Annotated in this window: 103 protein-coding genes, 2 tRNA genes and 2 pseudogenes (1 of these 107 running past the window's edge); 70 read left to right on the plus strand and 37 right to left on the minus strand. The window is 73.9% G+C overall.

The annotated features are described in order from the left end of the window. The first annotated feature begins 108 nt into the window (after positions 1-108). The gene (locus F593_RS0114545) at positions 109-831 is read left to right on the plus strand and encodes an SMI1/KNR4 family protein (protein WP_022929480.1); all 723 of its coding nucleotides are present in this window, start codon (positions 109-111) and stop codon (positions 829-831) included. 3 nt (positions 832-834) lie between these two features. Here the strand turns inward: F593_RS0114545 and F593_RS0114550 are convergent, their stop codons facing one another. The 3 genes from F593_RS0114550 to F593_RS25500 form a co-directional block, all read right to left on the minus strand. Continuing rightward, entirely contained in the window at positions 835-1,269 is a 435-nt protein-coding gene (locus F593_RS0114550) for an SPW repeat domain-containing protein (RefSeq protein ID WP_022929481.1), read from the minus strand. A 64-nt stretch (positions 1,270-1,333) separates the two neighbouring features. Then, positions 1,334-1,741 (minus strand): SPW repeat domain-containing protein, encoded by a 408-nt coding sequence (locus F593_RS0114555; protein ID WP_022929482.1) that lies wholly within the window; start codon positions 1,739-1,741, stop codon positions 1,334-1,336. Positions 1,742-1,793: 52 nt separating this feature from the next. After that, the gene (locus tag F593_RS25500; RefSeq protein ID WP_022929483.1) at positions 1,794-2,186 is read right to left on the minus strand and encodes an SPW repeat domain-containing protein; all 393 of its coding nucleotides are present in this window, start codon (positions 2,184-2,186) and stop codon (positions 1,794-1,796) included. A 140-nt stretch (positions 2,187-2,326) separates the two neighbouring features. Between F593_RS25500 and F593_RS0114565 the strand changes: the two genes are divergently transcribed. Further along, positions 2,327-3,433: an aspartate-semialdehyde dehydrogenase gene (locus F593_RS0114565; protein WP_022929484.1), complete on the plus strand. Its 1,107-nt coding sequence runs from the start codon at positions 2,327-2,329 to the stop codon at positions 3,431-3,433. 4 nt (positions 3,434-3,437) lie between these two features. Here the strand turns inward: F593_RS0114565 and F593_RS0114570 are convergent, their stop codons facing one another. Next, positions 3,438-4,382 (minus strand): hypothetical protein, encoded by a 945-nt coding sequence (locus F593_RS0114570; protein ID WP_211216179.1) that lies wholly within the window; start codon positions 4,380-4,382, stop codon positions 3,438-3,440. Then, on the minus strand, positions 4,379-5,509 hold the full coding sequence (locus tag F593_RS0114575; protein ID WP_022929486.1) for a hypothetical protein: 1,131 nt from the start codon (positions 5,507-5,509) through the stop codon (positions 4,379-4,381). Before F593_RS0114575 ends, F593_RS0114570 begins: the two co-directional genes overlap by 4 nt. A 104-nt stretch (positions 5,510-5,613) precedes the next feature. On the opposite strand from F593_RS0114575, the gene def reads away from it, so the two are divergent. Next, on the plus strand, positions 5,614-6,201 hold the full coding sequence (gene def, locus F593_RS25505; protein WP_022929487.1) for a peptide deformylase: 588 nt from the start codon (positions 5,614-5,616) through the stop codon (positions 6,199-6,201). Between the two features lie 86 nt (positions 6,202-6,287). Here def and F593_RS0114585 read toward each other — a convergent pair whose 3' ends face one another. After that, the gene (locus tag F593_RS0114585) at positions 6,288-7,277 is read right to left on the minus strand and encodes an NADPH:quinone oxidoreductase family protein (RefSeq protein WP_022929488.1); all 990 of its coding nucleotides are present in this window, start codon (positions 7,275-7,277) and stop codon (positions 6,288-6,290) included. A 122-nt stretch (positions 7,278-7,399) separates the two neighbouring features. Between F593_RS0114585 and F593_RS28500 the strand changes: the two genes are divergently transcribed. Further along, positions 7,400-8,359 carry a serine hydrolase gene (locus tag F593_RS28500; RefSeq protein ID WP_022929489.1) on the plus strand — a complete coding sequence of 320 codons (960 nt, stop codon included), beginning with the start codon at positions 7,400-7,402 and terminating at the stop codon, positions 8,357-8,359. 11 nt (positions 8,360-8,370) lie between these two features. Here F593_RS28500 and F593_RS28505 read toward each other — a convergent pair whose 3' ends face one another. After that, positions 8,371-10,062 (minus strand): PQQ-dependent sugar dehydrogenase, encoded by a 1,692-nt coding sequence (locus F593_RS28505; protein ID WP_022929490.1) that lies wholly within the window; start codon positions 10,060-10,062, stop codon positions 8,371-8,373. 145 nt (positions 10,063-10,207) lie between these two features. Between F593_RS28505 and F593_RS25520 the strand changes: the two genes are divergently transcribed. From F593_RS25520 to F593_RS0114610, 3 genes are read left to right on the plus strand one after another with little or no spacing between them, the layout of a single operon-like run. Further along, positions 10,208-11,653 (plus strand): sensor histidine kinase, encoded by a 1,446-nt coding sequence (locus tag F593_RS25520; protein ID WP_022929491.1) that lies wholly within the window; start codon positions 10,208-10,210, stop codon positions 11,651-11,653. After that, positions 11,641-12,300 (plus strand): response regulator, encoded by a 660-nt coding sequence (locus tag F593_RS0114605; RefSeq protein WP_022929492.1) that lies wholly within the window; start codon positions 11,641-11,643, stop codon positions 12,298-12,300. The genes F593_RS25520 and F593_RS0114605 overlap by 13 nt, the downstream gene beginning before the upstream one ends. A gap of 33 nt (positions 12,301-12,333) precedes the next feature. Continuing rightward, a complete protein-coding gene (locus F593_RS0114610) occupies positions 12,334-13,302 on the plus strand; it encodes a phosphate/phosphite/phosphonate ABC transporter substrate-binding protein (RefSeq protein WP_022929493.1) in 969 nt (322 codons plus the stop codon). Positions 13,303-13,313: 11 nt separating this feature from the next. Here F593_RS0114610 and F593_RS0114615 read toward each other — a convergent pair whose 3' ends face one another. From F593_RS0114615 to F593_RS0114625, 3 genes are read right to left on the minus strand one after another with little or no spacing between them, the layout of a single operon-like run. Then, positions 13,314-14,225, minus strand: a complete 912-nt coding sequence (locus tag F593_RS0114615) for a CoB--CoM heterodisulfide reductase iron-sulfur subunit B family protein (protein ID WP_022929494.1) — start codon at positions 14,223-14,225, stop codon at positions 13,314-13,316. Between the two features lie 2 nt (positions 14,226-14,227). Then, positions 14,228-15,415: a succinate dehydrogenase/fumarate reductase iron-sulfur subunit gene (locus tag F593_RS25525; protein ID WP_022929495.1), complete on the minus strand. Its 1,188-nt coding sequence runs from the start codon at positions 15,413-15,415 to the stop codon at positions 14,228-14,230. Beyond that, positions 15,415-17,118 carry an FAD-binding protein gene (locus F593_RS0114625; protein WP_022929496.1) on the minus strand — a complete coding sequence of 568 codons (1,704 nt, stop codon included), beginning with the start codon at positions 17,116-17,118 and terminating at the stop codon, positions 15,415-15,417. Before F593_RS0114625 ends, F593_RS25525 begins: the two co-directional genes overlap by 1 nt. A gap of 726 nt (positions 17,119-17,844) precedes the next feature. Here F593_RS0114625 and F593_RS25530 point away from each other — a divergent pair. From F593_RS25530 to F593_RS0114640, 3 genes are read left to right on the plus strand one after another with little or no spacing between them, the layout of a single operon-like run. Beyond that, on the plus strand, positions 17,845-18,612 hold the full coding sequence (locus tag F593_RS25530) for a succinate dehydrogenase cytochrome b subunit (protein ID WP_169449201.1): 768 nt from the start codon (positions 17,845-17,847) through the stop codon (positions 18,610-18,612). Beyond that, a complete protein-coding gene (locus F593_RS25535; protein WP_022929498.1) occupies positions 18,609-20,531 on the plus strand; it encodes a fumarate reductase/succinate dehydrogenase flavoprotein subunit in 1,923 nt (640 codons plus the stop codon). Before F593_RS25530 ends, F593_RS25535 begins: the two co-directional genes overlap by 4 nt. After that, on the plus strand, positions 20,528-21,301 hold the full coding sequence (locus F593_RS0114640; protein ID WP_022929499.1) for a succinate dehydrogenase/fumarate reductase iron-sulfur subunit: 774 nt from the start codon (positions 20,528-20,530) through the stop codon (positions 21,299-21,301). Before F593_RS25535 ends, F593_RS0114640 begins: the two co-directional genes overlap by 4 nt. 129 nt (positions 21,302-21,430) lie before the next feature. Here F593_RS0114640 and F593_RS28510 read toward each other — a convergent pair whose 3' ends face one another. Next, positions 21,431-22,612 carry a site-2 protease family protein gene (locus F593_RS28510; RefSeq protein WP_022929500.1) on the minus strand — a complete coding sequence of 394 codons (1,182 nt, stop codon included), beginning with the start codon at positions 22,610-22,612 and terminating at the stop codon, positions 21,431-21,433. A gap of 146 nt (positions 22,613-22,758) precedes the next feature. Here F593_RS28510 and F593_RS0114650 point away from each other — a divergent pair, with 146 nt between their 5' ends. Beyond that, complete coding sequence (locus F593_RS0114650) at positions 22,759-23,748, plus strand: malate dehydrogenase (RefSeq protein WP_022929501.1); 990 nt, start codon at positions 22,759-22,761, stop codon at positions 23,746-23,748. A gap of 115 nt (positions 23,749-23,863) precedes the next feature. Here F593_RS0114650 and F593_RS0114655 read toward each other — a convergent pair whose 3' ends face one another. From F593_RS0114655 to F593_RS0114665, 3 genes are all read right to left on the minus strand, one after another. Next, positions 23,864-24,235, minus strand: coding sequence for a helix-turn-helix domain-containing protein (locus F593_RS0114655; RefSeq protein WP_022929502.1), 372 nt, complete (start codon positions 24,233-24,235; stop codon positions 23,864-23,866). A 183-nt stretch (positions 24,236-24,418) separates the two neighbouring features. After that, positions 24,419-24,865 carry an SRPBCC family protein gene (locus F593_RS0114660; protein WP_022929503.1) on the minus strand — a complete coding sequence of 149 codons (447 nt, stop codon included), beginning with the start codon at positions 24,863-24,865 and terminating at the stop codon, positions 24,419-24,421. Between the two features lie 124 nt (positions 24,866-24,989). Continuing rightward, positions 24,990-25,910 carry an NAD(P)H-binding protein gene (locus F593_RS0114665; RefSeq protein ID WP_022929504.1) on the minus strand — a complete coding sequence of 307 codons (921 nt, stop codon included), beginning with the start codon at positions 25,908-25,910 and terminating at the stop codon, positions 24,990-24,992. 405 nt (positions 25,911-26,315) lie between these two features. Here F593_RS0114665 and F593_RS29965 point away from each other — a divergent pair, with 405 nt between their 5' ends. From F593_RS29965 to F593_RS0114705, 8 genes are all read left to right on the plus strand, one after another. Then, entirely contained in the window at positions 26,316-26,570 is a 255-nt protein-coding gene (locus tag F593_RS29965) for a hypothetical protein (RefSeq protein ID WP_157251839.1), read from the plus strand. Positions 26,571-26,790: 220 nt separating this feature from the next. Beyond that, positions 26,791-28,011: an acetyl-CoA C-acetyltransferase gene (locus tag F593_RS0114675; RefSeq protein WP_022929506.1), complete on the plus strand. Its 1,221-nt coding sequence runs from the start codon at positions 26,791-26,793 to the stop codon at positions 28,009-28,011. Positions 28,012-28,052: 41 nt separating this feature from the next. Further along, a complete protein-coding gene (locus F593_RS0114680; RefSeq protein ID WP_022929507.1) occupies positions 28,053-30,278 on the plus strand; it encodes a 3-hydroxyacyl-CoA dehydrogenase NAD-binding domain-containing protein in 2,226 nt (741 codons plus the stop codon). A gap of 110 nt (positions 30,279-30,388) precedes the next feature. Further along, positions 30,389-31,186 (plus strand): MBL fold metallo-hydrolase, encoded by a 798-nt coding sequence (locus F593_RS0114685; RefSeq protein ID WP_022929508.1) that lies wholly within the window; start codon positions 30,389-30,391, stop codon positions 31,184-31,186. A 97-nt stretch (positions 31,187-31,283) separates the two neighbouring features. After that, complete coding sequence (locus tag F593_RS25545; RefSeq protein WP_022929509.1) at positions 31,284-31,739, plus strand: Hsp20/alpha crystallin family protein; 456 nt, start codon at positions 31,284-31,286, stop codon at positions 31,737-31,739. Further along, positions 31,736-34,267, plus strand: a complete 2,532-nt coding sequence (gene lon / locus F593_RS0114695) for an endopeptidase La (protein WP_022929510.1) — start codon at positions 31,736-31,738, stop codon at positions 34,265-34,267. Before F593_RS25545 ends, lon begins: the two co-directional genes overlap by 4 nt. A gap of 58 nt (positions 34,268-34,325) precedes the next feature. Beyond that, on the plus strand, positions 34,326-34,847 hold the full coding sequence (locus tag F593_RS0114700) for a hypothetical protein (protein ID WP_028721699.1): 522 nt from the start codon (positions 34,326-34,328) through the stop codon (positions 34,845-34,847). A gap of 178 nt (positions 34,848-35,025) precedes the next feature. Further along, a complete protein-coding gene (locus F593_RS0114705) occupies positions 35,026-35,634 on the plus strand; it encodes a TetR/AcrR family transcriptional regulator (protein WP_022929512.1) in 609 nt (202 codons plus the stop codon). A 71-nt stretch (positions 35,635-35,705) separates the two neighbouring features. On the opposite strand, the gene F593_RS25550 is transcribed toward F593_RS0114705, so the two are convergent. After that, the gene (locus F593_RS25550; RefSeq protein WP_022929513.1) at positions 35,706-36,398 is read right to left on the minus strand and encodes a class I SAM-dependent methyltransferase; all 693 of its coding nucleotides are present in this window, start codon (positions 36,396-36,398) and stop codon (positions 35,706-35,708) included. A 104-nt stretch (positions 36,399-36,502) separates the two neighbouring features. After that, entirely contained in the window at positions 36,503-37,873 is a 1,371-nt protein-coding gene (locus tag F593_RS0114715) for a glycine--tRNA ligase (protein WP_022929514.1), read from the minus strand. A 138-nt stretch (positions 37,874-38,011) separates the two neighbouring features. On the opposite strand from F593_RS0114715, the gene F593_RS25555 reads away from it, so the two are divergent. Both F593_RS25555 and F593_RS31215 read left to right on the plus strand, forming a co-directional pair. Next, the gene (locus tag F593_RS25555; RefSeq protein WP_022929515.1) at positions 38,012-39,190 is read left to right on the plus strand and encodes an alpha/beta hydrolase; all 1,179 of its coding nucleotides are present in this window, start codon (positions 38,012-38,014) and stop codon (positions 39,188-39,190) included. A gap of 78 nt (positions 39,191-39,268) precedes the next feature. After that, positions 39,269-39,406, plus strand: a pseudogene (locus F593_RS31215) (FmdB family zinc ribbon protein); the annotation flags it as partial. Between the two features lie 26 nt (positions 39,407-39,432). Here the strand turns inward: F593_RS31215 and F593_RS30895 are convergent. Continuing rightward, positions 39,433-39,660 (minus strand): hypothetical protein, encoded by a 228-nt coding sequence (locus F593_RS30895; RefSeq protein WP_033207639.1) that lies wholly within the window; start codon positions 39,658-39,660, stop codon positions 39,433-39,435. Between the two features lie 23 nt (positions 39,661-39,683). On the opposite strand from F593_RS30895, the gene F593_RS28515 reads away from it, so the two are divergent. Next, on the plus strand, positions 39,684-40,001 hold the full coding sequence (locus tag F593_RS28515; protein WP_022929517.1) for an FmdB family zinc ribbon protein: 318 nt from the start codon (positions 39,684-39,686) through the stop codon (positions 39,999-40,001). Positions 40,002-40,163: 162 nt separating this feature from the next. Here F593_RS28515 and F593_RS28520 read toward each other — a convergent pair whose 3' ends face one another. Further along, positions 40,164-41,492, minus strand: coding sequence for an LCP family protein (locus F593_RS28520; RefSeq protein ID WP_022929518.1), 1,329 nt, complete (start codon positions 41,490-41,492; stop codon positions 40,164-40,166). A gap of 20 nt (positions 41,493-41,512) precedes the next feature. On the opposite strand from F593_RS28520, the gene F593_RS25575 reads away from it, so the two are divergent. Together F593_RS25575 and rsmI are read left to right on the plus strand one after the other, a co-directional pair. Next, positions 41,513-42,496 carry an ROK family protein gene (locus F593_RS25575; RefSeq protein WP_022929519.1) on the plus strand — a complete coding sequence of 328 codons (984 nt, stop codon included), beginning with the start codon at positions 41,513-41,515 and terminating at the stop codon, positions 42,494-42,496. 1 nt (position 42,497) lies between these two features. Further along, a complete protein-coding gene (rsmI, locus tag F593_RS0114745; RefSeq protein ID WP_022929520.1) occupies positions 42,498-43,439 on the plus strand; it encodes a 16S rRNA (cytidine(1402)-2'-O)-methyltransferase in 942 nt (313 codons plus the stop codon). A gap of 47 nt (positions 43,440-43,486) precedes the next feature. Here the strand turns inward: rsmI and F593_RS0114750 are convergent, their stop codons facing one another. Then, the gene (locus tag F593_RS0114750) at positions 43,487-45,154 is read right to left on the minus strand and encodes an acetolactate synthase large subunit (protein ID WP_022929521.1); all 1,668 of its coding nucleotides are present in this window, start codon (positions 45,152-45,154) and stop codon (positions 43,487-43,489) included. A gap of 161 nt (positions 45,155-45,315) precedes the next feature. On the opposite strand from F593_RS0114750, the gene F593_RS0114755 reads away from it, so the two are divergent. The 17 genes from F593_RS0114755 (at position 45,316) to F593_RS0114835 (ending at position 62,817) form a co-directional block, all read left to right on the plus strand. After that, on the plus strand, positions 45,316-46,026 hold the full coding sequence (locus F593_RS0114755) for a peptidoglycan DD-metalloendopeptidase family protein (protein WP_022929522.1): 711 nt from the start codon (positions 45,316-45,318) through the stop codon (positions 46,024-46,026). Between the two features lie 83 nt (positions 46,027-46,109). Further along, positions 46,110-47,639 carry a methionine--tRNA ligase gene (gene metG / locus F593_RS0114760; protein ID WP_022929523.1) on the plus strand — a complete coding sequence of 510 codons (1,530 nt, stop codon included), beginning with the start codon at positions 46,110-46,112 and terminating at the stop codon, positions 47,637-47,639. Beyond that, positions 47,636-48,391, plus strand: a complete 756-nt coding sequence (locus tag F593_RS0114765; RefSeq protein ID WP_022929524.1) for a TatD family hydrolase — start codon at positions 47,636-47,638, stop codon at positions 48,389-48,391. Before metG ends, F593_RS0114765 begins: the two co-directional genes overlap by 4 nt. Next, positions 48,388-49,356 (plus strand): 16S rRNA (adenine(1518)-N(6)/adenine(1519)-N(6))-dimethyltransferase RsmA, encoded by a 969-nt coding sequence (rsmA, locus tag F593_RS25580; RefSeq protein WP_022929525.1) that lies wholly within the window; start codon positions 48,388-48,390, stop codon positions 49,354-49,356. The genes F593_RS0114765 and rsmA overlap by 4 nt, the downstream gene beginning before the upstream one ends. Next, entirely contained in the window at positions 49,353-50,285 is a 933-nt protein-coding gene (locus F593_RS25585; protein ID WP_157251841.1) for a 4-(cytidine 5'-diphospho)-2-C-methyl-D-erythritol kinase, read from the plus strand. Before rsmA ends, F593_RS25585 begins: the two co-directional genes overlap by 4 nt. After that, complete coding sequence (locus F593_RS28525; protein ID WP_022929527.1) at positions 50,282-51,886, plus strand: VTT domain-containing protein; 1,605 nt, start codon at positions 50,282-50,284, stop codon at positions 51,884-51,886. The genes F593_RS25585 and F593_RS28525 overlap by 4 nt, the downstream gene beginning before the upstream one ends. Next, positions 51,883-52,098: a hypothetical protein gene (locus F593_RS0114785; RefSeq protein WP_022929528.1), complete on the plus strand. Its 216-nt coding sequence runs from the start codon at positions 51,883-51,885 to the stop codon at positions 52,096-52,098. Before F593_RS28525 ends, F593_RS0114785 begins: the two co-directional genes overlap by 4 nt. Before the next feature lie 66 nt (positions 52,099-52,164). Then, positions 52,165-53,406, plus strand: a complete 1,242-nt coding sequence (locus F593_RS0114790; RefSeq protein ID WP_022929529.1) for a PucR family transcriptional regulator — start codon at positions 52,165-52,167, stop codon at positions 53,404-53,406. A gap of 71 nt (positions 53,407-53,477) precedes the next feature. Next, a complete protein-coding gene (locus F593_RS25595) occupies positions 53,478-54,269 on the plus strand; it encodes an MTAP family purine nucleoside phosphorylase (protein WP_022929530.1) in 792 nt (263 codons plus the stop codon). A gap of 177 nt (positions 54,270-54,446) precedes the next feature. Beyond that, complete coding sequence (locus F593_RS0114800) at positions 54,447-56,417, plus strand: PKD domain-containing protein (RefSeq protein WP_157251843.1); 1,971 nt, start codon at positions 54,447-54,449, stop codon at positions 56,415-56,417. A 97-nt stretch (positions 56,418-56,514) separates the two neighbouring features. Beyond that, positions 56,515-56,586, plus strand: a tRNA-Gln gene (locus F593_RS0114805). Between the two features lie 186 nt (positions 56,587-56,772). Then, positions 56,773-57,492 carry an alpha/beta fold hydrolase gene (locus F593_RS25600; RefSeq protein WP_033207700.1) on the plus strand — a complete coding sequence of 240 codons (720 nt, stop codon included), beginning with the start codon at positions 56,773-56,775 and terminating at the stop codon, positions 57,490-57,492. A 49-nt stretch (positions 57,493-57,541) separates the two neighbouring features. Continuing rightward, positions 57,542-58,948: a bifunctional UDP-N-acetylglucosamine diphosphorylase/glucosamine-1-phosphate N-acetyltransferase GlmU gene (gene glmU, locus F593_RS0114815; RefSeq protein WP_022929533.1), complete on the plus strand. Its 1,407-nt coding sequence runs from the start codon at positions 57,542-57,544 to the stop codon at positions 58,946-58,948. A gap of 193 nt (positions 58,949-59,141) precedes the next feature. Next, on the plus strand, positions 59,142-60,122 hold the full coding sequence (locus tag F593_RS0114820) for a ribose-phosphate diphosphokinase (protein ID WP_028721701.1): 981 nt from the start codon (positions 59,142-59,144) through the stop codon (positions 60,120-60,122). Between the two features lie 169 nt (positions 60,123-60,291). Continuing rightward, entirely contained in the window at positions 60,292-61,119 is an 828-nt protein-coding gene (locus tag F593_RS25605; RefSeq protein WP_022929535.1) for a sulfurtransferase, read from the plus strand. A gap of 163 nt (positions 61,120-61,282) precedes the next feature. After that, the gene (locus F593_RS0114830) at positions 61,283-61,597 is read left to right on the plus strand and encodes a hypothetical protein (protein ID WP_022929536.1); all 315 of its coding nucleotides are present in this window, start codon (positions 61,283-61,285) and stop codon (positions 61,595-61,597) included. A 146-nt stretch (positions 61,598-61,743) separates the two neighbouring features. Continuing rightward, positions 61,744-62,817 (plus strand): cellulase family glycosylhydrolase, encoded by a 1,074-nt coding sequence (locus tag F593_RS0114835; RefSeq protein WP_028721702.1) that lies wholly within the window; start codon positions 61,744-61,746, stop codon positions 62,815-62,817. A gap of 21 nt (positions 62,818-62,838) precedes the next feature. Here the strand turns inward: F593_RS0114835 and F593_RS0114840 are convergent, their stop codons facing one another. Further along, complete coding sequence (locus tag F593_RS0114840; protein ID WP_022929538.1) at positions 62,839-63,126, minus strand: DUF4235 domain-containing protein; 288 nt, start codon at positions 63,124-63,126, stop codon at positions 62,839-62,841. A gap of 49 nt (positions 63,127-63,175) precedes the next feature. On the opposite strand from F593_RS0114840, the gene F593_RS0114845 reads away from it, so the two are divergent. From F593_RS0114845 to pth, 3 genes are all read left to right on the plus strand, one after another. Further along, complete coding sequence (locus F593_RS0114845; RefSeq protein WP_022929539.1) at positions 63,176-65,302, plus strand: glycoside hydrolase family 2 protein; 2,127 nt, start codon at positions 63,176-63,178, stop codon at positions 65,300-65,302. A 91-nt stretch (positions 65,303-65,393) separates the two neighbouring features. After that, positions 65,394-66,053 carry a 50S ribosomal protein L25 gene (locus tag F593_RS25610; protein ID WP_022929540.1) on the plus strand — a complete coding sequence of 220 codons (660 nt, stop codon included), beginning with the start codon at positions 65,394-65,396 and terminating at the stop codon, positions 66,051-66,053. A gap of 75 nt (positions 66,054-66,128) precedes the next feature. Continuing rightward, a complete protein-coding gene (pth, locus tag F593_RS0114855) occupies positions 66,129-66,740 on the plus strand; it encodes an aminoacyl-tRNA hydrolase (RefSeq protein ID WP_022929541.1) in 612 nt (203 codons plus the stop codon). 115 nt (positions 66,741-66,855) lie between these two features. Here the strand turns inward: pth and guaB are convergent, their stop codons facing one another. Then, a complete protein-coding gene (guaB, locus tag F593_RS0114860) occupies positions 66,856-68,394 on the minus strand; it encodes an IMP dehydrogenase (RefSeq protein WP_022929542.1) in 1,539 nt (512 codons plus the stop codon). A gap of 355 nt (positions 68,395-68,749) precedes the next feature. Here guaB and mfd point away from each other — a divergent pair, with 355 nt between their 5' ends. The 3 genes from mfd to F593_RS0114875 all read left to right on the plus strand — a co-directional run bounded on the left by mfd (position 68,750) and on the right by F593_RS0114875 (position 74,440). After that, positions 68,750-72,151 carry a transcription-repair coupling factor gene (mfd, locus tag F593_RS0114865; RefSeq protein WP_022929543.1) on the plus strand — a complete coding sequence of 1,134 codons (3,402 nt, stop codon included), beginning with the start codon at positions 68,750-68,752 and terminating at the stop codon, positions 72,149-72,151. A 138-nt stretch (positions 72,152-72,289) separates the two neighbouring features. Beyond that, positions 72,290-73,456, plus strand: coding sequence for a peptidyl-prolyl cis-trans isomerase (locus F593_RS0114870; protein WP_084630093.1), 1,167 nt, complete (start codon positions 72,290-72,292; stop codon positions 73,454-73,456). A 93-nt stretch (positions 73,457-73,549) separates the two neighbouring features. After that, the gene (locus F593_RS0114875) at positions 73,550-74,440 is read left to right on the plus strand and encodes a MazG nucleotide pyrophosphohydrolase domain-containing protein (protein ID WP_022929545.1); all 891 of its coding nucleotides are present in this window, start codon (positions 73,550-73,552) and stop codon (positions 74,438-74,440) included. 70 nt (positions 74,441-74,510) lie between these two features. Here F593_RS0114875 and F593_RS0114880 read toward each other — a convergent pair whose 3' ends face one another. After that, positions 74,511-74,837, minus strand: a complete 327-nt coding sequence (locus tag F593_RS0114880; RefSeq protein ID WP_022929546.1) for a peptidoglycan-binding domain-containing protein — start codon at positions 74,835-74,837, stop codon at positions 74,511-74,513. Between the two features lie 450 nt (positions 74,838-75,287). On the opposite strand from F593_RS0114880, the gene eno reads away from it, so the two are divergent. The 3 genes from eno to F593_RS0114895 all read left to right on the plus strand — a co-directional run bounded on the left by eno (position 75,288) and on the right by F593_RS0114895 (position 77,622). After that, the gene (gene eno / locus F593_RS0114885; protein ID WP_022929547.1) at positions 75,288-76,580 is read left to right on the plus strand and encodes a phosphopyruvate hydratase; all 1,293 of its coding nucleotides are present in this window, start codon (positions 75,288-75,290) and stop codon (positions 76,578-76,580) included. Between the two features lie 180 nt (positions 76,581-76,760). Continuing rightward, on the plus strand, positions 76,761-77,099 hold the full coding sequence (locus tag F593_RS0114890) for a septum formation initiator family protein (RefSeq protein ID WP_157251845.1): 339 nt from the start codon (positions 76,761-76,763) through the stop codon (positions 77,097-77,099). Between the two features lie 196 nt (positions 77,100-77,295). Next, entirely contained in the window at positions 77,296-77,622 is a 327-nt protein-coding gene (locus F593_RS0114895; protein ID WP_022929549.1) for a hypothetical protein, read from the plus strand. A gap of 168 nt (positions 77,623-77,790) precedes the next feature. Here F593_RS0114895 and F593_RS0114900 read toward each other — a convergent pair whose 3' ends face one another. The 3 genes from F593_RS0114900 to F593_RS29970 all read right to left on the minus strand — a co-directional run bounded on the left by F593_RS0114900 (position 77,791) and on the right by F593_RS29970 (position 79,380). Beyond that, entirely contained in the window at positions 77,791-78,399 is a 609-nt protein-coding gene (locus tag F593_RS0114900; RefSeq protein ID WP_022929550.1) for a hypothetical protein, read from the minus strand. 109 nt (positions 78,400-78,508) lie between these two features. Beyond that, positions 78,509-78,763 carry a hypothetical protein gene (locus tag F593_RS0114905; protein WP_022929551.1) on the minus strand — a complete coding sequence of 85 codons (255 nt, stop codon included), beginning with the start codon at positions 78,761-78,763 and terminating at the stop codon, positions 78,509-78,511. Further along, positions 78,760-79,380, minus strand: a complete 621-nt coding sequence (locus F593_RS29970; protein ID WP_169449202.1) for a thermonuclease family protein — start codon at positions 79,378-79,380, stop codon at positions 78,760-78,762. Before F593_RS29970 ends, F593_RS0114905 begins: the two co-directional genes overlap by 4 nt. A 272-nt stretch (positions 79,381-79,652) precedes the next feature. Between F593_RS29970 and F593_RS0114915 the strand changes: the two genes are divergently transcribed. From F593_RS0114915 to F593_RS0114940, 6 genes are all read left to right on the plus strand, one after another. Then, a complete protein-coding gene (locus tag F593_RS0114915; RefSeq protein WP_022929553.1) occupies positions 79,653-80,729 on the plus strand; it encodes a class I fructose-bisphosphate aldolase in 1,077 nt (358 codons plus the stop codon). 45 nt (positions 80,730-80,774) lie between these two features. Then, positions 80,775-81,653: a rhomboid family intramembrane serine protease gene (locus F593_RS0114920; RefSeq protein ID WP_022929554.1), complete on the plus strand. Its 879-nt coding sequence runs from the start codon at positions 80,775-80,777 to the stop codon at positions 81,651-81,653. A gap of 80 nt (positions 81,654-81,733) precedes the next feature. Further along, positions 81,734-82,108, plus strand: coding sequence for a hypothetical protein (locus tag F593_RS0114925; RefSeq protein ID WP_022929555.1), 375 nt, complete (start codon positions 81,734-81,736; stop codon positions 82,106-82,108). Continuing rightward, positions 82,105-82,782 carry a metal-dependent hydrolase gene (locus F593_RS0114930; RefSeq protein WP_022929556.1) on the plus strand — a complete coding sequence of 226 codons (678 nt, stop codon included), beginning with the start codon at positions 82,105-82,107 and terminating at the stop codon, positions 82,780-82,782. The genes F593_RS0114925 and F593_RS0114930 overlap by 4 nt, the downstream gene beginning before the upstream one ends. Positions 82,783-82,786: 4 nt before the next feature. After that, positions 82,787-83,068 (plus strand): Lrp/AsnC family transcriptional regulator, encoded by a 282-nt coding sequence (locus F593_RS0114935; protein WP_022929557.1) that lies wholly within the window; start codon positions 82,787-82,789, stop codon positions 83,066-83,068. 117 nt (positions 83,069-83,185) lie between these two features. Further along, a complete protein-coding gene (locus F593_RS0114940; RefSeq protein WP_022929558.1) occupies positions 83,186-83,869 on the plus strand; it encodes a hypothetical protein in 684 nt (227 codons plus the stop codon). Positions 83,870-83,871: 2 nt separating this feature from the next. Here F593_RS0114940 and F593_RS28535 read toward each other — a convergent pair whose 3' ends face one another. Then, entirely contained in the window at positions 83,872-85,458 is a 1,587-nt protein-coding gene (locus F593_RS28535) for an RNA polymerase sigma factor (protein ID WP_051160551.1), read from the minus strand. Positions 85,459-85,716: 258 nt separating this feature from the next. Between F593_RS28535 and F593_RS25625 the strand changes: the two genes are divergently transcribed. Next, positions 85,717-87,318, plus strand: a complete 1,602-nt coding sequence (locus F593_RS25625) for an adenylate/guanylate cyclase domain-containing protein (protein ID WP_022929560.1) — start codon at positions 85,717-85,719, stop codon at positions 87,316-87,318. Positions 87,319-87,404: 86 nt separating this feature from the next. Here F593_RS25625 and F593_RS0114955 read toward each other — a convergent pair whose 3' ends face one another. Further along, complete coding sequence (locus tag F593_RS0114955) at positions 87,405-88,331, minus strand: Ppx/GppA phosphatase family protein (protein WP_022929561.1); 927 nt, start codon at positions 88,329-88,331, stop codon at positions 87,405-87,407. Positions 88,332-88,647: 316 nt separating this feature from the next. On the opposite strand from F593_RS0114955, the gene F593_RS31105 reads away from it, so the two are divergent. Continuing rightward, a complete protein-coding gene (locus F593_RS31105) occupies positions 88,648-89,412 on the plus strand; it encodes a TetR/AcrR family transcriptional regulator (RefSeq protein WP_022929562.1) in 765 nt (254 codons plus the stop codon). A 50-nt stretch (positions 89,413-89,462) separates the two neighbouring features. Here the strand turns inward: F593_RS31105 and F593_RS31110 are convergent. Next, positions 89,463-89,753 (minus strand): annotated as a pseudogene (locus F593_RS31110) (TfoX/Sxy family protein); the annotation flags it as partial. Between the two features lie 131 nt (positions 89,754-89,884). Here F593_RS31110 and F593_RS0114965 point away from each other — a divergent pair. Continuing rightward, positions 89,885-89,958 (plus strand) — tRNA-Met (locus tag F593_RS0114965). 511 nt (positions 89,959-90,469) lie between these two features. Here the strand turns inward: F593_RS0114965 and F593_RS25635 are convergent. Next, complete coding sequence (locus tag F593_RS25635; protein ID WP_022929564.1) at positions 90,470-91,255, minus strand: PRC-barrel domain-containing protein; 786 nt, start codon at positions 91,253-91,255, stop codon at positions 90,470-90,472. A gap of 42 nt (positions 91,256-91,297) precedes the next feature. Between F593_RS25635 and F593_RS25640 the strand changes: the two genes are divergently transcribed. Beyond that, the gene (locus F593_RS25640; RefSeq protein ID WP_022929565.1) at positions 91,298-91,654 is read left to right on the plus strand and encodes a hypothetical protein; all 357 of its coding nucleotides are present in this window, start codon (positions 91,298-91,300) and stop codon (positions 91,652-91,654) included. Positions 91,655-91,753: 99 nt separating this feature from the next. On the opposite strand, the gene F593_RS25645 is transcribed toward F593_RS25640, so the two are convergent. The 6 genes from F593_RS25645 to F593_RS28545 all read right to left on the minus strand — a co-directional run bounded on the left by F593_RS25645 (position 91,754) and on the right by F593_RS28545 (position 98,913). Continuing rightward, positions 91,754-92,005, minus strand: a complete 252-nt coding sequence (locus F593_RS25645; protein WP_022929566.1) for a hypothetical protein — start codon at positions 92,003-92,005, stop codon at positions 91,754-91,756. A 6-nt stretch (positions 92,006-92,011) separates the two neighbouring features. Next, positions 92,012-92,287, minus strand: coding sequence for a GlsB/YeaQ/YmgE family stress response membrane protein (locus F593_RS0114990; protein WP_022929567.1), 276 nt, complete (start codon positions 92,285-92,287; stop codon positions 92,012-92,014). A 153-nt stretch (positions 92,288-92,440) separates the two neighbouring features. Next, positions 92,441-93,100, minus strand: a complete 660-nt coding sequence (locus F593_RS0114995) for a response regulator (RefSeq protein ID WP_022929568.1) — start codon at positions 93,098-93,100, stop codon at positions 92,441-92,443. Further along, positions 93,097-94,140: a sensor histidine kinase gene (locus tag F593_RS0115000; protein ID WP_022929569.1), complete on the minus strand. Its 1,044-nt coding sequence runs from the start codon at positions 94,138-94,140 to the stop codon at positions 93,097-93,099. The genes F593_RS0114995 and F593_RS0115000 overlap by 4 nt, the downstream gene beginning before the upstream one ends. Before the next feature lie 101 nt (positions 94,141-94,241). Continuing rightward, positions 94,242-95,309 (minus strand): hypothetical protein, encoded by a 1,068-nt coding sequence (locus F593_RS0115005; RefSeq protein WP_022929570.1) that lies wholly within the window; start codon positions 95,307-95,309, stop codon positions 94,242-94,244. An 88-nt stretch (positions 95,310-95,397) separates the two neighbouring features. Continuing rightward, a complete protein-coding gene (locus F593_RS28545) occupies positions 95,398-98,913 on the minus strand; it encodes a M36 family metallopeptidase (protein WP_022929571.1) in 3,516 nt (1,171 codons plus the stop codon). 122 nt (positions 98,914-99,035) lie between these two features. Here F593_RS28545 and F593_RS0115015 point away from each other — a divergent pair, with 122 nt between their 5' ends. From F593_RS0115015 to F593_RS0115030, 4 genes are all read left to right on the plus strand, one after another. Further along, positions 99,036-102,764, plus strand: a complete 3,729-nt coding sequence (locus F593_RS0115015; protein WP_022929572.1) for an OmpA family protein — start codon at positions 99,036-99,038, stop codon at positions 102,762-102,764. Positions 102,765-102,836: 72 nt separating this feature from the next. Continuing rightward, complete coding sequence (locus F593_RS25655; protein ID WP_022929573.1) at positions 102,837-103,841, plus strand: ATP-binding cassette domain-containing protein; 1,005 nt, start codon at positions 102,837-102,839, stop codon at positions 103,839-103,841. Positions 103,842-103,851: 10 nt separating this feature from the next. Further along, the gene (locus F593_RS0115025) at positions 103,852-104,667 is read left to right on the plus strand and encodes an ABC transporter permease (protein ID WP_022929574.1); all 816 of its coding nucleotides are present in this window, start codon (positions 103,852-103,854) and stop codon (positions 104,665-104,667) included. After that, the gene (locus F593_RS0115030; protein WP_022929575.1) at positions 104,664-105,494 is read left to right on the plus strand and encodes an ABC transporter permease; all 831 of its coding nucleotides are present in this window, start codon (positions 104,664-104,666) and stop codon (positions 105,492-105,494) included. The genes F593_RS0115025 and F593_RS0115030 overlap by 4 nt, the downstream gene beginning before the upstream one ends. A gap of 62 nt (positions 105,495-105,556) precedes the next feature. Here the strand turns inward: F593_RS0115030 and F593_RS29975 are convergent, their stop codons facing one another. Both F593_RS29975 and F593_RS0115040 read right to left on the minus strand, forming a co-directional pair. After that, a complete protein-coding gene (locus F593_RS29975; RefSeq protein ID WP_022929576.1) occupies positions 105,557-105,730 on the minus strand; it encodes a hypothetical protein in 174 nt (57 codons plus the stop codon). A gap of 124 nt (positions 105,731-105,854) precedes the next feature. Continuing rightward, positions 105,855-106,283: a hypothetical protein gene (locus F593_RS0115040; RefSeq protein WP_022929577.1), complete on the minus strand. Its 429-nt coding sequence runs from the start codon at positions 106,281-106,283 to the stop codon at positions 105,855-105,857. A gap of 84 nt (positions 106,284-106,367) precedes the next feature. Between F593_RS0115040 and F593_RS0115045 the strand changes: the two genes are divergently transcribed. From F593_RS0115045 to F593_RS25670, 6 genes are all read left to right on the plus strand, one after another. Further along, positions 106,368-107,297 (plus strand): neutral zinc metallopeptidase, encoded by a 930-nt coding sequence (locus F593_RS0115045; protein WP_022929578.1) that lies wholly within the window; start codon positions 106,368-106,370, stop codon positions 107,295-107,297. A 125-nt stretch (positions 107,298-107,422) separates the two neighbouring features. Continuing rightward, on the plus strand, positions 107,423-108,709 hold the full coding sequence (locus F593_RS25660) for a phosphatase PAP2 family protein (RefSeq protein ID WP_022929579.1): 1,287 nt from the start codon (positions 107,423-107,425) through the stop codon (positions 108,707-108,709). Then, the gene (locus F593_RS25665; RefSeq protein WP_022929580.1) at positions 108,706-109,833 is read left to right on the plus strand and encodes a phosphatase PAP2 family protein; all 1,128 of its coding nucleotides are present in this window, start codon (positions 108,706-108,708) and stop codon (positions 109,831-109,833) included. Before F593_RS25660 ends, F593_RS25665 begins: the two co-directional genes overlap by 4 nt. An 87-nt stretch (positions 109,834-109,920) precedes the next feature. Beyond that, positions 109,921-110,736 carry an SRPBCC family protein gene (locus tag F593_RS0115060; RefSeq protein WP_022929581.1) on the plus strand — a complete coding sequence of 272 codons (816 nt, stop codon included), beginning with the start codon at positions 109,921-109,923 and terminating at the stop codon, positions 110,734-110,736. 10 nt (positions 110,737-110,746) lie between these two features. Beyond that, a complete protein-coding gene (locus F593_RS0115065; protein ID WP_022929582.1) occupies positions 110,747-111,919 on the plus strand; it encodes a zinc-dependent alcohol dehydrogenase in 1,173 nt (390 codons plus the stop codon). A gap of 205 nt (positions 111,920-112,124) precedes the next feature. Further along, on the plus strand, positions 112,125-114,092 hold the 5' portion of the coding sequence (locus F593_RS25670) for a hypothetical protein (protein ID WP_157251849.1). It continues 87 nt past the right edge of the window; the window shows 1,968 of its 2,055 coding nt (coding positions 1-1,968); the start codon lies at positions 112,125-112,127; the stop codon falls past the right edge of the window.

A 114,092-nucleotide genomic window follows, 5' to 3' on the forward strand; every position in this document is an offset into this window, starting at 1 on the left:
TCGGGGTGGGGCCCGCACGCCTCTGCGGGTGCCCCGAGCCTCGCCGGGGTCCGACGCGCTCCGCCCCCGAGAAGCTCGGGGTGGGGCCCGCACGCATACCCTGATGGGGTGCAACCGGATCTGAGCCCCGAGGACGCCGAGCGCCTGGACGTGCTGCTGCGCGCCGTCGAGGTGCTCGACCCCGACGCCCAGCTGCCCGGCGGGGAGAGCGAGGAGGACCTCGACGCCGCGGAGCGCCAGCTCGGCCGGCCGATGCCGACCCAGCTGCGCGAGTGGTACCGCACGGTCGGCGGCGGGGCGGTCCTCGTCGGCGGACACCTGCGGACCTACCCGCCGGTGAAGAAGCGCTTCGTGCCCGGCCCGTACGTCGGCACCGCGCGCAACGCCCTGCGCTCGCGGGAGTGGTTCGTGCCCGAGGAGGTCATCCCGTTCGGGTCCGACGCCGGTGGCGACGTCTTCGGCATCTGGTCCCCGGCCGAGGGCGGCGCCCGCCAGTTCGTGGTCCTCATCGGTGCGGGCGACGGCGACGAGGACGTGCCCTCGTGCGCGATCGTCGGGGAGGATCTCTACGCGTTCCTCCAGGGCTGGTTCGCCCACTACGTCTGGGCGCAGGACGAGGACCTCGTCGACGAGGTGCAGGACGAGCTCGGTCTGCCGCTGGACCTGCAGGGCGTGCCGGAGGAGATGGCCCGCAGCGTCGGTCAGCACCTCCAGGCCGTGCTGCGCTGGGCCAGCCCGTCGCTCGATCAGCTCGTCTACGACCCGGACAAGGGCTGGCCGCTGAGCGTCACCGACGTCCGGGAGCAGGCCGAGGCCGCGCCGGACTGGTAGCCCTCAGCGCGCCAGTCCCGCGCGGCTCGGGGGCAGCGCGCGGTCGCGCGTGCGCCAGTCCGTCGCCCAGGCCGAGGCGATGAGGCCGGAGCCCACCACGACGTGGACGATCCACGCCGCCGTGGAGTCGTCGTGGTACTCCAGCAGGAACGGGGCGGCGAAGAGCAGGGAGCCCAGCAGCGTGTCGGTCATCGCGTGCACGCCGAGGGGGACGAGCTTCACGAGGGACCAGCGCCAGCGCGTGGCCGCCGCCTGCAGGGCCACGAGGACGCCGAAGGCGACCGAGACGTTGCGGGCGGCGTCGATGTCGGCGAATCCGAGCAGGAACGGCGCAGCGATCAGCACGAGGGCCACGACCGGCTCGCTCAGCGCGTGCAGGCGGAGCGGCAGCGGCTTGACCATCGGGTGCGGGGCGGAGTGCGGCGCGGTGCGGTCCATGCGGCGTCGGTACCCCGTCCGGGCCGGAGGATTCCCCGCGGGCGCGACGCCCGCGGGGCCCTGCTCAGCGCTTGGCGTTCTCGTGACGCCGGCGGCGGAGGTCGGCGCGGTCGTGCGCGCCGGACCAGTTCGTCATGAAGCCGGCGACGAGCAGGCCCAGGCCCAGGATCAGGTGGACCACGACGGCGGCCGTCGAGTCGTCGGAGTAGCCGAGGGCGAAGGGCGCGACGATCAGCACGAGGCCGAGCACGATGTCGATGACCCCGTGGACCGGGAGCGGGATCACGCGCACGACGGAGAGCGGCCAGTTCGTCAGGAGCGTGCCGACGAGGACGACGATGGCGGCGGCGATCGAGATGTTCCGCGCGGCGTGGAAGTCCGCGAAGTCCAGGACGAATGGCGCGAGCAGGAGCACGAAGAACAGCGCGGGCTCCGAGAACATGTGGGCGCGTACGGGGATGGGGCGGTTCATGCCGCACACGTACCCGGGCGGGGCGCGGGGTAAAGCCCGCGCCCCGGGGGTCCTACAGGCGGCCGCGGGCGGCGGGGCTGCCGTGGGTCGCGTCGGCGTCGTCCCAGTCCGTCATCGCGCCGGAGCCGATGAACAGCAGGCCCATCACGATGTGGAAGACCATCGCGCCGGTCTCCTCGGTGTACCCGAGGATGAACGGCAGGACGATCAGGAGGACGCCCAGGCCGATGTCGAGGGCGGCGTGGGTGCGCAGCGGGATGAGCTTGACGAGGGACAGGCGCCAGCGCGTGGTCATGCCCACGAGGAGCACGACGACGCCTGCGGCGATCGAGACGATGGTCGCGTTGTCGTTGTCGTCGTAGCCCAGGATCCAGGGCATGACGATGAGGACGAGCGCCAGGAAGGGCTCGGAGGCGGCGTGAAGACGGAGGGGGATGGGTCGCATGGTCGCCTGGCTACCCGGGGTCGCATCGGGGAAACGTGCGACCCCACGCCCCGGGCCATGCCGTCCCGGCATGGCCGGGCGTGCCGATCCGCATGGCTCCGCCCGCCGGGGGACGGCCGCGACCTCGTACCCTTTGCGGCATGAGCAGCGAGGGGTATCGCATCGCCGTGGTGGGCGCCACGGGACAGGTCGGCGGCGTCCTGCTGGACGAGCTGGGCGTCCCGAACGACGGGGATCGCGTCGGCGCCGCCACGGCGGCGAAGGCGACGACGGAGCCGGTCGGCGCCGCGCTGCCGGTGCGCGAGATCGTCCCCTTCGCCTCGGCGCGCTCCGCCGGCACGCAGCTGCGCGGCATGACGGTGCAGGAGCTGACGGACGAGAGCATCCAGGGCTTCGACCTGGCGGTCTTCTCCGCGGGCGGCTCCACCTCGAAGGTGTGGGCGCCGAAGTTCGCGCAGGCCGGCGCGGTCGTCGTCGACAACTCCTCCGCGTGGCGGATGCACGACGGCGTCCCGCTCGTCGTCTCCGAGGTCAACCCCGAGGCCCTCGACGGCCACAAGGGCATCGTCGCCAACCCCAACTGCTCGACGATGCAGCTCATGGTCGCCCTGCGGCCGTTGCAGCAGGCCGCGGGCATCGAGCGCCTCGTCGTCTCGACCTACCAGGCCGTCTCGGGTACCGGCAAGGCCGCGGTCGACGAGCTCTTCGAGGAGTCACGCGCGGTCCTCGACGGGGGCGAGGTCCCGGCGCCCCGCTCCTACGCCCACCGCATCGCGTTCAACGCCCTGCCGCACGCGGGCAGCTTCGTCGACGACCACACGGACGAGGAGCTCAAGCTGATCAACGAGACGCGCAAGATCCTGGGCGACGACACCATCCGGATCTCCGCCACCTGCGTGCGCGTCCCCGTCATCAACGGCCACTCCGAGACCTGCAACGTCGAGACCCGCGAGGAGCTCTCGCCCGAGCGCGCCCGCGAGCTGCTGCAGGCCGCGCCGGGCGTCGAGGTCCGCGACGACCCGCAGGCCGGCGTGTACCCCATGGCGATCGACGCCGACGGCCGTCCCGACGTGCTCGTCGGCCGCATCCGCCGCGACCGGGGCAACGACCGCGCGCTCGACCTCTTCGTCGTCGGCGACAACCTGCGCAAGGGCGCGGCGACGAACACGATCCAGCTCGCCGTGGTGCTCCACGAGCGCGGCCTGGTGCGTCCGACCGCCGCGGACGAGGTCCCCGCGCTGGCGTAGGGCGTTAGGGCTGGCGGAGCCACCGCTCGACGCGGCGTGCAGCGCGACGGCGTAGGCGCCGGCGGATTGGATCGCTTAGGAATAGGCGATAGACGACGGCCACGCCGATGGCTGCGGCTATGCCCAGAATGGCGTAGTCGACAGCTGTTGCCGTGAGCCCGGTGATAGTGGCGAGCGATTTGTCGGCCTGCAAGAGCCCAACTACGGCGACGACGGCCAGCAGCATGTTCATGACGACGTCTCGTCGTCTCTCTGCGTGCTCCCAAACGAAGGCGTGGCTCGACGTGGCTTGCTCGAAACGCTGTTGCAACTGGTCGATAGACGTTCGGAGGTGCCAACCCTCGTAGAACCGCTCCATCAGGCTGATCTCCTCGCCGCTAACGAGATACGAATGTGGTTCTCTCGCGGCGAACAGGCTCTCGGTGTAGGAACTCAAGGCCGGGTTGATTCGCCCGCGGCGTCGCAGGTCCGGGAGCTCAGCTATGGCCGCCGCGGTGAGCTCGGTCAGCTGATAGATCATCATCGCCTCGACGAGGACGGCGACCGATTCCGGGTTGTACGGCAGCTGGATGAGATTCCAGTGCACCGGCGAAGTGGCCTCTCCTTCGAACCAGAGCGTCGATGAGTCGAAGTCGTCGAAGGCCTGGGTCGTCAAGGACCGAACCGCTGCAACGGCTTGGCGATAGGCCGGGTCGAAGGCCGCGTCCGAGTCGAAGAGGGCGCGGGCTGAGGACTCGTCGGGCGCCGATCCAATGGTCTGAACGACGACGATCGACCCGAAAGCACCAATGTAGATTGCGAGCCCGTCGCGCTGTCTCCGCGCGTACCTCAGAGCCGGAAGTGGGCGAGGAACGCTATCCCGCCTCTCCCACGTGGACATCTCGATCGGGCCACTCCCGATGTTGCACGCGTGAACGACACGCACGGGACGAGTCGGGATGGTGGTCACATCGAGAAGACGAAATCGCCGAGGGGACGACCGCGTAGAAACTCGAGTGACTCGGCTTTCGGTGCGCCAAGTTCCCTCGTGAGCCAGAGTCCACCTAGAACGTAGGACAACTGCAGCCCAGGATGTTCCGAGAAGAGCATCAGGCTGTAGAGAGCTGCACGGTCGCTGTAGCCCCGGGCTCGCGCGAGTTGGGGAACGCGCCGAGAAACTTCGTCGCATTCGGCGTCGAGCAGGCCGATCAATCCAAACGTTTCGGGTCCCGGCGCTGCGATAGGAGCGAGATGCCATTCCGCCCAGGTCGCCCAACCTTCGACCAGCGCGAAAGCTCCATGGTCGAACCATGGCGCACCGAGGTTCCGCACAGCGGTATAGAAGGCAGCGTGTCCGGCCACCTCGTGCGCGAGCGTCGCGCGGAGGGTGTCGGCACGGGCCGAATCGGGGTTGTAGTGCATCACGAGTCGGTCGGTCGCGTCGGCGGACAGCTCGGTCGGCCAGTACTCACCGAAACCATCGGGCGCATCGTCTGTGGACACCGCGAACTCCGGCAGCACGGACCACGACTCGCGAAGCGCGGCGATCTCGCGTTGCACGACCCCCTCGAAGTCCCGCCGGCTTAGTCGGGCCGGCGGGTCGGGACTCGACTGCACCCGGGGCATCATTTTAGTTGCAGCTACCGTGCCGGATAGCTGATCGCCGAAGACCAGCCGCATCAGGTCGCCGTGGGCATTGCGCCATGGGGTTCGGATCGCACGGTCCACGACAAGCGATAGGTCGATCTGCACCGCGGGCGGTAGCCACTTTGCATCGGCGACTCGGTCTCGTAGGAGCGGCTCGATGGCCGGGATCGAACCGGTCGTGCCGCCGTCCAAGGCGTCGGCCACGGCGACGCGGGCTGCGTCGACATCTCGGTCAGCTTCCAGAGCATCGAGAAGATTGCCTACGGAGCGGTGTGATCCGGCGATCGCCAACAAATCGCGCATAAAGGACCCATGTCGAGCGAAACCATCTCGCTCCAACTCCCGAATGCTCTCGGCTACTACCTGCTGAAGCTGCCGATCGAAAGGCACGCGGGTCCGCCAGTCCCAGACGCTCAAACCGCCCTGTACGGGCTTGACGCTCACGCTCACAGCCGAAACGATACGCCGCTCGACTCGGAGGTTGCACGATTCACGAAAGACGGGGGCGGGCCGGCGACCGGCCGCCCCCGTCTTGTGGCCAGTAGCGTTGCCCTATGGCCCGCTCCAGCGAGATCACCCCGGAAGTCCTGCAGCGCCGGCGCGAGGCGCTGCAGCAGGTCCGCCAGTGGGGGGATCCGGCGCTGAAGGCCGTCGCGAAGCCGATCGACGAGATCGACTCCGACCTGGTCGGCGAGGCCCGCCGGCTCATCACGATCATGGACGCCGCTCTCGGCGCCGGCCTGGCCGCCACGCAGGTCGGCATCCTGCGCCGCTACTTCGTCTACCGCGAGGGCGACGAGGAGCTCGGCGCCGCCGCCGCGCTCGTCAACCCCGAGGTCGAGTGGACGTCGGACGAGACGGACGTGCAGTACGAGGGTTGCCTCTCCCTCGAGGGCGTGTGGGTGCCCGTCGAGCGGCCGACGTCGGCGCGCATCACCGGGCTCGACCTGTCCGGCCGGGAGCAGCGCATCGAGGCCACGGGCCCGCTCGCCCGCCGTCTGCTCCACGAGATCGACCACCTCGACGGCGTGCTCATGCTCGACCGCACCACGAAGGAGCAGCGCAAGGAGGCCCTCCGGGCCCTGCGCGAGGGCCGCACGATGGACCCGCCCGGCGAGGACGAGCGGCTCGAGATCGACTGAGCGGCTGACCGACCGACCGCCCCGTCCCGACCGGGGGCGGGGGGGAGCAGGAACGGCGGGGGAGGCCGCGGCCTCGGCGCTCCGCCTCAGCCGCGGACGTCCAGGACGACCTTGCCGACCGCGGTCCGTCCCTCGAGGGCCAGGAGCGCCTCGGCCGCCCGCTCGAGCGGGAACCGCGGACCGACCACCGGCCGCACGAACCCGTCCGCGATCAGGGCGTCCAGCGCCTCGCCGATCTCGCGGTTCAGCGCGGGCTTCGGCATCGCGTACGCGCCCCACCCGGCGCCGATGACCTCCGTGTTGTTCAGGAGCAGCCGGTTGACCTTCACCTCGGGGATCGAGCCGCCGGTGAAGCCGACGACGACGAGCCGTCCGCCCTCTGCGAGGGACCGCAGGCTGTCGGTGAAGCGGTCGCCGCCGACGGGGTCGAGCACCAGGTCGACGCCCCCGTCCGAGAGGGCCTTGGCCTCGTCCTTCCAGGCACTGTCGGAACGCACGACCTCGTCGGCGCCCGCGTCGCGCGCCACCCGCTCCTTCTCGTCCGTGGAGACGACGGCGATCGTCCGTGCGCCCAGCCCCTTGGCGACCTGCAGGGCGGCCGTGCCGACGCCCCCGGCGGCGCCGTGCACGAGCACCGTCTCGCCGGCCTTCAGGCGGCCGCGGGTCACGAGCGAGAAGTAGGCCGTGTGGTAGTTCAGGACGAGCCCGGCGCCCTGGGCGAAGTCGAGCTCGTCGGGCAGGCGGAACGTCAGGTGCGGCGGCGCGACGGCGATCTCGGCGAAGCCGCCGAGCACGCAGAACCCGGCGACCCGGTCGCCGACGGCCACGGGCGCGTCGTCCGGGGCGCTGCGCACGATCCCGGCGACCTCGCTGCCGGGCACGAACGGCAGCGGCGGCTTGAGCTGGTACTGCCCGCGGGTCTGCAGGAGCTCGGGGAACGAGACGCCCGCGGCGTGGACGTCGATCACGATGCCGTCGCCGGCGCCGAGCAGGTGCCCGGGCCCGGGCTCCGGCAGGTCGACGAGGTGCAGGGCGGTCTCCGGCCCGGTGAGTTCCGTGATCTGCAGCGCCTTCATGCGCCGGACGCTACCTCACGCCCCTCGCCGCGTCCGGTGGGTGTGCCGGGTGGCGCAGGCCGATCCGGTCACGCTGGACCGGCGACGGTCGCGCGCCCGCGATCCGGGCATAGGGTCGGCCGATGCGCTCCCGCTCACGCCCGTCCCGCCCCGAGGTCGCCCGCGCCGCAGCCCTGGTCGTGGCGGCGCTGGTCCTCCTGGCGACGGCCGCACTCGGCGGCCCAGGCCCCCGGAGCGCTTCTGCGGCGACGGGACCGGCCGCCGCCGTCGCCGCGGCGCCCGTCACGGCGACGCCCCGCGCGGCGCCCGCCGCCGTCCGGCAGGACGACCTCACCCGCCGGGGCCTCCCGTCGCGGACGGCCTGGCGGGCAGCGACGCAGCGCGCGAGGCGGTGGGCCGCCGCCCAGCCCGAGCGGATCCGCTTCGCCCTGCGCGTCGAGGACCGGAGCTGGGCGTTCCGCGGCGCGGAGCGGACGAACAGCAACAGCGTGCTGAAGGCGACGGTCCTCGTGGCCTATCTGCGCCGCGGGAGCGTCCGGGACCGGCCGCTCACCCGCCGCGAGCGGGCGCTGCTGGAACCGATGATCCGTCGGTCCGCCAACGGTCCCGTGCCGCCGCTGATCGACGCGATCGGGGGCCTCGAGCCGTTGCGGGCCGTCGCCCGGCGCGGCGGCATGCGCCGGTTCGCGCCGGTGCGGACCCCGTGGGGCACCTCGCAGATCACGGCGGCCGACGAGGTCGCGTTCTTCGCGGCCCTCCCGTCCCTGCTTCCGCCGCGCCACCGCGCCTACGCGCTCGAGCTCCTGCGGACGATCGTCCCCTCCCAGCGCTGGGGCCTGGCCCGCGCGGCGCCCGCCGGCTGGCTCGCCCGGTTCAAGGGCGGCTGGGACGACCACGGCGACGTCAAGCAGGTGATGCGGCTGGAGTGCGCCGACCGGGTCGTCGTCGCCTCGGTGCTCGTGGACGGCACGGACCACGAGCGCTCGATCGCCGCGATCGAGCGCGTGGGCCGGCGGCTGCTGATGCCGCTGCGCGCCCGTGGCGCGGAGGCGTGCTCATCCGTGCTCGCCCCGGCGCCGTAGCGCTCCCCCGTCTAGCGGCGGACCGGGGCGATCCGCACGCCGGTGGCGTAGGTCGCGCTCGCCCCCGCCGTCCGCCGGTGCACGACGCGCACGACGAGCCGGCGCGTCGTGGCCGTGCGCAGGCGCTTGCGGCCGACCGGCCCGAGCTTCACGCGGTAGCGCTGCGTCGCGACCGACGTCGTGCGGGGGCGGACGCGCGCGAGGAGCGGCCCGCGGCTCGAGCGCAGCCGCAGCTCGATCGTCGTGCGGCCGGCGGACGGGCCGACGGCTCGCACGGACACCGTGCGGCCCGCGGCCAGGCGACGCGCCCCGAGCCGGCGGACGGCGTCGCGCAGCTTCGCCCCGAGCGCCTTCGTCCGCGCCCGGACCTGCGCCGTCGGGTCGACCGGGGCGGAGGGGCCCGGGACGGCGGGCGACGGGCCCGGCGCGGGGACGGACGGGACGGGCGGCGGGTCGGCCGCGTCGCTGCCCCCGGGGGTGCGGGCGGAGAGGGGCACGCGGTAGATCCCGGCGGTGCCGTCGCGCGCGATCAGCAGCTCGGATCCCCGCGCCACCGCGACGCGCAGCCGGCCGAGGTTCGTCACGTGGCTGGCCTGCGCGAAGACCGCGCCCTGCCGCACGTCGAAGCGCTGCAGCCGCGTGCCGGCGAGGAACGGGGCGTAGAGCGAGCCGTCCGCGCCGACCGCGAGATCGCCCGGTGCCCACGCGGGGCTGTCGGGGCCGACCGCCGCCGGGGCGATGAAGCCGGGGGCGTTGTCCGGACCGGAGTGGATCGGCCACCCGTAGTTGCCGCCCTTGACGACGAGGTTCAGCTCGTCGCGCCCCGTCCTGCCGTTGCCGCCCGGGTAGTTCGTGTAGGTCTCGCCGGACGGGCCGTGCTCCGACTCCCACAGCCGTCCCGCGGCGTCGAACGCGAGCCCCTGCGGGTGGCGGTGGCCGAGCGACCACACGAACCGCGCGTTGCCGCCCTGGGCGACGAACGGATTGTCGGCGGGAGCCGTCGCGGGTCCGGAGGCGGACACGGCCAAACGGAGGATCTTCCCGTTGAGGTTCTGGGGGTCCTGGGGCCGGGTGGGCTGGTGGATGTCGCCCGTGGTCACGTAGAGCGCGCCGTCCGGGCCGAAGACCATGCGGCCGCCGTCGTGGTTGCCGTCCGAGTCGATCCCGTCGAAGACCCGGTCGACGACCTCGAAGCCCCCGGTCGGCTGGGCACGGAGTCGCCAGATGCCGCTCGGGCCGAAGGGCGCCTCGCCTCCCGGGTTGACCGTCGTCGTGACGTACACGTACGCGAGGCCGCTGGCGGCGAAGTCGGGGGACAGGGCGAACCCGAGCAGCTTGCGGACGTTCACGCCGGAGAACGCATTGCGGGCCAGGGCCGGCGTGGCCTGCAGCGCGTCGTCCGTGCCGAGCACCCGGATCCCGCCGTCGCGCTCGACGACGAACGTGCGGCCGTCCGGCGCGGGGGCGATCTCCCACGGCGTCCGGAGGCCGTCGGCGGCGAGGCGGACGGGCTCGCCCGTCGGCGTCGCCTGCGCGGCGGGCGCGAAGGCCAGGGCGGCGAGGGCCGCGGCGCCGGCGCCGGCCGTGCGGACCGCGGTGCGGCGCGGGCGTGGGAAGCCGGGCGGGCGGTGCGCGGGCGCGGGCCGGTCGGGCGGGAACCCCGTCCTGGCGCGGGTGGACGGGCGATCGGGGGCGCGCTCCATGCCTCATGGTCCCACGGCCGCCGCCCCCGTGGGCCGGTCGGGCGGGGGACGCAGATCGAGGTCGGCGGCGTGGTGGGGACAGCCCCCCGGCGACCCGGGGCACCGCTCCAAGGTCGGGGCATGGGAGGATCGCCACGATGGCCGCATGAGCACCCCGAGGCCGCCGGCCGCCGACGCCGACCCCACCCGCGACCTCCCGGCTCGCGGCGACGAGCCGACCCGCGAGCAGCCCGCTCCCGCCGACGAGCCGACCCGCGAGCAGCAGCCCGCCTCGGACGACGCCACGCGGGAGGGGCCGCTGGGCGGCGCGCCGCCCGCCGCCGGCCCCGCGCCGGCTCGTCGCCGGTTCGATCCCCGCCGCCTGGCCGTGCAGGCCGGCACGGACTTCGGGCTGCTCGTCGCGGGCTTCGCCCTCGGCACGGCGTTCTTCACGATCGCGGTCACCCTCGTCTCGGTCTCGCTGGGCCTCCTGGTCCTCGTGGTCGGCGTCCCGATCGCCGCGGGCTCCGCCCTGGTCCTGCAGGGCTGCGCCGAGCTGGACCGCCGGCGCCTCGGCCTCGCGACGGACCGTCCGCTCGTCGCCGTGTACCGCCCGCTGCAGGGCACCCTCGTGGCCCGCACGCTCGGCACCCTCCGCGACCCGCGCCGCTGGTTCGACGCCCTCTACCTCGTCGTGCAGTTCCCGCTCACGTTGGCGGGGTTCATCGCCACGGTCACGGGCTGGGCCGTCGCCCTCTACTGCCTGGTCTATCCCGCCGTCTACGCGGTCCTCCCGGCCGACTGGGACGGCGGGCTGAACATCGGCGACTGGACCCCCGACACGTTCCTGGAGTCGCTGCTCGTGGTGCCCCTGGGCGTCGTCGCCGTCCCGCTGGCCTGGGGCATCTCGCGCCTGGCGATGGTCGCCCAGGTCGAGCTCGGCCGCCTGCTGCTCACGGACGAGCGCGCGAAGCTCAACGCGCGGGTCTCGCGGCTCGAGGAGACCCGCGCCGGCGTCGTCGACGCGTCCTCCGCCGAGCTGCGCCGCATCGAGCGCGACCTCCACGACGGCGCGCAGGCCCGCATGGTCGCCGTCGCGATGGACCTCGGCATGGCCGAGGAGCGGATGGAGGAGGACCCCGAGGCCGCCCGTCGGCTCGTCTCCGGTGCCCGCGTCGAGGCCCGCCGGGCGCTGGCCGAGATGCGCGACCTCGTGCGCGGCGTCGCCCCGTCCGTCCTCGCCGACCGCGGCCTCGACGCCGCGCTCGCGTCGCTCGCCGGCCGCAGCCGGGTGCCCGTGACGCTCGACGTCGACCTGGGGGAGCGCCCGCCCGCGTCCGTGGAGACCGCCGCCTACTTCGTCGTGGCGGAGGCGCTGACGAACGCCGCCAAGCACGCCGACGCCACCACCGTCACCGTCGTCGTCCTGCGCCACGGCGACGAGCTGCTCGTGCGGGTGACGGACGACGGCGGGGGCGGGGCGACGGCCCGGCCCGGCGGCGGGCTCGCCGGCCTGCGCGACCGCGTCGCCGCGCTCGACGGCACCCTGACCATCACCAGCCCCGACGGGGGACCCACGACCGTGGCGGCTCGCTTCCCGTGCGCATCCTGATCGCCGAGGACCACGCGCTGCTGCGCGACGGCCTCACCCGCCTCATGCGCGACCACGGCCACGAGGTCGTGGCCGCGGTCGACACGGCCGACGACGTGCTGCGTCGCGGCCGGGCGCTGCGCCCAGACCTGGCGCTGCTCGACGTGCGCCTGCCGCCGACGTTCACGGACGAGGGCGTCCGCGCCGCACTCGAGCTCCGCGCGGCCCTGCCGGGACAGGCCGTGCTCCTGCTCTCGCAGTACGTCGAGCGCACCTACGCGCGCGAGCTGTTGGCCGACGGCGCCGGCGGCATCGGCTACCTGCTCAAGGACCGCGTGGCCGAGCCGGGCGAGTTCGTCCGCGCCTGTGAGCGCGTGGCCGGCGGCGGCACGGCGCTGGACCAGGAGGTCGTCGCGCAGCTGCTCGTCCGCCGCCGCGCGGGGGACAGCGTGCTGGCGCGCCTGACCCCGCGGGAGCGCGAGACGCTGGCGCTCATGGCCGAGGGCCGCTCCAACCGCGGCATCGCCGCCGCCCTCGTCGTCACGGAGGGTGCGGTGGAGAAGCACGTCACGAGCATCATGACCAAGCTCGACCTCGCCGCGACCCCGACGGACCACCGCCGGGTGCTGGCGGTCCTCGCGCTGCTGCGCGACGAGTCGGCGGGCTGACGCCCCGGCGCGCGACCCGGCATCCTCCCTGCCGTGACGCACCGCTCCTCCCGCGCCGTCCTCCGTGCCGTCGGCGCCGTGCTGGCGATCGCCGCGCTCGCCCTGGCGGGCGTCCTGGCCGCCGGGCCGGACCGCACCACCGCCGCGGGCACCACGACGGCCGCAGAGGGGGAGAAGGACACGAAGCGCTTCGCCGACGGCAGCTGCAGCGCCACCGCCGTGCGCTTCGGCGTGGTCCTCTCCCCGGGCGACGCCCAGGGCGCCGCCGCCGCCGGCCGCTTCGCCCACGACCTCTCCGAGGGCCTCGGCTGCGGCGCGGTCGTCGTCCCCTACGGCACGCAGGCCCAGCTCGTCACGGCCCTGGCGATGCACGAGGTCGAGATCGGCCAGCTCGATCCCGCCGCCGTCGTGGCGGCCGACCGCACCGTCGGCGCGTCCCCCGTCGCGGCCTACGCGGTCGACGAGGACAGCCCGGCCCGCACCGCCGCCCCCGGGCTGTGGGTGCCGCGCGACTCCGACGTGCGCCGCCTGGAGGACCTGGAGGGCGCGCGGATCGCGTTCGGTCCGCGTCTGACGTCGGGCGGCGACGTCGACCCCCGCGTGGCGCTCCTGGCCGCCGGCGTCCGGACGGGGGCACGCGGCGACACGAGCAGCACGTTCACGGACGGGGACCCGCAGGCACTCGACGCCCTGGAGTCCGGCGCGGCCGACGCGGCCGTCACCCGCGGACCCGTCGACGACCGCACGGCCCGCGGGCTGCGCCGGATCTGGACGGAGACGCCGCCGCTGGCCGACGTCGTCGTGCTGCGCCCGGGAATCCCGAACGCCGTGCGCCGGCTCATCCTCTTCGCCATCCGCGGCCTGCCCACGGCCTCCCTGGCTCCGCTCGCCGCGCGCCAGGGGATCGCGGAGCCCGCCCCGCTGACGTCCGTCCCCCTCGACCTCTACGCCCCGGTCGCCGAGCGCATCGACACGCTCACGGCCGCCGGCCTGCAGCCCTAGGCCGGGTCGCGTCAGGCGGCGACGCCGCCCACGACCGAGGTCGACCAGTCCACGACCGCCGTCGGCTTGACGACGTGGCGGTTGAGGCCGAGCGCCTTGGGCTCCATGCCCAGCGCGAGGCCGACCATCTGGGGCAGGTGCAGCACGGGCATCTTCAGCTCCCGGCCGATGAGCTTGTTCACCCGCGGCTGCTGCATGTCGAGGTTGAGGTGGCAGAGCGGGCACGGCGTCACGAGGCAGTCCGCCTGCGCGTCCTTCGCGTCGGCGAGGTGCCGCCCGGCCTGACGGAACGACGTCTCCGCGTTCATGAGCGCCACGGGGAACCCGCAGCACTTCTGCGCTCCGGCGTACTCGATGACGGTGCCGCCGAGCGCCTCGATGACCTGCTCGAGGTACGTGTCGCGCGGGTGCTCCGGGTCGATCCCCGCGCGGTCGGCGGGCCGCACGATGTAGCACCCGTAGAAGGGCCCGACCTTCAGGTCGGTCAGCGGCCGACGCACCCGGGAGCGCAGCTCGTCGAGCCCCAGCTCCTCCACGAGCACCCAGAGGAAGTTCTTGTTGACGATCCCGCGCTCGTACTCGAGGCCCTCGGGCCCCAGGTGGGCGTTGACCGTCGCCCGGTAGTCGGCACTGGCGTCCAGGCGGCTCTGGCACTCGCTCTGCGCGCCCTGACAGGTGGAGCAGATGTTCATCATCAGGTCCGCACCGCCGCGGATCTCCTCCTGCGCCAGCGCGAACGTGCGGGCGTTCAGGGTGTCGGCGAGCTCCTGGTTGTGCTCGGCGATGACGCCGGCGCCGCAGCAGCTCGCGCGGTCCAGCGGGACGAGCTCGATGTCGAGCGCGGGGGCGACCTGCGCCATCGCGCCGTGCAGCTCGGGGGCGAAGCCACGGCTCACGCAGCCGGGCCAGTAGGCGACCTTCATGGTCAGGACTCCGTCTCGGGGATCGCGTCCGCCGTGGACGCCTGGGGGCGGGGGGATCCGGTCTCGCCGAGCTGCTGGTCCTGGGTGCGGGGCGACTCGGCCGGCGTCTCCTCCTCGTCGGCCTGGGTGACGTAGAGGTTCAGCTCGACGCGCTCCTCGCGGGCGCCGACCTCGTCGTAGATCCGCCGGATCTGGTCCTGGTTCGGCGTCTTGTGGTGGATCAGCGCGGTCCTCGGCGTGACCTTGCGCCGCAGCAGCGCGGTCGCGACGACCGGCAACGAGCCCATGAGCTCCTGTGCGGTCTTCGGGTGCAGCTTGCCGCCCTTGGAGTCCGGGATGAGCTGGGCCTCGTTCAGCGTGCCCCACTTGCGCACGTGGTCGACGATCGCGTGCTCGTGGCGGGAGCCGTCGTTCTTGTCGACGATGTCGTGGTCCTGCGAGGCGATCCGCCGCAGCCGCATGATCTGGTTCATCGGGGCGACGCCCTTCGGGCACGCCTCGATGCACTTGAAGCAGTGGGTGCAGTCGTAGATCCCGTGCGGGTCGTTCGCCAGGTCCTCGAGGCGCTCCTCGTGCTTCGCGTCGCGCGGGTCGCCGACGAAGCGGTAGGCCTTCGCGAGCGCGGCGGGGCCAATGAACAGCGGGTCGACCTCCATGGAGAGGCAGTCCGAGACGCAGGCGCCGCACTGGATGCAGGCCATCGCCTGGGTCACGTCGACCATCGCCTCGCGGGGGACGACGTGCTCCTTCTCCGGCATCGGCTCCTGGGGCAGCAACCACGGCGTCACGCGCCGCTGCTTCTTCCAGTGGACCGCGTCCATGTCGACGATGAGGTCCTTGATCACGGGCATGTTGCCCATGGGCTCGACCGTGATCGTCCCGTCCTTCGAGCGCTCCAGCGCGGATTCGAGGTGCGTGTTGCACGCCAGCCCCGGCCGGCCGTTGATCCGGGTGCCGCACGATCCGCAGATCGCGGCGCGGCAGGAGCAGCGGATGCCGATGGAGCCGTCCGTGTCGCCCTTCGCCTGCAGGATCCCCTCGAGCACGGAGCGGTGGGGCTCGAGGTGGACGACGAACTCCTCCCAGTAGGGCGCCTCGCCCGATTCGGGGTCGAACCGGCGCAGCCGCAGCGTGTAGTCCCGCGGCAGCGCCTCGGCGGCCTCGGTGGTGGGCTTCTCCGTCGTGGCCATCAGTACGTCCGCTCCATGGGCTGCCATTGCGTGAACGTGATCGGCGCGCGGCCGACCTCGCCGGGCGCCTCGGCGCCCTCGCCGTCCTGCTGGACGGTCAGGTGGAAGAGCCAGTTCTCGTCGTCGCGATCCGGGAAGTCCGTCCGCGAGTGCGCCCCGCGCGACTCCTTGCGCTCGAGCGCGGAGAGGGTGATCGCCTCGGCGCAGTCGAGCATGAACCCGAGCTCGAGCGCCCCGAGCACGTCCTGGTTGAAGACGGTGCCCTTGTCGTCGATGTAGGCGCTGCGGGCCTCCTCCTGGAGACGCAGGACGATGTCGTGCGCCTTCGTCATGCCCTCCTCGTCGCGGAAGACGGCGCAGTACTGGTTCAGGGTCGTGCCGAGCTCGTCCTTGATCGCCGAGATCCGCCGGCCCGTGCGCGGCCGGTCGACGATCCGCCGGATCCGCCGCTCGTCGTCGCGCAGCTGGGCCTCCGAGACCTCCGGCATCCGCATCTCGCCGGCCACCGCAGCGGCGTGCTGGCCTGCGCGGCGGCCGAAGATCAGCGTGTCGAGCAGCGAGTTGGCCCCGAGCCGGTTGCCCCCGTGGACCGAGACGCAGGCGACCTCGCCCGCGGCGTAGAGCCCGGGCACGTCGGTCTCGCCGTTCACGTCCGTCTTGACGCCGCCCATCGTGTAGTGCTGGCCGGGCCGCACGGGGATCGGCTCGCGGGTGATGTCGATGCCGGCGAAGTCGCGGCCGAGGTTCACGATCTCGCGCAGGGACTCCAGGATCCGGTTGCGCGGGACGACGGTGACGTCGAGGAAGACCCCGTCCTTGTGGGGGCCGATCCCGCGACCGGCGTTGATCTCCTTCTGCCCGGCGCGGGAGACGACGTCGCGGGAGGCGAGCTCCATCTTGTTCGGCGCATCGGTCTGCATGAACCGCTCGCCGTCCGCGTTGAGCAGGTGCGCGCCCTCGCCGCGGGCGCCCTCCGTGATCAGGAACCCGTTGGCCACCAGGGTCGTCGGGTGGTACTGGATCATCTCCATGTCCATGAGCCGGGCCCCGGCGCGGTAGGCCAGCGACATCCCGTCGCCCGTGCAGATCAGGCCGTTCGTCGTCGGCTTGAAGGCCTGCCCGACGCCGCCGGTGGCGAGGATCACGGTCTTGGCGACGAACGTCCGCATCTCGCCCGTGCGGATGTCGCGGGCCACGCAGCCCACGCAGCGGCCCGAGTCGTCGCGCAGCAGCGAGGTGTTGAACCACTCCTCGTACCGGTCGACGGTGGCGGAGTGCTTCATGAGCTGCTCGTAGAGCACGTGCAGGATCGCCTGGCCCGTGATGTCGGCGACGTAGGCGGTCCGCTTCATGGACGCCCCGCCGAAGGCGCGGAGGTCGAGGTGGCCCGTGTCGTCCCGGTGGAACGTCACCCCGATGTGCTCGAGGTGGATGATCTCGTCCGGGGCCTCGGAGGTCATGATCTCGATGGCGTCCTGGTCGCCCAGGTAGTCCGAGCCCTTCACGGTGTCGAACGCGTGGGAGCGCCAGTCGTCCTGCGGGTTCATCGCCGCGTTGATCCCGCCGGCGGCCGCGACGGAGTGCGAGCGGACGGGGTGGACCTTGCTCAGGATCGCCACGGTGGCGCCGGATTCGGCCGCAGCCAGCGCTGCGCGCTGTCCGGCCAGACCCGCCCCGATGATCAGGACGTCGTGTGCAGGCATGGGCCTCCTCGGGGGTGGAGTGGACGGTGTCCGGGAACCGGCTCGACCCTACATCGGCCGTGTGGCGGTGGGGGAGAACTTCCCCCACCGTGCACGCCTCGACCCCACCGGTCGATCCGGCCGGCGGGTGGGCGTCGCGGCGTCCTTCGGCGGGGCCCGAGCCGCCGGGGGACGGTGCGGAACCGGCCTCCAAGGCACGTTGCGCGGCGCGGCGCCCGACGTGCCGACGCCGGCGGCCCCGCGCGGGGAGCGGTGCGCCCGGCGAGGGGCACCCGTATACGCACCGCGCAACGGTGACGAAGAACCGGTGGGCGGTATTATGGGTAGTGCTGCTACCGGCAGGTAGGGGTGCGCGACCCAGGCGTGGGGGGGGAGTCGCCGTGGTGGTGTGCGTATTTGTTGTGACAACGCGGTCCTGTGGTCGCCGGCCTCGCGTCCGGGGCGACGGCTTCCCCGCCAGGCGGCGGAGTCCGATCGCCGGTGTGGACGGGGCACACGCGGCTGTTCGGACCGGAGAGCCTGCGTCGCGGGACGGGTCCGGCGAGACCCCCCCGATGTGGCGGGCGGGGCGAGATCCCGGATGACGGGTGCCCTAAACCATGAGGTATCGTGCGCGCGCCGCCGCGCGTGTTCAAGGCACGTTCGCGGGGTGGGTGTGATCGCCGTCACGCACGTCGGGCAGGGTGGGGTCGTGTTCGCGGGACGCGGCGTAGACTCCGCCTGGCTGTGGCGACTCAAGAGGCTCAACGACGCAGGCGCACGTGGATCGGGGAGGCGTGGGACTCCAACGTCGGCAAGAAGGTGATCGTCGCGGTCACCGGCATCGCCCTCGTCGGCTACGTCGTCCTCCACATGCTGGGGAACCTGACGACGCTGCTGGGCCCCGGTGACGGATCTCCGCAGATCAACGCCTACGGCGAGTGGCTCCGGGACTTCGGCGCCCCGCTGCTGCCGCACGCGATGGTCATCTGGGTCGTCCGGATCATCCTGCTCGTCGCGCTGATCGTCCACATCGTCGGCGTCTTCCAGCTCACGCAGCGCAACCGCGCGGCCCGGCCCGCCGGCTACCCCGCCAAGCGGATCGGGCGCTCCTGGGCGGCGCGCACGATGCGCCTGACCGGCCCGCTGCTGCTGCTCTTCATCATCTTCCACATCCTGCACTTCACGGTGCTGGCGATCGACGTCACGCCGCTGCGCGAGGGCGAGATCTACGAGAACCTCTACGGCGCGTTCCAGAAGTGGTACTTCGTCCTGCTGTACCTGGCCGCGATCGCCTCGCTCGGGTACCACCTGCGCCACGGCGTCTGGAGCCTCTTCCAGACCCTCGGCCTCGACCGCCCGGCCCGCAACCCGTACCTGCGCCACGGCGCGACGGCGTTGTCCGTCGTGGTCTGCCTCGGCTTCGCGGTCATCCCGCTGGCGTTCTTCACGGGCGCCCTGCCCGAGCCGGTGTCCGGGCCCAGCGCCCATGTCGCGACGGAGGTCGCCCGATGAACCTCGACGCACGCATCCCCGAGGGCCCGATCGAGACGAAGTGGCGCGCGTGGCTCGACGCCCACCGCCTCGTCGGCCCGGCCAACCGGCCGAAGCACACCGTCATCGTCGTCGGCACCGGCCTGGCCGGCGCCAGCTGCGCCGCCTCGCTCGGGGCGCAGGGCTTCAAGGTGCGGAGCTTCTGCTACCAGGACAGCCCCCGCCGAGCGCACTCCATCGCGGCCCAGGGCGGCATCAACGCCGCGAAGGACTTCGCGAACGAGGGCGACGCCACGCGCCGCCTGTTCGTCGACACGATCAAGGGCGGCGACTTCCGCTCCCGCGAGGCCAACGTCTGGCGCCTCGCCGAGCTGTCGGCGAACATCATCGACCAGGCCGTCGCGCAGGGCGTCCCGTTCGCCCGCGAGTACGGCGGCCAGCTCGCCACCCGCTCCTTCGGCGGCGTGCTCGTGCAGCGCACCTTCTACGCGCGCGGCCAGACGGGCCAGCAGCTGCTCGTCGGCGCCTACTCCGCCCTCCAGCAGCAGGTCAACCAGGGCAACGTCGTGGTGCACAACCGCCACGAGATGCTCGACGTCGTCCTCGTCGACGGCGAGGCGCGGGGCATCATCGCCCGCAACCTCGTCACGGGCGAGATCGAGCGCCACGCGGCCGACGCCGTCGTGATCGCCTCGGGCGGCTACTCCAACGCGTTCTACCTCTCCACGAACGCGATGGGCTCCAACGTCACCGCGGCGTGGAAGGCGACGAAGCGTGGCGCGCTGTTCGCCAACCCCTGCTTCACGCAGATCCACCCGACCTGCATCCCGCAGAGCGGCGAGTACCAGTCCAAGCTCACGCTGATGTCGGAGTCGCTGCGCAACGACGGCCGCGTCTGGGTCCCGCGCAAGCCGCAGGACGAGCGCCGGCCGGCCGAGATCCCCGAGGAGGAGCGGTACTACTTCCTCGAGGAGCGCTACCCGGCCTTCGGCAACCTGGTCCCGCGCGACATCGCGTCGCGCGCCGCGAAGATCGTGTGCGACGACGGCCTGGGCGTCGGCGGCACCGGCCGCGGCGTCTACCTCGACTTCCGCGACCCGATCCGCGAGCAGGGCCGGGACGCGATCCTCGGCAAGTACCAGAACCTGTTCGAGATGTACCAGCGGATCACGGGCGACGACCCGTTCGAGACGCCGATGATGATCTACCCGGCCCCGCACTACACGATGGGTGGGCTCTGGGTCGACTACGAGCTGCAGACCACGATCCCGGGCCTGTTCGCGATCGGCGAGGCGAACTTCTCCGACCACGGGGCCAACCGCCTGGGCGCCTCGGCGCTCATGCAGGCGCTGGCCGACGGGTACTTCATCGCGCCGCACACGGTGATGCACCGCCTGGCGAGCTCGCCGCGCGGCGTGGCCGACGAGTCGCACCCGGCGTTCGAGGCGGCGGAGGCCGAGGTCCGAGGGCAGATCGAGCGCCTCATGGCGATCCAGGGCACCCGCGCGCCACAGGCGATCCACCGCGAGCTCGGCAAGATCATGCTCGACAAGTGCGGCATGCTCCGCACCCGCGAGAGCCTGACGGAGGCCATCGACGAGATCCGCGCGATCCGCGAGTCCTTCTGGACCGACCTGCGCGTCGACGGCAACACGGACGAGCTGAACCCCAGCCTCGAGTACGCCTGGCGCCTGGCCGACTTCATCGACCTCGCCGAGGTCATGTGCGAGGACGCCCTCCGGCGCGAGGAGTCCTGCGGCGGTCACTTCCGCGGCGAGCACGAGACCGAGGACGGCGAGGCCCTGCGCGACGACGAGAACTTCGCCAAGGTCACGGCCTGGCAGTTCGACGAGGACGCCGGGCACGACGGCCGCTTCACCCCGCACGACGAGCACCTGATCTTCAACGAGGTCATGCTCGCGACCAGGAGCTACAAGTGAACTTCCAGCTCGAGATCTGGCGTCAGGACGTCCGGGAGGAGCCCGGGCACTTCGAGACGCACCACGTCGAAGGCATCGATCCCGAGGCATCGTTCCTCGAGATGCTCGACATGCTCAACGAGGGCCTCATCGCCAAGGGCGGGCGCACGGTCGCGTTCGACTCCGACTGCCGCGAGGGCATCTGCGGCACGTGCGCGCTGACCATCAACGGCATGCCGCACGGGCCCAACCAGGTCACGACGTGCCAGACCTACATGCGCGACTTCGAGGACGGGTCGACGATCTTCGTCGAGCCGTTCCGCTCGAACTCGTTCCCGGTCGTCCGCGACCTGGCCGTCGATCGCTCGGCGCTGGACCGCATCATCGAGGCCGGCGGCTACGTCTCCGTCACGACGGGCCCGCAGCCGAACCCCAACGCGATGCCGATCTCGCCCGAGACGCAGCACCGCGCGATGGACGCCTCCATCTGCATCCAGTGCGGCGCGTGCGTCGCCGCCTGCCCCAACGGCGCAGCGATGCTCTTCACGGGCGCCAAGCTGACGCACCTGAACATCCTTCCGCAGGGCCAGCCGGAGCGCGCGGAGCGCACCCGGAACATGGTCCTCCAGATGGACGAGGAGGGCTTCGGCGGGTGCACGAACTACGGCGAGTGCTCCCGCGTCTGCCCGCAGGACATCTCGATCGACGTGATCGGGATGCTCTACCGCGAGTACCGCTCGGCCGTCCGCAAGAAGCCGAACCCGCACCAGAAGAAGATGGTCGCCCAGTAGCAACCGCTCCGCGGGTGCGCCTCCGGACGAGGCGGACCCGTGCCGGGCCGGGCGCCGCAGGACGTGGACGCCGGCCCCGGGGCGCTCTCGTCGGATCGCCCCGGGCGGTACCGGCGCGCCGTCGGTCCGTCAGACGCGGAGGTCCGCGCCGGGAAGCGCTTCCGCCAGCGCCTCGCGAACCTGGGCGAACGTGACGAGGCCACGCATCACCCCGTCCGCGTCGACGACGGGGAGCGCACCGAGGCGTCGCATCGTCTGGCTCTGCAGCAGGTCGTCCAGCGCGGCCTCGGGGAGCACGCGCGGCTGATCGTCCGGGTCGAGCAGCTCGCGCGCCGGCACGTTGGGCCGGCCCGCCGCCAGCTCGGCGCGCACCCGCTCGGCGGTCACGATGCCGAGGTAGCGGCCCTCGCCGTCCAGCATCGCCGCCCAGGCGACGTCGAACGGGCGGAACGTGTCGTGCTCGGCCTCGAGCGCGGTGACGTCCTGCGGAAGCCAGGCCGGACCGTCGTCCATGATCTCGCCGGCGGTAACCTCGTGGAGCTGCTCGCTGATCTCGCTCGCCATGACGGCCGCACGCGCAGCGCCCGCGATGAACCACGCCAGCAGCAGGTACCAGAGGCCGCTGACGGCGTCGCCCTCGAGCAGCGAGTAGACGCCGAAGGCGCCGAGCAGGATCGCGAAGCCGCGCCCCAGCAGGCCGGCGGCAGCGGTCGCCCGGCGGCGGTCCTTCGTCACACCCCACGCGATCGCCCGGGCGATGCGCCCGCCGTCGAGCGGGAACGCCGGGACCATGTTGAACACGAACAGCGCCGCGTTGACGAACGTGAGCCACCCGACGATCGCCAGGCCCGTGGTCGTCGTCTCGCGGTCGCCCGTGATCCACGCGGCGTCCCACAGCTCGTCGGGCGTGCCGAGGAGCAGGCCGACGCCCACGCCGATCCCGCAGATGACCAGGGTCACGAACGGGCCCGCGGCGGCGACCACGAACTCCTCCTTCGGCGTCCGCGAGTCGCGGCTCAGGCGCGCCACGCCACCGAGCAGCCACAGGTCGATGCCCTCCGTCTGGATCCCGAACCGCCGCGCGGCCAGCGCGTGGCCGAGCTCGTGGGCGATGAGCGAGGCGAAGAACAGCGCGGCGGCGGCCACGGCCAGCGCGTAGGCGGTGGTGGTCGACGCGTCCGGGAGGACGTACTCGAAGCGCCCACCGAGCAGCGCGATCATCAACAGCAGCGCGAGGAACCAGGTGGGATTGGCCCCGATCTTGATCCCGAAGAGCGTCGCCAGAGGCACGGTGCGCGTGGTGGTGGGCATGCCCGGCCATCGTCGCAGGTCGCACCGCGGCGCACCGCGGGACGCGGCCCCCCGGGCGTGGGGGATAGCATCGCGCACACACCCGGTCGGGCCGGTCCGCCGTCCCGCCACCATCCTCCGCACCCGCACCGCACGCAGGAGAGAACATGACCCAGTCGCCCGTCAACGTCACCGTCACCGGGGCCGCCGGACAGATCGGCTACGCGCTGCTGTTCCGCATCGCCAGCGGCCAGCTGCTCGGCCCCGACACGCCGGTGAAGCTGCGCCTGCTCGAGATCACGCCGGCGCTGAAGGCCGCGGAGGGCACCGCCATGGAGCTCGACGACTGCGCGTTCCCGCTCCTGCGCGGCATCGAGATCACCGACGACGCCAAGAAGGCGTTCGACGGTGCGAACGTGGCGCTGCTCGTCGGCGCCCGCCCGCGCGCGAAGGGCATGGAGCGCGGCGACCTGCTCGAGGCCAACGGCGGCATCTTCAAGCCCCAGGGCGAGGCGATCAACGCCGGCGCCGCCGACGACATCCGCGTGCTGGTCGTCGGCAACCCCGCCAACACGAACGCGCTCATCGCCCAGGCCCACGCGCCGGACGTCCCGGCGGAGCGGTTCACCGCCATGACGCGCCTGGACCACAACCGCGCGATCTCGCAGCTCGCCACGAAGCTCCAGGTGCCCGTCTCGGACATCAAGAAGCTCACGATCTGGGGCAACCACTCCGCCACGCAGTACCCGGACCTCTTCCACGCCGAGGTCGGCGGCAAGAACGCCGCCGAGCTCGTGGGCGACCAGGCCTGGCTGCAGGACGACTTCATCCCGACGGTCGCCAAGCGCGGCGCGGCGATCATCGAGGCGCGCGGCGCCTCGTCCGCCGCCTCCGCGGCCAACGCCGCCATCGACCACGTCCACACGTGGGTCAACGGCACGGCCGACGGCGACTGGACGTCGATGGGCATCCCGTCCGACGGCTCCTACGGCGTCCCCGAGGGCCTCATCTCCTCCTTCCCCGTCGTCTGCAAGGACGGGAAGTACGAGATCGTCCAGGGCCTCGAGATCGACGACTTCTCCCGCGAGCGCATCGACGCGTCGGTGAAGGAGCTCTCCGAGGAGCGCGACGCCGTTCGCGAGCTCGGTCTCATCTGATCCGAGGGACTGGTCGCCCGCGCGGGCGACCAGGTCCCAGAACGACGAAGGCCCGGCGAATCGCCGGGCCTTCGTCGTTCCAGAGGTGGGGGCCGGTCGGGCCGGCCCCGGCCGCTCAGGCGGCGTCCTTCGGGTACCACACGCGGTCGCGCTTCTCGACCAGGCCCTGCTCCTCCAGGCCCGGGAGGATGCGGTAGGCGTAGTTCGGGTGCACGCCGATGCGACGGGCGACCTCGGCGGCTCCGAGGCCCGGCTCCTTGCGCAGCAGCGCGAGGGCCTGACGGGAGCGCTCGCCGCTGCCGCGCGGACGGCCGGCACCGCGGCCGCTGCTGCCCTTGTCGGCCGAGCGTGAACCACTGCTGGAGTTGTCGACGCCATCGAGGGCGTCGAGGGCCCGCTGAAGACGGTCGTGCTCCGCGATCAGGGGAGCCAGCTCGTCGAGCCGGGCCTGGATCTCATCGCGCTTCTCGGTGAGGAAGTCGGACATGTGGGGGATACCTTCCGTGTGACTGACGGCGCGCACGGACGGGTACCTGTTGGGCCCCCGGCCCCACGACACCACGACGCGGAGCAGCCTACCCGAATTCGTCCTGCGGTGTTGGGTGTTATCGATGGTCCGCACGGCCGACTCCGCGGCGCGCGGGGACCAACGCCGTTACCCGTTGTGTGCTCAGCCCGACGCGAACAGCGTCCGCAACGCGTGGAGGGAAGCCTCCGCCTCGCGCTCGGGCACGCCGCCCATCAGTGCCCGTGACGCCACGCGGCCGAGGATGCCCATCGGCGGGCGGAAGTCGTTGGTGTAGTGGAAGGTCGTCCCGAGCGGGGACTCCTCGAGGCGGTACTCGATGAACGCGGTCGCCCCGGCCGGTCCGACGCCGTTCCAAGTGGCACGGCGCGGAGGGTCGAACTCGTCGATCACCCACGTCACCGTCACCGGCGCCCCACGGATGGAGAACCGCTGGCTCATCTCGAACCCCGGACCGGGGGCGCCCTCGTCGACCCAGAGCAGTTCGCGATGGATCGTCACCCACCGTTCCATCTGGTGGGGGTCCATGATCAGATCCCACACGTCCTCGGGGGGAGCCGGCAGGTCGATGGAGGCACGGACCGCGGTCATGTCCTCACCCTACCCGTGGGGCACAGGTGACCCACATCGCCGGGTCGACCGCGTCCCGTCCTCCGTGGGCGGCACGGTGCGCGCAGCGTTGTGGCCTCGTGGCTCGACCGCGGGTTCGACGCGCTCAGCGGGCCCGCAGCGGCTCGACGGTCTCCCACCGCAGCAGGGCGCGGTTGACGGCGCGGTCGAAGCCATGGGGGCGGACGCCCAGCAGGGACGTCCAGGTGTCGTCCCGCGCCAGCAGGTCGCCCGTCAGGCCGCCCATGAGCGGCAGGACGAGCTCCGCGTCCTCGCCGGCGAGGACCGACGCGACGCGGCCGAAGATCGGCGTGGAGTTGATCGGCAGCCCGATCGACGGCCGGCGCAGCATCAGCAGGTCGCGGATCCGCTCGAGGATCTCGCCGTAGGCGATGACGTCGGGCCCGGCGACGTCGAGCGAGAGCCGGGCGCCGTCGGCGGCCGCGGTGGTCGCGCAGGCCCGCAAGGCGGCCGTCACGTCGCGCTCGTCGATGGGCTGCGTGCGGTACCGGCGCCACGGGGGGAGCGGCAGCACCGGCAGCCGCTCCACCAGGCGCACGAGGAACCGGAAGGACCGCGAACCAGGCCCGATCGCGATCGACGCCCGCAGGGCCACGGCCTCCGGGGTGGCGGACGACAGCGTCTCCTCCACCGCCAGCCGGCTGCGCAGGTGCTCCGAGAGGGGGCGCGACTCGTCGACCATCACGCCGAGGTAGACCGTGCGGCGCACCCCGGCCTTCGTCGCCGCCTCCGCGAAGCGCTCCGCGGAACGCCGCTCGCGGTCCTGGAACGACGAGCCGTCCGCGGCGGGCTCCATGGAGTGCACGAGGTAGTAGGCGACGTCGACGCCGTCGAGCGCCTCGTCGAGCCCCGCGCCCGTCGTGACGTCGCCGCGCACCGCCGGCACGTCGTGGGCCACCCGCCTGGGGTCGCGGGCGAAGGCGCGCACCTCGTGCCCGTCCTGGAGCAGGGGCGGGATCAGCGAGGACCCCGCGAACCCGGTGGCGCCGGTGACGAGGATCTGCATCTCGTCCCATCATGAAGCACAACGTGCGGGCCCCGGCCCGGGCGTCTCGGGGCGGGCCGGCTTGCGGGGCGGCGGGCGTGGGTATGAGCGTCGCGCCGCGATGCGCCTCGACCGTCCGTCGAGGACCGTGAATGTTCTGCGCCATTTGCGGAGTTCCTGCACGGGCTCGTGAACGAAAAGTGACCAAGTAGCGGGAACAAGGCTCGCGGCGGCCGGGTCGGTGTGGTTCTATGCCCCTCGTGCCGTGAGACGCCGCGTCTCGGCGGCGCCGCAGCACCATCCTCGCCAGGTCCGGAACGCCGCCCCGCGTCCCGTCCTCGCCACGTTCTTCGCCGTCCGGCCGCTTCCGCATGGGAGCGACCGCGCGCACCCCTGTCCACCGTCCGCACCGCGCTCGGAACCCTCTTGCACCCCAGTCCAGACGCCCGCACCCGCTCCCGCAACGCCGCCGCCGCTCCCAGCTGCGACGGCTGCTTCTTCCGCCGCCACATGCTGTGCGCGCTGGATCGTGGTGAGCCGTGCGCGACGTTCCGGCCCGACCGCGAGGAGGGCCTGCGCCCGCCCCGCCAGATGGCCTTCGCGTTCCGCCCCGAGCGGGCGACGGGCACGCCGTTCGCGTTCCCGACGGCGCAGGAGCAGGCCCGCCGCTACGCGGCCTGAGCGGTCGCCCGCCGGACGCCCTCCGGCCCGCGGGGCCCCGCGACGCCGGCGCCCCGCTCCCTACGGTCGGTAGCTTCGCGCCCGGCCGTCCCGTGGTTGGCCAGCCAGCCAGGTACTATGCCCGGGCCACCGTCGGCACTCCGCCGACGGCCGCGTCCGGGCGCGGGCACAGGGCCCTCTCGAGGGCTCCGTGGGGCAGCACCGAGCACAGGAGTTCCACATGGGCAGCACCGACGCGCTGGTCTTCGAGGCCATTCGCACCCCCCGCGGCAAGGGCAAGAGCAACGGCTCCCTGCACGGGACCAAGCCGGTCGACCTCGTCGTCGGCCTCATGCACGAGACGCTGGGCCGCAACCCCCAGCTCGACCCGAACGCGATCGACGACGTCGTCCTCGGCTGCGTCTCGCCCGTGGGCGACCAGGGCGCGGACATCGCCAAGACCGCGGCGCTCAAGGCCGGCCTGCCGAACACGGTCGCCGGCGTCCAGCTCAACCGGTTCTGCGCCTCCGGCCTCGAGGCCGTGAACACCGCCGCGCAGAAGGTCGCCTCCGGCATCGGTGACGACCTGATCCTCGCCGGCGGCGTCGAATCCATGTCCCGCGTGCCCATGGGCTCCGACGGCGGCGCGTGGGCGATGGATCCCGAGACGAACTACGACACCCACTTCGTGCCCCAGGGCATCGGCGCGGACCTCATCGCGACGGTCGAGGGCTTCTCGCGCGAGGAGTGCGACGCCTTCGCCGCCCGCTCCCAGGAGCGCGCCGCCGCCGCCGAGGACGCCGGGTACTTCGGGGGCTCCGTCGTCGCCGTGAAGGACCTCAACGACCAGGTCGTGCTGGACCGCGAGGAGTTCATCCGCCGCGGCACGACCGTCGAGAGCCTCGGCAAGCTCAAGCCGTCCTTCGCGATGATGGGCGACATGGGCGGCTTCGACGCCGTCGCCCTGCAGAAGTACCACTGGGTCGACGAGATCAACCACGTCCACCACGCCGGCAACTCCTCGGGCATCGTCGACGGCGCCGCCCTGCTGACGATCGGCAACGCCGAGGCCGGCGAGCGCAACGGCCTCAAGCCCCGCGCCCGCATCGTGTCGACGGCCGTCTCCGGTGCCGACCCGACGATCATGCTGACGGCCCCCGGCCCCGCCTCGCAGAAGGCGTTGAAGAAGGCCGGTCTGAAGGCGTCCGACATGGACCTCATCGAGATCAACGAGGCGTTCGCCGCGGTGGCGCTTCGCCTGATCCAGGACCTCGACATCGATCCCGAGATCACCAACGTCAACGGCGGCTCCATCGCCATGGGCCACCCGCTCGGCGCGACCGGCGGCATGATCCTCGGCACGCTGATCGACGAGCTGCACCGTCGTGGCAAGCGCTACGGCCTCGCGACGCTCTGCGTCGGCGGCGGCATGGGCATCGCGACCGTCGTCGAGGCGATCTGAGCCCCGGCTCCGATCCGCACCTCCAGAGGAGAACGCACCCCATGAGCCACACGAACACCATCCGCTGGGAGGACGCCGGCGACGGCGTCGTCAACCTGGTCCTCGACGACCCGAACCAGTCCGCCAACACGATGAACGCGGACTTCGGCGCCTCGCTGACCGCCGCCGTCGACCGCCTCGAGGCCGAGAAGGAGTCGGTCAAGGGCGTCGTCATCACCTCGGCGAAGAAGACCTTCTTCGCCGGCGGTGACCTGAAGGACATGATCAAGGCCACGAAGGCCGACGCCCCGGCCATCGGCGCGCAGGTCCGCGGCATCAAGGCCGACCTGCGCCGGCTCGAGAAGCTCGGCCGCCCGGTCGTCTCGCTCGTGAACGGCGCCGCGCTCGGCGGCGGCCTCGAGATCACGCTCGCGACGCACCACCGCGTCGTCGTGGACTCGCCGAAGATCAAGCTCGGCCTGCCCGAGGTCACCCTCGGCCTGCTCCCGGGTGGCGGCGGCGTCACCCGCGTCATCCGCATGCTGGGCATCGCCAACGGCCTGATGCAGGTCCTGCTCCAGGGCCAGCAGATGCGCCCGGACAAGGCGAAGGAGATCGGGCTCGTGTCCGAGCTCGTTGCCTCGCCGGACGACCTGCTCGCGGCCGGCAAGCGCTTCATCGCCGAGAACCCCGAGGCCGTGCAGCCCTGGGACGTCAAGGGCTACAAGATCCCGGGCGGCACGCCGAGCAACCCGAAGCTCGCGGCGAACCTGCCTGCGTTCCCCTCGAACCTGCGCAAGCAGCTCAAGGGCGCGAACATGCCGGCGCCGAAGAACATCATGGCCGCCGCGGTCGAGGGCGCCCAGGTCGACATCGACACGGCGTTCGAGATCGAGGGCCGCTACTTCGTGGACCTCGTCACCGGCCAGGTGGCGAAGAACATGATCCAGGCGTTCTTCTTCGACATGCAGGCCGTGAACGGCGCGCGTGGCCGCGCGAAGGACCGCGAGTCCTGGGCCGCCACGAAGGTCGTGGTGCTCGGCGCAGGCATGATGGGCGCGGGCATCGCGTACCAGTGCGCCAAGTCCGGCATCGAGGTCGTCCTGAAGGATGTCTCGCAGGAGGCGGCGGACCGCGGCAAGGGCTACTCCGAGAAGCTCGTCGCCAAGGGCATCGAGCGCGGCAAGGTGACGCAGGAGAAGGGCGACGCCCTCCTCGCCCGCATCACCGCCACGGACGACCCGTCCCACGCACAGGACGCGGACCTCGTCATCGAGGCCGTCTTCGAGGACCCGAAGGTCAAGGCGCAGGTCTTCGCCGAGATCGAGCCGTTCCTCAAGCCCGACGCGCTCCTGGGCTCGAACACGTCGACGCTGCCGATCACCGAGCTCGCCGAGGGCGTCTCCCGGCCCGACGACTTCATCGGCGTGCACTTCTTCTCCCCGGTGGACAAGATGCCGCTCGTCGAGCTCATCAAGGGCGAGAAGACGTCGGACGACACGCTCTCCCGCGCGCTGGACCTCGTGAAGCAGATCGGCAAGGTGCCGATCGTCGTCAACGACTCGCGCGGCTTCTTCACCTCGCGCGTCATCGGCACGTTCATCAACGAGGGCATCGCGATGCTCAAGGAGGGCGTCCCGGCGCGCTCCATCGAGCAGGCGAGCTCGCAGGCCGGCTACCCCGCGCCCGTGCTGCAGCTCTCGGACGAGCTGAACCTGAACCTGATGGCGAAGATCCGCAAGGCGAGCAAGGAGGCCGCGGGCGACGCCTGGGTCGACCACCCCGCCTTCGAGGTCATCGACCACATGCTCGAGCAGGGTCGCGGGGGCCGCCTGGCCGGCGCCGGCTTCTACGACTACGAGGACGGCAAGCGCACGAAGCTCTGGTCCGGCCTGCGCGAGACGTACGGCGCGAAGGCGATCCCGGGCAACACGGACCCGGCGACGCTCTCGCTCGTGGACTACGAGGAGCGCATGCTCTTCGCCGAGGCCCTCGAGACCGTGAAGTGCCTGGACGAGGGCGTGCTGGAGACGGTCTCCGACGCGAACATCGGCTCGATCCTCGGGATCGGCTTCCCGGCCTGGACGGGCGGCGTGCTGCAGTACATCAACGGCTACGTCGACCCGCGCGACCCGGAGGGGACGACGACGGGCCCGGCGGGCTTCGTCGCCCGCGCCCGCGAGCTCGCCGCGGAGTACGGCGACCGCTTCGAGCCGCCCGCGTCGCTGGTGGCCAAGGCCGAGGCCGGCGAGACGTACGCGGACGAGTCGGTGCTCGCCAAGGCGTAAGCCCCGACACCGTGCGGCGCCCCGGTCGGGGCGCCGCAACCGGGGCACCCGCGTTCCGCACCGCGCGGGCCTCGTCCATAGACTGTGCGGATCGTGACGAGGGGGCTCATGTGCGCGTGAGGGTTCTGGGCAAGTCGCCCGCCTGGCAGGACGTCGACGGGGCGTGCAGCGGGTACCTCGTCGAGGAGGGCGACTACCGGCTGCTGCTCGAGTGCGGCAACGGGGTGTTCGGCAAGCTCCGGGCGCACATCGACTACGTCGACCTCGACGCCTGCGTGATCTCGCACTGTCACGCGGACCACACGCTGGACCTCGTGCCCTACAGCTACGCGCTGGTCTTCGCCCCGCGCCAGCAGCCAGTCCCCGTGCCGCCGTGGCCGGGCACGGACGACCCGGCGCGCCCGGAGCTGCACCTGCCGCCGGGCGGCGAGAAGGTCATGCGCACCGTGATGACGGCGTGGGGGATGCCGGAGCTCGTCGAGCGGGCGTTCCGGTCCTCGGAGTACGACCCCGAGGCCGTGCTGACGCTGGGGCCGCTCGAGATCCGCTTCCGTGCCGTCCCGCACTTCGTCCCCGCGTACGCGGTCGAGGTCCGCTCGACGGTCACGGGTGGCCGCTTCGTCTACGGCTCGGACTGCGCGCCGAACGAGGACCTCGTGGACTTCGCGCAGCACGCCGACCTGTTCTTCGTCGAGGCGACGCTGCCGCGCCCGGAGCGCTCCGGCCCCCGCGGCCACCTGACGGCCGGCGAGGCCGGCGAGGCTGCGGCCCGGGCGGCCGTCAAGCGCGCGGTGCTCGTCCACATCTCCGACGAGGAGGACGCCTCGGTGGCCCTCGAGCGCGCCCGCGAGACCGCGGGCGACGTCCCCGTCGAGATGGCGGCCGCCGAGAGCATCTACGACCTGTAGGGCCGGCCGCCCCGGCGGGCGGGCCGCGCCGCGGGCGGCTTCGGCACGATTCGGCCCGGGGCGCACGGGTCGGCGCGCGCAGGGTTAAAGTCGCGCCATGCGTTCTCGCGAAGGCGATCTGTTCGCCAACTTCGAGCGGATGCGCCGCGAGATGGACGAGCTGTTCGGCGGCGTGCTGGAGCGCGGGCTGCACGGCCGCCAGGCCCGTGCCGGGTTCGAGCCGGCCGTCGACGTGTACTCCGAGACGCCCGAGGGCGGGGAGCGGCGCGTCGTGGTGCAGGCGGAGCTCGCGGGCATCGACCCCGACCGCGTCGGCCTGGAGATCCGCGGGCGCGAGCTCGTGCTGGCGGGGCACCGCGAGGCGGGCGCCGCGGAGGGCCGCGCCTACCAGCAGATGGAGATCGGCACGGGGCCGTTCCGCCGGGTGGTGCCGCTCGGGGCCGAGGTCGTCGCGGACCGCGCGCGGGCGACGTACCGGGACGGCATCCTGCGGGTCGAGCTGCCGTTGCGCCCCGACGCCGACGGCGCCCCGCAGCGTGGTGCGACCTCGTGATCGAGATCGTCTCGGATCCCACCCAGGCCCAGGAGGTCGAGGTGCGCGCCGAGGGCGTCGGGGCGGACGGCGGCCCGCTGCCCGTCCTGCCGCTGCGCGACGTCGTGCCGGTGCCCGACACGATGCTCCCGCTGGCGATCGGCCAGGAGCGGTCGGTCAAGCTCGTCGACGACGTCCTCGCGGGCGACCGGCGGCTCGTCCTGGCGGCGTCGCGGAACGCCGAGGTCGAGGCCCCGGGTCCGGAGGGCGTGCACGACGTCGGCGTGGTCGGCCAGGTCGTGCGCATGCTGAAGGTGCCCGACGGCACGCTGCGGCTGCTCGTCCAGGCGACCGCGCGGGTGCGGCTGACCCGGTTCACCCAGAGCGAGCCGTACCTCGTCGCCGAGGTCGAGGACCTGCCGGACCTGCTGGACGGCGAGCCGTACCGTCCCGTCGCCCGCGGCGAGGCGGGGGAGGCCGCAGGCGGCGCCGGTCCCCGCGCCGATCCGCCCGCGGAGCTGGTCGCGCTCCACCGCAGCGTGCAGGAGACGTTCTCGAAGATCGTCGAAGCGCTCCCGTACCTGCCGGAGGAACTGCAGCTCGCGGTCGCGAACATCGACGACCCCGTCGCCCTCTCGCACCTCATCGCGGGGTCGCTGCGCATCGCCACGGAGGAGAAGCAGGCGCTGCTCCAGGAGGTCGACGTCCAGGCCCGCCTGCGCCGCCTCATGGCGATCCTGGCGCGCGAGCTCGAGGTCATCTCGATCGGCTCCGAGATCCAGTCGCAGGTGCAGTCCGAGCTCGACAAGGGGCAGCGGGAGTACGTGCTGCGTCAGCAGCTCAAGGCGATCCGCGAGGAGCTGGGGGAGGAGGACCCGCTCGAGGCCGAGCTGGCCGAGCTCCGCGAGCAGCTCGACGCGCTCGACCTGCCCGACGTCGTCGAGACGCAGGCGGAGCGCGAGCTGCACCGGCTCGAGGCGATCCCGCAGGCCTCGGCCGAGCACGCCGTCGTCCGCACGTACCTCGAGTGGATCGTCTCGCTGCCCTGGAACGACCGCACGCGCGACGACCTGGACCTGAAGCACGCGCGCGAGGTGCTCGACGCCGACCACTTCGGGCTCGAGGACATCAAGGACCGCATCCTCGAGTTCCTCGCCGTCCGGCAGCTCAAGCCCGACGCGCGGGGCACCATCCTCTGTCTCGTGGGCCCGCCGGGCGTCGGCAAGACGTCCCTGGGCAAGTCCATCGCGCGGGCGATGGGCCGCAACTTCGAGCGCATCTCGGCGGGCGGCGTGCGCGACGAGGCCGAGATCCGCGGCCACCGCCGGACCTACATCGGCGCGATGCCGGGGACGATCATCCGCGCGATGCGCGACGCGGGCTCGAACAACCCGCTGCTGATGATCGACGAGATCGACAAGACGGCCTCCGCCGGGCCCGGCGGCACCGGCGGCGTCGAGTCGGCGATGCTCGAGGTGCTGGACCCGGAGCAGAACGACACGTTCCGCGACCACTACCTCGACGTGCCGTTCGACCTCTCGCGCGTCATGTTCGTGACAACGGCCAACACGCTCGACACGATCCCGGGGCCCCTGCGCGACCGCATGGAGGTCATCCGCCTGGCCGGCTACACGGCGCAGGAGAAGCTCGAGATCGCCAAGCGCTACCTCGTGCCGCGGCAGCTGGACCGCCACGGCCTGCGCCGCTCCTGGATCAGCTTCGGCGACCCCGCGCTGCGCACGTTGATCGAGGACTACACGCGCGAGTCCGGGGTGCGCAACCTCGAGCGCGAGATCGGGCGCGTGGTGCGCAAGATCGCCCGCCAGGTCGTCGAGGGCGAGCAGGACGTCGCCTCGCCGACGACGGGCGGGAAGCCCAAGCGGATGACGGTGACGAAGGCGAAGGTCGAGGAGCTGCTCGGCCGGGGCACCTGGGCGGGATCGTCCGAGATGCTGCGCCGTCGCACCCGCCGCCCCGGCGTGGCGACGGGTCTGGCGTGGACGCCCGTCGGCGGCGACGTGCTGTTCGTCGAGGCCGCCGCGATGCCGAAGTCCGGGGCCCAGCCCACGCTCACGACCACGGGGCAGCTCGGCGACGTCATGCAGGAGTCGGTGCGCGCCGCGCTGACCTGGGTGCGCGGCAACCTCGCGGTCGTCGCCCCCGGCGTGGAGGCCGACTGGTTCTCGCAACACGACCTCCACGTCCACGTACCCGCCGGCGCGACGCCGAAGGACGGGCCCTCGGCCGGCATCACGATCGCCACGGCGCTGGCCTCGCTGCTGACGGGACGCGAGGTCGAGCAGCACGTCGCGATGACGGGCGAGATCACGCTGACCGGCGAGGTGCTGCCGATCGGCGGCCTGAAGGAGAAGGCCCTCGCGGCCCAGCGCAACGGCGTCCGCTGCGTGATCGCGCCACGGGAGAACGAGCGCGACGTGGACGAGATCCCCGAGCCGCTGCGCTCGCGGATCGACTTCGTGTGGGTCGAACGCGTCGAGGAGGTCCTGGAGCAGGCCCTCGGTGGTTTCGGTACGACGACCCCCGGGTAGGCGTCCAAGGTCGATAGGCTCACAGGCGTTCGGCCTCACCACCCCGAGACGGAGGACCATGGCGTTGAAGACGCAGTCCAAGAAGCAGAAGACGCAGGCCAAGGCCGCACGCAAGGCCGCGAAGAAGGTCGGCAAGTCCGCCTCGAAGCAGATCGCGGCGCGTGAGGACGCGGTGCGGAACCTGATCGAGAACCAGGACCTGCACGACGACCTCCGCAACCTCGCCGAGGCCGCGAAGACCGCGTACGCGCGTGTCGCCGGCAACCCGCAGGCCCTCCTGCAGGACAAGAAGGTCCACAGCGAGGTCCGCGCCGGCACGAGCGCCCTCCTGGACGCGAAGAGCCAGCTCGTCGGCAAGCCGCCGAAGAAGAAGAAGCGCGGCCGCTTCTTCCTCCTCACGCTGATCAGCTCCGCCGTCGCCGTCGCGACGGTCCCGGCGCTGCGCACGAAGGCGCTCGACCTCGTCTTCGGCCCGGAGGAGGAGCTCGACTACTCCGTCGGCTCCGCCGCCGGCACGCCGTCGTCGAACGGCAACGCCGCGGTCTCCAACACCGCCAGCTCGCCCGTCACCGGCAGCTGAGTTCTCGCCGGACGTCGCGCCTCAGGGCGCGGGGTCCGGCCGGGTCGTCGTCGCCCTCGGGCGACGGCGGTCCTCTCGGGGCCTTCGGGCCCCACCGTCGACCCCGACGCCTCGTCGCGCACGCGACCGGGCGTCGGCGGTCCCTCGGCTGGCCAGCCAGCCAGCTATCCTCCCTTCCGTGGCCACGGAGGAGACCAAGCGGCAGCTCGCGACGGACAAGGCGCTCCGCATTGTCGACGCCATGCGTTCGAGCGTCGCGCGCCGCGGCGTCGCCGGCTCCACGTTCGACCACGTCGCGCGCGAGGCCGGGGTCTCCCGCGGCCTGCTGCACTACTACTTCGGGTCGAAGGAGCGGCTGCTCGTCGAGGTCGCCAAGCGCGACTCCGAGGTCCGCTTCGCGGCGATGGCCGCCCAGCTCGAGCGGGCGCAGAACGCCGACGAGCTCGTCGGCCAGTGGGTCCGCTCGCTCCAGGCTACGGTGAAGCACGAGCCCGAGTTCGTGACGATGCTGCTCGAGCTCTACACGCTCGCGCAGCGCAATCCGGAGATCGCCGACGAGCTCGCCGGGGTCATGCAGGGCATGACGGACGCGATCGCCCACCGCAGCCGCCAGCTGCAGGAGGAGGGCGTCATCGAGCTCGTGGCCGACCCCGAGACCGTCGCCGACGTCATGCTCGGCTTCGGCTACGGCATGGCCCTCCGCCTGCTCGCCGACCCCTCGCGGGACATGGACAGCGCGATCGAGGTCGCGGCGACCGCGGCCCGCGGGCTCTACCGGGACCTGTAGACGGCCAGGGACTCGGAGGCCCCGCGGGTGGGCGGTACCGCCCGGCGGGTGCCCCGAGCCCAGTCGCCGTCCTAGACGACGGGGCCCGCGGCGCTCGGGGCGGGGCCCGCATCCCCTCTCCGGGCCACGCCGAGGGCCATGGGGGAGACCGGGACCGGGGCCCAGCGCGGGGCGACCTGCACGTCCCGGTGGCGCACCCGCTCAAAGCCGGCGCGGTCGATCGCCGCCACGGCGTGGCGGTGCGTGTGGCAGCCGCCGAAGGCCCGGGGCCAGACCGTCGCGTCGGCGGCGCGCTGCACGACGCCGAGCGCGCCGTCCGTCGCCACGTGCTCGTAGTACCGCAGCTCCCCGCCGGGCCGCAGCCGGTCGTAGGCGGCGCGCAGCGCGGCGTCCACGTCGGGGACGGAGCACAGCACGAGCGAGCAGACCACCACGTCGAAGGCACCGACGGCCTCGGGCGGCAGGTCCTCGAACGTGCCGTCGGCGACGACGAACCGGGGGGCCGCGCCGGAGCGGGCCGCGTCCTGTGCGGCGGCGCGGGCCTCGAGACGCAGGCGCGCCTCGGGCTCGACGGCGACCACCTCGGTCACCCCGGGCCCGTAGTGCGCGAAGTTCGCTCCCGTCCCCGCGCCGACCTCGAGCACGCGACCAGTCGCGCCGTCGAGCAGCATCCGGCGGCCCTGCGTCAGCGCCGCCGGCTCCCGCCGCATGAGCCACGACCAGACCGCGGAGAAGCGGGGGTGATCGACGGCGGGGGCGGACATGGGTCGACCCTAGTCGCCACCCGCACCCCCTCGGGTGCCCCGGGCCGTGCCGCAGTCCGACGCGGCGCGGCTCGAGACGCCCGGGGTGGGGCCCGGCCTCTTCCCTATTCGCCCTTGGGCGAGACCCAGTCCTGCGCCAGGCGGCCGGCGAAGAGCGGGACGAGGTCGTCGATCGCCACGCGGGTCTGCTCGAGCGAGTCGCGGTCGCGGACGGTGACGGTGCGGTCCTCGAGCGTCTGGTGGTCGACCGTGACGCACCACGGGGTGCCGATCTCGTCCTGGCGGCGGTAGCGCTTGCCGATGGCGCCGGACTCGTCGTACTCCGTCTGGCCGACGCGGCGCAGGGTGTCGCGGATCTCCTGGGCCAGCTCGGGCTGCCCGTCCTTCTTCACGAGCGGGAAGACGGCGATCTTGATCGGGGCCAGGCGCGGGTGCAGGCGCAGCACCGTGCGGACGTCGCCGCCCTCGAGCTCCTCCTCGTCGTACGCGTCGGCGAGGAACGCCAGGGTCGCGCGACCGACACCGGCGGCCGGCTCGATGACGTGCGGGACGTAGCGCTCCTTCGAGGCCTCGTCGTAGACCTCGATCTTCGTCTTCGCGCCCTTGGCGTGCTGGGTCAGGTCGAAGTCGCCGCGGTCCGCGACGCCCTCGAGCTCGGACCAGCCGATGGGGAACAGGTACTCCACGTCCGCGGTACGGGACGAGTAGTGGGAGAGCTCGTCGTCGTCGTGGGCACGCAGGCGCAGGTGGGAGGGGCGGACGCCGAGGTTCGTGTACCAGTCGAAGCGCGCCTGCTTCCAGTGCTCGTACCACTCCGTCGACTCCGCCGGCGGAACGAAGAACTCCATCTCCATCTGCTCGAACTCGAGCGTGCGGAAGATGAAGTTGCCCGGGGTGATCTCGTTGCGGAAGGACTTGCCGATCTGCGCGATGCCGAACGGCGGCTTCTTGCGCGAGATCGCCAGGACCTGCTTGAAGTCGACGAAGATGCCCTGCGCCGTCTCGGGCCGCAGGTAGACCGTGGACGCGGACTCCTCGACCGTGCCGATCTGGGTCTTGAACATGAGGTTGAACTCGCGCGGCTCGGAGAGCTCGCCCCCGCAGACGGGGCAGATCACCGTGGCGGGATCCTCGCCGGCCTCGACGGCGGCCTCCTGCAGGTGGTCCAGGCGGAAGCGCTTCTTGCACTTGCCCAGGCACTGCACGAGCGGGTCGGAGAACCCGTCGAGGTGGCCCGAGGACTTCCACACGTCGGGGTGCTGGATGATCGCGGAGTCCAAGGCGACGATGTCGTCGCGGTCCTGGAGCATCGCCTTCCACCACTCGGCCTTCACGTTCTGCACGAGCAGCACGCCGTAGTGGCCGTAGTCGTAGGTGTTCGCGATGCCGCCGTAGATCTCCGAGGCGGGGAACACGAATCCGCGCCGCTTGCAGAGGGCGACGATCTTGTCCATGGTGACGACGTCGGAGGCCATGGGCAGGAGGGTACGCGGCGGACCGCCACGGCCGTGGGGCGGCCGATTCCCGCCAGCCCGTGGTGCCGCCGCCGCGGCTCCCCTACCCGCCAGTAGGAACGACTGGCGCGGGCTCTCGACCGACGGTAGGGTCGGCGCATGCCCCTCGCCCGTCGCACCCGTACCGCGCCGCCTCCGAAGCTCGGCCCCCGCGGCCGGATGGAGCGGCAGTTCCTGCGGATCCTCGGCGCCCGCGGCGGCCCGAACCGGCGCGTGCACCTGCGGCGCCCGACCGTCCGCGAGGGCCAGGTCCTCGACGCGCCGACGCAGGCGATGCTCGCCCTCCGCGACCGCCTGCAGTACCCGGCGTGGCACGAGCAGCCCGTGGAGCAGGCCCGGCGCACGCTGCGGCACGAGGCCGTCGTGGCGTCGGGCCGGCCCATCGCGGTGGGCGCGGCCGACGCGCTGCGGGTCGACGGAGCGGCCGGCCCGCTCGACGCCCGGCTCTACCGGCCCGGCGGCGCGCACAACCCGGCGCTGACCTGGCAGCCGGCGGGCGAGCGCCTGCCGCTGCTCCTCTTCTTCCACGGTGGGGGCTTCGTCCTGGGCGACCTGGACTCCCACGACGCGCTCTGCCGCCTCCTCTGCGCCAGTGCCGGCATCCTCGTGCTCTCCGTCGACTACCGCCTGGCGCCGGAGCACCCGTGGCCGGCGGCGCCCGACGACGCCTTCGCCGCCTGGCGCTGGGTGGTCGAGCACGCCGAGGGCCTGGGCGCCGACTCCGAGCGCCTAGCGCTCGGCGGCGACAGCGCCGGCGGCAACCTCGCCGCGATCACCGCGCAGGCCGTCCGTGACCACGGCGGCGTCCAGCCGGCCGGGCAGCTCCTGCTCTACCCCGCCGTGGACTGGTCGCGCGAGTACGCGTCCCGGGTGGCGTTCGGCCACGGCTTCTACCTCGAGGGCGCGTCGATGGACTGGTGCGAGCACCACTACCTCGGCGTGCCCGGCACCCCGGGGGCGGTCGATCGGACCGACGTGCGCGTGTCGCCGCTCCTGGGCGACCTGCGGGGCCTCGCGCCCGCCCTCGTGGTCACGGCGGGCTTCGACCCGCTGCGCGACCAGGGCGAGGCGTACGTGGAGGCGCTGCGCGAGGCCGGCACGCCCGTCCTCGGCCGCCGGATGCCGGATCTCATCCACGGCTTCGGCAACACCCCCGGTGTGGGGCGGCGCTCGCGGGAGGCGATGCTCGAGGTCGCCGCGCTCCTGCGGGGCATGCTGGAGATCGCGCCCGCACGCGACCGCGCGGCGGCCGGGGAGCGCGCGGGCGCCGCGCACTGACCCCGCCCTTGGCACTCCCGCGTCGAGAGTGCCAAGGAGGCGTGGTTCGCGCCGGGTCCTGCCTATACTTCGGGGCCCATGCCCATCTACGAGTACCGACGTCCCGACGGCACCACCTTCGACGTCCTCCAGAAGTTCTCCGACGACGCCCTCACCGAGGACCCGGAGACGGGCGTCCCGGTCCGGCGCGTCCTGAGCGCGCCGGCGATCCACTTCAAGGGCAAGGGCTTCCACAACACCGACTACGGCACGAAGAAGCGGCCGGTCGGTGGGGGCGAGTCCGGCTCGTCGTCGGGATCTTCGGACTCCTCCGGCTCGTCCTCGTCGGACTCGGGCTCTTCGTCCTCGTCGGACTCGAGCTCCTCGTCCTCGTCCTCGTCGTCGGATTCGTCCTCCTCGTCGAGCTCCTCGAGCTCGTCGGACAGCGGTTCGGGCGGCGGCGCGGCGTCGAAGCCGGCCTCGAGCGCCACGAAGGACTGACGGGGGTCGGCCCGTGCCGATCTACGAGTACCGGCGTCCCGACGGGACCACGTTCGAGGTTCTGCAGAAGTTCTCCGACGACGCGCTGACCGAGGACCCGGAGACGGGCGTCCCGGTCCGGCGCGTGTTGAGCGCGCCCGCGATCCACTTCAAGGGCAGCGGCTTCTACACGAACGACTACGGCACCCAGAAGGGCAACCGCGAGCTCGAGCGCGCCGCCGAGGCGGGCGCCGACGCGCACGACGACAAGATGCGCAAGCAGCGCGACGAGCGGGCGAAGGCCGCGAAGGCGGACGCCGCCAAGCCGCCGCGCCCGCCCAAGAACCCCTGAGCCGGCCGGGCAGGGACCGCCGGCCCGGCCCCGGGACCGGATTGGGGGGCCCTGCCTCGGGCGCGCCGGCACAGCACGGGCTCGGACCCGGTCAGTCCTCCCGCCGGAAGCGCCGGCCGGCCCCGGACGCGGTCCTGGCGCGTCCGAGGCCCCGTCTCCTCACTAGCGGTCGAAGCGGCGGCGGGCCTTGGCCACGTCCTCCGGCGAGACCGTGAGCGCCTGGCCGCCGTCGGCCAGCGTCTCGCCGCCGGACGGCTTGAGCACCGCGCTCGAGCCCTTGCCGGGGAGGAACTGGCCGATCGCCACGCCCAGCAGCGTGGGGCCGGACATGTCGCTCTTCACGGCCTGCGGGGCCTTCCAGGCGATGAGCGGCAGGCGCACGAACCCGGTGGGGGAGAGGATCCGGCGCTTCATCGCCCCGAGCAGCTCCTGCTGGCGGCCGGCGCGGTTCGTGTCGTCCTGGCCGGCGTCGCAGCGGTTCTTCCGCACCCGGGCCAGCGCCAGCGCCGCGGAGCCCTTCAGGGTGTAGGTCTCGCCCTTCTTCAGACGGAACGAGGTGCCGCCGAGGTACTTGTCGTACCCGATCGTCACGCCGGACCGCGGCTTCTTCGCCCCGCCGGAGACGTCGGCCGTCAGGCACGTCTTGGCCGTGTAGCGCACGCCGCCCATCGCGTCGATGAGGCCCGGGAAGTTCTCGAAGTCCATCGTCGCCACGTGGTTGACGGTGATGCCGGTGAGGGTCTCGACCGCCTGGACGGAGCCGCGGATGCCGTCGAACGCGTAGGCGGCGTTGATCTTCTGCCGCCCGTGGTCCGGGATGTCGACCGCGGTGTCGCGGGGGATGGAGAGCTTCGCGTTCGCGAACCCGCCCGTGCGGAAGAGCAGCATCGTGTCGGTGCGCGCGGCACCGCCGCTGCCCTCGCTGCCGGGCTCCTTCGATCCGGGCGGCCGGTCGTCCGTGCCGAGCACGAGCACGTTCGTCGGGGCGAACGGGGCACCCCCGCCGCCGAGGACCGCGTCGACCTTCCCGCCTTCCTGGTGGATCGTGGCCGAGAAGAGGAACAGCGCGAGCGAGAGCACGACCCAGCCGACGGCGGCCAGGAGCAGCAGTCGCACGACGCGGCCGACGCTCCAGCGGCGCCGACGGCGCGGTCCGCCGCCCCGACCGAAGCGACGCCGGCGCGGCCCGCCGTCCTCCGGGTCTCGCGGTCCGCCGTCGCGCCGACCTCCGCGGCGGGCCGCGTAGACCGTGTAGGGCGTGTCGTCGCCGGGGGCGTGGTCGTCGGCGGACGGATCGCCGGAGCGCGATCCGCCGCGGTCGTCGTAGCCGTCGTCGACCCGGTCGACGGGCTCGCGGCGGCGGCCCTGCGCACCCGCGGGCGGGCGCGGTCGGCGGGGCCGTCGGGCACCCCCGCCGCCGTACACGGTGTAGGGCGCGTCGTCCGCCGAGGAGCGTGCGCCGTCTCCGGCGTCGTCGTGGGGTCCCTGCATCGGGGGATATGGTGGCGGGCGTGCCGGAGGACTGCGTCATCGGTGTGGATCTCGGGGGGACGAAGCTGCTGGCCGGCCTCGTGAACCCCGAGCTGCGCGTGCTCGAGCGGACCTACCGCCTCGCGCCGCCGTCGAACGATCCGGAGGACCTCCTCCAGCTCGTGGTCGACGAGGTGCGCGAGCTGACCCACAGCGGGATCGTGGCCCCGAGTGACGTCGTCGGGGTCGGCGTGGGCATCCCGTCCCTGATCGATCAGGCGACGGGCGTAGCGGTCTCGACGGTCCACCAGCCCTTCGACGGCGTGCCCGTCCGCGACGAGTTGCAGGATCGCCTGCAGCTGCCCGTCGCGCTCGACAACGACGGCAACTGCGCGATGCTCGCCGAGTGGCGGGCGGGCGCCGCGCGGGGCTGCGACGACGCGGTGCTGATGACCGTCGGCACCGGCATCGGCAGCGGCGTCGTCGCCGGCGGGACCCTCATCCGCGGCTCGACCGGCGCGGCCACGGAGCTCGGCCACATGGTCGTCGACTTCGACGGACCCCTCTGCCCGTGCACGAACCGGGGGTGCCTCGAGGCGCTCGCCTCGGGCACCGCGCTGGGCCGCGAGGGCGCGCGTCTGGCCGGCCAGCGGCCCGGGTCGGCGCTCGCGCGCCTGGCCGGCGCGGGCGAGGTCATCACGGGCGTCACTGTCACGGAGCAGGCGCAGCTCGGCGATCGTGCGGCCCGCGAGGCGCTCGAGCGCGTCGGCACGCTGCTCGGCGTCGGCATCGCCAACGCGATGAACATCTTCAACCCCGAGGTCGTCCTCATCGGCGGCGGGGTCTCCGCGGCGGGCGAGATGCTCCTCGGCCCCGCCCGCACCGAGGCCCGCCGCCGGGCGCGTCCGCCCTCCAACGGCGTGCGCGTCGAGGCGGCGACGTTCGGGGCCGACGCCGGCATGGTCGGGGCGGCCGTGCTCGCGCTCGACCTGCTGCGCGACGGCACGCCGGCGTGGCAGGGCTGACGTGCACCCCCAGGACGAGCCGGACGCCGGCGAGCCGGACGCCGCGGAGCCGGCCGGCGAGGACACGCCTCACGGGGAGGCGACCGGCGAGGCGACGGCCGGCGAGGGACCCGCGCCGAGCCGCGCCGGCGGGCGCCTGATCGTCTGCGCGACCCCGATCGGGAACCTCGAGGACGTCACGCCGCGGGTGCTGCGCGCCCTGGCCGACGCCGACGTCGTGGCCTGCGAGGACACGCGCCACACCCGGCGCCTGCTCGACCGCTACGCCATCCGGCAGTCCACGATCAGCCTCCACGAGCACAACGAGGACGCCCGCGCCGGCGAGCTGATCGCCCGGATCGCGGCCGGTGACGTCGTCGCGCTCGTCAGCGACGCCGGCATGCCCGTGGTCTCGGACCCGGGCGGCAGGCTCGTCGCGGCGGTGCGCGACGCCGGGCTCGCCGTCGAGGCGCTGCCCGGCGCCTCGGCGCCCGTGACGGCCATCGCGGCGGCCGGCATCGTGTCGGACCGCTGGCGGTTCGTGGGCTTCCTGCCGCGGCGGAGCGAGGACACCGTCGCGCTGCTGCGTGACCCCGACACGACGGTGGCGTTCGAGTCGCCGAAGCGGCTCGTCGCCACGCTCCGGGCGATCGCGGCGCAGGACCCGGCGCGCGTGGTCGCGGTCTGCCGGGAGCTCACGAAGCTCCACGAGGAGATCGTGCGCGGCCCGGCCGGCGAGGTCGCCGAGCGCTACGCCGAGACGGGCGTGCGCGGCGAGGTGACGCTCGTGGTCGCCGGGGTGCCGGTCGAGGCGGCGGGGGCGGCCGACCTCGCGTCCGCCGTCGACGCGGTCGCCCGCCTGGTCGACGACGGGGCGCGCGCGAAGACCGCCTCCCGCGTCGTGGCCGAGCTCACGGGCCTGGGCGCCAACGAGCTCTACCGGGCGCTGCACGAGCGGGAGTGACCCCGCCGGGGCCGGGGGGGGCGGGAGACGCTCCCGGCCCCGACGCTTCAGGCCGTCAGCGGGTCCTCGAGCCCGCCGAGGCGGTCCGTGAGCTTCAGGTTCTCGGAGTAGTCGACGGGGACCGCGATCACGGTCACCCCGTCGGACGCGAGGCCCTCCTGCAGGGCCGGGAGCAGCTGGTCGGCGGCGGTGATCCGCACGCCCTTGCCGCCGAAGCTCTCGGCGAAGGCCACGACGTCGGGGTTGCCGAACTTCACCGCCGACGAGGTGCCCATGTCGAGCTCCATCTTCCACTCGATGAGCCCGTAGCCGTCGTCCTCCCACACGAGCACGCAGAGCGGGATCTCCTCCCGGACCGCGGTCTCGAGCTCCTGCGCGTTCATGAGGAACGCGCCGTCGCCCGTCGCCGCCAGGATCTTGGCGTCCGGCCGGGCGAGCTTGGCCCCGAGGGCGCCCGGGAGCGCGAAGCCCATGGTGGAGAGGCCGTTCGAGAGCAGGCAGGTGTTGGCCGCGTAGGTCGGGTAGAGCCGCGCCATCCACATCTTCACCGCGCCCGTGTCGGCGAGCACGATGTCGTCGCGCCCCAGGGCCGCGCGCGTGTCGGCGACGACGCGCTGGGGCGACAGGGGCACGCGGTCGTCGACGGCGTGCTGGGCCAGCTCGTCGCGCAGCGGGCCGGTGATCTTCTCCGCCGCGGCCGCGAGCGGGGTGGGGGAGGCCTCGCCGGTGCCCAGCGCCCCCGTCAGCAGCGCGAGCGAGCGGGCGATGGACCCGTGGAGCCCCACGTCGACGGGGTAGTGCGCGTCGACCTCGGCGGCACCCCGGTGGACGTGGACGATCTTCGCGTCGGCGTCCGGGTTGATCTTCTGGGGGTCGAACTCCTGCAGCTCGTAGCCCACCGCGATGATGGTGTCCGCGGCGTCGAACGCGAAGTTCACGTAGTCGTGGCTCATGAACCCGACCGTGCCGAGGCTGAGCGCGTGGTCGTCGGGGAAGACGCCCTTGCCGTGGAAGGTCGTGGCGACGGGGATGCCCGTGGCCTCGGCGAAGGCGACGAGCTCCGCGGTGGCGTCCTCGCGCGCCGCGCCGTGCCCCGCCAGCACGATCGGCCTGCGCGCCGCGCGGACGACGTCGGCGGCCCGGCCGACCTGGTCGTCCGTCGGCTCGTTCGGACGGACGCGGTCGATGCGCAGCGGCTTCAGGTCCGCCGACACGTCGGCCTTCTCGATGTCCTCGGGGATCGCGAGGAAGACCGCGCCGGGGCGCTCCGTCTGGGCCGTCTTGAACGCCTTCCGGGTCATCTCGGGCAGCGCCTCGGGCGTCGGCACCAGCGCGGACCACTTCGTGATCGGGTGAAACAGCGACACGAGGTCGACGCCCTGGTGGCTCTCCTTGTAGGAGCGGTCGCGGCCGACCTGGGCGGTGATGGCGACGAGCGGGGTGCTGTTCGTCGTGGCGTCGGCCACGCCGAGCTGCAGGTTGATCGCCCCCGGGCCGAGCGTGGCCGAGCAGACCGCGGCACGCTGGGTGAGCCGCCCGTACATCTCGGCCATGAACGACGCCGCCTGCTCGTGGCGCACGAGCACGTACCGGATCGACGACTCCTCGAGCGCCTGGACGACGTGGATGTTCTCCTCGCCCGGGATGCCGAACACGTACTCCACCCCCTCCTCTTCGAGACAACGGACGAGGAGCTGCGCGGCGGTGACGCTCATGGGGGAAGCCTCCGGGGTGGGGATCGCCCGAGTCTATGCACGGCCGGCGACCGGGCGGAGCGGGTGACGGTTCCGTGCCGGGCCGTGGCGGTCCCGCGCCGGGGTCGTGCCGATCCTGCGACGGCGGCCTCGACGGGGGTCCGCGGGCCTAGCGTCGCGTCATGGTCGACCAGCCGCCCCCGCTCGTTCGTCCCGTCCCGGGGGCGGTGGTCGCCGCCTTCACCTACGTGCGGGCCGACCCGTTCGCCGCCGGACGCCGCCGGGTGCTGCGGCTGCGCGCCGCGCGGGGGACGCCCGTCCGGGCGCCGTGCTCCGGGCGCGTGCGCTTCGCGGGGCGGACGCCGGGTGGCGACGCGGTGGCGGTGCGCTGCGGAGCGTGGTCGGCCACGCTCACCGGCCTGGGGGCCGTCACCCGCCGGTCCGGGGCGCGGGTGACCGCCGGGGCGCCCGTCGCGCGTGCGGGCGGCGGGCGCGGCGTCGGGCTGGGGCTGCGGCTCGCCCGGGATCCGTTCGGCTACGTCGACCCGGCCCCGCGGCTGGGCGAGCCCGCGGACCCGGGCACCTTCTCCCCCCTCGGGCCGGCGCCACGGGGCAGGCGGGCGGCCCCCCGGTCCGCGCCCGTACCCGGCCCGGCCGTTGCGCCCCGGCCGGCCCTCGGGCCCCGGCCGACCCTCGCGCCCCGGCCGGCGCCGACGGTTCGGCCGACGCCCGGGCGGGTCGTCGTCCCGGACGGCGGTGCGGTCGCGCTGCCGACCGTGGCGTGGGCGGGCCTGGGCCTGGCCGCGCTCGGCCTGCCCGTGGGCCTGGCCGGCCGCCGGCGGGTCCTCAGGCTGCGGCAGCCGACGGCGTCGGGCCGGGTCGCGGCGCGGTGAGCCGATGCCGGGCGCGGCGCGCGTCGGCCCCGTCGGGCCTCGCCGCCGGGCCGCCGGAGGCGCGCCGGTACCCTCCATGGGGCATGGGCTACTCCGTCACGACCCCGATCTTCTACGTCAACGCCGCGCCGCACCTGGGTCACGCGTACTCGACGATCGTGGCCGACGTCCTGGCCCGGCACCACCGCCAGCGGGGCGACGACGTCTTCTTCCTCACGGGCACGGACGAGCACGGCGAGCCCGTCGCCAACGTCGCCGCGGAGCGCGGCATCACGCCGCAGGAGCTCGTGGACGAGAACGCCCCGCGGTTCGAGGCGATGGGCCCCGTCCTCGAGTCCAGCAACGACTTCTTCGTCCGCACCTCGGACCCGCGCCACAAGACGGCGGTGCAGGAGTTCCTCACGCAGGTGAAGGACAACGGCTACGTCTACGAGGGCCAGTACGAGGGCTGGTACTGCCCGAAGTGCGCCGACTTCAAGACGGACCAGGAGATCGCGGAGGGCAACACCTGCCCGATCCACGGCATCGCCCTGATCCGCGAGTCCGAGAACAACTGGTTCTTCAAGCTCTCCGCGTTCCAGGAGCAGCTCGAGCAGCTCTACGCCGACCGCCCGGACTGGGTCGTGCCGCAGTCGCGGCGCAACGAGGCGCTCGCGTTCATCAAGGGCGGCCTGCAGGACGTCTCCCTCAGCCGCAACGCCATCACCTGGGGCGTCGAGGTGCCGTGGGACCCCGAGCACGTCTTCTACGTGTGGTGGGACGCGCTCCTCAACTACCGGACCGCACTGAAGTTCGGGCGCGAGGGCAGCGACCTCACCGAGAGCCACTGGCCGCCGACGCACGTCATCGGCAAGGACATCCTCAAGTTCCACACGATCTACTGGCCGGCGCTGCTCATGGCCGCCGGACTCGAGGTCCCCAAGCGCGTGATGGTCGGCGGGTTCCTGCTCGTCGACGGCGCGAAGATGAGCAAGTCGAAGGGCAACGTGCTGGACCCGTTCGCCGCGATCGAGCAGTTCGGGGCCGACGCCGTGCGGTTCTACCTGCTGCGCGAGGTGGCCTTCGGGCAGGACGGATCCGTCTCCTTCGAGGGGCTCAAGCTCCGCTACGAGAGCGAGCTGGCCAACGACTTCGGCAACCTCGCGTCGCGCTCCCTGGCGATGGTCCGGCGCTACCGCGACGGACGGGTGCCCGACGCGGCGCTCGACCCGGAGATCGCGGCGGCGTTCGACGGTCTCGGTGACGCCGTCGCGCGGCAGCTCGACGAGGGCCAGATCTCGCAGGCCCTCGAGACGATCTGGGAGCGCGTGCGCCGGCTGAACCGCTTCGTCGAGGAGCGGGCGCCGTGGACGCTCGCCAAGGCGGAGAAGAACGACGCCGCGTCGCCCGAGGCCCTCGACGTCGTGCTGCACACCCTCGTCGAGGGCGTGCGCGCGCTCGGCGTGCTGCTGCACCCGTGGCTGCCGACGAGCACGGAGACGCTGCTGGACGCGCTCGGCTGCCCCGACCTCGCCTGGTCGGGCACCACGCTGGGCTCGGGCACCCCGACGACGGTCGGCGAGCTCGCCCCGCTGTTCCCGAAGGACCGCGCCGAGTCGTCGGCGACCGCATGATCGACAGCCACACGCACCTCGACTCCTGCGGGCCGGGGAACGACGAGCTCGTCGGCAACGCGCGCGCCGCGGGCGTCCGGCGGATCCTCACCGTCGGCATGGACCCCGAGAGCTGCCGTACCGCGCTCGCCGCCGCCGACACGTTCGCCGAGGTCTGGGCCGCCATCGGCCGGCACCCCAACGCCGCCGCGGGCTACGACGACGCGGCGGCGGCCGACCTGCGGCAGCTCGCGGCGCACCCGCGCTGCGCCGCGATCGGCGAGACCGGCCTGGACTACTTCCGCGAGGGCGCGCCCGCCGACGACCAGCGCGCCGCGTTCCTCGACCAGATCGCGATCGCCCGCGAGACGTCCAAGCCGCTCGTGATCCACACCCGTGCCGCGGACGACGAGACGATCACCACGCTGCGCGAGCACGCGGCCGGCGTCACGGTGATCCTGCACTGCTTCTCCATGCCCTCGCGCCTGCACGAATGTCTCGAGGAGGGCTGGTACGTCTCCTTCGCCGGCAACGTGACCTACCCGAAGAACGCCGACCTGGCGCTCGCCGCGGCGACGGTCCCCGACGACCGGATCCTCGTCGAGACGGACGCGCCGTACCTCACGCCGCAGTCGCGCCGGCGCGAGAAGAACCAGTCGGCTTACGTGACCGAGACCGCCCGCTTCGTCGCCGCGCAGCGGGGGCAGTCCTACGAGGAGCTCGACGCCGCCGTCACGGCGAACGCGGCGCGGGTCTTCGGGTGGGACGCGTGAGCGAGGCGGAGGACGAGCGGCGCGCCATCGCCGCGGCGGCGACGGCCGACCCGGCGGGGGCGGGCGACGTCGTCCGCGACGGCGGGCTCGTCCAGCCCAGCCTCCGGCGCATGGCCGAGCACGGCGTGCGCCCGAAGCGCGAGCTGGGCCAGAACTTCCTCGTCGACGACAACATCCTCGGCGTCATCGCCCGCCTGGCCCAGCTGCGCGAGGACGACGTGGCGCTCGAGGTCGGCGGGGGACTGGGCGTGCTCTCCGAGCACCTCGGTGCCCGGGTCGCGGGGCTGCACGTCGTCGAGCTCGACCGGAGCCTCGAGGAGCCGCTGCGCGAGGCGCTCGCGCCGTACCCCGGAGCGCAGCTGCACTTCGGCGACGCGGTCAAGCTCGACCTCGCGGCGCTCGATCCGGCGCCCACGGTCTGCGTCTCCAACCTCCCCTACAACGTCGCCGCCACGGTCATCCTGCGCACGGTGGCCGAGGTCCCGAGCGTGGAGCGGTGGGTCGCGATGGTGCAGAAGGAGGTGGGCGAGCGGTTCGCCGCCTCGCCCGGCACGAAGGCCTACGGCGCGCCGTCCGCGCTGGCGCAGCTGTCCTGCGAGGTCAAGGTCCTCCGGGCCGTCTCGCGGCGGATCTTCGCGCCGGTGCCGAACGTCGACAGCGTGCTGCTCGGCCTCACCCGCGTGCGTCCCCCGGCGCCGAAGGCCGTGCGGGCGCTCGTCAACGCCGCGTTCCTCCACCGCCGCAAGGCCCTGGCGAAGTCCGTCTCGCTCGGCGCCCCGCGCGAGCACCAGACCGCCCGCCGCGACGCCGTCCGCGCCGCGCTCCAGGAGCTCGACCTGCCGCTCGACGTGCGGGCGGAGCGGATGCCCGCCGCGGCGTTCGCCGACCTGGCCCGCGCCGTCGCCCACGCCGAGGGCGACACGGCGACGGTCGCCCAGATCGACGCGTGGCGGGCGGCGGCGTGACCGGTGCTCCCGGCACCGGTGTGCCCGCGGCCGGGCTCCGCACCGCGGCCCCGGCGAAGGTCAACGCCACCCTCCTCGTGGGGCCCGTGCGCCCCGAGGACGGGCGGCACGAGCTGACCTCCGTCATGCAGTCCCTGGCCCTGCACGACGACGTGGCGCTCGTGCCCGCGGCGGAGGGGGCGACGGAGGACGCCGTGGACTGCCCCGGCGTCGAAGGCGACAACCTCGCCCTGCGCGCCCTCCGGGTCTTCCGCGAGGCCACGGGCTGGGATCCCGGGCCGCTCACCGTCCGGATCGTCAAGCGCATCCCCGTCGCGGCGGGTATGGCCGGCGGCTCCGCCGACGCCAGCGCCGTGCTGCGGCTGTGCGCCCACGCCTCCGGCCACGACGACCCGGCGCTGCTGGCCGGGTTGGCCGCGGCCCTCGGTGCCGACGTCCCCCACGGGCTCGAGCCCGGCCTGGCCCTCGCGGCCGGCGCGGGGGAGCGGCTCGAGCGGATCCCGGGCGTGCTGCCCGGCGCCCTCGTCGTCGTGCGCGCCGCCCTCGGCCTGTCGACCCCCAGCGTGTTCCGTCGCGCGGACGAGCTGGCGCCGCCGCGCACCGCGGCCGAGCTCGCCGCCGCCCGCGAGCGGGTCGCCGCGGCGTTGCGCGCCCCCGGCGGCCCCACGCTGCCCGCCGAGCTCGCCCAGAACGACCTCGGCCGCGCCGCCGTCGACCTGGCTCCCGTCGTCGGGGAGCACGTCGCCGCGCTGGCGGCGACGGGCGCGCATCCGGCCATGGTCTGCGGTTCCGGCCCGACGACGGTCGGCTGGTTCGCGGACGAGCCCGTGGCCCGCGACGCGGCGGAGCGCCTGCGCGCCGACGGCCTCGACGCGCTGGTCACCGTGCCGTCCGCCGGCGCGCCGGTCACTACGATCCCGCCCGCATGAGCCTCGCGAACCCGTCGGCCTGGGCCTCCGTCCCGCTCGCCCAGGTCAAGCCGCTCTGGCTGGGCCTGCTCGTCCTGGCCCCGCTCCTCCTCTGGTTCTTCCGCCGTCGGGGTGAGACCCCGGGCTGGGCGATCCCCGCCACCGTCGTCGCCGTCGTCGTCGGGGCGGTCCTCGGCAGCGGCCTGGTGACGCTGCCGTCCCTCGAGGACCTCCCCCTGCAGGAGTACGTCGAGGACGTCGGCGACGCCATCGGCGCGTGGGCCTACGTGCTCGTGGGCGTCCTGGCGTTCCTCGAGACGGGTGCGTTCGTCGGGCTCGTGGCGCCGGGGGAGACGTTCGTCATCCTCGGCGGCGTGCTCGCCGGCGAGGGCACGCTGGGCTACGGCACGCTCCTCGCGGTGGTCTGGGCCGCCGCGTTCCTCGGCGACACGGCCAGCTTCTGGCTCGGCCGCAAGCTCGGCCGCTCGTTCCTCGAGCGCCACGGCCCCAAGGTGAAGATCACCTCGGATCGCCTCGAGCACGTCGAGGGGTTCCTCGACAAGCACGGCGGCAAGGCGATCGTCATCGGCCGCTTCATCGGCTTCGTCCGCGCCGTGGCGCCCTTCATCCTCGGCTCGAGCGGCGTGACGTGGCGGCGCTTCGTGCCCTACGCCGTGGTCGGCAGCGGCCTCTGGGCGGCCCTCTTCGTCACGCTCGGCTACCTCTTCTGGCGCAGCCTCGACCGGTTGCTCGGTTGGGTGAAGCAGGGGGCGTTCGCGTTCGGCACCGCCGTCGTGGTCGTCGTCGCGATCGTCGCCGCGATCCACTGGCTCGGCGAGGAGGAGCACCGCCGGCAGGTCGGCGAGTTCTTCGACCGGCTCGGTCGCACGCGCGGCGGCCGGCTGGCGATCGCGGCCTGGCGTCCCTTCTCCGGGCCCGCCCGGTTCGTGTGGCACCGGATCACGCCCGGTGGGATCGGGCTCGAGGTCACGACCCTCGTCGCGGTCGCGGCCGTCGGGGCGTTCGCCTTCGTCGGCATCGAGTCGCTGCTCGACAACGGCACGCCCGCGACGACGACGTCGTACGACCGCGAGACGCTGCGCTGGGCCGACCGGCTCTCCTGGGGGCCGACGGAGACGCTCGGGCGGATCGGCGTCGTGCTCGGCTCCGCGCCCGTCGTCGGCGGCGCCTCGCTGCTGGCCGCGCTCTTCCTGTGGGTGCGCCGACGCCGCGTCGGCACCGCGATCGCGCTCGTGGCGTCGGTCGGCCTGACGCTGGCCCTGGCGGCCCTCGTCCGCGGTGGGGAGGAGCGCACCGCTCCCGGCTCCGCCCTCATCGACGTCGCGGGCTCGAGCTTCCCGTCGCTCGTCGCCGTCGGCGCCGCCATCTGGGTGGCGATCGCCGTGGCGCTCAGCCCGTCCGTCCGCCGGATCCCCGGCCGCGTCGGCCTGACGGGCCTGGCCGTGATCCTCGGCGTGCTCATCAGCTCCGCGCCGATCGTCCTGCGCACGGCCTACGTCTCCGACGTGCTCGCGGGCGCCGGCCTGTCCGCCGCCGTGCTCGCCCTCTGCGGCATCGTGGCGATCGTCGTCGGACACATCCGTCACACTCCGGGCGCATGACCGGGGACACCACCACCTACCTCGTGGCCGGCATCGGCGGGCTCATCGCGCTCGTCGTGGTGATCGCGCTCGTCTTCGTCCCGGTCATGCGCATGTACGCCACGTGGTGGCAGCGCGGGGCCGCCGCGGTCCTCGCGCTCGTCGTCGTGGGGGCGTTCGCGATGGGCGGCGTGTACGCCGGACTCAGCTTCGTGGACCGCTTCCTCAGCTGATCGCCGGGGGCCGTCCGGCGGAGGGGCGGCACGGAACTCGGGACGGCTGCCGGTACGATGCGGGTTGTGCATCCGCCCGACTCGCCGGTCGTCAGTGACGCCGGACCGCTCGACGCCGTCGCCGAGGCGGTGGCGTCCGGCTCCGGTCTACCGGCTCTGGCACGCGCCGTCGCACGGGCGCTCGACGCCGGGCTCGTCGTCGCCGACCGCGGGGGCGCGGTGCTCGCGGTGGCCGCCCGCTCCCGCGACGAGGAGCGTCGGCTGCTCGCCGCCCGCGGCGACCTCGAGGCCCTCACGCTGACCGTGGCGGGCGAGACCGCGGGCAGCGCGGTCCTCCAGCACCGCGGCGAGCCGGACCCCGGCGTGCTCTCCCTCGTCCTCACCGTCCTGGCTCTCGAGGTCGAGCGCGTCCGCGCTCCCGCCCGGGCCAGCCAGGAGGAGTCCGCCGCCTTCTGCTCCGACCTGCTCGACGGCACGGTCGTCGACGGGCCGGCGATCGTCGAGCGCGGCGCCGAGCTGGGGATGGACCTCTCCGAGTCGACGGGGGCGCTCGTGGTCCGGGTGCATCCGCACGTCGCCGGGGACGAGGGCTGGCGGGCCCGCGCCCTCGCCGCCGTCGAACGCGGGGCGCGTGCCGTGTCCCCGACGTCGCTCGTCGGCGGACTCGACCGGGGCGGTCCCGCGTCGGAGATCGTCGCGCTCATCCCCGCGGGCGGCGAGGACGCCGTGCCGCGTGCCGCCCAGGCCGCGTTCACCGAGCTCGACGGCGTGCTGCCCGGCCACGCCGTGTCCGTCGGCCACGGCCGGCCCACGGACCAGCCCGGCGACCTGCCGCGCGCCGTGCAGGAGGCGCTCCTGGCGTGCAACGTCTCCGAGGGTGACCCCGAGGTCGCGGTGCTCGGCTTCGAGGAGACGGGCGCGTACCGCCTGCTGCTCTCCGCGATGAGCGAGAACCCCGACGAACTGCGCCGGTTCTACGCCGAGACGATCGAGCCGCTCGCCGCGTACGACGCGCAGTACGAGACCGATCTCGTCGGCACCGTCACGGCCTACCTCGACGCCGACGGCTCCGTCGCCGCCGCGGCGCAGCGCCTCTTCACGCACCGCCACACCGTCCGCTACCGCCTGGAGCGGGTCCGCGAGCTGTGCGGGCTCGACGTGACCTCGAGCGACGGCCGGGAGCGCCTGAGCCTCGGCCTGAAGGCGATGCGCGTGCTCGGCCTCGGCCAGCACGACGGCCCGACCCTCGGCGAGCGCGAGACGCGCCCGCGCCGGGCGGCCTCGGGCACCCGCCGCACGGCGCGCTGAGCGCCGCCGGCGGCGAGCGCCGCGCCCGTGCGCCACGGGGACGGCGGCGGCCTGCCGTAGCATCGCCGCCCATGCGGATCGGCATCGTCACGGGCTCGGGCACCTACCGACTGGAGGGCCTGGAGCAGGGGGAGGCCCGCACGGTGGAGACCGGGGACGGCGCGGTCCCGGTGACGCTCGGCCGGATCGGCGACGTGGAGGTGGTCCATCTGGCCCGCCACCGCGATGGCCACGAGCTCGTCTCGCACCAGGTCACGCACCGGGCGAACGTGCTGGCGATGCGCGAGCTGGGCGTCGACGCGGTGCTCGCCGTGACCGTCTGCGGCACCTGCGATCCCGACGCCGAGCTCGGAAGCCTCGTGGTCTTCGACGACCTGCACTTCCTCCAGAACCGCCTCGCGGACGGGAGCCTCTGCACGCTGCACGACGAGCCGGGCGCCCCCGGCCGCGGGCACTGGGTGTTCGAGGACCCGTTCAGCCCGACCCTCCGCGCGGCGCTGCTGGACGCCGCCCGCGCGACGGGCCGCGAGGTCCGCGACGGCGGGTGCTACGGCCACGTCGACGGGCCCCGCTTCAACACGAAGGCCGAGATCCGCTCCCTGCGCGCGGTGGGCGTCACCGCGGTGAGCCAGACGGCGGGCCCCGAGACGGTCCTGTTCGCCGAGGCCGGCATCCCGTACGCGCTCATCGGCTTCCAGACGGACTACGCCAACGGGGTGCGGGAGCAGGCGACTCCGGTCGAGACCCTCATGGAGCTCATCGGCCGCTCCGTCGGCGACTTCGCTGCGGTGCTCGCCGAGGCCATCCCACGGGCGGCGGGTGCCGACCTCCGCCCCGTCGGCACGAACATCACCTGGGACTGAGGGCCAGCCTCCCGCCGCTCGGCCGGGGCCGCCGGGCCGGGCGTTGTCGGCGATCGGTCCTGCGGATGCAGCCTGTACACCGCACGGGGCGTGTGGTTGGATCCCCGCACCCTGCGCGGCGCGGGCCGGGCCTGCAGCCCCGCCGGTGCCGCCGTCCCGCACCCCGGAGCGCCCCGCGTGTCACCCACCCGCCCGTCGTCCCCTCCCGTCCCCGGTCGCCGCGCACGCCCAGCGGCGCTGCTCGCGGCCTCGGTGCTGGGAGGATTCGCCCTCGCGGCCGCCCCGGCCGGCGCCGCGTGGACGCCGCCGGCGGCCCTGGGGTTCGAGCCCGAGGCCCTGTGGACGGGCGTGCCGGGACAGGCGGCGTTCGCGGGCGTCGACGACCTCGGCACCACGCAGCTGGCGCTCCGCTCACCGGGGTCATCGACGTTGCGGCCGGCCCCGAGCCCCGTCCCGCCGGAGGAGTACGCGGTGTACGGCGCGGGTGGGGCCGTCGCGTTCATCGTCCCCGAGCCCACGCCGACGCTGCAGGTGGGGACCATCGACGCCGGCGGGGTGTTCACGCTCGCCGGGAGCATCGACGTCGACGGGGACGACAGCCTCGAGGCGGTGGCCGCGGCGGGGGACGGGTCCGTCGCGGTCGTCTACGGCGACGGCGACAGCGCGCTGCACCTCGTCCTCGCCCGCGCCGGGACGACGCCGAACGACCAGATCGTCTCCGCCGACGGCACCGTGGCGAGCCCCGCGGACGTCGCGCCGGCCAGCGGCGGCGGCTACGCGGCGGCCTGGCTCGAGACGAACGACACCACGACGGAGATCGCCGGGCTGCGCGTCCGCCCCGGCGCCGCCCCGGACCCCCGGGTCACGCTGGTGATCGACGACGACATCTCCCCGGACGCCCTCATCGAGGAGATCGCCGTGCCCCCGGGAGCCGCGGTCCCGACGGCCGTGTGGGGCGGAACGGCCCCGGACGCGAACGGCGTCACGACGACGTACGCGTGGTTGTCGGTCCAGGGCACCGCGACGAGGGAGGTCGCGTCGCTGCCCGGCGAGGGCTCGGCCGTCGTCGAGACCCGCGCGTTCCCGTCCGGCCGCATCCTCGTGGCCGCGACGCTCGTGACGGAGGACGGCGACGGGTTCCCGGTCGTCAAGGTGCTGCCGCCCACCGCCGGCCCGGAGTGCGTCGTGCCCGGCCGGGCGCTCGATCCCCGGTCGACCCCGACGGCCGGCGCCATCACCCTCGTCGGCCTCGACGCGGCGCGCGCCATCGTGCGGCACGACGTGCGCGAGGACTGTGGCGGCGAGCCCCCCGTCACGGGCCCCCGTGCTCCCGGGGCGGTGAAGGCGGTCGGGACGGATCCGCAGGGCAGCCTGGTCGTCGCGGTCTCGGACGAGGAGAACGCCGCCGGCGCGTTCACGGTCGACGACCGGACGCCCCCGACGCTCTCCGGCCTGCGGGCGCCCTCCCGCCTGGCCCCCGGCGAGCGCTTCTCGGCCAGCGTGCAGGCCAGCGACGCCTGGAGCATCGGCACGGTCTCCTGGCGGCTCGACGGCCGGCCCTTCGGAGAGGACGGGACCACCGTCAACGGCCGGGCACCCGAGGCCGGCGAGCACCGCCTCGAGGTGACGGCCACGGACGCCGCCGGCAACCGCAGCCGCGCGACAACGACCGTCACCGTGGTCGCCGACGACGCGGGGGCGCCGACGCCGCCGCCCGGGCCCGGCGCCGAGGTGCCCCTGCCGGAGCCGAAGCCCGGCGGGAAGCAGCCGCGGTCCCCGTCCGACCCCACGGTGCGCATCCGCTCGATCCAGGAGACCTCGAAGGGGTGGGTGCTGCGCCTGCGTGTGCGCCACGCGTCGCGCGTGCGGCTGCGGCTCTACCGCGAGCGCTACCTCGGCGCCGAGAAGCTGCGTCGTCCGCTGACGTGCCCCGTGCGGCCCCGTCCGCTCCGGCGTCCGCCGACCGGCCTGCGCGGCCGCACGACGGTCGTCGTCGACGGGGCGTCCGTCGCGCTGCGGATCCCGCGGCCGCTCGCCGATGCCCTCAGGAAGCGCGGGCGCTACACGCTGAGCGTCGTGGCGCTCGGGACGGGGTCGAAGGCGCGGACGGCCTCGGCCGCGGCCAACCGGTCGTTCACGGCCTGCTGACGGACGGCCGCCCGCCGCGCTCTGCGGCCCGTCCTGCCGGGCGACCTACCGGCAGGACGGCGGGCGCGGTCTTCCGCAAGACTGTGAACGCACCCGTTGGGGAGTGGTGTAACGGCAGCACGGCGGCCTTTGGAGCCGTCAGGTCAAGGTTCGAATCCTTGCTCCCCAGCTTCCGGGTGGGCCCGATGTCCTCGCGAACCGGCGGCCGGGAGGCCGCCGCCGGCCGTCGCCGCACGCGCCGCAGCGCGCCTCGACGGCTCACGTCCGTCGCGGAACGTTCCGTCTTTCGACGGATGCATGCTCCACCGGCGTGAGGCAGGCTCCGGACTCCGACCACCTCGTCCTGGAGCGCCTCATGGCCCCGTCCGATCCTTCCCGTCCCACCGTCGTCCTCGTGCACGGCGCGTTCGCCGAGTCCGCCAGCTGGAGCGGCGTCGTAGCCGTGCTGCAGGACGCGGGCTGCACCGTCGTCGCCGCGGCCAACCCGCTGCGGGGCGTGGCCTCCGACGCCGCGTCGCTGCGGGCCCAGCTCGACGCCCTCGAGGGCCCGATCGTCCTCGTCGGCCACTCCTACGGCGGCGCCGTCGCGTCCTCCGCAGCCGCCGGCAGCGACGCCGTGAAGGCCCTGGTCTACGTCGCCGCGTTCGCGCCCGAGGAGGGCGAGTCGTGCGGCGACCTGGCCGGCCGGTTCCCGGGCAGCTCGCTCGGCGAGACCCTCGTGCCGGCGCCGCTCGCCGACGGCGGCACGGACCTGCGCATCAGCCCCGACCGCTTCCGGGCGCAGTTCTGCCACGACGTCGACGAGGCCACGGCGAACCTGATGGCGGTGACGCAGCGTCCGATCGCGGAGGCCGCGCTCGGCGAGGCCGCCAAGGCCGCCGCCTGGAAGACGATCCCGTCCTGGTTCGTCTTCGGCACCGAGGACCGCAACATCCCGGTCGCGTCGCTGCGGTTCATGGCCGAGCGCGCCGGCTCGAAGGGCACCGTCGAGGTCGACGGGGCGTCGCACGCGCTGGGCGTCAGCACCCCCGGCACCGTTGCGGACGTCATCCTGCAGGCCGTCGAGGCCGTCTGAGCGGGCCACGCCGCCCGGGCGTGTCGTCCGGGTCGCGTACGCTCGGGGCGTGAGCGCCGCACACGCCCCGACCGTCATCGTCCTGGCCGCGGGTCGCGGCACCCGGATGCGATCGAGCACGCCGAAGGTCCTGCACGACCTGTGCGGCCTGCCCCTCGTCGGCTGGCCCCTGCGGGCCGCCGGCGAGGTGGGGGCGCACCGCACGGTCGTCGTCGACCAGCCGGCGCGCGTCCTCGACGGGCACCTGCCGGCGGACGTGCAGATCGTCGAGCAGCACGCCGACCGGCACGGCGACGGCACCGCGGGTGCGGTCATCGCCGCGACCGACCTGATCGATCCCGACCGGCCCGTGGTCGTGCTGACGGGCGACGCCCCGCTCGTCACGGGCGAGGTGGTCGCCGGGCTGCTGGCCACCCACGCCGCCGAGGGCAACTCCGCCACGGTGCTCTCCGCCGAGCTCCCGGACCCGGGGCAGCTCGGCCGCGTCGTGCGCGACGCCGACGGTGCGGTCCTCAAGATCGTCGAGACGAAGGTCGCCGGCGACGCCACCCCGGAGGAGCTCTTGATCCGCGAGGTCAACGCCGGCGTCTACTGCTTCTCCGGCGATCGGCTGCTCGCCGCCCTGCCGCGGGTCGGCGGCGACAACGCGCAGGGCGAGAAGTACCTCCCCGACGTCCTCGGCATCCTCCGCGCCGACGGCGACCGCGTGGGCGCGCACCAGGCGCCGACGCCCGAGATCGTCCTCGGCGCGAACGACCGCGCCGAGCTCGCGGTCGTGCGTGAGGTCCTGCAGGCGCGGATCCACGAGGCGCACCTGCGCGCCGGCGTGACGATCGTCAACCCCGCGTCGACCGTCATCGATGACGGCGTGCGTATCGAGGCGGACGCCACGATCGAGCCCGGCTGCGTGCTGCGCGGCACCACCACGATCGCCGCGGGTGCCGTCGTCGGTCCCCACACCACCGCGATCGACGCGACGATCGGCGCCGGCGCCACCGTGCTGCACTCGCACGTGCTCGGGGCCGTGGCCGAGGCGGGCTCCACGATCGGGCCCTTCTCGTACCTGCGACCCGGCACCCTGCTGCGCGAGGGGGCCAAGGCCGGCGCGTTCGTCGAGCTGAAGAACGCCGACGTGGGGAAGGGGTCGAAGGTCCCGCACCTGTCCTACATCGGCGACGCCGAGATCGGTCCGGGCACGAACATCGGCGCGGCCACCATCACGTCGAACTACGACGGGTACCACAAGCACCGCACCACGATCGGCGCGGGCGTCCGCACCGGCGTCGACACCACGTTCGTCGCGCCCGTGACCGTGGGCGACGACGCCTACACCGGGGCCGGCAGCGTCATCACGAAGGACGTCCCCGCCGGCGCGCTGGGGATCGCCCGCGAGCGCCAGAAGAACATCGAGGGCTACGCCGAGCAGGCCGCGGCCCGCGCGGCCGCCAAGGACTGAGCGGCGTACGACGGACACCGGCCGGGCGCGGCGTGCGGTCCGGCCGAGCCGTACCCCTCCGGCCAGCCCGTGTGGTTACCCTCCGGTGAGCGGCGGCATCCTTCGTGCCCCGCTCGCACTCGCCTCCTCGCACTGGATCCGCCTCACCGTGAGCTCCGTCCGTTCGATCGTCGACTCCGCCACGAGCATGCAGCTGGAGTACGGCAAGAAGCTCATGCTCTTCAGTGGGCGGGCCAACCCAGGCCTCGCAGACGCCATCGGCAGCCGCCTCGGCGTTGCCCCCGGCCCGATCACTCTGAAGACCTTCTCCAACGGCGAGGTCTACTGCCGGTTCGAGGAGTCGATCCGCGGGGCGGACGTCTTCCTCGTCCAGCCGACCTGCGCCAACCCCGAGACGGGCATCAGCGCCAACGACGCGCTGATGGAGCTCCTGGTGATGATCGACGCCGCCGTCGGCGCCAGCGCCCACCGCGTCATCGCGGTGACCCCCTGGTACGGCTACTCCCGTCAGGACAAGAAGAGCGCCCCGCGCGAGCCGATCTCCGCCCGCCTCGTCGCCCGGATGCTCGAGTCCGCCGGCGCCGACCGCGTGCTGACGATGGACCTCCACGCCGGCCAGGTCCAGGGCTTCTTCCAGATCCCCGTCGACCACATGACGGCGATGATGATGCTCACGCAGTACTTCATGGACCTGCAGCTCGACGAGGACCTCGTCGTCGTCGCCCCGGACGCCGGCCGCGTGAAGCTCAACAAGAAGTTCGCCGACCGCATGGGCGCCGACCTCGCGATCCTCGACAAGGAGCGGCCGCAGCAGCAGGTCGCCCAGATCGGTCACGTCATCGGCGACGTGAAGGGCAAGACGGCGATCATCGTCGACGACATCATCGACACCGCCGGCACGCTCCGGGCCGCCGGCGAGGCCGTGAAGGCCGCGGGCGCGTCGAAGGTCTACGCCGCCGCCACCCACGCCGTCCTCTCCGGCAAGGCCTACGAGAACCTCGCCGCCGCGCCGTTCGAGCAGATCGTCGTCACCGACACGATCCCGATCCGCCTGGGCGCGCCGGACAACTTGCACGTCGTCTCCTGCGCCACCCTCCTGACGGACTCGATCCGCAGCATCTTCACGGACGACTCGGTCTCCGAGGTCTTCCAGGGCGAGAACCAGCTCTTCTAGGGAAGGGACCGGCCCCCACCCCGAGCGTCTCGGGCCGCGCCGCGCCGGACTGCGGCGGGGCTCGGGGCACCCGGAGGGGACCGGGCCCCACCCCGAGCGTCTCGGGTCGCGCCGCCCCGGACTGCGGCGGGGCTCGGGGCACCCGGAAGGGGCCTGGCAGGATTGGCGGATGACCTCCCCGGGACCGCTGCCGCCGATCGTCGCCCCGGGCGCCGTCCCGGACGGCGCGGTGCTGGCGGACGTCCGCTGGTACCTCGACGGGCGTGGCGGGCGGGAGGCGTACGAGGCCGGGCACCTGCCGGGGGCCGTGTTCATCGACCTCGACGCCTGGCTGGCCGGCGATCCGGCGGGCGGTGGGGGCCGGCACCCGCTGCCGGCCCCGGAGACGTTCGCCGAGGGCATGGCGTCCCTCGGCGTCGCCGACGACGACCGCGTCGTGGCCTACGACGACGCCGGGGGCGTGATCGCCGCCCGGCTCGTGTGGATGCTGCGGGCGACCGGGCACGACGCGGCCCTGCTGGACGGCGGCCTGACGGCCTACGACGGGCCGCTCGAGCACGGGCACCCGGGCCGCCCGCCGGCCACGTTTCGGCCGCGCCCCTGGCCCGCGGAGCGGCTCGCCGACGTGGACGACGCCACGGACCGCGGCAACGTCGTCCTGGACGCCCGGCCCGCGGACCGCTACCGCGGCGCGCCCGACCCGCACGACCCGCGGGCCGGCCACATCCCCGGCGCGCGCAGCCTGCCGTGCCGCGGGCACCTCGACGAGGACGGCCGGCTGCTGCCGGTGGAGTCCCTGCGCTCCCGGTTCGCCGCGGTCGGCGTCACGGGGGAGGAGCCCGTCGTCTCGTCCTGCGGCTCGGGCGTGACGGCCTGCCACAACCTGCTCGTCATGGAGCACGCGGGCCTCGGACACGGACGGCTCTTCCCCGGCTCCTGGTCGCAGTACAGCCGCGAGCCGGACCGGCCCGCGGTCACGGGCGACGCGCCGGGCTGAGCGCGGGGGGAAGGGACGCCGGGTCGCGCCCCACCCGCCCATCGAGTGTCGTGCGGGGTTCCGACCCGACTCGTCCGGCGGCGACGGCGTCCCGCCTGACCCGCCACGTCCGCCCGCCGACCCGCCCGGCGGCGCCCGCGCCCTCCCGCGCTACGCTCGACGGGTGTCCACGACCGCCGCGCAGCTGCTGACCGAGCGTCTCGGGCTGACCGACGACGAGGTGCTGCAGATCCTCGACGCCGATCCCCTGTCCGTGCTGGCGGGCGAGCTCGAGCACAAGCCCCAGCTCGCCCTGCTGCTCGCCCTCACGGAGGAGCCGGCGGAGCAGGTCGGCGTGCCGACGCTGCAGCGCTGGGTACGCACCGGCGGGCCCGCGGGGCGGCCGATCGACCTGCTGGTCCGGCGGGAGTTCGGCGCGTTCGAGGATGCGCTCGCTACGCTGCAGGCGCGGGGACTCGTCGTCCGCCGCACCGCCTGACCGTCGCGTCCGCCCGAGCACCGGGCCGACCGCACCGCGCACGGGGCGACGCCGGGACCACGTCCCGGCACCCACGGGGGGGGCAGTTCGCCCGCCTCCCGGGGTCGACCCTCGTGACGTTCGCGTGCCCCACCGAGGAGGAACCCATGTCTCGCACCGCCCTACGCACGATCGCCGGCTCGCTGGCCGCCGTGTCGCTGCTCGCCGCCGCCCCCGCCGGCGCCGACGCCCGGATGGCCAAGGGCCTCCAGGACATCCAGATGCTGAGCGACGACCCGCAGGACCGGGCCGCGTTCTTCGCCGACGCGAAGTCCTCGCGCGCCACCACCGTGCGCGTGCTGGTGAAGTGGGACGGCCGCAGCGAGGAGGCGCCGCTGGACCAGATCACCCGCATCCGCCGCGCCGCGGAGGAGGGCCGGGAGGCGAACGTGCGCCTGCTCGTCGGCTCCTACGTGACGATGGGCCGCGGCAAGCGTGCCGGCGCGAAGGTGCCCGCCCGCACCCAGACCCGGTACGTCCGGTTCATGGGCGACGTCGCGAAGCAGCTGTCCGACCTGCCGCTGGCGGGCTACCTCACGTTCAACGAGCCGAACTACCGCACCGCCTGGCCGACGCGCCGCGAGCGTGAGTGGGTCCGGCTCTCCAACCGCGTCTACACGGCGATGAAGCGCGCGGACCGCGGCGCGAAGGTGCTCGTCGGCGAGGCCGCGCCGAACACCCGCTCCGGCGATGCCGCCACGAACCCGGGCGCGTTCTTCCGCAAGGCGCTCTACCTCGACGCGAACTACAAGCCGACGAGTCGCTCCAAGGCCGCGCGGACGAAGCTCCTGGGCGACGGCTTCACGCTGCACACCTACGACTTCGTCCGCTCCCCGACGAAGGCGACCACGGCGACGGACCAGTGGACGCACGGCAACCTGAAGACGACGGTGGCGCAGGTCAAGCGCCTCGCGCGCGCCGGGCGCCTGTCGGGCACCGCCGCGCGGAACATCCACATCACGGAGTTCGCGTACCGCACCGCGGGGGGCCACCGGACCCCGGACGCGCGGGCCGCGCGCTACCTTCGCTCCGCCTTCGCGTCGGCGAAGCGCTCCCGGATCAAGACGTTCATCTGGTACCAGGTGCGTGACCCGAAGGGCCGCAGCGACTGGAAGTCCGGGCTCCGCACCTCGTCGGGCAAGGCCCGGAAGACCTGGAGCGTCTGGCGCCGCCTCCGCTAGCGGCGCCCGGGGTGCCCGCGCTCAGGCGTGGGCGCCCTTCTGCTCCTCCTTGTGGTCCCCGGGCCACGTGCCGAAGAGGTGCTCGAACACGAGCATCCCGTAGCGGCTGACCGCCGCGTTCGTGGCCGCGAAGATCGCGGACTGCAGGACCGTGGCGGCGATCGCCCGGCCGGCCGGGTCCTCGCGGACGTCCGGGTCGGGCAGATCGCCGCCGTCGACGCGCTGCCAGATCTGATTGAAGAGCGCCATCGCGAGGCGCGAGGCGATCAGCCCGGCGATGAGGCTGAACGGCTTGAAGAGGAGCTTCATCGCCGCGACACTAGCGCGGAGAAGGGCCGCCGCGTGCTAGAGAGCAGGGATGCACCGTCCCCTCCGGGTCGCCGCGCGCGCGGCGACCCTGGCCCTCGTCCTCGCCGGAAGCGCCGCAGCATCAGCGGCCGCTCAGGACGCACCCCCAGCGACGCCCCCGGCCCCGGCGCCCGCTCCGCCCGGGACGACCACCGCCCCGGCGACCCCGCCCGCCCCGGACGTCCCGCGTCCGGCCCCGACGCCCCCCACCGCGGGCGCCCGCGAGTTCGCCGGGCAGGACGACCGCTGGACCGTCGGCGGCGCGTGGCTCATCCGCCGCGACCAGGGCAACGTCGGCATGAAGGAGGGGTGGGAGCGCCGGGCCAGCCCCGTCGGCTGGACCGCGGGCAGCGTCCCGAACGTGTGGAACGCCGGGGACAACAGCCCGGAGTCGCAGGCCGGCGGCATCACCTGGTACCGCCGCGAGCTGCGGCTGCCGCGGATCCCGAAGGCCCGCAAGGGCGGCGCGTTCGTGCTGCGGTTCGAGCGGGTCGCCGTCGCCGCCCAGGTGTGGGTCGACGGCGAGAAGATCGGCAGCCACCGCGGCGCCTACGAGCCGTTCGAGCTGCGGATCCCGGCCAAGCGGGCGCGCGACGGCAAGGTCACGCTCGTCGTGCGCACGACCAACGTCCGCAACGTCGGCGACTTCCCGCCCGCCTCGACGCAGCGCGACGGCACCCCCGGCGGCGGCTGGTGGAACGACGGCGGCATCCCGCGCGAGGTCGTCCTGCGCTACGCCGACGGCCTCGACCTCTCCCCGGTGCAGATCACGCCCGACCTGCCGTCCGCCGACAGCTCGGGCCTGCTCCGCGTCCGCGCGACGGTGACCAACGTCGCGTCCGGCACCCGCCGGGCCCGCGTGCAGATCCGCGTCGGCGACCGCGTCAAGCGCCTGGGCGACGTGCGGCTGAAGGGCGGCGAGAGCCGGGAGCTCGAGGGTCGGATGAGCGTGCCCGATCCGATCGTCTGGACGCCGAAGAAGCCGACGCTCTACACGGCCGGCGTCGAGGCGCGGCTGACGAGCGGCAAGCGCGAGGGGGAGCGGGTCGCCCGCTACCGCGTGCGCACCGGCATCCGCTCCGTGAAGGTCGTCAAGGGCCACCTGCAGCTGAACTTCCGCGACGTCAACCTGCGCGGGTCCGGCCTGCACGAGATGGACATCCGGCGGGCGAGCGCGCTGACGAACCACGGGCAGAACGAGCTCCTGCAGCAGGTGCGCGACCTCGGCGGCCTCGTGCTGCGCGCGCACTACCCGCTGCACCCGCGGATCCTGGAGGAGGCCGACCGCCAGGGCCTCCTCGTCTGGAGCGAGATCCCGGTCTACCAGGTGCGCCAGAGCCAGCTCGCACGCCCGTCCGTGCTGAACAACGCGCTCGAGCTGCTCGAGTCGATGATCGTCACGAACGCCCACCACCCGTCCGTGTTCACGTGGTCCGTCGGCAACGAGCTGACGACGAACCCGGGCAAGCCGATCGTGGACTACTTCAAGGCCACGCGGAAGGTCGTGGACGAGCTCGACCGCAGCCGGCCGATGGCCTACGCCCGCCAATCCGGCGTGCGCTACGGCTGCGTCGGGGCGTACGGCCCGGTCGACCTGCTCGGCCTGAACGACTACTTCGGCTGGTACGGCGCGCCGGACGACCCGCTGTCGAATCCGGCCGAGCTCGGCCCCTTCCTGGACCGCCTGCGCGCCTGCAACCCGCGCGAGGCGATCATGATCACCGAGACCGGGGCCGAGGCCAACCACGACGGTCCCGTCACGAACGCCGGCACGTACGCGTTCCAGGCGGCGTACGCGGCGCACCACTTCGGCGTCTACCGCTCGAAGCCCTGGCTCTCCGGGGCGATCTGGTGGGGCCTGCGCGAGTTCCGCGTGCGGCCGAACTGGGCCGGGGGCAACCCGGCCCCGACGCCGCCGTGGCACGGCAAGGGCCTCCTGGGTCGGGACTTCTCGAAGAAGCCCGCGTGGACGGTGCTCCGCGACGAGTTCCGCAGCGTCGACCAGCTCTCGGCGCCGTCGACGGCGCCCGTGACGATCCCGCCCTCGCCGCCCGGCCGCTCGTCCGCCGCGGGCACGGGGGAGGACGGCGACCCCGCCGCCGCCCCGGGCGACGGCGCGGCGACGCCGGGCGCCTGACGCCACCGCCCCCGGCACCCCCGGACGGCTTCGGCCATCCGGGGGTGGCGGGGCGTTTTGCGCCGTCCTCCGCTAAGATCCTCCGTCGCTCATGGCCACGAACTCTTCCTCGCTCGCAGTCGCTTCCCGCGAACCCGCCCACTCGCGTGAGGCCCGGCGTGCCCGTCGTCAGGGCAGCGTCCCCGGCGTCATCTACGGCGGCGACGAGCAGCCCGTCTCGATCGCCGTCAACGAGCGCGATCTGCGCCACACGCTCGCCGCGAAGGGCGCCGTCATCGACGTCGCCATCGACGGCGGCGCGACGCAGCCCGTCGTGCTCAAGGAGGCCCAGCGCCACCCGGTCCGCGGCCAGATCGTGCACGTCGACCTCCTCCGCGTCGACCTGAAGCAGAAGATCCAGGCCGTCGTCCCCGTCGAGGTGACGGGTGCCGACGAGGCCGAGGGCGTCAAGCTCGGCGGCATCGTGGAGCAGATCGTCCGCGAGGTCACCATCGAGGCCCTCCCGAACGAGATCCCCGAGTCCGTCTCGATCTCGGTCCTGAACCTCGAGATCGGCAACAACCTGACCGTCGGCGACATCGAGATCCCCTCGACCGCCACGCTGATCGACGAGCCCGACAACGTGGCCGTCAACCTGAGCGCCCCGCGTCTGGCCTCCGAGGTCGAGGCCGAGGCCGAGGCCGCCGCCGAGGCCGGTGCCGCCGCCGCCGAGGGCAGCGAGGCCGCGCCCGCCGGTTCCGGCGACGAGTAGGCCGCTCGGGGTTCCCGCCGGACGCCCACGCGTCCGGCGGTCGAGCCCCGGCCCGATTTCCTCCCCCGCTCCCCGATGATGCTCCGCGGCGGCGCCACGCCCGTCGACTGGCTGGTCGTCGGTCTCGGGAACCCCGGCTCCCAGTACGACCGGACGCCGCACAACGCGGGGTTCCAGGTCGCCGAGGAGCTGGCCCGCCGTTGGGACCTCGGCAAGCCGCGCGACAAGTTCCGCGGCCGGCTCTACGACGGCGCCGTCCGCGAGTTCCCGGGCGAGCCGCCCGTGCGCGTCGGCGTCCTGCTGCCGCAGACGTTCATGAACGAGTCGGGCCGCTCCGTCAGCCCGGCGCGCGGCCAGCTCAAGGTGCCTCTCGAGCGCATCCTCGTCCTGCACGACGAGATCGACCTGGCCTTCGGCGACGTCCGCTGGCGCCTCGGCGGCGGCCTGGCGGGGCACAACGGCCTGAAGTCCCTCAAGCGCGAGCTGGGCGAGCCGACGTTCGGCCGCGTGCGCATCGGCGTCGGCCGCCCGAACTCGACGGACCCCGAGATCGTCTCGGCCTACGTCCTGGGCAAGTGGCGCCAGGAGGGCTGGGAGGTCGAGGACCTGATCAAGACGGCGGCGGACGCGGCCGAGGCGATCGTCTTCGGGCGTCGCGAGCTCGTGGCGAACAAGCCGAACGGCTGAGTCGGGCGGGGGCGTCGCCGGCCGCCGGTGGCCGTCGGACGCACCCCCAGAACGAGCACGGGCCCGCTTGTGGCGGGCCCGTCGTCGTGGAGGCCCTGCGGGCCTGGGGTGCGTCCTAGCGGGGCCGGGTCGCGTAGTTCGGCGCCTCGACGGTCATCTGCACGTCGTGGGCGTGGCTCTCCTTGAGGCCGGCGGAGGTGATCCGCACGAACTGGCCGTTGTCCTGGAGCTCGCCGATCGTCGCCGCGCCGGTGTAGCCCATCGCGGCGCGGAGGCCGCCGACGAGCTGGTGGGCGACGGCCTGGACGGGGCCGCGGTAGGGCACCTGGCCCTCGACGCCCTCGGGGACGAGCTTGTCGTCGCCGGAGACGTTGTCCTGAAAGTAGCGGTCCTTCGAGAAGCTCTTGCGGCCCTGCATCGCGCCGAGCGAGCCCATGCCGCGGTAGCTCTTGAACTGCTTGCCGTTGATGAAGACGAGCTCGCCGGGCGACTCCTCGCAGCCGGCGAGCAGCGAGCCGAGCATCACGGTCGACGCGCCGGCGGAGAGCGCCTTGGCGATGTCGCCCGAGTACTGCAGGCCGCCGTCGCCGATGACGGGGACGCCGGCCGGGCGTGCGGCGCGCGAGGCCTCGAAGATCGCGGAGACCTGGGGCACACCGACGCCCGCGACGATGCGGGTCGTGCAGATGGAGCCCGGGCCGACGCCGACCTTGACGGCGTCGGCACCGGCGTCGATGAGCGCCTGGGCACCGGCGCGCGTGGCGACGTTGCCGCCGATGACGTCGACGGACGTCTCGCGCTTGACCTGGGCGACGGTGTTCAGCACGCCCTGCTGGTGGCCGTGGGCCGTGTCGACGATGAGGACGTCGACCCCGGCATCGACGAGCGCGTGGGCGCGCTCGCGGCTGTCCGCACCGACGCCGACGGCGGCGCCGACGAGCAGGCGGCCGGAGCCGTCCTTCGAGGCGGAGGGGTACTTCTCCGTCTTCGTGAAGTCCTTCAGGGTGATGAGGCCCGCGAGGCGGCCGTCGCCGTCGACGAGGGGGAGCTTCTCGATCTTGTGCTCGCGCAGCAGGCGCATGGCCTCCTCGCCCGAGGTGCCGGGGGAGGCCGTGACGAGCGGCATGCGCGTCATGACCGAGGTGAGCGGCTGCTCGTGGTCGGACTCGAAGCGGATGTCGCGGTTCGTGACGATGCCGAGCAGGTGGCCCGACTCGTCGCAGATCGGCAGGCCGCCGATGCCGTAGCGGCCCATGATCGCGTCGGCCTCGCGGATCGTCGCGTCCGGGCCGATCGTCACGGGGTGGCGGATCATGCCCGCCTCGGAGCGCTTGACCGTGTCGACCTGCGCGGCCTGGTCCTCGATGGACTGGTTGCGGTGCAGGATGCCGATGCCGCCCTGGCGGGCCATGGCGATGGCCATCCGCGCCTCGGTGACCGTGTCCATCGCCGCCGACAGCAGCGGCACCTTCAGCTGGATGTTGCGCGTCAGCCAGGTGCCGGTCGCGACCTCGTTGGGCAGCACGCTCGACGGGCCGGGCAGCAGGAGGACGTCGTCGTAGGTCAGACCCTCGAGGACGAACTTGTCGCTCGGGGTGATCGCCTCTACGGCGGGAGCGACGTCGCGGGACGTCAGGTGCGATACATGGGGCATGGCGCGGGTGCTGGGTCGACGGCGGTGAACCCGGGTGCCGCGCCGCCGCTCCCGCGACGGAACGACGTCCGTCTGTAGACGGTAGCGCGCGCGGGGGGCGGAACTGCGTGAGTCGGGTCCGGATGTGCGCCGTTCGTCCGTACGACCTTGGGGCGACGGACCCGGAACGCCCCGCGGGGTGTCCCGTCCCGCCCGACGCCCACGTCCGACCCGTCCGTCCGCCGCGTACAATCCGTCGTCCCTCCCGGCGGTCGACCGGCGGGGACAGAACACGGCCGCGCCGGCTCCCGGCGGGGCCTTCGCGCGTCCCTCCGCCCGTCCGGAGGGCGACCCCTCGCCACCACAGGCTCGCCGCATGTCCTCGCTCCGCCCCCTCCTCCGCCACCTCGCCGACGAGCCCACGGGCGCCCGCATCGCCCGGGAGGGTGGCCGGGTCTTCGTCGCGACGTCCATGCGCCCGTTCGTGGTGGCCGGTGCGCTCGACGGCGTCGACGGGGCGATCGGCCTGGGCCGGCCCGCGCTCGTCGTCGCCCCGGACGACAAGGCCGCCCGCGAGCTCGCCCGCGACCTGCGCGCCTGGCTGCACCCACGGCCCGTGCGCTTCTACCCCTCGCGCGGCGTGGCGTACGAGTCGCACCTCGCGCCGCCGCCGCACCTGGTCGGCATGCGCGTGGCCGCGCTCGACGCGCTCCTGGCTCCGGACGATCCCGAGGCCGAGCTCCCGGTGGTCGTCGCGTCCGCCGCGGCCCTGTCGGAGACGGTCCCCGACCCGTCGCTGCGCCCGCGCGGCTTCTGCCTCAAGGTCGGCGAGCTGCTCGACCTCGACGACGTCGCCCACGACCTCGTGGCCTGCGGCTACGCCCGCGTGGACCAGGTCGACGACCGCGGCCAGTTCGCGATCCGTGGCGGGATCCTCGACGTCTTCCCGGCGACGGAGGACAACCCCGTGCGCGTGGACCTCTTCGACATCGAGATCGAGTCGATCCGCGCGTTCTCCGTCTACACGCAGCGCAGCCTGGGCGAGCTGCCGCAGGTCGACGTCGCCCCGGCCGCCGAGCTGGCGGCGGAGCACCGCGGCGCCGAGATCGCCCACTCCATCCAGGCGGCGAAGGAGGGAGAGGAGCGCCCCGACGTCGCGAGCCTGCTGCCCGTCGACCGCTTCGGCCCGTTCCTCGACCTCGTGCCGCAGGACGCGGCGGTCGTCATCGTCGCCGACGAGGAGATCGCCCCCGCGCTGCGCGACCAGTGGGACGACGTCTGCGCCGCCTTCCACGACGAGGATGCCGGCCACCTCTACGTCAAGCCCGACGATGTGATGGCCGAGCTCGACCGCCGCGCCGAGCTGCGGATCATGAGCCTCCTGCAGGACCAGGACCTGCAGCTGCACGCGCAGTCCGGCGACCTGGCGGCCCGCAACCTGACGGGGGCGGAGACCGAGCTCGAGAAGCTGCTGCGCTCGGGGTACCGCACCGTCGTGACCTGGCGGCGGCAGGGCGACGGCGACCGCGCCGCCTACAACCTGTCCCGCGTGCGCGCCCAGTGGGTGGGGGAGGGCGACTTCGACCGCTCGCGCGCCGGCTTCGTCATCGCCGACCTGCGCCACGGGTTCATCGCCCCGGGCATGGAGCTCGCGGTGCTGCCGGACCACCGGCTCATGCGCCGGCGCAAGACGGAGGCCGACGACGAGTCGCGCCGCCGCTCGGGCCGCAAGGGCGCGCTGAAGAGCTTCGCCGACCTGCGCACGGGCGACATCGTGGTGCACGAGGACCACGGCATCGCGCGCTTCAACGGGTTCGACACGAAGACCGTCGGCGGGATCACCCGCGACTACCTCAAGCTCCAGTACGCCGGCGACGACAAGGTCTTCGTCCCCGTCGACCAGCTCGCGAAGATCACCCGCTACGTCACCGGCGGCGGGGCGCAGCCCACGCTCTCCAAGCTCGGAGGCAAGGGCTGGGAGCTCATCAAGACCCGGGCGCGCAAGGCCGCGCACGAGATGGCCGGCGAGCTCATCAACCTCTACGCGGAGCGGCGCCGCCGGCGCGGCCACCAGTTCCCGCCCGACGGCGAGCTCGTGGAGGAGTTCGAGGCGAAGTTCCCCTACAAGGAGACCGTCGACCAGCTCGACGCCATCGACGCGGTCAAGGCCGACATGGAGTCCCCGCGGCCGATGGACCGCCTGATCTGCGGCGACGTCGGGTTCGGCAAGACCGAGGTCGCCCTCCGCGCCGCGGTGAAGGCGGCCGCGGACGGCAAGCAGGTGTTGATCCTCGCCCCGACGACCATCCTCGCCCAGCAGCACTACGGCACCTTCTCCGAGCGGCTGCGCGACCTCCCCCTGACCGTCGACCACGTCTCGCGGTTCCGCACCGCGCCGGAGCAGCGCGAGGTCGTCAAGGCGTTCAACGAGGGCAAGGTCGACGTGCTCGTCGGCACGCACCGCATCCTGGGCCGCGACGTCCAGGGTCGCGACCTCGGCCTGATCGTCGTGGACGAGGAGCAGCGCTTCGGGGTCAAGCAGAAGGAGAACCTGCGCCAGCTCAAGCTCAAGGTCGACGTCATCGCGATGTCGGCCACGCCGATCCCACGCACGCTGCAGATGTCGCTGGCCGGCCTGCGCGACATCTCCACGATCGAGACCGCCCCGGAGGGCCGCCGGCCCGTCAAGACGTACGTCGGCGAGTACGACGAGCAGCTCGTCCGCCAGGCGCTCCGGCGCGAGAAGGAGCGCGGCGGCCAGTCGTTCTTCCTCCACAACCGCGTCGAGACGATCGACGAGACGGCCAGCCGCCTGCGCGGCCTGTGCCCCGACATGAGCTTCGAGGTCGCCCACGGCCAGATGACCGACCAGCAGCTCGAGGACCACATGATGCGGTTCCTCAAGGGCGACGCCGACGTGCTCGTGTCGACGTCGATCATCGAGTCGGGCATCGACATCCCGCAGGCCAACACGCTGATCGTCGACCGCTCCGACCTGTTCGGCCTGAGCCAGCTCTACCAGATCCGCGGCCGCGTGGGCCGGGGTCGCGACCGCGGCTACGCCTACCTGCTCTACCCCTCCGCGGCCGCGTTGACGGAGGACGCGATGCACCGGCTCACGGCGCTCGCCGACTACACCGAGCTGGGCTCGGGCTTCCAGATCGCGATGCGCGACCTCGAGCTGCGCGGCGCCGGCAACCTGCTCGGCGACGAGCAGTCCGGGCACGTCGCGGCGCTGGGATTCGAGCTCTACCTGTCGATGCTGGAGGCGGCCGTGGCCGAGCGCGAGGCCGAGGACGGCGACGGCGAGCAGGGGGATGAGCGTCCCGAGCCCGTCCGCATGGACGCCCAGGTCTCGGCGTACGTCCCCGCGGACTACGTGCCCTACGAGCAGGCGAAGGTCGACGTCCACCGGCGGATCGCGGCGGCGAGCGACGTGGCCGACCTCGAGGAGCTCCGCGGCGAGCTCGAGGACCGCTTCGGCGCGCTCCCCGAGCCGCTGCTGAACCTCGTCGAGCTGCAGCGGGCGCGGATCCGCTTCGGCGAGGCGCGCTGCAAGGTCGTCACGCTGCGCGGCACGAAGCTCACGGCCACGCCGATCGAGCTCGACGCGGAGGGCATCGCCCGGTTGAAGGAGGAGGTGCCCGCGGCGAAGTACGAGGGCGGCTACTCCCGCATCACGGTCACCGTCCCGAAGGACGGGCCGGAGCGGCTCGAGGCCGTGGTCGCGGCCTCGGAGGGTGTGCGCGCCGCGGCACTGAGCATGACCCCGGCCTGAGCCCGCGGGCGTCGACGGGGCGCCCGCGCGGGTCCGGCGTTCCGGCCCGGTTCGCGTCGCGGAAGCTTCGCGAACCCGGGTAGGAATACGTACGTGGCCCTGAGCACAGGCTTAGGTGCGATCGCTACTCTCCGCCTGATGCCTCGTCCCCAGTTCTCCGCCAGAGCCGCCCTTCTCTCCGCTGCGGTCGTACCGACGGCGATGGCCCTCGCCGGGTGCGGCGGAGGTCTCTCCGCCGACGCCGTCGCGAAGGTCGACGGCAACGAGGTCACGAAGACCTCGCTCGAGCAGATGGAGAAGCTGCAGCTCACGCAGATCTCGCAGCAGCTCAAGGGCGGCAAGCTCTTCTCGGCGCCCAACCCGACGCTCGTCTCGTTCAAGGCGCCCTTCACCGAGTGCGTGACGCTCGCGAAGAAGGTGCTGCCGAAGGAGCAGCGGCCCGCCGACGCCGCGCTCAAGCAGACGTGCGCCGGCATCCCGAAGCAGTCGAAGGAGCAGGCGCTCCAGGCGCTGATCGTCACCAAGATCGCCGACGGCGAGGCCGAGGAGAAGAAGGTCACGGCCTCCGATGCGGACATCAAGAAGGGCAAGGAGGAGCTCCTCACGGCCCTCGGCGCGAAGGGCCAGGTGCCCAAGCTCCTCAAGCTCACCGGCGCGTCGGACGAGCTGCTGACGGACCAGGCGAAGACCACCGTGCTGCTCACGAAGGTCCAGGAGAAGATCCGCAAGGACGCCAGCAAGGTCACCGACGCCGACGTCCAGGCCGCGTACGACAAGAACAAGGCCCAGTACGCGCAGCCCGAGTCGCGCGAGCTCCACGTCGTGCTGACGAAGACCGAGGCCCAGGCCGAGAAGGCCAAGAAGGCCGTCGAGGACGGCGACTCGTTCGCGTCCGTGGCGAAGAAGTACTCCATCGACCAGGTCACGAAGAGCCAGGGCGGCAAGCTGACGGTCGCGAAGGGCCAGCAGGAGGCGCAGCTCGAGAAGGCCGCCTTCGCCGCCAAGAAGGGCGAGGTCGCCGGTCCGGTCAAGAGCGAGTCGGGCTACTACGTCCTGCAGGTCGACAAGGTCGTCCCCGCCAAGCAGATCCCCTTCGCGCAGGTCAAGACCGCGCTGAAGCAGCAGCTTCAGACCTCCAAGCCGGCGGAGGCCCTCCAGAAGTGGACCGAGGGCGTGACGAAGGAGTGGAAGGCCAAGACGGAGTGCCGCGAGGGGTACAACACCATCGAGTTCTGCAAGAACGCTCCGAAGCCCACGACGACGACCGGTGCCGCCGGCGCCGCCGGCGCGCAGCAGGGCCAGTAGGCACCGTCGCCCGGGGCGCCGTCCCCGGGCCCGAAGGGCCGACACGGTCCGCGCGCTCACGGGGCTCCGTCGCCGGAGCGCTACCGTGGACCCGTGCCGCGTGACGAGATCATCTCCGCGCTCGGTGCGCTCGACGACCTCACCCGTCGTCTGCGTATCGAGTGCCCCTGGGACCGTGAGCAGGACGAGCGCACGATCGTCCCGCACACGCTCGAAGAGGCCTACGAGCTTGCGGACGCCGCGAACTCCGGCGACGACGCCAAGCTCCGCGACGAGCTCGGCGACGTCCTCTTCCAGGTCCACTTCCTCTCGCTCCTGCTCGAGGAGCGCGGCGCCGGCGACCTGGCGGACGTCGCACGCGGCACGCGCCGCAAGCTGATCCGCCGCCATCCGCACGTCTTCGCGGCGGACAGCCCGGAGATGGCCGAGGTGCTCGCGGCGGACGCCGCCGAGCAGGCGGAGACGACGCGTCGGGCCGGCGCCCAGCTGCAGGCGGTGACCGGCGCCGACGACGTGCTCGCGAACTGGGACCGCATCAAGCAGACCGAGGCCGGCCGCGAGGGCGGGATCTTCGGCGAGGTCCCCGACAACCTGCCGTCCCTGCTGTTCGCCCGCAAGGTGCAGCGCCGCGCCGCCTCGTCCGGGTTCGACCCGATCGGCGTGGACGAGGCGATCGAGGCCGCGCACGCGCAGCTCGACCGCATGGCCGAGACGATCCGCGCCGGGGCGCGTGCCGCCACGTTCGAGGCTCTCGGCGACGCGCTGTTCGCCATGGCGAACGTGGCCCGCAAGGCCAAGGCCGACCCGGAGATCGCGCTGCGCTCGGCGAGTGCCCGGTTCCGGGACCGCGTGCTGCGCGCCGAGGCCCTGGCCGAGTCCGAGGGCCACACGTGGAGCGCCCTCGACGACGACGACCGCCTGGGCTACTACGCCCAGGTGCTCTTCGCCGAGGGTGGCGGCGGGGCGCAGCCCGACGACGCCTGAGGCGGCCGCCGGCCGTCGCCCGCGGCCCGTCGGTCAGGATCCGCGGCCCGCGGGCCGTAGCCCGCGTGGCTCAGGCCGCGAGCAGCGCGTCCGCGGTGCGGCGGTCCGCCACGCCGGTGCACGGCAGCCCACGGTGGCGCTGGAACCGCGCGACGGCATCCGTCGTCGGACGGTCCCAGTGGGCGCTCTGCAGGTCGTGGTCCAGCTCGCCGGCCCGCACGAGCAGCGCCTGGGCGTCGGCCGCCTGGAGGGCCGGGACCATCTGCTCCTCGGCCTCGCCGGGCACGAGCGCCGCGGCGAGCGCGCCGAGCAGCGCGGTGGCCGGCGAGCGCGGGCGGCGGAGCGTGGACGTCCAGGCCGGACGCGCGTGGTGGTGGGGGTGGGTGGTGGTCGACATGCTGGCCCTTCGGTGGGGTGCCTCCACCGTCCCACGCCGTCCTGAGCGGACCTCGTGCTCGGCCTCAACGGCACCTGAGTCCGCCCGGCGCGCTGGTCGCGCCGGGCGGTGGAACCATCGTGGCGCAGGGGTGCTCGCACGACCATGGGGGATGGCCCCCGGGCGACCCGAGGAGAACCCCGACGCCCCTGAGGACCACCCCGACGGCCCCGGGTCATCCCGCCCCGCTGCTCGACGCCCGCAGCGACGACGCGACGAAGAACGCGTTGACCGCCCAGCACACGCTGGGTCGCCTCGCCCGGCCCGCCGAGGCGGCGCACCTCGTGGCGTGGCTCGCTGCCGTCGGCGCCTCCGTCGTCACGGGGCGTGCCACCCCGTCGACGGCGGCTCCCTGGTCCGGTGAGCGCCCGGGGCGACGGTCACGCCGTCCGCACGGCAGACTGTCGCCCCATGAGCCAGATCGAGTCCGTCCATGGCCGCCAGATCCTCGACTCGCGGGGCAACCCGACGGTCGAGGTCGAGGTGGCCCTCTCCTCCGGTGCCACCGCCCGCGCGGCCGTGCCGTCGGGGGCCTCCACGGGCGAGTTCGAGGCCACGGAGCTGCGCGACGGCGGCTCGGCGTACCTCGGCAAGGGCGTCACGCAGGCCGTGGGGCACGTCAACGGCGAGATCGCGCAGGCCGTGAAGGGCCGCGACGCGAACGACCAGGCCGGGCTCGACCAGGCGCTGATCGACCTGGACGGCACGAAGAACAAGTCGCGCCTGGGCGCCAACGCGATCCTCGGCGTCTCGCTCGCCGTCGCGAAGGCCGCCGCGGCCGACGCCGGCGTGCCCCTCTGGAAGCACCTGCAGGTCGAGGCTTCGGGCAAGAACCGCCCGGGCCTCACGCTGCCGGTGCCGATGATGAACGTGCTCAACGGCGGCTCGCACGCGGACAACTCCGTGGACTTCCAGGAGTTCATGATCGTCCCGTTCGGGTTCGACACCTTCTCCGAGGGCCTGCGCGTCGGCACGGAGATCTTCCACGGCCTGAAGAAGCTGCTGCACGGCCGCGGCCTGGCGACCTCGGTCGGCGACGAGGGTGGCTTCGCGCCGGACCTGTCCTCGAACGAGGAGGCGCTGCAGGTGCTCGTCGACGGCATCGAGCAGGCCGGCTACAAGCCCGGCGAGCAGGTCGGCATCGCGCTGGACCCCGCCACGTCCGAGATCTTCGAGAACGGGGTCTACGACCTCGCGCACGAGAAGCGCACGCTGAGCTCGCAGGAGATGGCGGACTACTGGGCCGACAAGGCCGGCAAGTACCCCATCCTCTCCATCGAGGACGGCATGGACGAGGAGGACTGGGACGGCTGGAAGACGCTGACCACGGCCCTGGGCGAGAAGCTCCAGCTCGTCGGCGACGACCTCTTCGTGACGAACCCGGAGCGGCTCTCCCGCGGCATCGACCTGGGCGTCGGCAACTCCATCCTCATCAAGGTCAACCAGATCGGCACGCTGACGGAGACCCTGGAGGCCATCCGCATGGCCCAGGCCGCCGGCTACACCGCCGTCATGTCGCACCGCTCGGGCGAGACGGAGGACGTGACGATCGCCGACCTCGCCGTCGCCACGGGCTGCGGCCAGATCAAGACCGGCGCTCCCTCGCGCTCGGACCGCGTCGCGAAGTACAACCAGCTCCTGCGCATCGAGGAGGCCCTGGGCGCCTCCGCGGTCTACCCGGGCCGCTCCGTCTTCCGCAGCTAGAACGGACCCGCGTCCGGCCCGCTGCACGGGCCGGACGCGCGGCGCCGCGGCGGCCGCGGAACGCCCTGGCGAACAGGCGTTCCGGGGTCCTGCAACGGATCTTGCGTCCCGTCCGGTCGCGGCGTTGCAAGTCTCGGTGCGGCGCGAGGAACGGGCCCCACGCCGACCAATACCCGGGGCGTGAGCAGCGCCACGACCCACGCTCCCCGCACGCGCACCCAGGCCGCTCCGGCCCGGGTGGCCGTGAACCGCGCCCGTCTGGGGCGCGTCGCCCTCGTCGTCCTCGTCCTCCTCATGGCCACGAGCTACGTGCGTCCCGCCCTCGACTGGGTGAGCGCGAAGCAGGCCGCCGGAGAGCAGGCTGCGCGTCTCGCGCAGCTCGAGGCGACCGAGGCGCGCCTGCTGCGGGAGAAGGAGCGGCTGAGCACGCCGCGGGGTCTGTCGGCTGCGGCACGACAGCTGGGGATGGTCCGCGAGGGTGAGCGGACCTACGTCGTGACCGGGCTGCCGAAGCACTGATCGCTCCGCGCACGCGACGGGCTGCCCGCCACCTCCACGTAGGTGGGCGGCGCGACGCGCGTGGAGGATCGGAACATCGGGCGATCGCACCCACCCGCGGGAGGCGGGTGGGTGCGACCGTCCACCTCTTGAGGGACGCCCGCGTGACGTGCCGTCGTCGCCGGGCCGGCGACGACGACCGTCTATCGTCGTGGGGGTGCGGTTGACCCTGGCGGTGGAGCAGTGGCGAAGCGGTGAGCGCTTCGTGTCGGGCCTCGAGGGGCGACCCTCGCTGCGCGCGGAGGAGGTCGTGGACGCGACCGTCGCCGAGCTGCGGCGCCGGCTGGGCGGGGCGTTCACCGCGTCCGAGCTGGTCGACCTCTACGAGTCGGGGACGGGCTGGGCGCTCGACCTCGCCTCACGGGTCGCCCCGGCCGACCCGGACGCGTGGGACTCCCGCGTCACCGACGCCGCGTTCCTGCGCTACCTGGGCCAGGCCCAGGACTGGGGCGGCGGACGTCTCGTGTACCGCACCGAGAACTGAGGGCGCGCCGGGGGAGCGAGGCCCGACGGGCGCGGCGGTTCCGATCCGCGACGGGGTTGCGGAGGGACGGTCCCGGGGGGCCCGCCCGCGCACCGTGGCGCGACCGGGGGAGAGGGGCGCCGCGATGCGGCGCCCCGGGTGGCGCGGGGAGGCCCCGCGCCGCGCGGCCTAGGCCTCGCCGCCGCCGGCGCGGCGGATGATGATCTGGTCGTCCTCAATGACGACCTCGACCGGGCGGTGACCGGCCCAGTGCTCGGCGTAGACCGCGGAGTCGGCGATCGCGGGGTCGAGCCAGAGGCCGTAGCCCTCGTCACCGTGGTCGAACGTGCCCTCGAAGGCGGTCGTGCTCGAGCCCGTGCGGCGACGGCGGCGGCCACCGCGGCGGCGGCGCGGGCCGTCGTCCTCGGCGTCCTCGTCGTCCCCGCCACCCTCGGCGGCGCGCTTCTCCGCGGCGGCAGCGGCCTCGGCGGCGCGCTTCTCGGCGGCGGCGGCCTCCTCGGCGGCGAGACGCTCGGCCTCGGCCTTGCGCTCGGCCTCGGCGGCCTCGAGCTCGGCGGCGATCTGCGCGTCGTCCTCCGCACGGAGGTCGACGTCCTCGGGCGCGACCGCACCCTGCGGGTCGTCGGGCGAGGCGGCGGTCAGCTCGTTCTTGTCCTTGAACTCCGCGATCTCGGGGCCCGTGACCTCGAGCTGGTGCGCGATCCACGCGTCGGTGCGGCCCTGGCGGACCCAGGTCCGGATCTGATTCAGGTGGGGTCGAAGCGAACGACGTGCCATGTAGCAGCGCAATCTACCGCCCACGCCTTCCCTCCTGCGTGGCGGCCGTACGCCCCGGGGTGCAAACGCGCCGCGTGGGCAGAGGGCCCGGGGCGCCGCAGCCCCTCGCTCAGGCGAAGACGAGCGCGAGCGCCCGGAACATCACGAGCGTCACGAGGATGGCCGTGAAGGTCAGCATCCCCAGCAGCAGCAGGTAGCGCAGGGCGCGGCGCCGCTTGACCGCGTCGAACTCGCGCATGGCCTCACGCCGCTCGACCTCGCGCAGCATGCGCTCCCGCTGGCGCTGGGCCAGTTGGGTCTCGCGCGCGAGACGCCGCTCGAGCTCGTCGAGGGAACCGGGCTGGCGTTGACGGGCAGCGCTCACTCCTTCGAGCGTAGCCCATCCCCGCAGACGCCCCACAGCCCGACGCGCCGCCCCTCCGCGCGACGCTGCAGCCGCCGGAGGCGCGGGCCGTCCGCACCGTTCGGGGCGATCGTGAGCACGCGGCCGAGGCCCTCGGCCACCAGCCGCTCGCTCAGGGACCGCCGCCAGCCGTCGGGCACCAGGGCGGCCAGCACGCGCCCGTAGGGATCCACGCGCTCGCGGTCGAACCGCAGCCGCACCCGTCGCCCCGTCGCCCACCCGCGGTTGGCGTGGGACGCCGCAGGGCCGAAGCACTCCACGGGCTTGTCGGGGTGCACGGACTCCGGCGTGTCGACCCCCAGGTAGCGGACGGTGACCCGGGCGGGGCCGGCGTCATCGCGGAACGCGATGACGGCCGTGTCGCCGTCGATCGTGCGCACCACCCGCGCGCGGGCCGATGGGCGGGTGAGCGCGGCGGCGGCCCGCGCGGCCGCGCCGTCGCGGTCCGGGGCCGGCCCGCCGGCGCGAGCTACGGCCCAGCCGCCGGCGATCGCCGCCAGCGCGAGCACGAGAACGGGCGGCGGACCGGGGCGGGGCGGGCGTCCCGGCGCGCGGGGGTGGGGCGGCGGTCCGGGCACGGAGTCGGTGTACCGCGTGAGGTCCCGGTCTCCGCGGGGCGGCGCGGGGCCGGCACGCGCCCGGCACGGATGCGGCACGGGCCGCGGCGGATCCGGCGCGTCGTGGTGGTCCGACGACGGGTTCGCCCGCCGCGATTGGGGTACCATCGCCGCCTCGCCGCCTCGATCCACGTGTCGCCGGATCCGGAGCCCGAGGACCACCCGAGAAGCCCGCGCCGGAGCACTCCGCGCGCCGGGCCGTCGGGGACCGAAAGCAACCGCGAAGGACCACCATGGCTGTACAGACCGCATCGACGATCGACCGCGTCACGGAGCTGCTCGGGGACGACGCCGAGTCGCTGCTCGGGCACACCTCGAAGACCATCGACGCCGCCGACCTGCACCTGCCGGGCCCGGACTTCGTCGACCGGATCTACTCGGCCACGGACCGCAACAACCGCGTGCTGGGCAACCTGCAGCGGATCTTCGACCACGGCCGCCTCGGCGGTACGGGCTACGTCTCGATCCTCCCGGTCGACCAGGGGATCGAGCACTCGGGCGCCGCGAGCTTCGCGCCGAACCCGCGGTACTTCGACCCGCAGCGCATCGTCGAGCTCGCGATCGAGGGTGGCTGCAACGCCGTCGCCTCGACGCTCGGCGTCCTCGGCGCCGTGTCCCGCACGCACGCGCACAAGATCCCGTTCGTGGTGAAGATCAACCACAACGAGTTCCTCTCGCTGCCCGAGACCTACGACCAGATCATGTTCTCGTCGGTGCAGCGGGCCTACGACCTCGGCGCCGCCGCGGTCGGCGCGACGATCTACTTCGGCTCCCCCGAGTCCGACCGCCAGATCATCGAGGTCTCCCGCGCGTTCGAGGAGGCCCACCGCCTCGGCATGGCGACCATCCTCTGGTGCTACCTCCGCAACCCGGCCTTCAAGGTCGACGGCGTGGACTACCACACGGCCGCGGACCTCACGGGCCAGGCCAACCACCTCGGCGTGACGATCCAGGCCGACATCATCAAGCAGAAGCTGCCGGAGAACAACGGCGGCTTCAACGCCATCAAGGTCGGCAAGACCAACAAGCTCGTCTACAGCGAGCTGACGTCGGACAACCCGATCGACCTGACCCGCTACCAGCTGGCCAACTGCTACATGGGCCGCGCGGGGCTCATCAACTCCGGCGGTGCGTTCGCGGGCGACAGCGACCTGGCCGAGGCCGTCCGCACGGCGGTCATCAACAAGCGCGCCGGCGGTACCGGACTGATCTCCGGACGCAAGGCGTTCCAGCGTCCGCTCGCCGACGGCATCGCCCTCCTGCAGGCCATTCAGGACGTCTATCTGGACCCGCAGATCACGATCGCCTGATCGGGTGTCCCCCCGCGCTCGTCATCGGCCTACAATCGGTCTCTGATGGCGGGCGCGGCTGAGCTGTTCACGGTATGCCGCAGCTGCGGACAGCAGGTCAGCTCGTTCGTGACCGAGTGTCCGTACTGCGGAACGCGCCTGCGCCAGCGGGCGCCGAGGCTCGACCGCAAGGACGGCGACCTCGAGGCGCTCCTGCGCGCCCCGGCCGCCGAGCCCGACCGCACCCTGCAGCCGGTGGACGGGGAGGACGACAACGTCGTCCCGCTCAAGACCCGGCGCCGCCGCCCCCTCTCCTCGCGTGGCACGAAGCGCACCACGCCGCGCAAGCCGACCACGGCACGGACCCCGAAGCGGGGCCGGCTCGCCGGCCTGGGCTCGGACGGGCGCCCGTGGGTGACGATCGCGATCGTCGTCCTGTCGATGGTCAGCCTGCCGCTGCAGGGCTTCGTCAGCCCCCTCGACCTCGTCCTGCGCGACGGCGTTCCCGCCTGGCACGCGCTCACCGGCGCCCTGACGTACGTCACGGGCACGACGTGGCACGCGCTGGCGGTGCTCACCACCTTCGGCGTCTTCGGCTGGCTGTGGGAGCGGCGGGCCGGTGCCCTGGGCGCGCTCGTCGTCCTCGTGGCCTTCCTCGTGGCGGGCGTCGGCGGCGTGCTCGCCGACCAGGCGCTGGACGCCAACCCCGCCTCCGCCGGCGCCGCGGGGGCCGCGGTCGCCCTGGCCACCGCGTGGATCGTCACCGAGATCCGCGCTCGTGCGCGGAAGGAGTCGATCGACGGCGACCTCGCCGGCGCCGCCGTCCTGCTGCTCGTGCCGGTCGCCACCACGATCATCACCCCGACGGGCGCGCCCGTCGGGCTGGCGATCGGCGTGCTGCTCGGCGGTCTCATGGGCCTCGCGCTCGACGCCGCCCGCCGCTGAGGTCCGGCCGCTCCAGCGGGATCCCTCGCCGAGGCCCCGGCTGCCCCGGGCCGCCGACCGGCCCGCGTATGCTCCGGGACGTGACCGAACGTCCCTACACCGCAGAGCAGGTGGACGCCGCGGTCCGCGAGATCAGCGAGCCCGGCCGGCTGCGTCGCGCCGAGGAGATCGTGACCCACGCGGTCCCGAACCTGGAGCGGATCATCGACGGCGCCCTCCACGACGGGGGCTGGTTCAGCCAGGGCCACGAGGCGCAGGTGAACCAGGTCTCCGCCGAGCCGGATCCCGCCCTGCGCGAGGCCCGGCTGCACGGGCTGCTCGCCGACGAGACCCGGCTGAGCATGCTCGTCGGCGTGACCGTCGGCATCGCGCTGGCCCGCGAGCTCGCCGAGCCCGGAACCGCCGCCCGCGAGGCCGAAGACCCCACCGACCCGAACGAGGAGACCCCCGCATGACCACCCTCACCTTCCTGGGCCAGTCCGCCGTGCTGCTCGAGGCCGACGGCCGTCACCTGCTCGTCGACCCCTTCCTGAGCGGCAACCCGAAGGCGAACGCGTCGCCCGACGAGGTGCCGGCGGACCTCATCCTGCTCACCCACGGGCACGGCGACCACCTGGGCGACACCGTCGCGATCGCCAAGCGCACGGGCGCGCCGGTCGTCGCGATCGTCGAGCTCGCGAACGAGCTGGCGGAGGAGGGGGTCGAGGTCGTCGACCTCAACCTCGGCGGCACCCACGAGTTCGAGGGCGGCTGGGTCCGCATGGTTCCGGCCTGGCACACGGGCACGTCCCCGGCCGGCACGGTCCACACGCCCGCCGGCCTCGTCATCCACTTCGGTGGCCGCACGATCTACCACCTCGGCGACACGGCGCTCTTCAGCGACCTGGCGCTGCCGGCGAAGCGCAACGCGATCGACGTGGCGCTGATCCCGATCGGCGGTCACTACACGATGGATCGCCACGATGCGGTCGAGGCAGCCCGTCTCGTCGGCGCCCCGCACGTGGTGCCGGTGCACTACGACACGTTCCCGCCGATCGAGACGGACGCCGAGGCGTTCAAGCGCGACGTCGAGGATCAGGGCGTCGGCGCGGTGACCGTGCTCCCCGTCGACGGCTCGATGGAGCTCTAGGCCCGTGGCGACCTCGACGGCCATCGTGCTCCTGCAGGCCGACCGTCGGTTCCTCGGCGACCTCGGCGAGCGGCTCGCCGACGTCGACGGGGTGGCCGAGGTCTACTCCGTGACGGGCGACTGGGACTTCGTGGCGATCATCCGCCTGAACCGGCCCGAGGACCTCGCGCGCGTCGTGACCACCGGCATCGCCCGCCAGGAGGGCGTGGAGCGCACCCAGACCCTGATGGCGTTCGAGGCGTTCTCGAAGCACGACCTCGACGCCTTCTTCGACGTCGGCGGCTGAGCCCGCCCGCGCCGGCGACCGGCCCGCGTCCGCGGGGTGCGGGCCGGCGCGGCGAGGCGGGCGGCGCCCGGGCGCCGGGCGCGTCGGCGGCGGGCGTCGGTCGGTACGCTCGCCTGCGTGCCGATCGCGCGCCCTGAGTACGGACCGTCGCTTCCCGAGATCGCGGGGCCGCGGTTCCGCCGCCTGCCGCGAGCGGTCCGCTGGGCGGTCTACGCGTTGCCCGTCGTGCTGGTGCTGCTCGTGGCCGGCGTCGCCTGGGCGCGCTCGACCCCGCTCACGCAGGCGATCGTCCGGGGACCCCTGACCTTCAACACCCGCTACGACTCGCGCGTCGAGCGCGTGACGGCCGGCCCCGGCGAGCTGCTGCACCTGCGCACGAAGCCCGGTCCCGGGCGCGGCGAGGAGCACCTCGTGTTCCGCGACGCCGGGCCCGCGCCGACGCGCCCCGAACCCGCCGGCGGCCCGATCGCCCAGCTCGCCCTGCGCATGTACGCGGTGATGGCGCCCCTGCGGGCGGAGCTGCAGGACAGCGGGTTCCAGGTCCGCTCGCAGGGCCGTGCGAGCGTCGGCCGCGAGTACGCCGGTTGGCTCACCCGCTACCAGTTCCGCCGCGACGGCAAGACGTGGTTCGGCGTGCGGGTGCTGCTGCTCCCGGACGAGGCCGGCACCCGCGAGCGCGTGCTCGACATGTCGCTCCAGAGCCAGTCCTCGAAGGTCGTGTCGAACATCTCCGAGGCCGGCGGCAACGGCCCGATGCGCACGCCCTTCTACGGCGTGGCGTTCGGCACCGAGAAGCCGTAGCGCTAGCGCTGCTTCGGCGCCGTCGCCGACTTCGGCGCCGTCGCCGTCTTCGGCGCCTTCGTCGACCGGGGGATCGTCAGCGTGGGCATCTGGCCCGCGGCGCCCGGGGTGGCCTTCGGCGCCGGCGGGGTCGGGGCCGTGGCGCCCGGCGTCGGGACGGGCGCGGGCGGCTGGGTGGGCGTCGGGGCGGGCACGACGGGGGCGGGCGCGGGGGTCGTCGTCGGCGCGGCCGGCAGCGTCACGGTCTCCTCGCCGGCGTCGACGGGCGGGGCCGTCGTCGTGGGGACCGGGGTCGCCGGCGGGGTCGGCGTCGTGGTGCCCGGCAGGGGGGCCGTGGTGACGGTGGACGGCGTCGTGGCCGCCGGACGCGGACCCGTCGTGGTCGAGGCGGCCGTCGTCGTCGCGGTCGCCGTCGCCGTCGTCGCGGCCGCGCGGGTCTCGGCGGTCGTGGTCGCGGCCGTGACCGTGGCCGCGGCGGCGGTGAGGCCACCCGAGGCGCGGGCGGGCTGCGGGGCCGTGGTCGTCCGCGGCGTCGTGGCGAGACGCACGGCGGGCGGCGCGACCGGAGCCGCGGCGCGGGCGGGCGCGGCGATGTTCAGCGCGTCGGGGGCGTTGCCGTAGCGGGAGCGGGCCTGGTCGACCTCCACCGCGCCGGCCGTGACGATCGCCGCGGCGGCCAGGCCGGCCGCGGTCTTCGACGCCAGCGCGCTCACGCCGGTCGTCAGCACGCCGCCGGTGACGGAACCGACGGCTACGGAACCGGCCGCGGCGCCGCCCGAGGCCCCGGCGCCCGCGGTGACGTGCGCGAGAACCTTCTTGAGGATGATGAGCGGGCCGATCGGGAAGATCGCCTGCATCGTGCGGTTGTTCGCCTTGAGGTGCGTCTGGAACGCGGCGCAGCGCTCGCACTCCTTCACGTGCCGGCGGACCGGGGGAGAGACGCGCGCGAGGGTCTCGGAGACCTCGCCGAGCTCCAGGCGGACCTCCTCGCAGGTGAGGTTGCGGGCCTCGGAGGCCTCGGCGAGTGCGACGCGGGCGCGGACCAGGAGCGACTTGACGCTGGGCACCGTGGTGTCCATCGCCTCCGCGATCTGGTCGTAGGAGAGCGCGTCGATCTCGCGCAGCAGGAGCGCGGTGCGCTGGGTCTCCGGCAGGGCCTTCACGTCGCCGAGGAGCTCGCGGAACTCCTCGCGGCGGTGGGCGGTGTCGGCCGCGGAGATCCCGTGGTCCGCCACACGGTCGTCGAGCGTGTCGACGCCGATGGGCTGGATCTTTCGCAGGTGGTTCAGGCACCGGTTGCGGGCGATCCGGTAGAGCCATGGGCGGACGTTGATCGCCCGGTCGTCGCCGATGATCGCGTTGAACGCGTTGGCGAAGACCTCCTGCAGCACGTCCTCCGCGTCCTCGCGGCTGCCGAGCATGTGCCGGCAGAAGGAGAGCAGGCGCGCCTGGTAGCGCTGCACGAGCGTCTCGTAGGCCGCCTGATTGCCGCGCCGCGTGAGCGTGACGAGGCGCTCGTCACCCTGCAGGCGCAGGAGCGTCGAGGGGCCACGAAGGGCGGGGGCGGTGTCGAGTGCGGAGACTTCCATGGTGGGGGGGGAACGGCGGGGGGAGAGCACCGGTCCTGGGGTGAGGAACCCGGCCGGACCGGCGAAGTTGCGGTCCCTCTACCCCGCGGGGCGGATCGGCGTACGCGCGACCGACATCCACGGTAGCGCCACCGCCTAAAGCTGCCCTGCGTCCGCGGGGCGGCGGTCTGGATGCCCGGGCCGGATGCGAACGACGGTAGGACGGTGCGGTCGACGGCGGGCCGAGGGGACGACCCCCGTCCTGGGAGAATGGGGTGCGTGCGCCCGTTGCACGAGCTGCACCGCCGCCTCGGCGAGCGGTACCCCACCGTGGCCGTCGTCCTGGTCCTCGCCCAGGCGCACGTCGTCGTTCTCGCGTCCGTCCTGATCCTGACGCGCTTCCTGCGGCTGCCGACGGACGCGTGGTTCGTGCTGATCGGCGCCTCGCAGGCGCTGACGCTCGCGGAGAACGTGCTCGTGATGGCGACGGCCTACGCGTACCTGCGGCCCGTGCGGTCGTGGCAGCGCGGGGTGGCCGCGGGGGCGGACCGGGCGGAGGGTGCCACGGAGGCCTGGCGGGCCCTCACCCGCCTGCCGCTGCGCCTGGTGGGCGCCGGGGCCGCCGCGCGGACGCTCGTCTGGGCGGTCGTCATGGTGGCGTCGATCTGCCTCGTGGCCGACCTGGCGCTGTGGCCCAGCGGGGTGGTGCTCGCGCTCGCGGCCTCGCTCGTGCTGCTGGCCGGCGTGCTCATCCGCTACCTCGAGATCGAGCTCGTGCTGCGCCCGGTGATCGAGGACGTCGCCCCGGGCCTGGACGACGACGCCGAGCTGGACCAGTCCCTCTCGCTCCGCTGGCGCCTGCTGGCGGGGGTGCCGCTGATCACCGTGCTGACCAGTGGCGTGGTGGCGAGCTTCAGCACGGACAACCAGGGACTCTCCGACCTGGGCATCGGCATCGCGATCTCGCTGGCGACGAGCGGCACGATCGCCCTGGGCCTCGGCGCGCTGCTCACCCGCAGCTTCATCGCCCCGATCTCCGAGCTGCAGGCCGCGACGGAGGCCGTGACCCGCGGTGACCTCGACCACCGCGTCCCGGTGCTGGGCGGCGACGAGATCGGCCGTCTCGCGCGGCAGATCAACATCGGGCTGCGGGGTCTGCGCGAGCGGGACAAGCTGCAGGAGGCGCTCGGCACCTACGTCGACCCGGCGGTCGCCAGCCGCGTGCTCGACGAGGGCCCCCAGCTCGTCGGCGACGTGCGCGAGGTGACCGTCGCGTTCATCGACATCCGCGGCTTCACGTCGTTCGCGGAGCAGGCGACGCCGACCGAGGTCTTCGCCATGCTCAACGAGTTCTACGGCGTGGTCGTGCCCGTCATCGAGAAATACGGCGGCCACGCGAACACGTTCCAGGGCGACGGCCTGCTCGCCGTCTTCGGCGCCCCGACCGAGCTCGAGGACCACGCCGACCGCGCCGTCACGGCCGCGATCGAGGTCGCCCGCGCCGTCCGCCAGCACTTCGGCGGCGACCTCCGCGTGGGCATCGGCGTGAACTCCGGACCGGTCGTCGCCGGGACCATCGGCGGCGGCAACCGCGCGGCCTTCACCGTCATCGGCGACCCCGTCAACACCGCCAGCCGCGTCGAGGCGATCACCCGGCAGACGGGCGACGTCGTGCTGCTGACGGAGGAGACGCGGCGACGGCTGAAGCGCGACCACGGCACGATCTCCGCCCGCCCGCCGGCGCCCGTGCGCGGCAAGCGCGTCCCCGTGCGCCTGCACTCGCCGCTGCTCGGCGGGCGCGTCGAGGAGCCGCCCGGCGGGCTCGAGGACGGCCTCGGGCGGCTGCTCGACCGGCCGGATCCGCCGGGCAGCCGGCGGTAGGCCGAGGCCCGGGAGGGAGCCGGGGCGCGGCCCGCCCGGCGACCCGGCCGGCCGGTCTGACGCCGCGGCGGGGCGGGGGAGGGGGCTTAGAAGTCGCCGGTCGCCGCGGCGGCGATCGCGCCGCGGAGGATGTCGTGCTCCGAGACCTCGCACTCGTCCACACCGAACGTGCGCAGGGCGACGGACAGGAGCACGCAGCCGGGGACGATCGTGACGGCGCGGTCGGGGTGCAGGCCCTTGACCTCGCGCCGCTCGTCCTCGGTCATCTGCGCCAGGCGCGCGGTGAGCCCCTCGACGTCGGCCAGCGACAGGCGCGAGCCGTGGACCTTCTCCGGGTCGTAGGGCTCGAGCTCCTGGAGGATCGCGGCGCAGGTCGTGGCCGTGCCGGCGACGGCGATCACGGTGCCGACGCTCGCGCGGACGTCGGCGGGGATGGCCGCGTCGTAGATGCCGCGGGCGTCCTCGGCGATCGCGACGAGCTCGTCGTGCTGCGGCGGGTCGTTGCGGACGTGGCGCTCGGACTGCCGCACGACGCCGGCCTGCGTAGAGACGCTGAACTCGGCCGCGCCGTCGTGGCCGACGATGAACTCCGTCGACCCGCCGCCGATGTCGACGACGGCCACGGGACGCTCCTCGTGGGGCCGGCCGCCCGTGGCGCCGCGGAAGGTCAGGGCGGCCTCGCGCTCGCCCGGGATCGTCTGCGCGTCGATGCCGAACTCGTCCCGGACGGTGGCGGTGAACTCCGCCCCGTTCTCGGCGTCGCGGACGGCGCTCGTGAGCACGCCGACGGCGCGCTCCACCCGGTGCTCGTCGAGCAGGCCGCGGATCACGCCCAGCTCGGCGGTCACCCGGTCGATCGCGGCGGGGTCGAGCCGCCCCGTGCGGTCGACGCCCGTGCCCAGGCGCGTGACCGTGGCGCGACGGACGAGCTCCGTGAGGTGCCCATGCTCGTCGAGGTCGGCGATCAGCAGGCGGGTCGAGTTCGAACCCATGTCGACGGCGGCGAGGCGCATGCGCGCAGGCTATCCGGGGCGTGCCCCTCCCGGCGCGCGGCCGGGCGGAGGCGCCCGCGGGGCGGGGTCGGGCGGGCGCGCCAGGCGCTCGGAGCCTGCGTGCGCCGTCCGGCCGAGGCCCAAAGGCCGTCGTGCGCCGCGTCAGACGGAGCGTCAATGCACCACGTTCAACCATGGTCGATCATGCGCGAACGTTCGACCGACCCCGGTCGTTCGGGGGGGTCGTAGGATCAACCATTCCCCGCGGGCGTCATACCGCGGGTAGGATGGGCCGTCCTGCGGCTCCCTCGCCGCTCCCGATCCCCTCTCTCCTCCGATGTCGAAGCCCTCCGTCACCACCTCGCTGCCCACCGCCAAGTCCGCCCGCAAGGCGGTGGTGAAGGCGGGTGCCAAGGCCGGCGAGGCCGCGAGTCGCGCCACCCGGCAGGCCCGCGCCACGAAGGGCCGGCCGCGCGCCGCGCACCTGGGTCCGGAGCGCCGACGCCCGATGATCCTCGACGCCGCGTTCGGCGTGTTCCTGGAGAAGGGCTACGAGGGCGCATCGATGGAGGAGATCGCCCGCCGCGCCGGCGTCTCGAAGCCGGTCGTCTACAGCTCGTTCGCGGGCAAGGACGCCCTCTTCGGCGAGCTGCTGCGCCGCGAGGAGGAGCGGATCCTCCAGGCCATCGCCGCCGCCGTGCCGGCCGAGCTGGACGAGGACGACCTCGAGCCGCTCATCGCCCGCGCGCTGACCGCCTTCCTCGAGGCCGTCGTCGAGTCGCCCGAGTCGTTCCAGGTCGTCTTCCTCGGTGCCGGCGGCGCCGACGCCGCGATCACCCGCCGCGTCCAGCGCGGCCGCGAGAACCAGATCGACACGATCTCGCAGCTCGCCCAGCGCTGGATCGACCGCCAGGGCCTGCCGAACGCCGAGGACCAGGGGCGCCTGCACGGCTACCTCTTCGTGGGCATGGCCGAGAACGCCGCCCGCGCCCTCGTCGCCGAGCCCGACCGCTGGACCCCCTCGGTCCTGGCCGAGCAGATCGCTCGCATGATCATGAGCGACGCCCGCCTGGCCCTGGGCAAGGGCGTCGCGGCGGACTGAGTCGTCAGGCCTTTGGGGGGCAGCGACCGGGCGTAGATGAGCCCGCGCTCCACCCAGGCCTCGAGCTCGTCGCGCGTGTCCACCGCCTCCGGGGCCACCCGCACCCAGCCGCCGAGGGCCTTCCCGCGCATCTCGAACGGCTCGACGCCCTCGAGCGCCAGCAGCCCGGGGCCGTCCGCGGGATCGATCCGCACCATCAGGCCGCCCGCGCCGCTGACCGCCACCGCCATCGCACCGCCCGCCAGGAACGCGAGTCCGCCGAACATGCGCCGCTCGTCGATGTCGAACGCGTCGTCGAGCAGCACGCGGATGCGGACGGCCAGCTCCTCGTCGTACGCCATGGCGCGAGACTACGTGCGGATGCGGACGGCGTCCGCCCGTGGAGCCCGCGCCGACGGTCGTCGCGGATGCCGAACCGGACCGCTGACCGCACGGCACGAAAAGCGATCGGTCGCTATTGTTCTCAGTCCGCCGCGGGGTGGAGCAGTCAGGTAGCTCGTCGGGCTCATAACCCGAAGGTCGCAGGTTCGAATCCTGCCCCCGCTACTCCAGAGCAGTACCGAAGGCCCTCCTCACGGAGGGCCTTCGTCGTTCCCGGGAAGCGGTGCGTGCCGACGGTGGTCGCGATCACGCTGCTGGGTGACCAGCGTGCCCCCGAACCCGGTCTCCGCCGGTCTGACGCTGCCCGGGGAGATCGACGCGCTGGGGAGGGAAGCCTCGTCGCCGCGCTTCGGACGTTGGAGCGCCGTCTCAGCGACGAGCTGGCCCAGGCCCGGGCTGGTCGGCAGGTGTGGCCCGTGGGTGCCGTGTGCCAGCAGACGGAACGCCGGGGCGATCGAGCCGGTTCTGGGGATGACCTCGCGACCATCCCCGAGGACGCCGACCCCCACCCGGGAATCGGCCGCCTTGCCCATGAGGATGGTGGCCCCGGCGTGAGCCTCTGCGTGAGCCCACTCGTCTCCGCAGCCCTCGACCGCGCCCGCCAACGCCGCGGGACCCGACTGGGCGGCCTGGTGATCGAGCCGGTGCCCTGGACGTCCGAGGTCCGGGGGAGACGCTAGCGCTGGTCCCGTCCGGGCTCGTCAACGTCCTCGACGGACTCCACCGTCCCGGCGGGCGGCGGCTCGTGCTCGAGCTGGATGACCTCGCGGCGGACGGGGACCGTCTTCTCCACCTCGTCCGTGACCATCACCTTCTTGAGCCGCACCCGCTCGGCCGGGCGCATCGGGCCGTCCTTGACGACGACCTCCTCCTCCGAGCGAATCATGGATCCCTCGTCGGCTTCGTTGCGGACGCCGGAACCGGCGTGGCGGTCGGCGTCCGCGCCGCCGTCGGGCGCGACATCCGCATGGGTGCGCTCGGGGGTGCGGCCACCGGCGTTCGCGTCGGCGCGGGCGTCTGCGTCCGCGTGCGTGTGGGAACCCTCGCGGCTGCGCTCGTCCGCGTCGGTGCGGGCGTCGCCGTGGTCCGCCGCGCCGGCGGCGTGGCTCCCGCCGGACGCGCCGGTGCCCGCCGCGTGGGCGTCCCCACCGTCGTAGTAGGCGTAGAGGCGTGCCTCCTCGTCGCGGTCGAGCGCGACGTCCGGGTCGACCCGCGGCGCGTCCTTCACGTGGTCGCGTGCGAACGGGACGTGCAGGTCGCCGTCGTCGGCCGCCGTGACGCGGTCGAGGGGGATCAGGGACTCGCCGCGGCCGAACAGGCCAGTGCGGACGCCGCCCCACGCGGGCCGGTCGGTCTCCTGGTCGAGGTAGACGTCGCCGAGGCTGCCGATCTTCTCTCCGTCGGCGTCGCGGACCGTGCGTCCTCGCCAGTCGAGCGCGGTGTCGATGTCGGGTCCGTTCATAGACGAGGTCTACCCGGAACCGAGTCGGGGTAGACGCCGGTCATGGACACCTGGCTCATCGTGCTCATCGCCGTCGTCGTGGTGCTGCTGCTCCTCGCGCTGCTCTTCGCCCTCCGACGGCGCAGCAGCGGGGCGCGGGCGAACCAGCGTCGGGTGGAGGCGCGCGCCCGTCGTGCCGAGGCGGAGGAGCACGAGACGGCCGCCAGCCGGGAGCTGGAGCGCGCCGAGGAGGAGCGGGCCGTCGCGGAGCGCGAGCGCGCCGAGGCCGAGGCCCACGCGCGCCGCGCCCACGAGGCCGAGGCCGCCGCGGACGACCGTCACCGGCAGGCCGAGGAGGCCCGCGCCACGGCGGAGGAGCACCGCGAGCGCGCCGAGCGGGTCGACCCCGACCGCCGCTGAGCGCCGGCCGGACGAGAGCGCGGCGGGCCCGTCACCGGGCCCGCCGCGGCTCCGGCGTTCGACGGCGGATCCACCCCGACGGGCGATCCGCCCCGCCGCTCAGGCGTTCGGCGGCTCGTTCTGCCGGCCCTTGCCACGCAGCGGACGGGGAACGTCCTTGCCCGCCTGCTTGGCCTCGCCGCGCTGGATCGTCTCGAGCTTCTCCTCGTGGTCGGCGTCACCACCCACGTGGGTGCGCTGCTTCGAGGCGCCGGTGGTCAGGCCCTCGGCGCTCGGCGTGCTGCCGGCATCGCGGGCCTCGCGGGCGGCAGCGCGGCGCTGCTTGTTGTCGCCCTCCATCTGCTTCCCCATAGGCGCCTAGACCGCCGAGCGTCCGCGCGAGCCGGACGTGACGGCGTTGTAGATCACGAGCAGCAGGAAGGCGCCGCCGATCGCGACGAGCCAGGTGCCGAGGCTGAAGAAGCTGCTGATGCCGCCGACGCCGATCGCGGAGGCGATGAGGCCGCCGAGGATGGCGCCGAGGACGCCGACGATGAGGGTGCCGAGCAGCCCGCCGGGCTCGTTGCCCTTGTGCAGCGCCTTGGCGATCGCGCCGGCGATGAGTCCCATGATGATCCAACCGATGATGCCCATTGCTGTTCCTTCTGTTCGGGGGTGAGGACGAGCATGTCGCGGAACCGGGCCAGCTTCGATGGGGTGGAGCGTGCATCCGGGGTCGCTGAGGACCCCATCGGCGCACGGGACGCCGCTCGGGGATCGATCAGGTCGCGGCGCGCCGGGCGCCGCTCAGGGCTCGATCAGGCCGCGGCGGATCGCGTAGCGGGTGAGCTCGACGCGGTCGCGCATCCCGAGCTTGGCGAGGATGTTCGCGCGGTGGCGCTCCACCGTCTTGCGGCTGATGGTCAGCGCCTCGGCGATCTGCTCGTTCGTCCGCGCCTCGGCGATGAGCTTCACCACCTCGAGCTCGCGCGGCGACAGCGGGTCCTCGCGCGGGTCCTCCCCGTGGCGCACGCGGTCCACGTAGTCGCGGACCAGCGCGGTCACCGCGCCCCCGTACACGACCGACTCGCCGCGCATCGTCGCGCGGCAGGCCTCGACGAGCTCGCGGTCGGCCGCCGACTTGAGCACGTAGCCGGCCGCCCCGGCCTTCAGGGCCTCGAAGAAGTACTGCTCGCTGTCGTGCATCGAGAGCATGAGGACCCGCGTCTCGGGGCGGCGCTCGGCGATGTCGCGCGCGGCCGCCAACCCGGTCTTCCGCGGCATGGAGATGTCGAGGACGGCCAGGTCGGCCTGCGTCTGCAGGACGACCTCGACCGCCTCGACGCCGTCCTCGGCCTCGCCGACGACCTCGAAGTCGGGCTGGGCGGCGAACAGCGAGCGCAGCCCGCGGCGCACGATGGTGTGGTCGTCGGCGATCACCAGTCGCGTCTTGAGTGGCGTGGTCATGCGTCCTCCCGCGGGATCCGGAGCAGCACGTCGGTGCCCGCGCCCGGTGCCGACGTGATCTCGACGCTGCCGCGGACGAGCAGGGCGCGCTCGCGCATGCCGCGGATGCCGCCGTGGTCGGGCGGGGCGTCGGCGAGCCCGTGCCCGTCGTCGCGCACCTGCGCGCGCACCTCGCCGGGGGTGGCCTCGACGCGGAGCTCGACGTGCTGCGCGTCGGCGTGCCGGGCCACGTTCGTCAGGGCTTCCTGCACCACGCGGTAGAGCACGAGCTCCTGCTCGGGCGAGAGGCCGTCGAGCTCGGCGGGCAGCTCGCGGGTCGTCGCGACACCGGTGTGCTGGGCGAAGCCCGACGCCAGCGCGGCCAACGCGCTGACCAGGCCCAGATCGTCGAGCGCCTCGGGGCGCAGGTCGCGGACGATGCGGCGGACCTCCTCGATCGAGGTGCGTACCGCCTCGCGGCCCTCCTCGATCGCGGCGGAGGCGTCCCCGGACGACGAGCGGCCCGCCTCGTCGAGCAGCAGCAGCACGCCGGTGAGGACCTGTCCGAGCTCGTCGTGCAGCTCGCGGGCGATCCGCAGCCGCTCGGTCTCCTGGGCCGCCAGCGCGCGGCGTCCGCTCTCGCGGCGCTCCGTCTCGAGCCGGTCGAGCATGCCGTTGAACGCGTCCGCGAGCTCGGCGACGTCGGCGTCGGCGCGCTGCAGCTCGATGCGACGCCCCGGTTCGAGCGGATCGACGCGCTGCATCAGGCGGCGCAGCTCGTCGAGGGGTGCGAACGCCCGCTCCAGCAGGAACAGGTCGAGGAACAGCGTGACCGTGATCGCGGCCACGAGCACGAGCAGCTCGTGGACGGATACGGGCGAGCTGACCGTCGCGGGCGTGAGGACCAGGAAGGCCGACACGCCGATGAGGACCGCCGCGTTCGTGAGGAAGACGCGCCAGCTCAGCACGCGCCGGCCGGCGAGGGCACGTGGGGAGCCGTACCGCTTCGTGGCGGCGGGTGGGGCGGCGGGGGTCTCCGCGGCGTTGACCGGTCGGCGCACGCCGGGGATGTTCGCAGCGGCCCGGGGGTCCGCACATGGGGCCCGGGCCCCATCGTCCGCCACGGGCGGGGCGAGCGCCCGACGGGTGCGGAAGAGCTGCCTCAGTCGATCGCGAGGAACTTGATGTGCACCCGGCTGTCCTCGTCGACGACGTAGACGAAGTGCCCGTCGGGGCCGTGGGCGAGTCCCTCGATGCGGGACTCCTCTCCGAACGCGTTGACGAGCGTCGACTCGACCGCGCCGCCCTCGACGCGGCCACCCAGGGAGAACCGCCAGTGCTCGCTCGTCGCCGCCCGGCCCTCTGGGTGGCACTCCAAGAGCACGCTGGGCTTGTCGACGGCGTCGAGGTTGCCGCAGATCACGTCGAACACGTCGTCGCCGCGGGTGGTCATGGCGCGGATGCCCATCCACTCCCCGGGCGACCCGGGCCCGGTCAGGTGCCACACGCCGGCGACGGTCGGCCACGCCCCCGTGGTGAACAGCTCCGGCACGCCGGCGAGCTCGACGATCACCGGGCCGCCCGCACGCGTCACCGGGAAGCGCAGGCCGACGAGCAGGTTGCCGTTCGGGCGAAACGCCGCGCCCTCGATGTTCAACGGGTGGTCGCCGTCGCGCACCCGTGACGCCCACGCCTTCCCCTTCTTCTCGCCCTTGACGCGGGCCGGCGTGACGAACGCGTCCGTGAGCGCGTCGTGCACCGGGACGAGGACGTCCCCGTGGGCGGCGAGCGCGTCGTTGATCAGGCGGTGCAGGCGGAACTTGTCCCGCACCACGGAGATCGGGAGGGTCGCGTCCGCGATCACCCCGGGGAGGGCGTCCTCGTGCCAGCGGGCGATCCAGTGACGCCCGATCTGCAGGGGGCCCTGCTTGCCGCCGAAGTGCGAACCGAGGGCGTACACCCAGCCGTCGTGGGTGGCGGCCGCCTCGGAGTCGTCCGTCTTGTGGGCATCGGGGCCGCAATCCGTGGGGACGCTGTGGTGCTCCCACTCCTCGTGCAGCTCGGCGCCCACGGGGTGTCCGACGATGCCGACGGCGTCGTCGAGCTGGTCCTCGTCCAGCAGGATCCAGTAGGCCCGATCCCAACCGTGGGCGTCCAGGACGTCCTGGTCGGTGACCGGAAGCATGTCCGATGCCTCGTTGCGGTCCAGGTTGAGGTCGATCCAGTGCACGTGCGGTCCAGTGTCGGGCGAGGTCCCGCACAGCATGGCCGAGCCGGTCCGTCGGCGCGCGCCTCCTGGGCCGCCTGCGCGCCAGGCCTCAGCCGCGGAGCCGGGCCCGGCGGGAGGCGCGCTCGACGCCGGCGCGCGCCGTCACCGTGACCGCCAGCCGGTGACCCGGCGCGCGGCGCAGCGCCGCCCGTCCGGCCGCGTTCAGGCGGACGAGCACGCGGGCGCGCCCGGTGCTCGCGGTGACGAAGCGTGCGCTGCCGATCGTCCGGCCCCGCGCGCGCAGCTCGAGCCGCCCGCGCAGCCCGGCCTGCGCCACGACCATGATCGTCGTCCGTCCGGATCGGACCTGCAGCCGGGCCGGTGTGCCCGCCAGGGAGAGGCGGGCGGGGGCGGGGCGTGCGGGCGGTGCCGGCGCCACGGGCGGGACGGGAACGTTCGGCGCCGCGGGCGGCACGACGACGGGCCCGGGGCCCGGCGCGGTCCCGCCGCCGGACCCGTCGGAGGGTGGAGCCACGTCGGGGTCCGCCGGGGGCGCGGCGGTCGTGAACGTGCGATCGGCGCCGTGGGCCACCACCGATCCGAAGCGCAGGGCCTCGACGCGGTAGTGGTAGGTCGTTCCGGGCCGCAGGCCCGTCAGACGCGCCGTCCGGCGGACCTCGCCCGCGGCGCCGTCGCCCGCGGGTCCGTCGATCGTCGCGCCGTAGTCGGCGGTCGGGCCGTACGCGAACCGCCACTGCGTCGGCGCGCCCGCGGCGTCGACCGTCGCGTCCAGCGTGGCCGCGTCCGTCGTGACGTCGACGGCGGGGGCGGTGCTCGCCCGCGCCGTGTTGTCGGCGCAGCCGCCCTGCTCGGTGAACCCGAGCGACCACCCGCGCAGCGTCCCTGCGCTGCCCGCCCAGGGGTCGATCACGGTCAGCTTCCACGTGCCGGCCGTCGTCTCGCCGTCGTGGCGGGAGAGCGCCGACGTGGGCCGGTACCGCCCGGGGGATGGGGTCGTGGTGCTCGCCAGGGACGCGGTCGCCTCATCGTCCAGGATCACGCCGCCCAGGTCGCCGGGGCCTGCGTCGCCGCGGCCCGGGTGGTCCACGAGGGTCATGCGCGGGCCGTCGTCGTGCTGCAGGAGCACGCGCAGGTCGCCCGTCCAGCCGTGGTCGAGCCCGTCGAGGCGCAGGTCGAGGTCCTGGACGGGCACGCCCGGGCCGGGGACCTCGATCGTGGTGGTCACCCCGGCAGCGGAGCCGTCCGGGATCGCCCGGGCCGTGGCGTCCGACAGCCAGGTCGTCGGGCCCGGCGCGTTGCCGCGGCCGAGGCGCAGGCGGAACGGGAGCGCCGGCCGGCCCGGGGCGTCGGCCTGCAGGCGGACGGGCGTGCCGCAGCGGACGTCGTCGCCCACCGTGACCCGCACGGGGGAGGACGACGGCGCGGTCGCGAGGGAGGCGTCCAGCGCGGGCCAGCCGACGGCGCCCGCGTCGACCGTCACCCCTGCCGTGTCCGACCGGACGTCGGCCGCCAGGGCGGCGAGCGGCCCGGCGCTCGTGTTGCGCAACCGCGGCGCGAGCTCGACGGTCTCGCCCGGCTCGGCCACGCCGTCCTGGTCGCCGCGCAGCTCGCGCACCGGCGGGTCGTCGTCGACGGTCGGGGGCGGCGTGTCGAACGCCTCGGTGGCGGACGCGACGCCGGTGGTCGCCGACGTGGCGCTCACGCCCATGCCGCGCGCGGCGAAGGTCCGCCAGAGCACGAAGCGGTGCGCGCCGCCCGTCGCCAGGTCGGCCGCGAGGATCGCGTCGCGCATGTCGAGGAACGTCGGGTCCGGGGCGCTGAGCCGCAGCCCGCCCGTCACGAGCCGCCGCGCCTCGGCGCCCCCGATCGCCTTCCGCAGGTCCCACAGCGTCTGGCCCCACATCTCGCCCGAGGTGTGGGGCGCGGTCAGCCGGCGGACGTCCTCGTAGCTGCGCCCGCCGCCGGTGCACCGGGCGGCGACCACGTCGACCGGGCAGTCGATGGCCTGCGCCCGCACGCCGACGCCGTTCCAGTACGCCCCGTAGGACAGGTCGCCCACCGCGGGGCCGTCGACGGCGTGGCCCTGGCTCTCGAGCAGGTCGAGCGCGAACCAGTCGCTCCAGCCCTCGCCCATGCTGCGGGCCTGCTCCCCCACGAGCGTGGAGCTGCCGCCCGCACCGACCACGAGCCGGTTCGTGAGGCCGTGCGTGTACTCGTGGTAGACGGTCTCGGCGCTCAGGCCGCCGTTGACGTCGAAGGCGGCCCGCCGCGCGAACATCTGCATGCGCGGCGAGGTGCCGTCCGGCGGCGTGGCGAAGTTCGCGTTGTCGTACCCCGAGCGGTCGTCGTTCTCGGCCAGGACGAGGTCGCCCCGCTCGAAGTTGCCCGAGGCTGCGTCGAAGCCGACGGGGGCCGCCTTCAGGTGGTCGTGGAAGCGGTTGACGTGGAAGAAGAGGTTGACGGCCGACGCGTCGCCGTTGACGTCGAGCGAGGCGACGTTGCCGCTGTCCCACGTGCAGAAGGCCGGCGCGGCGGGGCACGGGCCGCTGCTGCTGACGACGGACTGCAGCGGGCGGACCCAGTCGCCCGCGGGGCCGGCGGCGACGTCCTCGCCCGGGTCCACGGCGTTGTTCGGCGTGCGCTCCGTGTAGGTGTGGGTGTTGACGCCGCGCAGCCGCGTGCCGCTCGCGTCGTCGCTGAGCCACGCCGGGTCGGCGTCGAGGTCGACCCTGGTCGCCGTGCCGCCCGTGGCCGCACCCGGGAACCGCGGGTAGACCTCGGCCGCCCGCTCGTGTGCCGTGAGCGGCCGGCGCAGGCGGACGGAGCCGTCGCGGGCGTCGACGGCCTGCTCGTAGCCGTGGCCGTCGTCGTCGAACGCGACGGTGCGCCACACCAGCCGGCCGCCCGAGGCCTCGGCCAGCACGGCGAGCTGAGCGGTGCCGCCGTCGGAGAACGTCGTCGCGCGCTCGGGGCCGGGCGCGGTGTCGGCCCGCGGCGTTGCGGAGGAGCCACCGCCGGCGTCGGCGAGCGCGCGGCGGTACGCGTCGTCCGGGCCGAGGAGGGCGCCCTCCCGCCGCAGGCCCAGGTCGGGGCGGGCACCGCCGCCGACGGCGATCAGCCGCCCGTCCGGCGCCACGTGGGCGACGACGCCGGTGTCGAGCGAGGCGATCCCGTCGACGGTCTGCGTCCACCGCAGGGTCGTGAGGCCGTCGGGCGAGACGGACCGGCTCTGCAGCCGCAGGGCGTCGAGGTCGTCCGCGTCGAGGCCGAAGACCGTGGGTCGGGCGCGCACGTAGGCGAGCGCGATCTCGGCGGCGTCCCGCGCATCGGGGCCCGTGAGGAAGCCGTCCGCGCGCCGGACGTCGGCGACGCCCCCCGTGGCCTCGGCCGTGTCGACGTGCCCCAGGGCGCCGAGCCGGGCGTCGAGGGCGCGCCGAGCCGCGGCGACGGGCGCGGGGACGGCCGCCGTGTCCCGTTCGCGGAGGTCGAGGTGCGGGCGGCCGTCGACGGGGCCCTCGTCGGCAGCTGCGGCGCTCGGGGCTCCCAGGGCCGCTGCGGCGCACAGGGCGAGAAGCAGGCAGCGGGACGGCGACGAGCGGGACATCTCGCGGGTACATCGGCGGCCCGGGGCTCCGGGTGGAGGTCGAACCGTCGTCCGGGCGTCGCGTTGGACGATCGTCCGGTCCCGCGCCAGCCCCAGGGGGCGCGGCCGATTCAGCGCGTACGATGTCTCGACCTCAGACCCCCCGCCGCCTAGCGCGGCTCGCCTCCGCGGCGCTCACCGGCGTCCTCGCCGCGACCTGCGTCGTCCCGGGCGCCGCCTCCGCCGCCGCGCCCCCGGCCATCGACGGTTGGACGCGCGGCGCCTCCAACGGCGCCCTGGCGTTCAGCGTCACCGCCGACGGCGGCGCGGCCAGCACGATCTGGCCCGACGGCACCCGCAAGACGGCGATGACGCGGAACGGCACCCCCGTGCGCGGCGGCGTGTCCGCATGGAGCGCCGACGGCAACCGCGTCCTCCTGACCGCCCTGGGGGGCAAGTCGTTCGACGACGTCAACCCGTGGACGGGGCAGCTCGTCGAGACGATGACCGACCCGATGCTGGACCCGAACCGGTACATCCAGGGTCCCTCGATCTCGCCGGACGGCCTGAACTACGCGTGGGGCACGACGGGCGACGGCTACCACGTCGGCAACCCCTACGACGGGGTCCAGGTCAAGTCGACGTTCCAGTCGGCGGGCACCGCCTGGTCCAAGGCCGACCGCCTGGCGTGGATCAACGACGACCGCGACCCCGGGGAGACGAACGACGATCCCGGCGTCTACGTCGTCAACGGGGCGTCGAACACGCCGCCGGACAGCGCGCACCTCGCCTTCCTCTCCGACGAGGACAACGGCGAGTTCCCCATGCAGCTCTCGATGTCGGCCGACGGCACGAAGCTCGCCTACACGACGTACGACGGCCCCAACGCCAGCTTCGACGTCCGCGTCAGCTCCGCGGAGAACGGCAGCGAGCAAAGGTCCCTCGAGACGGGTGGCGCCCCGGGCTCGGACGAGCGTTACGCCTCGATCTCGCCGGACGGCACGAAGGTCGCGTTCGCCTCGAACCGCAGCGGCGACTGGGCGATCTACACCGCCAACTGGGACGGCACCGGCGTGGCGATCGTGCCCAACACGACGCTGCCCGACGGCGAGGACTTCATCGGCGTGGCCTGGCAGCCCTCGCAGGTCCCGGACCTCAACGAGACGCACATCGCCAGCGCGACCGAGACCGGATCGACGCTCAAGCTCGACCTGATCGCCGAGCAGGGCACCGCGCCGCTCGTCCGCACCTACCAGTGGCAGCGCTGCGACGACGGCACCCCGGCGAGCTGCGTGAACACCGGCGTCACGACGGAGGGCTTCCCGCTGGACGACGCGCACGTCGGCCACCGCTACCGCGTCGTGCGCACGGTCCAGAACCCCGCCGGCACCGACACGCTCGCCTCCGAGATCACCAACGCCGTCGTGGCGTCCACGCCGGCCGACACCGACCCGCCGGGCAGCCCGACGTTCGACGACACGCCGACCAACCCGAGCAACGCGACGTCGTTCCCGTTCGCCTGGACGGGCGCCGAGGCGGGCGGCACCTATCGGTGCTCCCTGAACAACGCGGCCTTCGCGCCGTGCGTCTCGGGCCAGTCCGTCGCGATCCCCGGCGAGGGCCTGCACAGCTTCCGCGTCCTCCAGGTCGACCAGGCGAGCAACGCCGGCGTCCCGGAGGAGTTCGCCTGGACCGTCGACACGACGAAGCCGGGCAAGCCGACGATCGGCACGAAGCCGGCGGCGGTGACGAAGGAGACGACCGCGAAGATCGCGTTCACGGGCGACGAGCCGAACGGCTCCTTCGAGTGCCGGAAGGGCGACGACGACGCCTCCTGGGAGACCTGCGTGTCGCCGGCCGACCTGGAGGGTCTGACGCCGGGCGACCAGCGGTACTCCGTCCGGCAGCTCGACGAGGCCGGCAACGCCTCCGACCCCGAGGTGCTCACCTGGAAGGTCGACACGACCCTCCCGGCCAAGCCGACGATCACGACCGACCTGTCGGGGACGTTCGCCACGAGCACCCCGGAGATCGCATTCACGGGCGAGAACGGCGGGACGTTCGCCTGCTCCGTCGACGACGGCGACTTCGCACCGTGCACCTCGCCGGCCAAGCCGACCGGCATGACGACGGGCGCGCACTGGTTCGCGGTCCGGCAGATCGACGAGGCCGGCAACGTCGGCCCGACCGAGAGCAAGCAGTTCTCCGTCGACGTCACCGGCCCGGCGAAGCCGACCCTCACGGGCAAGCCGGACGCGTTCGTCAAGGTCCCGAAGGCCGTCTTCACCTGGACCGGCGCCGACCCCGACGGCACCGGCTTCGAGTGCTCGATCGACGGCATCCCCGGGTGGGACGCGTGCGAGAGCGGCGACGACGTCGACGGGCTGCCCGAGGGCACGTACACGTTCCGCGTCCGGCAGCTCGACGCCCACGGCAACCGCGGCGAGGACGCCGCCCACACCTGGACGTACGACGCCACGAACCCCGCGAAGCCGACCCTGCTGAGCGACCTCGACGACGTGCGCACGACGCAGGCGACCGTCCGCTTCCAGGGCGAGCGCCCCGAGGGCGAGGGCACGTTCGAGTGCCGCCTCGACCAGGCCGCCTGGCAGGAGTGCAGCTCGCCCGCCACGGTCAAGGGCTACGCCGCCGGTCCGCACACCTTCGCGGTGCGCGAGATCGACAGTGCCGGCAACCCGGGCGAGCCCGTCGAGGACGCCTTCACGGTGAGCTTCGCCGGCCCGGCCGCACCGACGGTGACGAAGCGCCCCGACGCGCGCACGGAGGACACGACCGCCACGTTCGACCTGACGGTCGCGGACCCGCACGCCACCGTGGAGTACGCGCTGGACGGCGGCGCCTGGGCGAAGACGAAGCTCCCGCTGACGCTGACCGACCTGAGCGTGGGCGACCACGTCCTGCTCGTCCGGCAGACGGACGGCGCGGGCCACCACGGCAAGGCGACGACCATCGCCTGGACCGTCGTGGCGCCGGCCAGGGTCCCGACCCCCGAGCCGGCGCCTGCCCCCGAGCCGACGCCGGCACCCGCGCAGGCCCCCGCGCCCGCGGAGGCGGCGGCGCGCGCTGCCCCCAAGCCGGCGGCGACGACGCCCGCGAAGGCCGCGGCTCCGGCCGCCCAGCCGAAGCTGACCGCCGTCATCGGTGAGCCCACGGGCCGCCCCAGCGGCGCGGGCGGCACCTCGTCGGCCGCCACGATCAAGGTCAAGGAGAACGGCGTCGGCGTCGGCTGCGCCATCACCGGCACCGACCTGACCTCGTGCAAGGTCGACCTGTACGTGAACGCCGCGGCGACCCGCACGGCCCACGCGTCGGGCGACCGCCGGGTCCTCGTCGGCACCGGCGAGTACCGCGCGAAGTCGGGCAGCAGGAGGATGGAGGTCGAGGTCACGCTGAACGCCACGGGTCGCGAGCTGCTGCGCACCTCGCCCCGGGGCCTGAAGGTGTCCGTGGCGATCACCGGTCGCCCCGTCAAGGGCGAGCCGCTCAAGGCCACGGGCGTCGCCACGCTCGTCCGCCAGCGCACGACGGCCACCGTCGGCGGGTTCGCGGTCGACAGCGCGACGCTCACGCGCGCCGCCGTCCGGCAGCTGACGGCGCTCGCCGGGCAGGTGCGCGGCACGGCCGTGAACCTGCGCGTCGTCGGCCACACCGACGGCTCGACCACCGACGCGGACTACCTGAAGGCCCTCGGTCAGCGCCGGGCCCAGGCCGTCGCGGCCTTCCTGCGCGCCCACGGCGTCCAGGCCAAGGCGACGCTGGTCTCGCGCGGCGCGACGCAGCCGCGGGCGAGCAACGCGACCAAGGGTGGCCGCGCGCTCAACCGCCGCGTCGAGCTGCGGATCGAACGCTAGGTCACGGAGGGAGGGGCGGGTCCGTGACCCCGTGATCACGGGCCCGCCCGGCCGTCCCTCTACGCTGCCTGCGTGTCCGGACCAGCTTCATCCTCGCCCCCCGCCGTCTCCGTCCACGGCCTCGAGCGCGCCTTCAAGGGCGGCATCAAGGCCGTCGACGGGCTCGACCTCGAGGTGCGGGAGGGCGAGGTCTACGGGTTCCTCGGGCCGAACGGCGCGGGGAAGACCACCACGGTGCGGATCCTCGTGACGCTGCTCAAGCCGACGGCGGGCGAGGCCCGGGTCGCCGGGTTCGACGTCGTGAGTCAGGCCGACGCGGTGCGCCGCAACATCGGGGTCGCGCTGCAGGAGGCCGCCATCGACCCGCTCATGACGGGGCGCGAGCTCCTGCGGATGCAGGGCGCGCTGCACGGCATGAAGGGCGCGCAGGCGCGGTCCCGCGCCGAGGAGCTGCTCGACCGGGTCGGGCTGACCGACGCGGGCGGACGGCGGGTCGGGCAGTACTCCGGCGGCATGCGCCGGCGGCTCGACCTCGCCATGGCGCTCGTGCACCGTCCGAAGGTGCTGTTCCTCGACGAGCCGACCACCGGGCTGGACCCGACGAGCCGCTCGGCGTTGTGGCGCGAGGTGCGCAGCCTCAACGACGACGGCACCACCGTCTTCCTCACCACGCAGTACCTCGAGGAGGCCGAGCAGCTGGCCGACCGCGTAGGGATCATCGCCGGCGGCTCGCTCGTCGCGGAGGGCACGCCCGCCGAGCTGAAGGCGCACGTGGGGGAGCCCACGCTGCACGTGGACCTCGCCCCGGAGTCCGACGTGGCCGCCGCGCGTGTGGCGCTCTCCGCCGTCGGCCCCCTCGTGGACTGTCAGGACGACGCGCGCGTCGCCATCCGCGCCGCGCGGGGCAAGGCGACGGTGCCGCTCGCGATCCGTGCGCTCGACGAGGCCGGGATCGCCGTGGAGTCCGTCGAGGTCGAGAGCCCGACGCTCGACGACGTGTTCGCCGCCGTCACCGGGTCGACGCTCGAGGGGGCGACGCAGGGTGCGTCGGCCGATCAGGCCGAGGTGCCCGCGTGAGCCGTCGCACGTGGTCCACCGCCCCCGGAGCACCGTCGTGATCGCCGGCGTGGCGCGCGAGTCGCGCGTCGTCACCGCGCTCGGGCGGCGGGCGCTCAGCGTGCAGTTCCGCCGGGCGCAGCTGCTCATGCCCACGTTCGTCCTGCCGCTCATGCTGCTGGCCGTGATCGCGTCGGGCACGAGCGCCGGGCGCGACCTGCGGGACTTCCCGGAGGTCTCCTCCTACCTCGGGTTCGTCGTCGCGGGCACGCTGCTGCAGGGCGCGCTCCTGTCCGGGCTGACGAGCGGGATGGCGCTGGCCAACGACATCGAGGGCGGCTTCTTCGACCGCCTGCTGGCCGCGCCCGTGCGCCGCTCGAGCCTCGTCTTCGGCCGCCTGGCCGGCACGCTCGGGCTCGCGGTGCTGCAGATGGCCTGGTTCCTGCTCGTGGCGCTGCTGTTCGGCGCGAGCTACCCGGGTGGCGTCCTCGGGGCCCTCGGGGCCGCCGCGCTCGCCGTGATCACGGCGGTCGGCATCGGCGGGCTCGCGATCGCGATCGCGATCCGCACCGGCTCGATGAGCCTCATGCAGTCCATCTTCCCGTTCGTCTTCGTCCTGCTCTTCACCGCGCCGGCGTTCTTCCCGCGCGACCTGCTCACGCCGACGCTGCGCGACCTGTCCGCGTACAACCCGCTGACCTACGTGGTCGAGGGCGCGCGCGGGCTGCTGCAGGGCGACGCGAGTCTCGGCGACCCGTGGATCGGCCTGGCCGCCGCGGTCGGACTGGCGGCGTTCGCGACCGCCCTGGCGGTCCTCGCCCTCCGCGACCGGGCGCGCCGCACATGAGCACCTCCACGGACTCCCCGGCCGGCCGCTCCGGCTCCCGGTCCGGCGGCACGAACTCGCCCGCCGGCGGGGTCGCCTGGGCCTTCTGGCTGCGCTCCCTGAACGAGGTCACGCGCGTGCGCGGGGCGCTCATCGGCACGTCGATCGCGCCGCTCGTGTTCCTGCTCGGCACGAGCGGCCAGTTCGGCCGGCTCGTCGGGCTCCCGGGGTTCCCGACCGACTCCTACCTGTCCTGGATCATCCCGCTCTGCTGCCTGCAGGGCGCGGGCTTCGCCGGCGCGGCCGCGGGGGCGAACCTCGCACGCGACATCGAGCAGGGGTGGTTCGACCGCCTGCTCGTCGCGCCCGTCGCCCGGCCGCTCCTGGTCCTCGGCCCGGTGCTCGGGGCGATCACGCGGTCGATGGTGCCCGTCACGCTCGTCCTGATCGTCGGCGTGCTGATCGGCGGCGAGGTGACCGGGGGCGTCCTCGGCATCGTGGCGCTCTACGTCGCGTCCGCCGGGTTCTGCACCGTCGCGGCGATGTGGGCGATCGCCATCGCGGTCCACTTCCGCACCCAGCAGGCGGGGCCGCTGATGCAGATGAGCGTGTTCCTCGGCGTCTTCCTCTCGACGGCCTACACCCCGCAGCCGCTCCTGAAGGGCTGGCTCGAGGACGTCGCCCGGGTCAACCCCGTCTCGCACATCCTCGAGCTCGCCCGCCAGTCGACGGTGTCGGGGATCGACCTGAGCCTGGCGCACACCTGGCCGGGCCTCGTGGCACTCGCGGCGCTCGTCGCCGTCTTCGGGGCGCTGGCGATGATCGGCCTGCGGCGGATGGGGCGGTAGGGGAGAGCGGGGCCCGCGGGCCCCGGCGAGCCCCGCCGTTCCGGGCCCGCGAGCGGCCGCGCTCAGCGCTCCTCGGGCGTCTCCGGGCCGCGCGGCGACGGGGCCCCGTCCGGCGCGGGCTCGTGGGCGGTCAGCGGCTGCCCGAACTCGGGGCAGGCCTCGTTGCGACACTCCCAGCCCTCGTCGGGCGGGAACGCCTTCGTCGCCGGCTGGCCGCAGGTGGGGCAGAGGTTCATGCCGTCCGGCTACCCCGTCCGGGGTCCGGGCAACGCGGCGCCGTTCCGGGCCGCCCGACCCGGGCCGCCCCTCCCGGCGCGGACGACGCCACGCCGCCGGGCCGGTCCGTCGGGGTGCGACGCCTCAGCGGCAGCCGGCGGTCTCGAACGCCACGCTCGTGCGGGTCGTCCGGCCCGTGCGGAGGTTCGCCTTCACGGTGTGGCGGTCGGCGCCGAGAGCGTCGCTCAGGCAGTAGACGAGGGTGGCGGACGAGCCCGACACGCGGGCGCGGCCGAGCGTGAAGGCGAGCTTCGCCCCGTCGGCGCGGTCCGTCGCCAGCACGACCTTGCGGCCGTAGCGGGTGGAGCAGGCGGTGTAGGAGACGCCGCCGTCCTTCCGCACCCGGCCGAGGACCACGCCCGAGCCGCCCCGTCGCACGACGAACGCGCCGCGCGACCCGCACGACTCCCGGTCGGCGGCGCCCGCGGCCGTCGGGGCGTCGCCCGCGCTCGTACCGAGGAGGGCGAGGCCGAGCGCGGCGAGGGCGCAGGCGGCGGGGCGGGCGATCGGCATGGGGGCGATCCTCGCAGCGGACGGGCCGGGGCGCCAGCGGCGTTCCGCGGGTGCGCCCGGCTCTGACGGGGTACCACCGGCCTTGTGAAGCGTTGGCTGTCGGCACTCCTCGTCCTCGTGGCCCTCGTCGCCCTGCCCGGGTGCGGCGGTGACTCCGAGGGCGAGTCCGTCGCCGAGCGGATCGAGCGCGTCCGGGCAGAGTCGCGCGAGCTGCGCGAGAAGGCGCAGGAGCGGATCGAGCGGGTCCGGCGCGACGCGAAGCGGATCCGGGAGGACGCGCGCGAGATCGGCAAGGAGCTCGAGGCGAAGGTCCAGGCCGCCTTCGACGACCTCGAGCGCTCCGTGCCGCGGGCGGACGAGGGGACCCGGGCACCGTCGAGCGACGGCCGGACGGAGACGGACGAGATCGACACGTTCCTCACCGACGTGCTGCGTCGGGTCGACGCCTACTGGTCCCAGACCTTCAAGGCGGCCGGGCTGGAGGAGCCGCGCGTGGGCTACGCGTGGGTGCCCGTCGGGCGCTCCGTGCGCACCGCCTGCGGGGCCCCCGCGGACGACACGGCCGCGTTCTACTGCCCCGCCGACGACACGATCTACGTCGGCCGGCGGATCGCCAAGGGCGTGCTCACGGGCGCGATCAGCGGGTTCCCGGGCGAGGCCGCCCAGGGCCGCGCGGTCGGCGACTTCGGCGTGGCCTACATCGTCGCCCACGAGTACGCCCACAACCTGCAGCAGGAGCAGGGCGTGTTCGACGAGCGGCGCCGCGGGGCGTCGGCCATGCCGTTCGAGCTGCAGGCCGACTGCCTGGCGGGGACCTGGGGCGCCTCGGTGTACCGCGCCGGCGAGCTGCAGGAGGGCGACGTCGAGGAGGCCCTGAGCACCGCGCTGGCGGTCGGCGACTTCGAGGTCGGCTCGGAGCAGCACCACGGCACCCCGCAGGAGCGTCGCGACGCCTGGCTGCTCGGCTTCGAGTCGGGCGAGCCGAGCCAGTGCAGCGTGTTCGTCCGGGCCTGAGCGGTGCCCCGGGAAGCGGGCCGTCGGGTCCGTTCCGGGGCACCCGTGACCCGGTCGCCTCCCCGGACATGTGACCAGCGTGTAACCATGATCGACGTCGTGTTGCGTCGGAGCCCCTCCCACCGGTGATCGTGAAGCCCCAGGAACGCGCCACTCCGGCGACCGCCTCCGCGCCAGAGCCCGCGCTCGCCGGGGCCGCCGGAGCCGCCGACGCCGCGTCTCCTCGGCGGCGGATGCTGGCGGCCGGCCCGGTCGTCGCCCTCGTCTCGCTCCTCGCCGCGCTCGCGGTCACGGACGCCGCCGGGGTGCCGCTGCGCGACCCCGACCACGTGGCGGGCCGGCGCCTGCTCATCGTCTTCGCGCTCGTGGGGGTGCTGATCGCCGCCGACGTCCTCGTCCGCGCGTCGCGCCGCACGGGGCGGGTGCTGCCCGCGATGGCGGACGTGGCGCAGGTCCGGCGCGAGCGCTGGACCGCGGGGCGCAGCGTCGCGGTGATGACGGCGCTCATCAGCTTCTACCTCACGTACCTGGCGTACCGGAACCTCAAGAGCGTCGTTCCGCTGATCCGTCCGGGCGAGCTCTTCGACGGGCCGCTGGCCAGCCTGGACCGCTCCCTGTTCCTCGGCCACGACCCCGCCGTGATCATGCACTCCGTGCTCGGCACGGGCGTGGCCACGGAGGCGCTCTCCCTCGTCTACGGGTTGTTCTTCCTCTACATCCCGGCGACCCTGGCCCTGGCGCTCGTGTTCTCGCCCAACCTGCAGGCGGGGTTGTTCTACGCCACCGCGCAGTCGCTGAACTGGCTGTTGGGGGCGGCGAGCTACTTCCTGCTCCCCGCGCTCGGACCGGTCTACGCGGACCCGGCGGAGTTCGCGGCGCTCCCGTCCACCAGCGTCACCAACCTGCAGCAGATCCTCCTGGACCAGCGGGTCGACTTCCTCAGCGACCCGGCGACGGGGACGGCCCAGAGCATCGCGGCGTTCTCCTCGCTGCACATCTCGATCTTCTTCACGGGCGCCCTGGCGGCGCACGTGCTCGGCATGCGCCTGCGCGCGCGGGTCGTCGCGTGGGTGCTGCTGGCCCTGACCGCCATGGCGACCATCCACCTGGGCTGGCACTACGTCGTCGACGACATCGGCGGCCTCATCCTCGGCGCGGCGGCGGTCGGCCTCGCGCTCGTCATCACGGGCTACGACCCCCGGGCGGACCGTGCGGCGGCGTCGCCCCTCGCGGACGCCGCGGCGACCTCGCGGGACGCGTCCGCCGGCGCGGCGTCGTCCGCGACGACCCCCGGGGACGCCGTGGCCGCCGAGCTCCTCACCGCGGGGACGACGGCGTCCGACGGGCGGACGGCGATGAGCCCGTCGGGCGACCCGGACCGGTCCGCGCCCGCCACGGGGGAGGCCCGATGAGCGCCCCCGCGCCCCCGCGGGGACCAGCCCGCTGGCGTGCGGCCGCCGCCGGTCCGTTCGTCGCCCTCCTGATGGTGGTCGCCGCGACGATCGCGGTGAACGACCAGGGGCTGCCGCTGCGCGACCCCGACCACGTGGCCGCGCTCTACCTGGGTCTCGTCGGGTTCGCGGTCGTCGCCTTCGTGGGCCTCGACGTCCTCTGGCGGGCCGGCGCGCGGCCCGGTCGACCGCTGCCGTCGAAGGCCGAGCTGCTCCGCGTGCGGCGGGAGCGCTGGACGCCCCTGCGCGCCGTCGCCGCCGGTGGGGCCCTTGTGGGCTTCTACCTGTCCTACATGGCGTACCGGAACGTCAAGAGCATCGTCCCGCTCGTGCGCCCGGAGCACCTGTTCGACCGCGAGCTGGCGGACTGGGACCGGGCGCTGTTCTTCGGCACGGATCCCGCGGAGCTCCTGCACAGCGTGCTGGGCACGGGCATCACGTCCCACGTGCTCTCGACGTTCTACGTGGCGTTCATCGTCTTCCTGCCGCTGACGATCGGCGTGTCCCTCGTCTTCTCGCGGGACCTGCGCTCCGGGCTCTTCTACACGTGCGCGCAGTCGCTGAACTGGGTGCTGGGCGCGCTGAGCTACTTCGCGCTGCCCTCCCTGGGCCCGATCTACGCGTTCCGCGGCGACTTCGCGGGGCTGCCCTACACCGAGGTCACGCGGCTTCAGGGCGTGCTGCTCGACCAGCGGATCGCGTTCCTGCGCGACCCCGCCACGGCGACGCCGCAGAGCATCGCGGCGTTCGCGTCGCTGCACGTCTCCATGAGCTTCACCGCGGCGCTGGCCGCGCACCTCGTCGGCGCGGACCGGCGGCTGAAGATCGCCCTCTGGGTCTGGTTCGTGGTCACGCTGACGGGCACGGTCTACCTGGGCTGGCACTACGTGCTCGACGACATCGCCGGCATGGCGCTCGGCGCCGCGGCCCTAGGCATCGCGCGGCTCCTGACCGGGATCGACCTGCGGGCGGTGCGCCGCGGGGGTGCGGCCGAGCGGGAGCGCCGGGACGGGACGGCTGTCGCAGGGGACCCCGAGGAGGCCGCGGGCCGTAGCGACGGGACCGCGGCGGCCCCCGCGGACTAGGGCCGCACGACGGCGCTGCCCGGCGCGGGCCCGCGCCCGAGGCGACGGGGCCGTGTCAGATCGGGCCCGGGCGGGTACGACCCGGCCATGCCTCCCTCCGCCTCCGACCTCGGGCGTCCCGGGGATCTCGGCCCGCTCGAGCAGGCGCTCGGCTGGGCCAGCCTCGCGCTCGGTGTTCCCCAGACCCTCGCGCCCGGCGCGTTCAACCGCGCGATCGGGGCTCCCGACGGCCCCCGCGCCAAGCTCGTCACGGTCGTGGCGGGCGGGACGCGCGAGCTCGCCGCCGGCGCCGGCATCCTCGCGGCCGAGCGCCCGTGGCCCGTGCGCACGCTGATCGCCCGCGTCGCCGGCGACGCGCTCGACGTGGGGCTGCTCGTCGCCTCGTGGCGCAGCCGGCCCCAGGACCGCAACCGCTGGCGCCTGGCGCTCGCCTTCGCGACGGCCACGGCGATCGGCACCGCCGACGTCCTGGCGCTCGCCCGCGCGAAGGAGCAGTCCGACGCGGACGGCCCGCCGCTGCCGACCGTGAAGGAGCACCCGAAGCGCGAGCGCACCGGCGTGACGGTGCGCGCGCCTCTGGAGGAGGTCCGCGCGGCGTGGGAGGCGTGGGACGGCGTGGCGCCGAAGGAGTCCGCCGACTTCGTCATCGCCCCCGGCGGCCGCGGTACCGAGGTCCGGGTGAACGTGAAGGAGGGTGCGGGCCTGCCCCCGGTCGAGCTGGCCAAGAGGGTCGCGGGCCGCTCCTTCGACCAGCAGGTCGCCGACGACCTGCGGCATTTCAAGCAGACGGTCGAGACGGGCGAGGTGCTCCGCTCGGACGGCAGCCCGGAGGGCCCGTCCGCGCCCCGCCTGATGACCCAGCGGCCGGCGCAGCCCGTCGCCGATCCCACCCAGAACCGGTAAGGAGCCCACCATGCGCGCGAACGTCTGGAGTGGCCGCAACACCGTCCAGGTCGAGAACGTCCCGGACCCGAAGATCCTCAACGACCGCGACGCGATCGTCCAGATCACCTCGACCGCGATCTGCGGCTCGGACCTGCACCTCTACGACGGCTACATGCCGACGATGAAGCAGGGCGACATCCTCGGCCACGAGTTCATGGGGATCGTCACCGACGTCGGCAAGGGCATCGACAACCTCAAGAAGGGGGACCGCGTCGTCGTGCCGTTCCCGATCGCGTGCGGCGGCTGCAACGCCTGCGCGAAGGGCCTCTTCGCCTCCTGCGAGAACTCGAACCCCAACGCCGCGCTGGCGGAGAAGATGATGGGCCACCCCGTGGCCGGCATCTTCGGCTACTCGCACCTGACGGGCGGGTTCGCGGGCGGGCAGGCCGAGGCGGCCCGCGTGCCGTTCGCGGACGTCGGGCCGATCAAGATCGAGGGCGACCTGCCCGACGAGTCGGTGCTCCCGCTCTCCGACGTCCTGCCGACGGGCTGGATGGGGGCCGAGATGGCCGACATCAGCGAGGGCGACGTCGTCGCGGTGTGGGGCGCGGGCGCGGTCGGCCTGTTCGCCGCGCTGGGCGCGAAGCTCATGGGCGCCGAGCGGGTCATCGTCATCGACCGCATCGAGTACCGGCTGGAGAAGGTCCGCAACGACCTCGGGCTCGAGACGATCAACTACGAGCAGACGGCCGTGCTCGAGGCGCTGAACGAGATGACGGCCGGTCGCGGGCCGGACGCCTGCATCGACGCCGTCGGCATGGAGGCCCACCACGGCCACGCCGCCGTCAACGCGTACGACCGCGTGAAGCAGGCCACCCGCATGGAGACGGAGCGCCCGCACGCCGTCCGCGAGGCGATCATGGCCTGCGCCAACGGCGGCACGGTGTCGATCATCGGCGTCTACGCCGGCCTGATGGACAAGTTCCCGCTCGGCTCGCTCATGAACCGGAGCCTCACGGTGCGCACGGGTCAGTGCCACGTGCACCGCTACATGCGGCCGCTGCTGGAGCGCATCGAGAAGGGCGAGTTCGACCCGGCCTTCGCGATCTCGCACACCATGAGCCTGGAGGACGCCCCGAAGGGCTACGACACCTTCAAGCACAAGGAGGACTGCTGCACGAAGGTGATCCTCAAGCCGTAGGGGCGCGCGGGGGCGGAGGACGGGGACGAGCCTTCAGCGGCGTCCCGTCCTGCCGATCCCCCGGTGTGCCGTGCCCTCGCCTGCCTCTCGCCGCCCACACCGTCTCGGCCCCGTCCTCCTCGCCGTGCTGGCTTGCGCCGTGACCGGCTGCGGCGGCTCGGGCGAGGACGCCGAGGCACTTCCGCAGGGCCCGAGCTACGCTGGCGTGCCCGCGACCGTCGACGGCCTCAAGGTCCCGGCGCGCGTCCAGGGCGAGGACATCGCGCTGGCCACGGACCGGGACGGGTTCGCGCCGCGCTTCTGGCCCGGCGTCAACCTCGGCACGACGCTGCCGGGGACGTTCCCGGGCCAGCTCGCGCCGACCCGGAAGGACTACGACCGCTGGCTCAACGGCATGGGCGAGCTCGGGGTCCGCCTGCTGCGCGTCTACACGATCCTCCCCCCGCACTTCTACGAGGCGTTCGCCGCGCACAACACGGCGCACCCCGACCGGCCGATCCACCTGCTCCACGGGGTGTGGATCCCCGAGGACGAGTTCATCGAGGGGCGCGACGCGTACGCGCTGCTCGACGACTGGAAGGCGGAGCTCTCCGACGCCGTCGCCGTCGTGCACGGCGACGCGAACCTGCCCGAGCGACCCGGCCACGCCTCCGGCCGGTATCGAGCCGACATCTCGCAGTGGCTGCTGGGCTGGTCCCTCGGCGTGGAGTGGGACCCGCAGGCCGTCGAGGAGACGAACCGCAAGAACGCGGGGAAGGGCCCCTACCGTGGCCGCTACATCCGGGCCAGCGCCGACGCGAACCCGATGGAGAGCTGGATCGCCGCGGGCATGGACCACGTCGCGACGCTCGAGGCCAAGCGCGGCTGGAGCCGTCCCCTGACGTTCACGAACTGGGTGACGACCGATCCGCTGGAGCACCCCAGCGAGGCGGCCGAGAAGGAGGACCTCGTCTCGATCGACGCGACGCACGTGCGGGCCACGGAGGCCTGGCCGGGCGGCGTCTTCGCGAGCTACCACGTCTACCCGTACTACCCGGACTTCCTGCGGTGGGAGTACCGCGACGCGAAGGCCGCCGACGGGACCACCGACCCCTACGCCGGATACCTGCGAGCCCTCCGCGCCCACCACCGCGGGATGCCGATCATGGTCACGGAGTTCGGGGTGCCCGCAAGCCTCGGCGCGGCGCACCGGGGCCCGATCGGACGCGACCAGGGCGGGCACTCCGAGCAGGCGGCCGGCAAGATCGACGCCTCGCTGCTGCAGCGCATCCGCGAGGAGCGCTACGCCGGAGGCGTCCTCTTCGCCTGGGCCGACGAGTGGTTCAAGTTCACCTGGAACACGGCGGAGCTCGAGCTGCCCCCCGAGCGCCGCGCCCTGTGGCGCAACGCGCTGACGAACGAGGAGCACTTCGGCATCGTGGCCGTCGAGCCCGGCCGCAAGCCGACGAAGGTCCTCGACGGGGACGACCGCGACTGGACGGCCTCCACGAGCCAGTCGATCGCCGAGTCCGCCGGCCCGGTGGAGGACGTGCGAGCCACGCACGACGCGGGCGGCCTGTGGCTGCGCGTGCGCCTGCGGGAGGACCGGGCCTGGGAGCGCGGACCGATCCGGATCGGCTTCGGCGTGACGGGGAAGGGCAACCGCGGGCTGCCGGGCACGAACGGCGCGGACCCCCGCGCGGACCACGGCGTGATCGTCGGGCCGGGGGAGAAGGCCACGCTCCTGCAGGCGGCGTGGCTCGACCCCCTCCCGTGGCTCTACGGCATCGCCTACGACTACGTGCCGTTCGACCAGGCGGCGATGCGCACGAGCAGCGGCGCGTGGAGCCGGCCGCGGCAGCTCCTCAACCGACCGCAGAACGTGCCGGGCGTAGGCCCCCAGCCCGCCGAGTTCCACGACCTCTCGCGACTGCGCTGGGGGACGGCCGACCCGGACGCCCCCGGCTTCGACCACCGCAACCTCGTGATGGGCCGCGGCAAGGTCCTCGAGCTGCGCGTGCCCTGGGCGCTGCTCGGCTACTCCGACCCCTCGAGCCACCAGGTGCTCCGCGGGCGGAAGGACGGCACGGTGACGTCGGAGCGCACGGGCCGCGTCTCGATCTCCGTGCAGGCCGGCTCCGACGCGCCGCTGCGCACCGCGGGCTACGACTGGGAGGACTGGTCGACCGTCGAG

It is taken from the genome of Patulibacter americanus DSM 16676 (assembly GCF_000420025.1).
Taxonomy (GTDB): domain Bacteria; phylum Actinomycetota; class Thermoleophilia; order Solirubrobacterales; family Solirubrobacteraceae; genus Patulibacter; species Patulibacter americanus.

Bases quoted from the DNA above. Each gene is read 5' to 3' on its own strand.
- F593_RS0114625 (WP_022929496.1), bottom strand. From the start codon at position 17,118: ATGCCTGCACACGACGTCCTGATCATCGGGGCGGGTCTGGCCGGACAG.
- eno (WP_022929547.1), top strand. From the start codon at position 75,288: ATGAGCCAGATCGAGTCCGTCCATGGCCGCCAGATCCTCGACTCGCGG.
- guaB (WP_022929542.1), bottom strand. From the start codon at position 68,394: ATGCCCCATGTATCGCACCTGACGTCCCGCGACGTCGCTCCCGCCGTA.
- F593_RS0114550 (WP_022929481.1), bottom strand. From the start codon at position 1,269: ATGGACCGCACCGCGCCGCACTCCGCCCCGCACCCGATGGTCAAGCCG.
- F593_RS25595 (WP_022929530.1), top strand. From the start codon at position 53,478: ATGCGGATCGGCATCGTCACGGGCTCGGGCACCTACCGACTGGAGGGC.
- F593_RS28500 (WP_022929489.1), top strand. From the start codon at position 7,400: ATGCGCTCCCGCTCACGCCCGTCCCGCCCCGAGGTCGCCCGCGCCGCA.
- F593_RS0114900 (WP_022929550.1), bottom strand. From the start codon at position 78,399: ATGGCACGTCGTTCGCTTCGACCCCACCTGAATCAGATCCGGACCTGG.
- F593_RS25525 (WP_022929495.1), bottom strand. From the start codon at position 15,415: ATGGCCACGACGGAGAAGCCCACCACCGAGGCCGCCGAGGCGCTGCCG.
- F593_RS0115040 (WP_022929577.1), bottom strand. From the start codon at position 106,283: ATGCCGATCGCCCGCCCCGCCGCCTGCGCCCTCGCCGCGCTCGGCCTC.
- F593_RS28535 (WP_051160551.1), bottom strand. From the start codon at position 85,458: ATGGAAGTCTCCGCACTCGACACCGCCCCCGCCCTTCGTGGCCCCTCG.
- F593_RS0114870 (WP_084630093.1), top strand. From the start codon at position 72,290: ATGCCTCGTCCCCAGTTCTCCGCCAGAGCCGCCCTTCTCTCCGCTGCG.
- F593_RS31105 (WP_022929562.1), top strand. From the start codon at position 88,648: ATGTCGAAGCCCTCCGTCACCACCTCGCTGCCCACCGCCAAGTCCGCC.
- F593_RS0114835 (WP_028721702.1), top strand. From the start codon at position 61,744: ATGTCTCGCACCGCCCTACGCACGATCGCCGGCTCGCTGGCCGCCGTG.
- F593_RS0114715 (WP_022929514.1), bottom strand. From the start codon at position 37,873: ATGGCCTCCGACGTCGTCACCATGGACAAGATCGTCGCCCTCTGCAAG.
- F593_RS28520 (WP_022929518.1), bottom strand. From the start codon at position 41,492: ATGCAGGGACCCCACGACGACGCCGGAGACGGCGCACGCTCCTCGGCG.
- F593_RS0114785 (WP_022929528.1), top strand. From the start codon at position 51,883: ATGACCGGGGACACCACCACCTACCTCGTGGCCGGCATCGGCGGGCTC.
- F593_RS29975 (WP_022929576.1), bottom strand. From the start codon at position 105,730: ATGAACCTCTGCCCCACCTGCGGCCAGCCGGCGACGAAGGCGTTCCCG.
- F593_RS0114930 (WP_022929556.1), top strand. From the start codon at position 82,105: ATGACCACCCTCACCTTCCTGGGCCAGTCCGCCGTGCTGCTCGAGGCC.
- F593_RS0115030 (WP_022929575.1), top strand. From the start codon at position 104,664: ATGAGCACCTCCACGGACTCCCCGGCCGGCCGCTCCGGCTCCCGGTCC.
- F593_RS25600 (WP_033207700.1), top strand. From the start codon at position 56,773: ATGGCCCCGTCCGATCCTTCCCGTCCCACCGTCGTCCTCGTGCACGGC.
- F593_RS28525 (WP_022929527.1), top strand. From the start codon at position 50,282: ATGAGCCTCGCGAACCCGTCGGCCTGGGCCTCCGTCCCGCTCGCCCAG.
- F593_RS0114660 (WP_022929503.1), bottom strand. From the start codon at position 24,865: ATGACCGCGGTCCGTGCCTCCATCGACCTGCCGGCTCCCCCCGAGGAC.
- F593_RS25500 (WP_022929483.1), bottom strand. From the start codon at position 2,186: ATGCGACCCATCCCCCTCCGTCTTCACGCCGCCTCCGAGCCCTTCCTG.
- F593_RS0114880 (WP_022929546.1), bottom strand. From the start codon at position 74,837: ATGTCGACCACCACCCACCCCCACCACCACGCGCGTCCGGCCTGGACG.
- F593_RS0115060 (WP_022929581.1), top strand. From the start codon at position 109,921: ATGCCTCCCTCCGCCTCCGACCTCGGGCGTCCCGGGGATCTCGGCCCG.
- F593_RS25550 (WP_022929513.1), bottom strand. From the start codon at position 36,398: ATGTCCGCCCCCGCCGTCGATCACCCCCGCTTCTCCGCGGTCTGGTCG.
- F593_RS0114650 (WP_022929501.1), top strand. From the start codon at position 22,759: ATGACCCAGTCGCCCGTCAACGTCACCGTCACCGGGGCCGCCGGACAG.
- F593_RS25610 (WP_022929540.1), top strand. From the start codon at position 65,394: ATGGCCACGAACTCTTCCTCGCTCGCAGTCGCTTCCCGCGAACCCGCC.
- pth (WP_022929541.1), top strand. From the start codon at position 66,129: ATGATGCTCCGCGGCGGCGCCACGCCCGTCGACTGGCTGGTCGTCGGT.
- F593_RS25635 (WP_022929564.1), bottom strand. From the start codon at position 91,255: ATGAACGGACCCGACATCGACACCGCGCTCGACTGGCGAGGACGCACG.
- F593_RS25645 (WP_022929566.1), bottom strand. From the start codon at position 92,005: ATGGGGAAGCAGATGGAGGGCGACAACAAGCAGCGCCGCGCTGCCGCC.
- F593_RS25535 (WP_022929498.1), top strand. From the start codon at position 18,609: ATGAACCTCGACGCACGCATCCCCGAGGGCCCGATCGAGACGAAGTGG.
- F593_RS0114700 (WP_028721699.1), top strand. From the start codon at position 34,326: ATGGCGTTGAAGACGCAGTCCAAGAAGCAGAAGACGCAGGCCAAGGCC.
- F593_RS0114755 (WP_022929522.1), top strand. From the start codon at position 45,316: ATGGTCGACCAGCCGCCCCCGCTCGTTCGTCCCGTCCCGGGGGCGGTG.
- F593_RS0114955 (WP_022929561.1), bottom strand. From the start codon at position 88,331: ATGCGCCTCGCCGCCGTCGACATGGGTTCGAACTCGACCCGCCTGCTG.
- F593_RS0114845 (WP_022929539.1), top strand. From the start codon at position 63,176: ATGCACCGTCCCCTCCGGGTCGCCGCGCGCGCGGCGACCCTGGCCCTC.
- F593_RS0114665 (WP_022929504.1), bottom strand. From the start codon at position 25,910: ATGCAGATCCTCGTCACCGGCGCCACCGGGTTCGCGGGGTCCTCGCTG.
- F593_RS28510 (WP_022929500.1), bottom strand. From the start codon at position 22,612: ATGCCCACCACCACGCGCACCGTGCCTCTGGCGACGCTCTTCGGGATC.
- F593_RS28505 (WP_022929490.1), bottom strand. From the start codon at position 10,062: ATGGAGCGCGCCCCCGATCGCCCGTCCACCCGCGCCAGGACGGGGTTC.
- F593_RS25605 (WP_022929535.1), top strand. From the start codon at position 60,292: ATGACCTCCCCGGGACCGCTGCCGCCGATCGTCGCCCCGGGCGCCGTC.
- mfd (WP_022929543.1), top strand. From the start codon at position 68,750: ATGTCCTCGCTCCGCCCCCTCCTCCGCCACCTCGCCGACGAGCCCACG.
- F593_RS0115065 (WP_022929582.1), top strand. From the start codon at position 110,747: ATGCGCGCGAACGTCTGGAGTGGCCGCAACACCGTCCAGGTCGAGAAC.
- F593_RS25545 (WP_022929509.1), top strand. From the start codon at position 31,284: ATGCGTTCTCGCGAAGGCGATCTGTTCGCCAACTTCGAGCGGATGCGC.
- F593_RS0114655 (WP_022929502.1), bottom strand. From the start codon at position 24,235: ATGTCCGACTTCCTCACCGAGAAGCGCGATGAGATCCAGGCCCGGCTC.
- F593_RS25640 (WP_022929565.1), top strand. From the start codon at position 91,298: ATGGACACCTGGCTCATCGTGCTCATCGCCGTCGTCGTGGTGCTGCTG.
- F593_RS0114675 (WP_022929506.1), top strand. From the start codon at position 26,791: ATGGGCAGCACCGACGCGCTGGTCTTCGAGGCCATTCGCACCCCCCGC.
- F593_RS25555 (WP_022929515.1), top strand. From the start codon at position 38,012: ATGCCCCTCGCCCGTCGCACCCGTACCGCGCCGCCTCCGAAGCTCGGC.
- metG (WP_022929523.1), top strand. From the start codon at position 46,110: ATGGGCTACTCCGTCACGACCCCGATCTTCTACGTCAACGCCGCGCCG.
- F593_RS0114840 (WP_022929538.1), bottom strand. From the start codon at position 63,126: ATGAAGCTCCTCTTCAAGCCGTTCAGCCTCATCGCCGGGCTGATCGCC.
- F593_RS0114750 (WP_022929521.1), bottom strand. From the start codon at position 45,154: ATGAGCGTCACCGCCGCGCAGCTCCTCGTCCGTTGTCTCGAAGAGGAG.
- F593_RS0114615 (WP_022929494.1), bottom strand. From the start codon at position 14,225: ATGAAGGTCGCCTACTGGCCCGGCTGCGTGAGCCGTGGCTTCGCCCCC.
- def (WP_022929487.1), top strand. From the start codon at position 5,614: ATGGCCCGCTCCAGCGAGATCACCCCGGAAGTCCTGCAGCGCCGGCGC.
- F593_RS0114995 (WP_022929568.1), bottom strand. From the start codon at position 93,100: ATGACCACGCCACTCAAGACGCGACTGGTGATCGCCGACGACCACACC.
- F593_RS0114765 (WP_022929524.1), top strand. From the start codon at position 47,636: ATGATCGACAGCCACACGCACCTCGACTCCTGCGGGCCGGGGAACGAC.
- F593_RS25520 (WP_022929491.1), top strand. From the start codon at position 10,208: ATGAGCACCCCGAGGCCGCCGGCCGCCGACGCCGACCCCACCCGCGAC.
- F593_RS0114990 (WP_022929567.1), bottom strand. From the start codon at position 92,287: ATGGGCATCATCGGTTGGATCATCATGGGACTCATCGCCGGCGCGATC.
- F593_RS0114680 (WP_022929507.1), top strand. From the start codon at position 28,053: ATGAGCCACACGAACACCATCCGCTGGGAGGACGCCGGCGACGGCGTC.
- F593_RS0115015 (WP_022929572.1), top strand. From the start codon at position 99,036: ATGTCTCGACCTCAGACCCCCCGCCGCCTAGCGCGGCTCGCCTCCGCG.
- F593_RS0114565 (WP_022929484.1), top strand. From the start codon at position 2,327: ATGAGCAGCGAGGGGTATCGCATCGCCGTGGTGGGCGCCACGGGACAG.
- F593_RS0114915 (WP_022929553.1), top strand. From the start codon at position 79,653: ATGGCTGTACAGACCGCATCGACGATCGACCGCGTCACGGAGCTGCTC.
- F593_RS25665 (WP_022929580.1), top strand. From the start codon at position 108,706: ATGAGCGCCCCCGCGCCCCCGCGGGGACCAGCCCGCTGGCGTGCGGCC.
- F593_RS28545 (WP_022929571.1), bottom strand. From the start codon at position 98,913: ATGTCCCGCTCGTCGCCGTCCCGCTGCCTGCTTCTCGCCCTGTGCGCC.
- F593_RS0114920 (WP_022929554.1), top strand. From the start codon at position 80,775: ATGGCGGGCGCGGCTGAGCTGTTCACGGTATGCCGCAGCTGCGGACAG.
- F593_RS0114555 (WP_022929482.1), bottom strand. From the start codon at position 1,741: ATGAACCGCCCCATCCCCGTACGCGCCCACATGTTCTCGGAGCCCGCG.
- F593_RS0114585 (WP_022929488.1), bottom strand. From the start codon at position 7,277: ATGAAGGCGCTGCAGATCACGGAACTCACCGGGCCGGAGACCGCCCTG.